The organism is Bacillus sp. LSHTCR4, assembly GCF_057197025.1.
In genome coordinates this window covers 57672-173014 of sequence record NZ_JBXUNO010000004.1, presented here as the reverse complement: position 1 = coordinate 173014, position 115343 = coordinate 57672, and the positions used below count along the sequence as shown (strand labels likewise).

The window sequence follows — 115343 nt, the reverse complement described above, 5'->3', positions numbered from 1 at the left end:
AGGAGAAACGATGAGTCTGACTAAGTTAGAAATCTTTCTGAAGACGGTTGAAATGGGGAACTTATCAAGAGCGGCCGAAGCACTGAATGTGACTCAGTCAGGTGTCAGCCATGCGATTAGAAGTCTTGAATTGGAGTATGGTTTTCAACTGTTATTTCGGAATAAAACAGGTGTTCGGTTAACGGAAAATGGTGAGCGTGTTTTAACGCATGTTCGTGAAATAGTAAATCATAATGAGCGATTGAAGCAAACTGTTGCAGAGATTAATGGGATAGTGGCAGGAACTTTGCGCATTGGAACCTTTACAAGCGTGTCTACTCACTGGTTGCCTGCAATCATTCATCGATTTCACTTGGAATATCCTCGAATTGAAATCAAATTAATGGAAGGTGATTATGGAATGATTGAAACGTGGATTCAACAAGGGGTGATTGACTTAGGTTTTATGTCACTACCGTCGTCGGGCCATCTAGAATCTATTCCACTAAGAAAAGATCGAATGCTATGTGTCCTTCCTAAAAATCACTCACTAAGTAAACAATCTATAATTCAGTACAATCAGCTCGAGAAAGAGCCTTTTATTATGCCTGCTTCTTCATGTGGTTACGATGTTAGGAAAGTATTAGAAGCTGCTAGGGTTCATCTCAATATCCAATTTGAAACCGGTGATGACCATGTTATTGTCGCGATGGTGGAGAACGGGCTTGGAATTAGTGTCATGTCTGAACTCGCATTACAAGGCCAATGCGAAAATGTTACGGTTGTGGAATTGGAAGACAAACCTATACGATCGCTTGGATTGTCACTTACTTCCATTAAACACGCATTACCAGCGACAAAACGTTTTATCGAACATACCCAAAAATGGCTGGATGGATATTGAATATATAGGCAATCAAAAGAAAATTAACATTTTATGATATTTAGTCCATATAGGGGTAGCACCACATCGCTATCAAGCTAAGGTTTTGAAGTGCCCCCAAACCGAAAAAATAAGTTGTTTTCGGACAAAAATACACGGGATTTTCATCTTGGGGATGTAATTTCTTAATTTGATGAGCATGGGGCGGTACTCCTAAATGAACATTTTCTTTTTCTACAGGTAGTTACTTTGGGAAGGTAGCTTATTTTTTCGTTTTGAGGTCGTTTATTTTTCTTAAGCTGATGGATATGGAGTATCCGCCCTAAGTTAAATAAATTTCGACTTAAAAATAAGTAATTTTAGCAATGTTAGGAGTATTTCATGGAGCACAATGTCAGTTGTGTTGTAACGCATGAAGAAAAATTACATTAGAAAAGAGCCAGAATTCATCTTGTTAAGGGTAAATCGACTCTTAGTATGTGAACTACTCGCCACTTAGCAAAGCTTGAAGTGGGAGCTTCTCAGTTCCACGACGAAAGTAACCTTTCGTCTCCCTGAGCGTTACTTCGGGGTGTTCCACCCCTAGTCCAACGCATGGATGCTCTTTTGGTACGGTTGATATTTTACGCAGGAACCGAATGGCTTGGTTTTCGCACTCTATTTTCTTCCTGCAACCTTCTATATCAAGTTATCAAAGAACTTCATATAGCTAGTTTATCAAAAGTTTTTGGCTATGCCAAACCGAAATTCATCTCCCACCTATCATTGGGCTACGCCCTTCACACGCTTGAGGAAGGAGAATTCTTTCGGGGAATACGTTAAAAGGATGGAAAAAGAAACACTGAAGTAAAAAACCTCTGTGTTTCTTTTTTATTAATATATTTACTGAACTTTCCTGCACAGATGCTCCTTCAAGCTTATTATAAAAGCGATTTTGAAAGTAAGTAATTTGTAAGTAATGGGTAAGAAAAAAGAAATTCTCATTGTATATGATAAAAATATAAAGAGGCATGAAAGGGGTAATAGATATGACCTACTTATGAAAAATAAACCAGTAACGGAAAAGAAGTAATTTTTATGATTAACATATATGTGGAAAAAGAGGAGTATATCGTTTATTAGGACTCAATAGCGTTTGTGAAAATAATATTAAGTAAGTTAATTGCAAATTTACTTTGTTTTTATCTGAATTTTCCAATTCGATTATTTCAACTTTATGAAGATAGTAGCTAGAAAATTTGTGTGATAGTATTTTAAATAGAAAAAAGAAAATTCTGAAAAGAGGGTGTAATTTGGATGGTTTAACTATTGTAAATTTTAGGTTTAGATAGCTATTAATGGATTATTTTCATTAAGTAGAGTTTTAGCTTGTAGAATATGAAAATCAAAGATAGTTGTTCAGATAAATTAATGAAATATTATCGTTTTTTACTGTGGTTGTAATGACGATATAACTAGAAATCATTTAATTTGTCCACGTTTATAGGTGAAAAAGAATATTTAGAGTCAGAAGTGAATGTATAAAAACTAAAAATAAGTATATTTGAATGCATAAATTATACCAAAGATATTGAATTTTATAGTTATTGAAGTTTAAATACTATTAAATTTCGGATGGATATATGTAGAGTTATAACTTATGTGCAAAAAAGAGGTATTGTGTACACAAAAACATCCGTTTTAGTAAATTTAAGGAGCACATTTTATGAAAACTACCGATTCAAAAGGCTTATTAGGAAATAGGGTTTATTTACAAGTTTTCTCTGCCTATTCATTGCTTATGCTTGGTGTTTTTATTGATATGTTAGCGATTATGACTATAGTTGGGTTTGAATGGGAAGTAGATCCTACTATGATTGGATTGATCCCTGTTGCATATGCACTTCCTGGAATTATTTTTGGCTCATGGGCAGGTGTTATTGCAGATCGTTTTAGAAAAATTCCAATTATGATGTTCTGTAATTTGATGGTTGGTTTAATAACTATTGCTCTTTTATTTGTACAAAATATCCACTGGCTCTTAGTGGCATTAATGATTCGTTCCATTTTTATTGTTTTCTATTATCCTGCACAACAAACACTAACAAGACAGATTGTATCTCCAGATTTGCTTACTAAAGCAGTAAGTATTAACGGAATAGTAGAGCAAGGTACCAAGATAGTAGGCCCACTTATAGGGGGTATGTTGCTGAGTTGGTTTCAACCAGAGTTCTGCCTAATTATAAGAGCTATAAGTTGTTTATTAGCTACGTTAGTTCTGATACCAACAATAAAGTTCAAAGAAACTATATCGAAAGAACTTGTTGAAAAGCAAAAGCAAAGCACTTGGGCCGCTTGGGTACAAGGGTGGGGCTATGTGTTATCTAATCGGATAATATTATCAACTATGATTTTCGTTACAATAGCCATGGCAGTATTACAATTAGTAGACTCACAATTCCCAACTTTATTTAAGAGTTTATTCCCACATGATAAAAGTAAAATGGGATATATCATTTCTATTATTGGTCTTGGCGGAATACTTGGTGCATTACTAACTCAGAAATTAAAACAATTTCAATATGGTTGGGTAGTATGTGGAGGCATGGTTTTAATGGGAATTGGTTTTGGGGGGATTGGTTTGATAACGCCCGGTACGGTCTTCGTTTTGGCCTATCTGATTAGTTTTATCGCTGGTGTTGGAAGTGGGCTGATGCTGGTATCTAATCAAGTCATTTTACAAATAGAATCTGATCAGGATCAAGTAGGAAGAGTATTTGGTATTCAAAGCAGTTTAACAAACGCAGTTCTAATTATTTCTCCTGCTATGAGTGGCCCATTAGTACATTTGTTTGGAGTAACTCAACTCTATGTTTATGGCGGGATTGGGCTTGTTGTCATTGGAGTAATTGGAGTTTCACTGCAGAAATATTTATGGGCTAAACATAAACACGAACCTATAAGAGCAAATAATTTTTGAAGGGAAGATTTTTTATGATCAATGAGGATAGTTATCCATTAAGTCACCCGCAGCGAAGAATTTGGTATACAGAAGTTATTCATTCTGATAAAGGGATATGTAATTTAAGATTTTTATTTAAACTTCATCGAAAAATGAATTATTCAAAATTAAACCAAGTTGTGAATCGTGTTATCAGTGAAAATGACGGTCTGTGCATTAGATTAAAAGAAAATGGGCATCAGGAACCTAAACAATATTTTATTAAACATGAAGACCAAGAATTTGAGTTTTTCGATTTCAGTAATGTTGAGAATTCAGATTTGCTTGACGAATGGATTGAGCAGAAAACAAAAGAAACGTTTACATTATTTAATTCAAATTTGTACTATTTCGCTTTAATAAAATTAAACGATAATGAATGTGCAGTCTTTGGAAATGTTCATCATATTATCATGGATGGTTTATCAATTCAAATATTTACTGAGCAGATTGCAAAATATTATTATGAAATGCATAACGAGACTGTGGAAGGCGAAATTAAAAATTCATATGTTCAATTTCTGTCCAATGAACAAACATACTTGAATAGTAGCCGCTTTCAAAAAGATCGAAAATTCTGGTTAGAGGAATTTAAAACACTTCCATCTGTGACCGGATTGAAGCCCTATAATACGTACCAGGTTAGTACCAAAGCATCACGCGAAACGTTTATATTATCGGAGCATTTGAAGAGAAAAATAGAATTTTTTTCCGAAAACTACAAATTTAGTTTATATACTCTTTTTGTCGCTGCTTTCTCGTTGTCCATGTATCGGTGGACTTCATCACTTGATATTGCATTAGGAATGGCTTACGGCAACCGCATGACTAAAATGGAACGAAAATTGATTGGAATGATGGTGAGTACAGTTCCTTTAAGAATGGATATTGATCCAGAAGAAGAAGTGCTTTCATTTATTGGTAGGGTGTCCAGAAAACAAAGTAAATCATTAAGACATCAGAAATATCCATTCGATTTATTATTAAAGGAGATTAATAAAGAGAATAACAGCAATGTGAGACTTTTCGGAACTACGATTGATTATAGGGATCGTGATGAAAGTGGTGACTCACTATGGATCGCAAACCGTGAAGAGGTACAAGATCTTGCAGTGCATATTGAAAATCTAATTGATATAGACTCTTTACATGTACATATTGATTATCGTGAGGAGCTATTTTCTAAGGAAGAGATAAAACGCTTTTTTAACGTTATGTTAGCGATAATGGAAAACACTTTTGAAAACCCAAAGCAGAAGGTAGCTGAAATCGAAATTATTTCAGATGAAGATAAAAGAAAAAATTTAGTTGAGTTCAACAATCCTAAGCTGGATTTCCCACCTCGGGAAACTCTTCATGAATTGTTCGAACGACAAGCAATGATTTATCCAAACGCTATTGCAGTTACATATGAAAAAGAAAAAGTTACTTATAGGCAACTTAATGAACGTGCAAATCAGTTAGCTCATTATCTGCAGAAAAGGGGAATAGGACCTGATACTTTAGTTGGACTGTGTGTTGAACGTTCTCTCGAAATGATTGTAGGTATTTTAGGGGTTTTGAAGGCTGGTGGGGCTTATGTTCCACTTGATCCAACATATCCAGAACAGCGACTTCAATATATTTTAGAGGATGCTAGCATTCAGTTATTCGTAACGCAAGAAAGTTTAAAAGAATTGAAATGTTTACCAGAAAATGTTGAATCGATTTGCTTGGATCGTGATCAAGATGAGATTTGGAAAGAAAGTAAGACCTTGCCGGTTTCTGATGTGAATTCCCAAAATTTAGCTTACGTAATCTATACTTCGGGATCAACAGGGAATCCAAAGGGCGTTATGATAGAGCATCACAATGTCATTCGGTTATTTAAATCGACGGATTGTTGGTATCAATTTAATGAAAAAGATACTTGGACGCTTTTTCATTCTTATGCATTTGATTTCTCAGTATGGGAAATTTGGGGAGCATTATTATATGGTGGGAAATTAGTTGTTGTTCCGTACTGGATTAGTCGATCGCCAAAAGATTTTTATCAATTATTGGTGGAGGAAGAGGTCACAGTTCTTAATCAGACACCTTCCGCATTTCGACAATTAATACGAGTGGGTGAACACGAAGATAAGAATAAAAATTTGCAACTGCGTTATGTGATATTTGGCGGAGAAGCGTTAGAACCCATTAGCTTGTTACCGTGGTTTCAAAGATATGGGGATAAAGAACCACAACTAATTAACATGTATGGAATTACAGAAACTACAGTTCATGTTACATATTATCCAATTACTCTAGATGATGTACATCATGCTTCGAGAAGTAATATCGGAAAACGGATTCCAGATTTAGAAGTGTATATATTAGATGCTTATCAACAACCTGTTCCTATAGGTGTAGATGGTGAGCTTTATATTGGCGGGGCAGGGCTTGCACGTGGGTATTTAAATAGACCTGAATTAACAGCAGAGCGCTTTATACCTCATCCATTTAGTAGTGATCCGAAAGCAAGATTATACCGGACAGGAGACTTAGCGAGGTATTTGCCAGATGGGAATCTGGATTATCGTGGAAGAATTGATCACCAGGTTAAAATACGTGGTTTCCGAATTGAGATTGGGGAGATTGAGTCTACTTTAAATGCATATGCATCTATAAAAGAGGCAGTTGTAATTGTAAGAGAAGATCAACCGGGTGATAAACGATTAGTAGCTTATGTTGTAGGAGATGGAAATGTAGGTGCGTGGAGAGAGTATCTTAAAGCGAAACTACCGAGCTATATGGTACCTTCGGGATATGTGACGATGGAAGCCATTCCACTTACAGCTAACGGAAAAATTGATCGTGAAGCCTTACCTATGCCGGAGGAAAAGCAGATTAATAGTGAATGTATTGGCCCTCGGAATAGTAATGAACAGATACTGGCTACCATTTGGAAGCAAGTATTAGGTATTAAAAAAGTGGGAATCTATGATAATTTCTTTGAAATTGGTGGCGACTCGATTCTCAGTATTCAGATTATATCCCAAGCGAGTCAATTAGGGTTAAAACTTACTCCAAAGCAAATGTTTGAATGCCCAACTATTGCCGAGCTGGCACAAGTGGCTATAGAAACGCAGGGAGTACAAGCGGAGCAGGGGATTGTGACAGGAGATGTGCTTCTTACTCCAATTCAGTACTGGTTCTTCGAGCAAGAACATCCACATCCAGAGCATTGGAATCAATCAATGCTTTTAAGAGTAAAAGAGAGATTGGATGTGAAGTTACTAGAGGGAGCAATATTAAATTTAATCAAACATCATGATGCTTTACGTTTTCGGTACGAGCAGTTACCAAACGGAACATGGAGGCAGAGAAATGAAGGGACTGATGAGCTGTCAGTACTCCATGTTGTAAAACGGAACAAAGTTAATGAAAAAGAGTGGAATAAAATAATACAAGAAGAGATGAACATTAATCAAGCTAGTTTCAATTTAGTTACTGGTCCGTTAATGAGAGTAGTTTACTTTGAGGATAACTTGACTGGAAATGATCGAATATTCTGGGTGATTCATCATTTAGTAGTAGATGGAGTATCGTGGAGAATTTTATTGGAAGATTTACAGGTGGTATATAACCAGATGAAACAAGGTCAAGAAATTCGCTTACCTGCGAAAAGTACATCTTTTAAAGAATGGTCTGAACGACTCCAGACATACAGTGATTCGGGTATTTCAAAAGAAGTACTGGATTATTGGAATGAACAAGTAGAAAAAGAAATAATGACAATTCCAATGGACTATCCAATACAAGAAACAACAGAAGAATCGATTGATCAAGTGACGAGGACTTTAGGGGTAGAAGAAACACAAGCATTGTTACACGAAGTTTCAGTCACTCATAAGACAAGGATTAATGAGGTACTATTGGCGGCATTAGGACAAGCTATCGTCGATTGTACAAATCAGCAAACGGTTTCTATTCATCTAGAAGGACACGGGAGAGAAGAGATGATAGAAGGTATTGATTTATCACGGACAGTGGGCTGGTTCACGAGTATTTATCCTGTTCATCTAAATTTTCAAGGAACTAAAACACCAATTGAAGGCTTAAAGGCTGTCAAAGAACAATTGCGTCGAATTCCCAATCAAGGAGTAGACTATGGTATTTTACGTTACTTGAATAAAGAAATACTACCGTTTCATCAGCAAAAGCCTCCAATAAGCTTTAACTATTTGGGTCAATTTGATCAGGTGTTTTCAAAGGAATCTTTGTTTATGCAAGAGGCAGGGTTTACATTTTTAGATCATGCTCCAGATTCCAAGCCATCTCATCTAATTGATGTTATCGGAATGGTGAAAGATGAAAAGTTACATTTTATTTGGATGTATAGTAGAGAACAGTTTTCTAAATTAAAAATTCAAGTAATAGCAGATGGTATGTTGAGACATCTTTGCCAACTTATAAATAAACCAACAACAGAGTCTGCTTTTACGGTATCAGATTTTGCTGATGCAGAGGATCTTACGGAAGAAAGCTTGAGCAAAGTATTACTTAAATTAACAAAGAAGAGGGTGTAAAAATGGGAGACGTTATTGATATATATGGTTTATCACCTTTGCAAAAAGGAATACTGTTTCATACTTTATACGATCAAGATGATGAATATTCTTTTTCCTATATTGTACAAGTAGGTTTCTTGCTCGGGGGGCAATTGGATGTTGCTACTTTTGAAAAAGCTTGGGAATATGTTATTCAACGACATGAGGTTCTGCGCTCAGTATTTGTTTGGGAGGAAGTAGAAAAACCTCTACAAGCAGTTTACGAACGTCTTCCTTTTACTATTCATCAAGAGGATTGGAGTACCCATTCGCATGAGGAGAAGGAGAAGAAACTACACCAGTTTTTGATTGCAGATCGTAGGAAAGGATTTTTATTGGATGAAGCACCATTGATGAGAGTCACTGCGATTAAAGAAGCAAAAGAGGAAACGAGAATTATCTGGACACATCATCATATTTTGCTAGATGGATGGAGTGTGTCATTGGTCTTTAGTGAAGTGATGGAAGTTTATCTCAAGATGATAAAGGGAGAATTGTTGAATCTTCCTAAATCTCTTCCTTATAAAAAATATATTCAATGGATAAATAAACAAGATCAAAGTCAAGCAGAGGAATTTTGGAAAGAAGAATTAAAAGGGTTCTATGCACCTACTCCATTAGCAATGGAAAGAAAGGATCAAGGACAAGAGAAGGGTTATGGGGAGTTTGCTTATCAAGTATCTGAGGAACTTACTGAGAATTTACAAGAGTGGGTACGAAATAGTCGATTAACGTTGAATACGTTAGTACAAGGTGCATGGGCTTATTTGATGAGTAGGTATAGCGGTGACAGTGACGTCGTATTTGGCGTAACTAGCGCTGGACGTCCTACTGATTTAATGGGTGCAGAGAATATGGTGGGGCTATTTATTAACACATTACCTACCAGAATTCGATTAACGGATAATACATCAGTAGTAGATTGGCTTCGTAAAATACAAATGAAAGAAATGGAACGAAGACAGTATGAGTATAATTCGTTGATAGATATTCAAGGCTGGAGTGAGGTTCCGCGAAATAGCTCCTTATTTCATACCTTGTATGTGTTTGAAAATTATCCAATTCAAGGTGAGAGAAATGATGATTTAAGATTACTAGATGTTAAAAGCACGGAACAAACAAATTATCCTTTAACACTCATTGTAATGCCCGGTAAGAAAATTACTTTAAAGTTGATGTATGATCGAAGCTTTTTTAATGAAGAAACAATAAATCGGATTCAGAATCACTTATTGCAAATATTAATTCAGATGACGAAGAGCCTAGATTCAAAACTATTTGAAATTACTCATTTAACAGAAGAAGAACAGATACAGTTACTAGAGGAATGGAATCATACTCAAGTTAATTATTCGGCTGAAGGCATGGTTCATACCATGTTTGAGGAGCAAGTTAAAAAAACGCCGGAAGCAATCGCGGCTAGTTACGAAAATGAACAAATTACCTATAAAGAGTTGGATAAGCGTGCAAATCAGCTAGCTAATTATTTACAAAAGCATGGTGTAGGCCCAGAGTCTCTAGTTGGTGTATATATGGAACGTTCATTACAAATGATGGTAGCGTTATTAGGTATTCTAAAATCAGGAGCAGCGTATGTTCCACTTGACCCTACTTATCCAGAGAGTCGGCTTCGATATATATTAGAGGATGCTGGAATCGAAGTACTAGTGACGGAAGAGAATTCTAAAAACTTGTTTTTATCTGAAAATATCGAGACGATTTGTATGAATAAAGATTACACTGCAATTGAAAAAGAAGAATCAACCCCATGTATAAGTGGTGTCACAGGAGAAAATTTAGCGTATGTTATGTATACTTCAGGATCTACAGGGAATCCAAAGGGAGTAATGATTGAGCATCATTCAGTAATTAATTATCTAGAATGGATGCAACATAAATATCCGCTTTCTGAAAAGGATGTGGTCTTGCAGAAAACGCCATTCTCATTTGATGTCTCTGTTTGGGAATTGTTTTGGGGCATTCACGTTGGTGCAAGTGTATCTTTCCTACCTCCAGGTGGAGAAAAAGATCCTTCTATTATAGCTGAAGTGATTAAACAACATCAGGTTACTATAGTTCAATTTGTACCTTCGATGTTATCTGTTTTCTTAGATCACTTCAATCATATTGAATTGAACATGAATTGTTCGTCCGTACGCCATGTATTTTCTGGTGGAGAAGAACTAAGTTCAGGGTTAGTTAGACGATTTCAACAGAAATGGAATTATAGTGGACAAGTGAAATTAACCAACTTTTATGGACCAACTGAAGCCACTATTTATGTGAATGCATTTGATATTCAGCCTAATCAAGAATTTGTTTCTATTGGGCAGCCAATACAGAACACGCAATTATATGTATTAGACCAACATCAACGCTTGCAATCAATAGGAACTGAGGGTGAGTTATATATTGGCGGTGCTGGTTTAGCGCGTGGATACTTAAATCGTCAGAGTCTTACTGCTGAAAAATTCATTTCGCACCCATTTCGATTGGGGGAACGACTATATCGAACAGGAGATTCAGTAAGATATCTAACTGATGGAAATATAGAATTTATAGGTAGAATGGATCATCAAGTCAAAATGCGTGGTTTTAGGATTGAATTAGGAGAAATTGAAGCAACTTTAGAAGAATGTTCGTTTATTAAAGAGGCTGTCGTATTAGTTAGAGAAGATCGTCCAGGTGATCAACGATTGGTTGCATATGTAATAAGCGATGGAAATACCCAAGAGTGGAGAGAGTACTTACAAAACCAATTACCGAATCATATGATTCCAGCGCACTTTATAGAGTTAGAACACTTCCCGCTTACTCCGAATGGGAAAATTGACCGAAAGGCCTTGCCAGCACCTGATGAGCAAGCTATTGAAGATTTAAATGTGCTACCTCGGACGCCATCGGAAGAGCTTATTGCCTCGGTTTGGAGTCAAATGTTAGGAACAAAAAATATTGGCATTCAGGATTCCTTCTTTGAACGTGGTGGGCACTCACTACTTGCTACTCAAATCGTCTCTCGATTGCAAGAACTGTTCCAAATTAAAATTCCATTACGTGAACTTTTCAAGCACGATACAGTGGAAACATTGGCGAAACGAGTGGAGCAGTTACGAAAAGAAGATAAAAAACGAAAGGTTTCTCCCCTTGTACCTATGAAACGAGAAGAAGTTATCCCACTTTCCTATGCGCAGAAACGTCTATGGTTTATTGATCAATTAATGCCAAATAGTGCTATGTACAATATCCATGCAGCGTGTCGCTTAACAGGTGAATGGTCAATTGAAGCATTGGAGGTCGGATGGAATCAATTGTTGGAGCGTCATGAATCATTAAGGACGACAATTCTAGAACAAGAGGGTGAACCTTTTCAACAAGTTCAATCTCATGTATTCAGACATATTCCTCAAACGAATCTAACAGATCTCTCTTTGGAAGATAGGGAAAGAGAAATGAAACGGATCATTCAAAACGAAGCTGAGGAACCATTTCATTTTGGACAAGGTCCTCTGATTCGAACACGAATATTGAAAGTGGACAGGGAAGAATGGGTTCTCATTTGTACGATGCATCATATTATTTCAGATGGATGGTCAATGGGGATCTTACTTGAAGAATGGATGGCTTTTTATGAAGGAGCATTAAGCGGCAAACCGGCGGAATTGAAGGAGTTATCTATCCAATATGCAGACTTTGTTATGTGGCAGAAGGAATGGCAAAAAGAAGAGAATTTGGATCAGCACCTTCGATATTGGAAGGAAGAATTGGCTGGAGAGTTACCGGTTTTACAATTACCGATGGATCGTCCTCGACCTGCGGTTCAAACCCACCGTGGTGCAAGTCAGTCCTTAATAGTGGCGAATTCCCTACAGGAAAAGCTCAAAAATTTAAGTCTGCAAGAAGGATGCACTTTATTTATGACATTGATGGCAGCGTATCAAAGCTTCCTTTCTCGTTATACAGGACAGGATGACATCTTGGTTGGAAGCCCAATCGCTAATCGAAATGTGAAAGAGATTGAGGGATTAATAGGTTTCTTTGCAAATACGTTGGTTTATCGAGCTGATTTCAGTGAAAATCCGACGTTCCAAGAACTTTTGTCGCAGGTAAGAAAAAAAGCACTAAAAGCATACGAGTATCAGGACATCCCATTTGAGAAAGTGGTAGAATCCGTAAAACCTGAACGGAGTACAAGTCATTCACCAATATTCCAAACTATGTTTACTTTACAGAATACGAAACAAAAGTTTCTTCAGTTATCTGGACGACAAATGGAAATCATGGAAAGCCATGCTTCTGTTGCCAAATTTGATTTGAGTTTATTTGCTTCTGAGACGGAAGAAGGATTATCACTAACCTTTGAATACAATACTGATTTGTTTGATGATACAACCATTGAACGTATGGCAAGTCATTTTAAACATTGGTTAAATCAAATTGTCTCTCATCCAAAATGTGTACTATCAGAACTGAATATGTTATCGAAAGTAGAATATAAGCAACTACTAGAGGAATGGAATAAATCGGGTGTTATAGATATGGAAGAAAGTACGATTCATACAATGTTTGAAGAACAAGTAGAAAAAACACCAGAAGCAATTGCAGTAGTGTGCGAAGATGAAGAACTAACATATCGAGAGTTGGACGAACGCTCGAATCAGTTGGCACATTATTTACAAAAAAATGGTGTAACATGCGAATCATTGGTTGGGATTTGCGTTACACGTTCATCCGAGATGATTGTTGGTCTCTTAGGAATTATGAAGGCGGGAGGAGCATATGTCCCAATTGATCCAGCGTATCCGGAAAGTCGACTGCAGTACATTTTAGAAGATGCTCAAATAAAGGTACTGGTGACACAGGAAAAGATACAACAAAAAATGGTTATACCTAAATTCGTTGACGTGATCTGTATGGATTGTAATCGTGCAGAAATAGAACAAGAAGTAACTACGGTATGTATGAGTGAAGTGACGGGCGATAACTTAGCCTATATTATCTATACTTCAGGTTCCACTGGAAATCCAAAGGGAGTAATGATTGAGCACAGGAATACAGTAACAATGATTCATTGGGCGCATCACACGTATTCCCGAAAGGAATTAGCGGGAGTGTTAGCTTCAACTTCGCTATCTTTTGATTTATCCGTTTTTGAAGTATTTGTTCCCTTAACGATGGGTGGTAAGGTGATTGTCACTGAAAATGCTCTACATCTAGAGAAGTTGTCTACCAAAGGTGTAACTTTGGTTAATACTGTGCCATCGGTAGCGAAGGAACTGGTTCGAGCAAAAACAATCCCTTCTTCGGTAAAGGTGATGAACTTGGCTGGAGAACCATTGCCATATTCGCTTGTTCAAGATTTATACGAGAGAAGTACGATCGAAAAGGTGTACAACCTATATGGACCGTCCGAAGATACTACGTATTCCACGTATATGGAATTAGAAAAGGGTGACATGCATAGGGTACCACCAATTGGTAAACCAATATTCAATACAGAAGTATATGTACTGAGTGCCGAACAAAAAATGGTTCCAATTGGTGTAGTTGGTGAGCTATACATTGGTGGATCAGGGTTAGCGCGTGGATATTTAAATCGCCCTGACTTAACGCAAGATCGTTTTATACCGCATCCGTTTAAAGAAGGAGAGCGAGTATACCGGACTGGAGATCTAGTAAGGTATTTACCAGATGGAAATTTGGAGTATGTTGGACGAATCGATCATCAAGTGAAAATTCGTGGGTTCCGGATTGAACTAGGAGAAATTGAAGCGACATTACAAAGGCATACACTAGTTAACGAAGTTATTGTGATGGTGCGGGAAGATTATCCTGGCAATCCACGTTTGATTGCCTATGTTGTAGGAGATGGAGATGCTCAAAAGTGGCGTGATTATCTCAAGGATCAACTACCAAATTATATGATTCCAGCCTATTTTGTTGGATTAAATGCATTTCCACTCACTCCTAATGGGAAAATTGATAGGAAGGCCTTACCAGTACCAGAGAGACAGGAGATAGCAAGTGGTTATATTGCTCCTCGTACGTCTACGGAAAAAACAATCGTTTCAATATGGCATGAAGTTTTAGATATGGAAAACATCGGAATTCAAGATTCGTTTTTTGAAATTGGTGGCCATTCACTACTCGCTACGCAAGCTGTTTCCAATCTTAAAGAGGCTTTTGGAATCGAGATACCATTGCATGATTTATTTATGTTTCATACGGTGCAGCAATTGGCAGAACAGATTGATCAATTGCTCTATAACAAAAATCAAGAAATGCAGAATGATAGTAAGGAGAATGTAAGTCTTCAAGACTATGTTCAAAAAGAAGTAGAAGTCAGTAATGATGAAGAATTACAGGAACTACTTAAGCAATTAGAAGAGCTATCAGAGGAAGAAGCACAAGGGATATTCGAGAGTAATTTGATTCAGGAAGGGGTAAAAAAATGAAAAGTGATTTACTTGCAAAGCTGAGTTCACTTTCTCCTGAGAAGAGAGCATGGCTTCAGAAGCAAATGCAAAAAAAGGAGAATAAAGAAGCAATCCCGTTGTCTTATGCACAACAACGTTTGTGGTTTATGGACAGATTTAATCCAAATAGTTCTTTATATAATATTCCAACGGTATGGCATCTAAAAGGAAATTGGATACCTGAAGCATTAGAAAAGGGATTCAATCGACTCATTGAACGCCATGAATCATTACGAACTGTTTTTAAAGAAGTAGGAGAACAACCTGTGCAACAAATTATTGAATTCCTTCCTAGAGCATTACCTGTAAGGGATTACTCTCAACTTTCTCTAGAAGTAAAAGAAAAAGAGGTAGATAGTTTAATTGCGAGAGAAGCGCAAGAACCATTTGATTTAATGAATGGTCCTTTAATTCGTAATCAGCTTGTTCAATTAGAGAAGGATGAATGGTTATTACTGTGTACGATGCATCATATTATTTCTGATGCTTGGTCCATTGGTATATTCATGAATGAATTACTTGCTTTCTATGAAGAAGAAACGGGCGGAAATCCTGCTAAATTAAGTTCATTATCCATTCAATATGCAGACTTTACGAAGTGGCAAAAGGAGTGGTTGCAAGGTGATGTGCTAAATCGTCAGCTTACGTATTGGCAGGAAGAATTGTCTGGTGAGCTTCCTATCTTACAACTGCCAGTGGATCGACCTCGACCGGTTAAGCAGACTTACCCTGGGGCTGCGTATCATGTAATTTTGCCTTATAAATTGCTCAGTCAATTGAAGGATATAAGTCGACAAGAAGGATCTACTTTATTTATGACTTTAATGGCCGCATACCAGAGCTTTCTTGCTCGTTATACAGGACAAACAGATATTCTAGTTGGTAGTCCGATTGCAAATCGGAACCATAAGGGAGTAGAAGGATTAATTGGTTTCTTTGTTAATACGTTGGTTTATCGATCAGATTTGAGTGGCACCCCTACTTTTCGGGAGATTTTGAACCAAACAAAGAAAAAGGCGTTAAAAGCTTACGAATTTCAAGATATACCATTTGAAAAAGTGGTAGAAGCTGTTCAACCTGAACGAAGTATGAGTCATTCCCCTATATTTCAGACCATGTTTACGCTACAGAATATAAAACAAGAACGACTAGATTTGCCTGATAGAAGTATTGAAATGGTAGAAAGTAATATGTCTATTGCTAAATTTGATTTGAGCTTAACTGCCTATGAAGTGGAAGAAGGTCTATTTGTCTCATTTGAATACAACACAGATTTATTTGATAGTAGTACCATTGCACGTATGGCAGGACATTTTGAGAACTGGCTAAATGAAATCACGCATCAACCAGATGAATCATATACAAAGCTGTCAATGTTATCGGATACTGAGCGAAAACAACTCCTAGAAGAATGGAATGATACGGACGTAGTTTATGGTCATGATTGTATGATTCATGAGCTATTTGAGCAGCAAGTTGCACGGACACCTGATGCAGTCGCGGTAGTTTATGAGGGTGGAAAGCTAACGTATCAAGAACTTAATGAAAAATCGAATCAATTGGCACATTTTCTACAAAAACGAGGTATCGGACCTGAATCATTGGTCGGTATATGTATTGAACGTTCTCCTGATATGATTATCGGTCTCTTTGGGATTTTGAAGGCAGGTGGGGCTTATGTCCCACTGGACCCAAGTTATCCCGAAAACCGCCTGAGATATATTTTGGAGAATTCACAAATTCAAGTGCTGTTAACAAAAGAGACACTACAGGACTGGTTACCTAAAGATATTCAAGCAATTTGTTTAGACCGGGATCAAGCGAGGATTTCTAAAGAGAGTAATTTAGCTCCGGTAAGTGGAGTAACCGCAAATAACTTAGCCTATATCATATACACTTCGGGTTCGACGGGAAATCCAAAGGGGGTAATGATTGAACATCATTCCGTTATCAATCGTCTACAGTGGATGCAGAAAAAATATCCATTGGCCGAGGAAGATACAATCCTACAAAAGACACCGTTTTCGTTTGATGTTTCTGTCTGGGAATTATTTTGGTGGTCATTTGTAGGAGCACGTGTTTGTTTACTTCCACCTGGAGGAGAGAAAGATCCTGCGGTGATTGAGGAGTATATTGAACGATATCGAGTGTCCACCATGCATTTTGTTCCGTCGATGTTATCTACTTTCTTAGATTATATGGAACTATACAATTCGAAAAGGGATATCTCGTCTTTAATTCAAGTTTTTACTAGTGGAGAAGCGTTAAACACTGAGCAGGTTCGCCGGTTTAAGGGGATCTTTTACAATGTTCAGCAAACAAAGTTAATTAACTTGTATGGTCCTACTGAAGCGACTGTGGATGTGACTTATTATGATTGTGATTTAGAAAAAGAAGCAATGCTTATTCCAATTGGTCGTCCGATTGATAATACAGAGTTGTATGTGTTAGATCAATATCAACAAGTGGTCCCGATTGGTGTAGCAGGGGAACTTTACCTTGGAGGAGTAGGATTGGCACGTGGCTACTTCAATCGATCAGATTTAACTACTGAACGTTTTATTCCGCATCCTTTTAAGGACGGAGAACGATTATATCGAACGGGTGACTTGGTGAGATATATGAATGATCGTAACTTAGAATATATTGGAAGAATAGATAACCAAGTTAAAATTAGAGGATTCCGAATTGAATTGGGAGAAATTGAAGCAGCTTTACATGATCACTCATCTGTAAAAGAGGCAGTCGTGTTGGTGAAGGAAGATCGACCAGGAGATAAGCAGTTAGTAGCTTATGTAGTGGGTGAAGGGGATACTGGGGAGTGGCGTGAATATCTCAAGAAGCAACTGCCACATTATATGGTTCCGGCATACTTTTTCAAAATTGAAGGTATGCCACTCACTCCAAATGGTAAGGTGAATCGGAATGCCTTACTGGAATTAGAAGAACAGTTCATAAGTGAAGATATTACTTCATCACGAACACCAGTGGAGGAGCTTATCGTTTCTGTTTGGAGCCAAGTGTTAGGGATAAAAAATATTAGTGTTCAGGATTCCTTTTTTGAAATAGGTGGTCATTCACTACTAGCTACTCAAGTAGTGTCACGTTTACAGGGAATTTTTCAAATCGAATTACCAGTACGTGAACTATTTGAATATACAACGGTGGAGTCACTAGCAAAGCGATTAGATCAGTTACGTAAAGGAGATAAAAAACGAGAGATTCCGCCTCTAATACCAATGAAACGAGGAGAAGCTATTCCACTATCTTATGCCCAACAACGCTTATGGTTTATTGATCAATTTACACCTAATAGTGCCCTTTACAATATGCCAATGGTATGCCGCCTTACAGGGAATTGGCTACTTGAAGCATTGGAAACGGGATGGAATCAACTAATAGAACGTCATGAATCACTGCGGACGGTCTTTCACGAAGTGAACGGTCAACCTGTACAGCAAATTGAACCGTATGCTTTTCAATCAATTCCGAAAACGGATTTAACTATGCTTTCTTCTGAAGATCAAGAAGAAGAAGTTAAACGTTTAATTCAACAAGAAACAGAAGTGCCATTTGATTTAACAGAGGGTCCATTAATCAGGGCAAGTATTTTGCACGTGGGAGAGGAAGAATGGATACTCCTTTGTACTCTACATCATATCATTTCAGATGGATGGTCAATGGGAATCCTACTTGAAGAATGGATGGCATTTTATGAGAAAGCAACGGATGGAAAGGTAGCGGAACTTGAACCATTGCCGGTTCAATATGCCGACTTTGCTCAGTGGCAAAAAGGATGGCTAAAGGAGGATGTGCTTGATCAACAACTCCAATATTGGAGGGAAGAATTGTCTGGGGAGCTTCCTGTACTCCAACTTCCTATGGATCGCCCGCGTCCCGCGATACAAACTCATCACGGGTCGATATACACTCTGGTTCTGCCAAGCACGCTACATGATAAATTGAATGAACTTAGTCGAAAAGAAGGGGCTACACTCTTCATGACGCTTTTAGCTGCATATCAAAGTTTTCTATCTCGTTATACGGGACAAGAAGATATTCTGGTCGGAAGCCCAATTGCGAATCGGAATTATAGAGAAATTGAAGGACTAATTGGTTTCTTCGTTAACACGCTGGTTTATCGAGCTAATTTGAGTGGTAGACCGACATTTCAAGATGTACTGTATCAGGTTCGTCAAAAGGCATTGAAGGCGTATGAATATCAAGATATTCCATTTGAAAAAATTGTAGAAGTTGTGCAACCGGAGCGAAGTACAAGTCATTCGCCAATCTTCCAGACTATGTTCATTTTGCAAAATATGAAACAAGAGTTTCCGGTGTTATCTAGTAGAAGTATTGAAATGATAGAAAGCCATAGTCCAATTGCAAAGTTTGATTTAAGTGTAATGGCAGCTGAGACGGAAGAGGGGTTACTTTTTACTTTTGAGTATAATAAGGATTTATTCAATGCTACTACTATTGAACGGATGGCAGGACACTTTGAGAAATGGCTACATGAAGTTTCTCATCGTCCACAAAATCCGTTGCATGACCTGAGTATGCTATCAGAACCCGAGCGTACTTTGTTATTAGAAACATGGAATGACACTGTAATGGAAATGTCTCATCAGGGTCTTGTTTGCGACAGATTTGAGGAGCAAGTAGCAAGGCGTCCTGATGCGATTGCGGTAGTTGATCAAACAAAACAGTGGACTTATGGTGAACTGGATACACAAGCAAATCAGTTGGCAAATGTTTTACAACGAAAGGGAGTAGCCCCAGAGTCAGTGGTAGGAGTTTATCTTCCGAGGTCAGCTGAGCTGATGGCAAGTTTACTGGGCATTTTAAAAGCTGGTGGAGCTTATGTCGTTTTAGATCCGTTGTATCCAAAATCAAGGTTAGAATACATGATTGAAGATGCAGGAATTCAATTTGTAGTGACGGCGGAAGGACAAGAAGGACATTTCGCACACGTCGAAATGGTGAGGTTAGAAGAATTAACGGTGGAAAGCGTAATCGCACCTACACGTCAAATAAATCCAGAGAACTTAGCCTATATTGTCTATACCTCTGGTTCTACAGGAAAACCGAAGGGTGTCATGGTTGAATATCGCTCATTAATGAATATGGTTTCTTGGCATCAGGAAGTTTATCATATTTCAGCAGAGGATCGTGCGACTCAGATTGCAGGGGTTGCTTTTGATTCGGCTGTCCAGGAGATTTGGCCGTATCTAACTGCTGGCGCAGCACTCTACTTGTCAACAGAGGAACTGAGAATTAATCCAGAAGCACTAAGGGACTGGCTCATTGATTCACGAATAACAGCTAGCTTTGCACCTACGCCTATTCTGGAAAGGCTCTTGAAATTATCTTGGCCAGATAAAACGGATCTTCGTTTTATCATTACTGGTGGGGATCAATTAACGCAGTATCCATCTAACGATATTCCTTTTGCGGTAATTAATCAGTATGGGCCATCGGAAAATACCGTTGTTACCACAGATTGTTATGTACCTGTAGGAGTAACAACAGGTACGCCATCGATTGGTCGACCGATTGCGAATACAGAAGTTTATGTGTTAGATTCTCATCTTCAGCTAGTACCAATTGGTGTAATTGGAGATCTCTATATTGGAGGGAAGAATCTTGCACGTGGATATGCTAATCGTCCGGATCTTACAAAGGAAAAATTTATTCCACATCCTTTCAAGTCAGGAGAACGTCTCTATTATACAGGAGACAAAGCAAGTTATCTTTCTGATGGTAATCTCCAGTTCCATGGCCGTATAGATGACCAAGTGAAAATTCGTGGTTTCCGGATTGAATTGGGAGAAATAGAAGCTGTTTTGCAGGCACATTCTTCTGTGAAAGAAGCAGTTGTATTGGTACGAGAGGATAATCAAGGTGACAAGAGATTAGTAGCTTATGTAGTTGGTGAAGGAAGTGTACATGAATGGCGAGAACATCTACAAACACATTTACCAAATTACATGGTTCCAACAAACTTTATTGAGATGGAAGTTTTACCACTTACACCGAATGGAAAACTTGATTTGAAGGCATTGCCTATACTTAGTGAACAATCGGCCGAAAATACTGTATACCCACGAACTCCGCTGGAAGAACTTATCGCTTCAGTGTGGAGTCAAGTGCTAGGAATAAAAGAAATTGGTGTTCAGGATTCTTTCTTTGAGCTTGGTGGTCACTCTCTACTTGCTACACAAGTGGTCTCACGTTTACAGGAAGTCTTTCAAATCAAATTGCCAGTACGTGAACTGTTCGAATATTCAACGGTCGAGGCATTATCAAAACGAATAGATCAGTTACGTAAGGGGAGCGAAAAACGAGAAATTCCACCATTGGTGCCGATGGAACGCGGAAATAATATTCCACTATCTTATGCCCAACAGCGCTTATGGTTTATTGATCAATTTGCACCTAATAGTGCACTTTATAATATGCCAATGGCATGCCGCCTTACAGGGAATTGGTTACCTGAGGGATTGGAGTTGGGATGGAATCAGTTAATAGAGCGTCATGAATCTTTGCGGACGGTATTTCATGAAGAAGAAGGTCATCCTGTGCAGCAGATTCAACCTTATATTTTCCGTCCTCTTCCGCAAATGGACCTAACTAAGCTTTCATTAGAGGAGAGAGAAAGAAAGTTGGAGCAATTGATTCAAACTGAAGTCGAATCTCCATTTGATTTAGAACAAGGGCCATTGTTCCGTGGGAAACTCATAAGAATTTCAGAAGAAGAATGGGTTCTTCTGTGTAATATGCATCATATTATCTCAGATGGATGGTCGATGGAAATCTTACTTCAAGAATGGATGGCATTTTATGAGAATGCGATTGGTGAAAAACAAGCAGAGCTGGAACCACTACCAGTTCAATATGCAGATTTTGCTCAGTGGCAAAGAGAATGGTTGAAAGATGAAGTACTAAATCAACAGCTTGCATATTGGAAGGAAGAATTATCTGGTGAGTTACCAGTCTTAATGTTGCCAATGGATCGTCCGCGTCCGCCAGTGCAAACCCACCATGGATTAACTCATAATGTGCTGTTGTCACGCTCATTACTGGATAAATTAAACGAACTAAGTCGTCAAGAAGGGGCAACGCTTTTCATGACCTTATTGGCATCGTATCAAAGTTTCCTTGCTCGTTATACGGGACAAACGGATATTATTGTTGGCAGCCCAATTGCAAATCGAAATTATCGAGAAATTGAAGGACTGATTGGTTTCTTTATCAATACATTGGTTTATCGAGCTGATTTAAGTAATGCACCGGCATTTCAAGAGTTGTTGTCTCAAGTGCGGATAAAAGCATTGAAGGCATATGAGTATCAAGATGTTCCGTTTGAGAAAATTGTAGAGGTTATCCAACCTGAACGAAATACAAGCCATTCTCCGATTTTCCAAACCATGTTTACTTTGCAAAATACGAGACAGGAGCTACCAGAACTACATGGAAGAAATATAAAAGTAATGGAAAGCAATGCTCCAATCGCTAAGTTTGATTTAAGTTTAACAGCTGCAGAAGTAGAAGAGGGTTTATTACTTACTTTTGTTTATAGAACTGATTTATTTGACAGCTTAACTATTGAATCCATGGCTGAACATTTTGGGAACTGGTTGAATGTAATCGTGGATAATCCTGATAAATCATTAGCTAAGTTGCCTATATTATCAGGATTACAGCAAAAACAGTTGGAAGAGTGGAATAATGATGCTGTAGCATATCCACAGGAAAGTACGATTCATCAGCTGTTTGAAGAGCAAGTAAATCGTACACCTGATGTGGTAGCAGTGGTAGATGAAAAACAGCAGTTAACGTATCGAGAGCTGAATGAAAAAGCTAATCAATTGGCCCACTATCTTCAGCAATGCGGAATTGGGAATGAATCATTGGTTGGGCTTTGCTTTGAGCGTTCAGTTGAGATGATTGTTAGTATTATGGGGATTTGGAAGGCTGGAGCAGCATATGTTCCATTGGACCCATCATATCCAGAAAGTCGCATACGATATATTTTGGAGGACACTGGAATTCAAGTATTAGTTACGAATGAGTCATTAAAAGATTGGATACCTAAAGAAGTCAAGGTAGTTTGTCTAGATAGGGATCAGGCAATGATTTCAAAAGAAAGCATTCTTTCACCAAAATGTGAAGTAACAGGAGAAAACCTAGCGTATGTTATCTATACTTCGGGATCGACGGGGAATCCAAAGGGTGTCTTGATACAGCATCATTCTGTAATAAACTTGTCGCATGGTTTACAAAAAGAGGTTTTCGAACATGAGATACCATCTAACATGCATGTTGGTTTGAATGCGTCAATTGCCTTTGATGCATCTATTCAGCAATTACAAATGCTGTTGTATGGTTCAAGTTTATATATTATTCCGAATGAAGTACGAAGTAATCCGGAACAGTTTGTAGCTTATATTAGGGAGAACAAGTTAGCAATCTTTGATATAACGCCTTCAATGCTTCAATTACTTATAGATGCCGGATTGTTAGAAACGTACGATGGTGTTCATGTTCCAAGTAAGGTATTGGTTGGTGGCGAAGCGATTATGCCGTCATTATGGGAACATCTAGTAGAGACTGATAAAATACAGTTTTATAATGTTTATGGTCCTACAGAATGTACGGTTGATGCAACATGCTATCATATCAAAAAAGATAGTAAGAGAGTAACAATTGGGCGTCCATTGCCTAACGTCCAAACTTATGTATTAGATAGAAATAGGTTGCCAGTTCCAGTTGGTGTGATGGGTGAACTTTATATCGGAGGAGCGGGTCTAGCGAGGGGATACTTAAATCGTCCAGAGTTAACATCCGAACGATTTATTTCTCATCCATTCAAAGAAGGCGAGAGATTATATAGAACAGGCGATCTCGTGAGATATCTTTCTGATGGTAATATAGACTATTTAGGAAGAATGGATAATCAAGTGAAGATTAGAGGATTTCGAATCGAACTTGGGGAGATTGAGTCGACTTTACAGGAGCATGACTTGATAAAAGAGGCAGTTGTAATAGTTAGGGAAAATCAGTCGGGGGATAAGAGGTTAGTAGCTTATATAGTGGGCGAAGGCAGTTTAGAAGAATGGCGAGAGTATCTTAAAATAAAACTGCCAATCCATATGATACCTTCCTACTTTGTCGAACTGAAAGAATTACCGCTAACCATAAATGGAAAGGTTGATCGGAAATCATTGCCTATACCAGATTATCAAGGAACACAAGAAGGCTACGTAGCCCCAAGAAATGAACGTGAACACAAGCTTTCTATCATTTGGGAACGTGTGCTGGGTTCAAAACGTATTGGTATTAATGATAACTTTTTTGAAATTGGTGGAGATTCAATTCTTAGCATTCAGATTGTCTCTCGTGCGAAGCAAGCTGGTTTACAGTTGACACCAAAACAACTATTTGAACACCAAACGATTGCTGAGTTGGCGCAAGTAGTCAAAGAAGAACAAGGTGTACAAGCTGAACAAGGAATTATAATTGGAGAGACGATACTTACACCTATTCAGCAAAGGTTTTTTGCACAAAATCATCCTAACCCACATCATTGGAATCAATCCATGTTCTTTAGAACGAAAGAAAAATTGGACATAGGATCACTGGAAAAGGCAGCGCGTAACCTTCTACTTCATCATGATGCCCTGCGTTTAAGATATGAACGTTTACCTAATGGGGCTTGGAAACAGTGGAATGAAGGAATTGAAGAACAATTGATGCTGACTGTCATTTCATTAGACGAAGTGCCGGAAGCGGATTGGCATGAAGTTATTCAAAAAGAGATTAATATAGCACAAGAAGGTTTAAATTTACATGAAGGTCCGTTAATGAGAATGGTGTATTTTGATGAAGGTGAGAAGACTGGCCGATTATTTTGGACAATTCATCACTTAGCCGTGGATGGTGTTTCTTGGCGAATTTTATTGGAAGATTTGCAAACAGCATATACGCAAGCAGTCCAAGGGCAAAAAATTCAATTACCTATGAAGAGTACATCTTTTAAAGAATGGTCGGAGAAATTACAACATTACGCTGAAAGTGGAATATCAAAAGAAGTGCTACATTACTGGAAGCAGCAGGCTGAACAAGACGTAGTTATACTGCCAGTAGATGGTACTATAAGTAATCCAGTAAGCGCAGTAACTGAGGAAATTACTGTGGTGTTAAATGAGAATGAGACCCGTATGTTATTGCAAGAGACTTTAAGCACTCATCGTGTCCAAATCAATGAAGTATTATTAGCAGCATTGGTACAAGCTACAGCAGCATGTACGGGGCAGCCGATATTAAGCGTAGATTTAGAGGGACATGGTCGAGAAGAGATTATTGAAGATGTTGATTTATCGAGAACCGTGGGATGGTTTACAAGTATTTACCCAGTTCATTTAAATATTACTAGTGCTAATACGCCAATTGCAGCATTAAAAGCAGTTAAAGAACAAGTTCGCAAAATTCCTAATAAGGGTGTTGATTATGGGGTGTTGCGTTACATGAACGCAACAATGTGTGAGCAATTGAGCTCTCAACATACACCGTCTATTAGTTTTAACTATCTTGGACAATTTGATCAAATGTTTTCTAGCGATGCAATGTTTATGCCGGAGAACGAATTTAAGCGTTTAGATCATGCTGCCGGTTCCAAGCGATCGCATGTAATTGATGTAATTGGGGTTGTAACGAATGGAAAACTTCAGTTCACTTGGGTATACAATGTTGAACAATTCGCCAAATCAACGATTCAAAGTATTGCACAGAATATGCTATATCAAATGAGCAGATTGATTCAACCTTCAGATGGAGAATCTGCGCTGACCATTTCGGATTTTGCAATGGCTAATCTTAACCAAGTAGGTTTGACAAATGTACTAAACAAAATGAATCGTGGAAAGAACAATCAGATTACTGATTTATATCCACTATCACCTTTGCAAGAAGGTATGATTTTCCACACATTGCATGACCAAGGGAATGAACATGTTGCACCGTATATAGTGCAATTAAGTTTTATGATTAAAGGGAAAATGGATATTCCTACTTTTGAGCAGGCATGGAAATCTGTAATTCAGCGGCATGAAATTTTTCGTACAGCATTTGTATGGGACGAAATTGAAGAACCTGTACAAGTGGTGTATGAAAATATCCCATTTAAAGTGAAAAAAGAAGACTGGAGTACAATGACAAGTGAAGAGATAGAGGGAAAAAGAAAAGTCTTTTTGGCATTAGATCGAAAACAAGCCTTTCAATTTGATGAAGCACCATTGATGCGGGTAACGGTCATTCAAGAAGGTGAGGAAGAATATCGGATTGTTTGGACACATCACCATATTTTACTGGATGGATGGAGTTTACCGTTGGTCTTTAATGAATTACTTACAGTCTATCAGAAGAGAATGAATGGAGAAGCTGTAAAGTTACCTAAACCCTCACCATATAAGAAATATATCCAATGGCTCAGAGAACAAGATAAGGAGCAGGCGGAACAATTCTGGAGAGAAAAGCTTAAAGGTTTTACTGCACCAACTTTGTTGGGCTTAGAAAGTAAAGAGGAAGAAAAAGGTTATACAGAAAAGGTTACCTATTTATCAGAAGAGCAGACTCAAGCGTTACAAGGATGGGCGAAACGAAATAAACTTACTTTGAGTACAGTAATTCAAGGTGCATGGGCATATCTCATGAGCCGATATAGTGGAGAAAATGACATTGTCTTTGGTGTAACAAGCTCAGGGCGTCCTACGGAGATTATTGATGTTGAAAACATCGTAGGTCCTTTCATTACAACGTCACCGACGCGAATTCAATTGATGGATGATATAAAAGTAATAGATTGGTTGCAGAAGATACAAGAGGAAGAGATAGAAAGAAGACAATATGAGTATGCTTCTTTGACAGAGATTCAGGGGTGGAGTGAGGTTCCTAGAGGTACACCGCTGTTCAATTGTTTATATGTGTTTGAAAATTATCCAGTGAAAGAAGAATCTTCAGTAAATTTGGAAATTGGTGAATTGAAAGGGGTAGAACAAACCCACTACCCATTAGGATTGGCTGTAGTTCCAGGAATCCAGTTATCGTTAAAGTTAATGTATGACCGTAGTAAGTTTAATAGAGTAACCATTGAACGAATGCTGGGTCATTTACACCAAGTGTTAATGCAAATGCTCAAAAACAATGATCAAAATCTATCGGAACTAGTATATATTACGGAGGCTGAACAAAGAAGGCTATTGGAAGAATGGAATAATAATGCTATATCCTATCCAAGTGAGAATGTAATTCATCAACTATTCGAAGAGCAAGTAAATCGTACACCTGATGCGGTGGCAGTGGTAGATGAAAAACAGCAACTAACGTATCGAGAGCTGAATGAAAGAGCTAATCAATTAGCCCATCATTTACAGAAATGTGGAATTGGGACAGAGTCATTAGTTGGCCTCTGCTTTGATCGATCAGTTGAGATGGTTGTTGGTCTCATGGGAATTTGGAAGGCTGGAGCAGCCTATGTTCCATTGGATCCATCGAATCCGGAAAGCCGCCTGCAATATATTTTAGAAGACACGGGAATTAAAGTGTTAGTTACAAATGAGGTATTACTAGGATGGATACCTAAAGACATCAAGACAGTTTGCCTAGATAGGGACCAAGCAATGCTTTCTCAAGAAAGCAAACTTTCACCAATATGTGAGGTAACAGGGGAAAACTTAGCGTATGTTATCTATACTTCTGGTTCGACAGGAAATCCAAAGGGGGCTTTAGTACAGCACCATTCTGTAATAAACCTATCCTATGGTTTACAAAAAGAAGTTTTCTCACATGAGATACCTAGTAATATGCGTGTCGGTTTGAATGCGTCAATTGCCTTTGATGTATCTATTCAGCAATTACAAATGTTGCTTTATGGTTCAAGTTTATATATTATCCCAAGTGAAGTTCGCACTAATCCGAAACAATTTGTGACCTATATTAGGGAGAATAAATTGGAAATGTTTGATATAACACCTTCATTACTTCAATTACTTATAGATGGAGGATTGCTAGAAATAAGTGATGATGTTCATGTACCAAGTAAGATATTAGTCGGTGGTGAAGCAATTATGCCGTCATTATGGGAACAGCTAGTAGAGACCGAAAAAATTGATTTTTATAACGTATACGGTCCTACAGAATGTACGGTTGATGCAACGTGTTATCATATTCAAACAGATAGTAAGAGAGTTACAATTGGACGTCCGTTGCCGAACGTTCAAACTTATGTATTGGATAAAAATTTGTTACCTGTTCCAGTTGGTGTAACAGGTGAGCTATATATCGGTGGTGCAGGTATAGCGAGAGGATACTTGAATCGTCCAGAATTAACAGAAGAGCGATTTATCCGTCATCCATTTAATGAAGAAGAGCGTTTATATCGTACGGGAGATTTGGTTCGTTATTTACCTGATGGTAATTTAGATTACTTGAGAAGAATTGATAATCAAGTGAAAATTAGGGGCTTTCGTATTGAACTTGAAGAGATTGAAGCGAATCTAGAGAGGCATCCATTGGTAAAAGAAGCAGTAATTTTGGTAACAGAGGATAATTTAGGAGAGCAGAGATTGGTTGCTTATGTAGTTGGAGATGGAAGTACGCATGATTGGCGTGAATATCTCAAGAGACAAGTACCGAATTATATGGTTCCTGCACACTTTATTAAGATAGACGAGATTCCTCTTACAACGAATGGAAAAGTTGATCGAAAGGTATTGAACAATTTAACTATTCAAAGAGAAAATAACTTCTCTACACCAATCATTCCAAGGGATGAAATTGAATATCAGTTGATTAAAATTTGGCAGGATGTGTTACAGATAGAAGATGTCTATGTAAATGATGATTTCTTTAATAGAGGGGGGCACTCTCTCCTTGTAATTAAATTAGTTTCAAAAATTAAGGAGAAGTTTGGAAAAGAGATTAAGGTGTCTACATTTGTTAAGAATCCAACAGTGGAAGGAATCGCATGCCTTATTCGTGATAAGCATGATATGACGAAATCAGTATCAGCGCTGGTTCCACTGCAAGAATCAGAAAAAAGACCTTTCTTCTGCGTTCATCCGTTTATGGGGAATGTATTCTGTTACATTCAACTAGCAAGATTGCTTAAGAACCACTGTTCATTTTATGGTTTACAGAATCCTCTCATAGAAAAGAGAGAAATTGATGATTTGACCTTGCCGGAAGTAATTCAACTTTACATTGAAGAAATAAAACGTGTTCAGCCAGAAGGCCCATATCGTCTTGGAGGATGGTCTTTAGGCGGTGCAATTGCTTATAAAATTGCAACTGTATTAAGGAATCAAGGAGAGGAAGTTGAGTTTTTGGTACTAATGGATACTAAAGTACCTTCAGAGCAAGATCGTAAAACAAGGGAGGATATGCTCTCATATATATCTGAACATTTCATTCCTAGAGATCTTACTGAGCAGGAAGAAGGCCTCGTCCATAAGCAAGATATGCTTGTGGAGCGATTAATTATGGAAGGAGTACTCCCGCCTGATGCAAATCTTATGAATTTGAAGCAAGTTATCAATGCTCATAGGAAATGCCTGAACTTAATGGCAGAGAATGATTTGATACCTTACTTTGGAGAAGTTATCTACTGTAGTGCTGAGGAAGGAAAAGAGTTGTTTACAGATTGGGGACCTTTATTAAAAGGAAGAGTAAATAAGTATTCTGTCCCTGGATCACATGAGGAAATAGTAGACTTCCCCGCAGTTGAAAAGATAGCTAAGTACCTATTAAATGAATTTGAAGGGATAAAAGAAACATCCCTTTCATTAACTGAAAAGTAGAGAGTGCAAAAGATGCAACGCTATGAATGAAAAGGGCAGTTTAATAACTGCAAATAAAGTGTAGGCAATAATGAATATATCAAGAGTATTACTTTTTAAGAGGATAATGGAAAAATTACTTGATAGAGCCATAGAAACCTATATGAGTTGCTCATAGAATGATGCAAATGCTCTCCATTTTTTATAATAGAAGCTAATGCTTTGATGATATTACTGAGGAAAGGTGTATATTTTCATTGATATGTAAATATGCACCTTTTCTATTATATTTGCAATTTAATAAAGTTAATTTGAATTTATGTAACGCACATATATGAAGCCATCCTTTAAAAAAGGAAGTGATTTATCATACACATTCAAGCTGTGAAAATACCAAAGAATATTGAAAGTCATTTGTTTAAGCAACTTAGTAACTTGGTTTCAAATGAGAAGAAAGAACGAATGAAGCGTTTATTAAACTCATGCGACATTAATAGGACCCTGATAGGGGATTTACTAATCCGATCTCTAATCTGCCAAAAGTATAAAATTAATAATGAAGAAATTAGATTTATATATAATGAGTATGGAAAGCCTTTTGTTGAAAATTTTTCTGACTTTCATTTTAATCTGTCACATTCAGGAGAATGGGTGGTTTGTACTACTGCTAATTTTAATGTGGGTATTGATATAGAAAAGGTTTCAGAGATAGAGGCTCTTAAATTAGCAAATGAATTTTTTTCAGAGGAAGAATTTTATGATATATCTAATATAAATTCTGATGAACAAATTAATTATTTTTATGATTTATGGACATTAAAAGAAAGTTATATAAAAACGATTGGAAAAGGGCTTTATATCCCGTTAAATTCATTCTCTATAAAAAAAGAGTCACCAACTTTAATTTCATATAAGTATATACCTCAAAACTTTTACTTTAGACAATATAACATTGAGCCAAATTATAAGATATCTGCTTGTGCAACAAGGGATGAATTTCCGCAAGAGATAATAATTAAAGACATTTATGCAATTTGCCAAAATATATACAAATTTGAAAGTAAGGAGAAAATCAATGCAGAAGACTAAACTTTTTTGCTTTCCACACGCTGGGGGATCTGCGTTTAGTTACGCAAAATGGAAAAATCACTTTAATCCATATATTGAGGTAGTCCCAATAGAGTTAGCTGGTAGAGGGTATAGAATTGAAGAAAACTTGTACCAAAGTATGGAAGAGGCAGTAAATGATGTCTACAATAAAATAGTTATGCAGATAGATGATTCGCCCTACATTCTATTCGGGCATAGCATGGGAAGTTTGATCGCCTATGAAGTAGCCAGAAAAATAAAAGATTCTAAAAATGTATCGCCTGAATTTCTTGTTTTGTCCGGTAGAAATCATCCAAATAGTAAAATAAAAAATATCCGACATAATCTTTCTAATGAGCAATTTAAAAGAGAAGTTATTGCAATGGGAGGTACACCGTCCGGGGTACTTCAATCAGAAGAATTAATGGAGATTTTTCTCCCAATTCTAAGAGCAGATTTTAAAATTGTCGAGACATATATTCATGACAATAATATACAACCATGTGATATTGATTTTCTTATATTTAATGGGGAAAATGATGAATTTACTACATATGATCAAGTAATAATATGGGAGAAATATACAAGTAAAACGTGTACTCTTCATTCTTTTGAAGGTAATCATTTCTTTCTAAATGAAAATATTGAAGAAATAGCAAAGAGTATTATAAGAAAGTTAGATTCTAAAATATTATCAAATAGTTTTTAGAGGTTTTCTAAGTATATTCATAGCTAAGGAACAAAATATTAAATATGAAAAATAAAGAAACTGCTGAAATATCATTGAATAAGGGCATTGAAGCCTAAACGAACTTTTCAAAGGCAGGAAAAAAGACTCATTGAATCGTAAGAGTTACTTCCCTTATTTATCTAAAAAAGTGATGCAACTTATTTGCATCACTATTTAAAGTTTTACCAGAGAGTAATTTAGTTAATTGGTAGAAAAAGGAAGGTGCCTATTTGGCCCCTTCCTTTTTCTCATACATAACGCTTGTTGACAACTTATGAAATAATAGCATTCATCGCTATTAAAATATAACACTAAAAGCAATTAATTAGATATGTAATTATGCATACATTGTACTATTTCATGAATGGGAACAAAACTATTTCTCTCTTTCGGGAAGGAAACAAATAGACTCAGGTATACTTAGGATAAGAGCACCCAAATATGCGCTCCGTTTCTTATTTCATATCCTACATTACCATTCCAAGCAAATTCCTTCTCTTTCAAACAATTCATCCATTGAATAAAGATAAATCCGTCATACGTATCGCGTAGCATGAAACGTTCTTAATATTATTTGGAATATATTTCAATATAATTCCGATACTATAACAGATCTAAAATTTCTCTACTGGAGGTATATAATGACATATCCATTTCGTAATTTAGTATTTGAAGGAGGCGGGGTAAAAGGGGTCGCTTTTATTGGTGCCATCCGCGCACTAAACGATGAAGAGATTTTGCCAGAAATACAACGATTTGGGGGGACTTCTGCAGGAGCGATTACTGCATTACTTTTAGGTCTTTCCATTCCATTCGCAGATGTCGTAAAAATCCACAAAGATATGAATTTTAAAGCATTTAAAGATCATGATTTTTTGTTTATCCAAGATAACATTCGTCTATTTTTTGATGGTTTTGGCATTTATAAAGGGGATTTCTTCACTGAGTGGATAGGTGCGATAATTGAAAAATGGACAGGGAGTAAGGACACAACCTTTCAGCAGTTATATGAAAAAACAGGAAAAGACGTGTTTTTCCAAGGAACAAACGTTTCTACACATCAGCTTCGCACGTTTTCTCGTGAGACTACGCCTGATGTCCCGTTAGTAGTTGCCGTGCGGATTTCGATGTCCATCCCATTCTTTTTCAAATCTGTGGAATGGGAGGAAGATTATTATGTAGACGGAGGTGTACTCGATAACTATCCAATCCGGTTATTTGATCGCAAAAGTTTTGTGAGTAAAGAAGAACACTTAACGACCACAGACACAATTGACGAGGTTAATAAACTGGTAAGTAATACGGATCAGCATTCTGCATTAAGAAGCTTACATACGAAATACAATGTATCTTTTTTTGATCCTGCAGATGAAATTGTGTATAACAAGGAAACACTAGGTTTCCGTTTAGAATCTCGTGCTGAGATTGCCATGTTGAAACATATAGCAAGTGCAAAAAAACATCATATTGGCCATTCACTTATTGATTTTGTATGGAATTTGTCTCAAACCATGATCAAGGGACAAGCGAGCGGAAAAACAACAAAAGAAGATGCCGCTCGTACTGTATTTATCAATACGTTCTTTACGTCGTCAATTAATTTTAATATCACAGAAGAAGAAAAGAAAACACTCATTGATTCAGGATATACTTGCACTAAAGATTATATACATCAGTTCAATACTTCTGAAGTAAAATTGTTTAATCGACCATAAAGCTGAGCGCAATGCACTTGGCTTTTTTCAATCATCCTGCAAATTCGTTATTTTTTAGTAGGCAATTAAAATTTAGATAGACTTTATATAGAACAAGAGAGAGGAGATAACAGAAAGTAATAAATATAAGTATGGATGATTTCTTATTTTGTAAAACTAGGGTGTAGAAAGTGTGAAAGAGGTGGAAGGAAAACTATGTTTTATGAAATAATTTCTTAGTTAGATAATAGATATAACTATCATGTCCTCGCAAAAGTATTGAACGTAGAAGTTCAAACTTTAATTACAATTAAAGAACACCGAAACAATTTCCGGATACCAGGTAATCATTAGAGGACGATAAAGCATCAAGATATAATGTATGCCCTATCTGGAAAAAAAGAATTTAACGAATTTCACGAAAGAATTCTCCTTCCTCAAGCGTGTGAAGGGCATAGCCCAACGGTAGGTGGGAGATGAATTTCGGTTTGGCGTAGCCAAAAGGTTTTTCTTTTTATTTTGCCTCTGATATAATCAGTCTTATAAATTATAAAGGTTGGTATATAAATGAAATTAGATAGTAATAACCATTCAGTATTCTTATTATATTATCATCTTGTGTTGGTCGTGAAATACAGAAGAAATGTGTTTGATGATGATATGTCAGACTATGCAAAAGATATGTTTGTTCGACTATCTGAAAACTATAACATCACATTAGTTGAATGGAATCATGATGTAGACCATGTTCATATTTTGTTCAAGGCCCATCCTAATACAGAAATGACAAAATTCATCAATGCTTATAAAAGTGCAAGTTCTCGGCTTATTAAAAGAGACTTTCCACAAGTGAAAAAGAAACTTTGGAAAGAGATGTTTTGGTCAAGAAGTTTTTGCTTGCTAACTACTGGTGGTTCGCCAATAGACGTAGTAAAAACATATATTGAAAATCAAAGTGAAAAGTGAGGTGAAATGATATGACAAAGCAGAATAAAGCATATAAATTCCGTTTGTATCCAACAGAAGACCAAGCACATCTTATACGTAAAACCTTCGGTTGTGTACGTTTCGTGTATAACAGAATGTTAGCTGAACGGAAAGAAGCGTATGAAAAACATAAAGATGATAAGGATCAATTAAAGAAACAAAAGCTTCCCACTCCCGCGAAATACAAAGCAGAATTTGAGTGGTTAAAAGAAGTTGATTCATTAGCTTTGGCAAATGCTCAACTAAACTTGCAAACTGCCTATAAAAATTTCTTTCGTGGTCAAAATGACTTCCCAACATTCAAAAGCAAAAAAGACAGAAAGTCTTATACAACGAATGTAGTGAACGGAAATATTATGTTGCTTAACAGTCATATCAAATTGCCAAAACTGAAAATGGTACGTATCAAACAGCATAGAGAAATACCACAAGACCATATAATCAAGTCATGTACGATTTCTATGACACCTACTGGTAAATACTATGTGTCCATTTTGACTGAATACGAAAAAGAGATCGTACAAAAAGAAGTAGAAACAGTTGTTGGATTAGACTTTGCGATGGATCAATTATACGTCAGTTCTGAGGATGAGAGAGCCAATTATCCTAAGTTCTATCGTGAAATGTTAGACCGATTAGCAAAAGCTCAACGAGTATTATCAAGACGTACAAAAGGTTCAGGGCGTTGGAATAAACAACGTATCCGTGTAGCTAAGCTGCATGAAAAAGTAGCAAACCAACGTAAGAACTTCCTTCATCATAAGTCTAAAGAGTTAGCTACTCATTTTGATGTTGTAGCTATTGAAGATCTAAATATGAAGGGAATGTCGCAAGCACTTCATTTTGGAAAAAGCGTCGCTGATAATGCTTGGGGTATGTTCACTGCTTTCTTAGCTTATAAACTAAATGAACAAGGCAAACAGCTTGTGAAAATAGACAAATGGTTTCCTTCCACAAAAACATGTAGCAGTTGTGGTAATGTGAAAAATATGTCATTGTCTGAGCGAGTCTATTCTTGTATATGCGGTGTAAATCTCGACAGAGATTATAACGCAGCTATCAATATCAAAAATGAAGCAATACGCCTATTAGCGTTAGCATAGATAGTAATAAAATAACCCTTGGAACAAGGGAGTTAGCTCGGTTGTCCTAGGACGAATTCGTTAGCTATTAAAAGTAACGACTAACCGAGAAGCCACCACTTCAAACAGTCCGTTAGGACGTTAAGTGGCGGGGAGTTCACAAAGAAATACATATAAATACACATTATATTTTATTCCATAACTCTCTATTTTGTTCACGATAGTCTGATATTGAAAAAAATAAAATATTTGGTACGACTTCACTTTGTTTTTAGATAGTTTTGTAATTAAACTATAATATTGTATTTTTTCTGCATTATTGAAATTAGTAATAATAAAATGTATTATTGAAAAGCACAATTTATAATTCAAGTAATCAAGACTATGTACTCATTATAATTTGAACATTCAGAAATTATAATATTATCTAAAAATGAGGTGTGATTCATAGAAACAGTACATATTAAATGGTATGGAATGTATAGTATAAATGATTTTTATAATAGGGAAGAAGCTTCTAAGAAGGGGATATTTGCAATCTCTAGAGTATATGCTAAGACTGTAACATTGCTCTATATAGGACAAACCAAAAGAAGCTTTATACAAAAGATAAGGGAACTTAATAAGGAGTGGCCTTTTGATGAGAGTGAATTAATGATTACATTAGGAATAATAGAATTTCCTAGTGGTGAAATTTACTCTGAAAAGAAGGTAAAAGAGATAAAATCCCTTTTGATTTTACGACATACCCCATTAGAAAACAAAGCATCTTTATTATACTATAGAGGGAAATTTAATTTAAAAATTATAAATAAGGGAAGAAGAGGTTTAATTGTTAAAAAGCTTTCTACTGGAGATCTAATGTGGACGTAATTGGAATCAACTTTGAATAAAATTGAAAGTTGTTTAAGTGCGGAAACTTATCAATTTTAATGTATTAAACTATTTTGAATAACATATGTCAGATGCTTGAAAAAACACAAATTTTATAATGGTATGAAATCCTGTATGGAAAGTGTAGTGTATTTCTATTATTTAATAAAAATATTAAGAATTTTAGGGATAATACATAAAGAGTAGAGGAGAAAGTAAACACGGAGGTTTGAAGAATGGGACAAGTAAGCAGATTTCAAGAAAAACAACAGAACCGTCGTCAAAAGGCAATTTTTAACATTGCATTTACTTTGGTATTAGTGACAGTTGGTATAGTGACATACCAGTTGTTTACCTCTTCTAATACATCAAAGAAAGCAATTGCTCAAGAAAAGAAAGCAGTACAGTTAGAGGAGAAGAAACGTAAAGAGAAAGAAGCGACACAGTTAGAGGAGAAGAAACGTGAAGAGAAAGAAGCGGCACTGTTAGAGGAGAAGAAACGTGAAGAGAAAGAAGCGGCACTGTTAGAAGAGAAAAAACGTGAAGAGAAAGAAGCGGCACTGTTAGAAGAGAAGAAACGTGAAGAGAGAGAAGCAGCACTGTTAGAAGAGAAACAAAAAGCAGAAAAATCGGTATCTCAAGAAAAGGGTTCTCAAACTAATCCTTCTTGGAAGCCAATTGGTACAAAGCAAGGGGCTAAACCTGAAATGAAATTTAAAGAAGGAACAGTAGATTGGAATGAGATGAAAAAAGCAATTTCTTATGCTGTTGATGTTCCAGAGAGCCAATTGATTTTCGATTTTATTGGGAATAATGGTAATAATAAAGCCTACGGTAATGTGCGAGATAAGCAAAGTAACATAAAATATAAGGTTGATATTGATTGGGTAGAGAATCAGGGGTGGAAACCAGCATCTGTACAAGTGGTAAAATAAATAATAAAAATGTAATTATGTGTTTAAAAGTTTACTTTTGTAAAAACTCATAAAAGAGTTCGTTTCAATCAGGACTCTTTTGGTAATGTTACCAGCATTAATTACTAGGACTCAATTGTTAAATTCTGATGTAGACAAAGTTTGAAGTTTATTAAAATCTACCTGATTTAGTGCTTCGAAAGATTCAAAATTGCATTTTTAAAATACTAAATAATTAATGGTACCTTTTAAAATATTTTTGGACTCATTTCAATAGAAGATATTCCGTCTATATAACTAAAAAAAGTGTTATAATATTTATTGAACATATGAATAGGATAACAACTACCTGCTTTTGGCAAGTAGCAATTTATCTAATGAAAAGATTACTTGTTTTCAAGACAAGTGATCTTTTTATATACATTCCTTGTACTTTTTTTGAAATTGATTAGATATTTCAATCTGTGTAATTATAATAGAATTGATTAAAATTAAAGATACAACAAGGATAATACCTTCCTTATTTGTAGTAAGAAATATATGAAAAACACCTTATTTGTATTAAGGTGTTTTTGACATATTAATATTACTCATATACTGGGGTAACCTTTAGAGCATATCAATCGATTTCTTGATATGATGGAGAATAATTAAGTTCAACTGTGTCATCTTCTTTTTGCAATGGTCGCCAATTAGTTGTGCATAAAAAAAGACACATTTTGTGTCACTTAGGATTCTTGAGTAGTATGAATGAAATAGTAGAGTTTTTATAAAAAGAATATTTCATACCAAAGCAGTATCAAAAAATCCACCCAATTGTAAGTACTGAGTATCTTAAAAATCCTACAAAAAAATGCATACATACTCCTTTTAGGTATATTGTATGTTATTTAAAGAAAATTTATTATTTCACACTGGTTTACATACGAATGAATAAATTCACTTTCTAATTTGCTCCTCTATCTATCATAATCTCCATGAAATTCTTAATAAACTGTTTTTGATTTAATTTCAATCCAATTCTAGCTCCCTCAGCTTTTGCACCTGGACGAAAATCTGCGACAGTTTGTCCTCTTAAAGATTCTAAATCAATCTCTACTTTTCGATACATGTATTGAAGAAAATCTGGATTGACAATTGCACTCATTGCAACAAAATCATGTAAAGGAGCACCTTTAATACTGGGGTTTAATTTTTTATAGGCACTAAAATAATAATCATAAATTGGTTTAATTAATGACTTAAATGGGGTAGTAGTGTGTTCTGCAATATATTCTGCTTCATTTGGAAGTAAAATAGCTGAATTTGTTACGTTTAAAGGAATTATTGTTAAATTTTTAGATTGATTAATTACAAACCGGGTTGAAACTGGATCACCATATGCATTTGCTTCAGCTATAGGTGAGACGTTTCCTGGTTGAAGAAATACTCCGGACATTATGTATATTTCTTTTATGCTTTGCATTGTTTCTTTCCAAAGGTTTAAAGCGATTGCAAGAGAAGTGGATCTACCTACATCAACAATTGTTAATTCTTCCTTATATTTTTCAATAATTGACAGAATTAGACTAAAATTATGAATAGGAATTGATGCTACACTTTCTGGTGGTTGGATAGGTCCAAGTCCTTCTGCACCATGTATTTCTGGATAATAAGCAGTGAAACCATTAAGAAATGGTAAAGAGGCACCACTGATAACAGGGATATCTGTTCTTCCAGCTAATTGTAATAAGTAAACAGCATTTCGAGTCGTTTGTTCTTTTGTAACATTTCCATAACTTGTAACAATTCCTACAATCTCAATTTCAGGATGCAATAAACCATATATAATTGCCAAAGAATCATCTATACCTGGGTCTCCAAATAATAATACTTTTTTCAAGAGGGATTCTCCCTTCTTACTTAACTTAATATTTAATAGGACAAGCTCTGTATTATATATGTAAGAAGAGCATCTATTTATGATTTATATTTTTAAAAATTGTTATTGTTGGAGTTTTTCGTCTTCATTTAAATGTTTAAATTAATGTAATAGCATGTGATAATAGACATGTTTGTTTAGGAAAACCTAGTTTATGTAGAAATAAAATTGACTTTTAATCCGTATTTCAAATGTGGTTTTTTTCCGAAATCCTGGCCGTAATCCTATAAAGAAATTCCGATTTGTGCTCTCTTCATATGTTATTTTAGAAAGGGATATTATGATGAAAAAAAGTAGTATAAATATAAGCATATCAATTTTAATACCGATTTTATTAATGATATGTTTTATTAATGTTAAATACAGAATCATATTAACTGCATTATTTGGAGCTTCGATTTTTTCAACAACATTTCTTTGTGCGATCGGATTTATCCTAGCTGTTTTATCATATATAGAAAACAAAAGTATTTGTGCAAAAATCGGAATGATGTTAAACGTGTTAGTATTTTTTATTCCTATTATTTTGATTTTTTTGACATAATAGATGGTTTAGATTTATGGGTACCACTTTATCACCATCAAACCAAGAAAAACGAATATCCCAAAACGAAAAATGAGCTTTTCACTACAAGTTAGCACAAATTTTCGTTCTGGGATTACTATAAAATCTTAGTTTGATGGTGATGGGGTCTCGCCACATGCCCATCAAGCTAACATTTTGAAGTGCCCCCAAAAAGAAAAAACGATTCACCCCGCATCTTCAATCCATTTAGAGGAGGGGGGATGAATCGGTTAAATGATAAAAAAACCAACTATATAATGACTAATAAAAATTGCTACATAAATCAAAGTGATATATGGTTAATAATCAATGTAAAATTCTTTATGTGTTAACCTAAATTTATGAGGAATTAAAACTCAACTAAGGTAGTCGACAATTATTGACAACGTTGTCCATTGAATAACGATATTAAGCATAAATTCTTTTACATTATCTGTATCTATCCCTTTGTTATATAGTCATAGAAAAACGGGAGAAAATCTCATACTATAAGTGACGTTGTATGGGCTTAACTTGATAGCGATGAGGTGGTACCCCTTATACATCTAACTCTAAAATACTATTAAATACCTCTTGTGTTAGGGTAACATCACTATGCGCTGCTTGTCGTTTGTTCGCACTTTGTCGTCGAAGCAAAGCTTGTTTTTTGGATATACTCCGTTTTTCACCATTAGTAGCTGCATTTTTTCTTAGTGGTGGAATATCAACTCTCGCAATTGATTTACCCTCAACAATTGCTTGTGCTGGCATCGGATAAAGTTTTCTAGGAACATTGTATTTTAATTTTTGTACAAGTGACTGCGTCATCATTGGTGCATCTTCTCTATGAAGAACAAATGATAACGCATCAACTTTTGCATAGTTGATATGGACTTCAACTTTTACAACGTCCGCTAGTTCATATCCGATAAAAGTTGTATTCATTGTCGCATACCCGTGAGAAGCTGATTTCAAATGACTAAAGAAGTCATATGCTATTTCTGATAGCGGCATATTATACTTTAACGTTATCAAATCTGCCTCATTTTCCATCGTCTGCAAAATTCCCTTGTGTTTCTCAGCTAATTTCATAATCGTTCCCAAACTGTCATTTGGAGTTGTAATCTCAGCTTGTACATAAGGTTCTTCTACATAATCAATAAGTGAGAAATCAGGAAATTCTACTGGATTATTTACTACTTGAATATCTTTATCGGCATGATGTTTTAAATGAACATGATACGTAACATTTGGCGAGGTTGTCAAAACTTCTAGCCCATATTCATTTTCTAAACGCTCACGAATAATTTGCAGATGCAATACTCCTAAAAATCCACATCGGAAACCTGGTCCTAAAGCATCCGAAGTCTCCAAAGCAAATTGAAACGAAGAATCGTTCAATGCCAATTTTTCAATAGCTGATTTTAATTTATTATAGTCATTATTTTTAGGATAAAATCCAGCAAAAACCATGGATTGCGCCGGTTCATAACCTTTTAATGGATCGCTTGTTGGCTCTTCATAGTTTGTCAAGGTATCCCCTATGCGAACTAATTTTGGCTCTTTCAAGCCTGTAACTATATAACCAACATCGCCTGGGTTTAACTCATTTACTGCTACCATACTTGGCGTGAAAATTCCAATTTCATTAGTCAGGAAGCGTTGTCCATTAGCCATGAACATCAATTTGCTATTTTTCGTGATCATTCCATCATAAATACGCACATAGGCAATGATACCTTTAAATGGATCGAACAATGAGTCAAAAACTAAAGCTTTTAAAGGCTGTTCTTTTTCTCCATTAGGTGCAGGAATTCGTTGGTAAATAGCTTCTAAAACTTCATGGATACCAAAACCGTTTTTAGCTGATATTTTTAAGATTTCTACCTCCGAAAAACTTTCGTCTAGTTGTCTAATTTGATGTTCGACCTTCTCAACATCCGCAATTGGGCTATCAATCTTGTTGATGACGGGAATAACTGTCAAATGATTTTCTTTCGCCAAACGATAATTAGCTACTGTCTGAGCCTGAATTCCTTGAGTAGCATCAACAAGCAGTAGCGCTCCTTCACTAGCGGCTAAACTTTTCGACACTTCATAAGAAAAATCGACATGTCCAGGAGTATCAATCAGATTATATTTATACTCATTGCCATCATTCGCCTTATAGAAATTTCGTACTGTTCTTGATTTGACGGTGATTCCATGAGCTTGTTCAACTGCCATATCATCTAGCAATTGATTTTTAATTTCACGACTGCTGATTGTCTCTGTCAGTTCCATAATCCGATCAGCTAAAGTAGATTTTCCATGATCAATATGTGCGATAATGGAAAAGTTTCGTATCATTTCTTTTTTCATATTAATTCCTCTATTCTATTTTATCTTTCTGTAATAAAAATCCATTCAAATAGAATTCAAAGGCTTTTATTGCCTCTTCTTCCAAATTAAATTGGAAAGCTTCGAATTCTTGATTTAACGATTGATGATTGAATTCATCTAAATTTGCCATATTCAAAAGCCCGCTGATAATTGCGCTTTGAATGATAAATAAACGACTAGCTTCTTGTGGTATAATATTTTCTATCTTATTAGCAATGGTTTGTCCTAATTGACTAGTTATCTTGTTCAACTCTTTTCTGCCAATCAATGTTTGATTCATATTCGCATGTCCCTCCAACACTGGTTCTCTCAACGCATTAAGACGAACTAAAATAGTGTGTTGTTGAATTAAAATTTTTGTTTCTTCTAGCAATAATTGTTTAAGTTCTGCAATCGTAAGACTCCCTTTATCAGCAATTTTTTGATTCAAAGTCGAAAAGTATTCTTGATAACCCGTCAAAAGCAAGTCCATAAAGATACTCTCTTTCGTTTCGTAGTAATTAAACAGTGTTCCTTTAGCTACACCCGCATTTTTTGCAATCTCAGCCATTGAGATATCGTTAAAAGACTTTGTTTCAAATAAACTTAACGCTGCTTCAGCAATTTTTTTTGATTTTTTAGCTTTTTCTCCAACTGTCATAATATTCACCATATTAATCCCCTCCAAAATTGATTATCGGTAATTTTCACTCCAAAAACACTGTAATCTCCTCTAATTTGACCATCGGTCATTTTTAAAATACCGTACTTTAGATTATTCGTCAATGAAAAACTATTCATTAATTTCATACGAATTTGCTATTAATATACTCATTTAATCTAATTTAAAACCAGTGATATCAGTATGTATGCAGGATATCACTGGTTTTATGAATTTAACATTTCGTTCGTTGTGTAAAACATAATTTTAAATGAATAATATCTGCTAAAAATTAATTTTTACTTAACAATCTTATTGAAAATATTAAATTTATCCAATAATTCATTTTTGTTACAATGTGACATGATTTTTCATAAGTAAAGGTCGGAGGCGAGACTCAACCAAAGAGAAATCTTTGGTCTAATTGAGGTCACCATACATCCTTATCAAACTAAGATAAATTTGTATCCATATAATCAAAAAAACGCTATTCTTTTTGTAGAAACATACAGAAAGGATGGCGTTTTGTATGACTCTATCGATTCATGATGAGTTTCATTTATTCGCTAAAGAACTACAGCGATATCTATCTCCACATATTCTTCAACAACTCGCACAAGAGACAGGTTTTGTAAAACGGAAAAGTAAGTATGGCGCACGAGATTTGGTCGCTTTATGTATTTGGATTAGTCAACACGTAGCAAGCGATTCTCTTACTCGATTATGTAGTCAGCTTTATGTAAATACAGCTACACTTATGAGTCCAGAAGGACTGAATCAACGCTTTAATCCAGCAGCTGTCGCATTTCTTCGAGAAGTGTTTACTTCCCTTCTCACACAAAAACTCTGTTCAAATCACTCACTTTCTGCACATATAATCTCTACTTTCAATCGTATCCGTATTCTAGATGCAACAGTGTTTCAACTACCTGATCAATTCGCTACTGACTATCAAGGTTCAGGTGGGAGTAGTAATACGGCAGGCGTGAAAATTCAATTGGAATATGATTTGCTTAGTGGTCAATTCCTTAACATGCAGCTTGGACCAGGAAAGAATAATGATAAAACATACGGTACCAACTGCCTTAAAACCGTAGAGGCGGGCGATTTATGTTTACGTAATCTTGGTTACTTCGATTTAGGGGACTTGCAAACTATTCATGATAAAGGAGCTTACTATATCTCTCGGTTGAAGCTGAATACACGGATTTATATCAAGAACCCTGAGCCAGAATACTTCAACAACGGCATGTTAAAAAAGCAAACAGAATACATCCAGCTTGATATGACACAAATGCTGTCTGGCCTACCCCCTGGTGAAACGATAGAAATCCAAGAGGCATACATTGGCCAAAATCAGAAACTTCCAGCACGTGTCATTATCCATCGTTTAACTGATGATCAAACGCAAACACGTCTAAAAAATCAAGCGATACGTGAAAAGAAGAAAGGCATTGTCATGAAGGATAAAAGTAAACGTTTAATGGGCATGAATGTGTATATCACGAATACGTCGCTAGAAGAAGTACCGACAAACTGCGTGCATTCATTATATTCACTGCGTTGGCAGATTGAAATTTTATTTGAAACGTGGAAGTCATTCTTTGAAATTGATGAATGCAAAAATATAAAAAGAGAACGCCTAGAGTGCCATTTATATGGACAACTCATCAGCATTCTCCTCTGTTCTTCTACGATGTTTCAAATGCGTCAGTTTCTGCTTGAAAAGAAAAAGCAGGAACTGAGTGAATACAAAGCGATTTATATAATTAAAGATTACTTTCCGTTACTGTTTCAAGCGATAGCTTTTGCCACAGAAGAACTTTTAAAAATTCTGCATCGCCTTTATCAACTGCTCAAAAAGAACGGTCGTAAATGTCATAGGCATAAGAAGATGACCGTCTTTGATATTCTAGGGATTGTGTATAAAACGACAGTGAAGCATAGACAAGCTGCCTAGCGAAAAAATCGCGTTTTAATAGGCTTCTTTAGCATGCTTACTTTTTATCACTTGCTAGTTTTGAAACAAGGATCATTTCGTACCTAATAATTTACTTGGTTAGCTTGATGGGCATGGGGTCTCGCCAGCTAAACGCGAATTTCGTACGTTATCAAGATCGAAAAGTCATTTTTAAAGTTGAGCCAGTGGAATACAAAGGCGGTTCATATTCATTTTTGTGAAATTTTTGTAAATGATTACGAATATAACATTCAACTATTGTGAGTTATATTGCTAACACAATTAATGATAAAAAAATAAAAGGGGCGTATATTGAGATTAAAAAAAACCAATATCCTTTAACTTTTAATTATTCCAATAAAAGGGTAGAGATTAACTATTGAAATAGATAGTCTCTAGCTTTTTTTATTAGTGGGGAGAAAAGGAGTTTATAAGAAGTGCTAAATATTCAATCATTTGTTAAATTGTTATTTAAAATATATAATTAAATTTCATGAAAAATTTGTGATATAAAGCACATAATATTTTTGAAATTCATTAATTTTAATATGAGGTGTACAGAATGGGGAAATCTCGCGAACAAACAATTGAAAATATTTTAGAAGCGGCTAAGAAAAAATTTGGAGAGCGTGGCTATGATGGTACAAGTATCCAAGAAATTGCAAAAGAAGCAAAAGTGAATGTTGCTATGGCTTCGTATTACTTTAACGGTAAAGAGAACCTTTATTTAGAGGTATTCAAAAAATATGGTTTTGCAAAAAAAACTACCAAATTTTCTTGAAGAAACGCAACATAATCCTAAAACTGCTCTAAGACAATATTTAACTTTCTTTATTACACATATAAAACAACATCCTGAAATTGGAACGCTTGCATATGAGGCAATTATCAAAGAAAGTTCACAATTAGAAAAAATAAAACCATATATTATTGGGAATTTTGGACAATTAAAAGAAATCTTATTGGAAGGGAAAGAACAAGGAGTTTTTCATTTCTTTTCGACAAACCATGCGATTTATTGTATTACCTCCATAGTCTTGTTTCCGAAATTCAAAAAGTTTATTGATTCGATGAATCAAAGTGATTCCGACAATATGCAAACAGAGTGGATAACAGATGATCTTGTAAACAGAATTATTTCTTCATTAATACATAATCCTACATTATAAAATATCCCTTATTTAAAAATGAATCTACAACTGATTTAATTTCCCGATTCATGACATCATTAAAAAGTATTTGCAGTTATACCCACTGGTATTTCACATCCTTAATTAATTCATATGGTTAATTATTTTGTAATTAAAAATAATTGTAAGTGTCATCATTTAGAATGTATCGGTATAAAAGTACATAATTCTATTTTAGATGATAAAAAATTAAAAACTGCTAGTGTTATATGTATGTGTTGAATAGTATTAGTTACGTTATAATTTGCAAGTTTATAAATTACATAGGTAGAATTTTTAAACATTTTACATTTCTAAATCAAGTAAAAATCAACACTGACCCACACCTTGGCGGTGGATTCACTCGCTAATTATATAGTACATGGATGAGAAGGAGAGATTATATATCTGTCCTTTTTTATTGGAAAATATATGAGTAGAGTATCTTTAGGAGATTTAAGTAAAACGTCAAACTCCTTTTGTAGATAGCATGAGCTAACCTAATAGGTAGGAATTCATCATTTTGGAACATACTTAATAATAAAAAGCAGTTAGCTGTTGGTTTGGAATAAAGTTTGATCAGAAATATCCCCCAAACCCGTATTTTAAGTTAAACGATAAGAACCCGTTTTGAAAAAAAGATTGATCAAAACGGGTTAAGCCTTTGTGGAATACTATGCAATTTTTATAATAAAGTTTGATCATTTTCTACCGATGATTGTAAACAATTGCGCCCGTTTGCGGTATTATAAATTGTTCCCCCTTTGCCCTTTTTGGCCAAATAAAATTGCTTATGGCAATCAGAAAATCAATACCTAACACAAGTGTCCATAATTTTAGAAACCCGGCCAACACTTCTGTTCGGGAAAAATCGTTAATTAAATAGATTAGGAAGAATAAAATTCCAGCACCTATTAGAAAGGCAAGCACATGTTGTCCCCAACTTTTAAAGTATTGTTTCGCATAATCGATGCCAAATCTTTTAACTGGTTTCAATCCTTGTTTCATCACATAATATTGAAAGCGTATATCAGCCCATTCAATCATACTTCTACCGTATGCGATAGAGATTCCAATATACACAGCAGCAATTGCATGTACTTTGGTAGCAGTTGCACCACGATACAAGTCTACACCCGTAGCAACCAATAAAATTAAATCAATGACAGGTGTCAAGGCTAGGATTTTCTCCTAGCAAAGAGTTACGTCGTACAGAAAGGTGCAAACCTGGTGTTTGCAATTTCATTATATAGCGTTTATCAGGCGGAGAGGTTGAATCATAGCAATCTTTACGTAAGTTTTACATGATATTGAGATTTTTGATAGAGGCCAAATTTAAAATTTGTACAAATAAACAGGGAGTGTGGGGATAATCTTATAGGTAAAAAAAGGCTCAATTCTCAAAAGGGGGAGAGTTGAGCCTGTGGATGTAATTACTAAGTTCTCGGGTTGATGAAAACTAGTAATTAAATAAAATCACCCTAGGGTTAGGGGGTCTAGGGTTTCAAGACTTGGTATATCTCACACGATAATATAAAAAGAATAGAACGTATTGAAGATAACACATGAATGTTTCGTAAATGTATCAAAAAAGTGAACAAAAAGTGATTTTGTAAATCAAGGTAGTCAGCACAGTTCACTAACGGATTGTAAAAAAGAAGCCCTGCAGAAAATGTTACAGGGCTTCATAAAATTGAGCTATGTCGTACTCACAAGAGATTTTAACATGGATTTAGTGGTGAATATATTGGTAAATGTGTCCAATTAATCTAGAGCTGTTATCTTAAAAAAACGCTATTTTAGTTATAGTTTAACAAAAAGGACCCGTTATAAATAGCAGGCCCTTTCCTAAAATGGCAAAGAGTAACTCTTACCTTACTCTTCTACTATAGAATACATCACATTTGATTATTTTTGTATAAAAATGTCTAAATATACAATGTTTCATATCGATATAAGAACACGAAGAAATGAGACTAATAATAGAATGAAAACGCGATTTTAGATAAGAGGCAGATTATATATTTAAAAATAAAATATGCCCTAGTAATCAATGCTAGGGCATAAAAGTTAGTTAGTAAATATCTTCCTAATAATACTATCATATTTTAAGTTTTGAATGTTAGGTATTATAAATGTTATTTGAAAACTTAATAAAAATTTCATTTTTCCATAAATAAAAAGGCAGCTGTTTCCGCAACCACCTTTTTAAAAAACAGAGCAACTTTTTCAGAAATAAAATATGAATGGTTTCTGAAAAGGTTATAGGACACACTCCTATTTTTATAGCCTAAGTGATGAGCGTAATTTATAAGAAAGGAATGACTACATTATATGAAAACTTGTCTATAAAGGTCACAAATAAAAGAACAGCTAGCAAAAGCTAACTGCTCAATACAAGGAGATACAGAGAAAACTAAATGGATTTTGGCATACAGCCTATCAACATTATGGACATAATACTGGGTTTTATTCGAAGGAATTTATGTTTTACAAATTAGATTATAATAGTCGATATTCTCCATATTGACCAGAAAAGAATCAAGAATTCTAGAAAAATTCCAAGTGTTCTTTTCCTAGTTTTTTGAAATTCTTTTACTAAATAGCCAACAGCACAAATTGCTAGAAGAATGAAAAGAATAAGTTCTAGTGTAACTGGCATTTGATCTACTCCTAATTATTTAAAATAATTCAATATATAACGATTATAAGATATTTTTATGGTTAATGGTGAAAAACTAAGCAATTTCTATATAAAAAAAGGTCCTGTTGTCTCCAACAGAACCTCTTCTAAAATGGCAAAGAGTAACTCTTACCTTACTCTTTATTTATATACTACAGGAGTGTTAATGGAAATCCAAGGCTTCTTATATTGAGAAATAAAGAAGAATCATTTTAAATAATTTTATCATTGTTATAAATAAAGGAGCAGTTAGCCAAAACTAACTGCTCATCTCCAAGGGGGAACAAGGAGAAAATCTAATGTCATATACATTATTGACGGAATATTGAGTTTTATTCAGGGGGGTGTACGAATTATGTAGGTTACATGAGAAGTCCTATTAACATCCAGGCTGCTCCGAGCAGAATTAAAGCTTCGAATGTAATCCAAAACTTTCTTTTTTCTGGTTTTTGAAATTCTTTAATTACAGAAAATACAGCACTTATTCCTACAAGAGTGAAAAGGGCAAGTCGAATTGTTTCGGTCATTTGCATCACCACCTAAGATTTGAATAGTTTAATTATATATTAATTACCATTTTATAGAAACTTAATAAAATAATCTTTTTTATTAGAAAGCGAGGAATAAAAATGGGACAAGGAAACCGTGGAATGGCTTTTGAAAAGCTTATCAATCTATCGAATGAAATGTATCAACGTGAGGGAGTGGCGCTTATAAACAAGCATGCAACTCCTGTGAAGGTATTGAAGAGTGTAGGTGGACGAGTATTGAATGGATTCTATGAAGCTAAGAGTACCGTAGACTATGACGGCGTGTATAAGGGACGAGCTATCGCCTTTGAAGCGAAATCTACAGAGAATGCTACACAATTTGATTTAAAGAACATTGCACAGCATCAATTGGATTACTTGGAGAAAACTGAGAAGATGGGAGCGATTTGCTTCTTTCTTATAGATTTTAGTAAGGATAAATCAGTATTCGTTGTACCATTGTCAGTTATTCGATCTTATGTGAGGATGTCTTATCAACCGAAGGGCAAGAAGTCAATTCCAAGAGCAGACTTCGATATTTATGGGTACTTAGTAGAACAAACGGAACGAGCGCCGATTGATTACTTACAATACATAGATGAAACAGTAAATTCAGTTATGTTTGATGGAATGATTCCATTTGATCAGGACCATAAGAAAGTGGCAAATAACATTGAAGCAGCGAAAGAGAAGATGATTAACAATAAACGCAAGTTATTAAAAGCTTAATGGATAACGGAACTATGCAGAGTCGATGGTGGGGGCTACCCGCTATGCATGGTTCCCTTATTCAACAAAGAGATAGTAAAATTTCACGTACCTTATATGAATGTAAAAACTAAAATTCAGAAATAGGGAGATTACAAATGGAGCAATTAGCATTCTTTCCAGAAATCGATGATGAGACATATAAAAAGATTCAAAAAGAAGTGGTGAGTATCCTTAAAGAGTACCGTGCATTAAAGGTGCGTTTTGAAAATGAGACAGAGCAAGAACAGGAGGGGATTAGCTTGTTTCCAGAAATACGTAATACAAGGCGTGTGAGTAATATTAAGTTTAAGCAAATAGATAAGGCTTTACAAAACGTTCTTGATTATGACGAAGCTGAAATAATTAAGATGAAGTACTTAAATGGTGAGAAGCTAAAAGATAGTTTTATATACCAAGAGTTATCAATTAAAAGAGATCATTTCTACAATAAGAAAAAGAATGCAATTCGATTGATTGCCACTTCGTTGGGGATGATTTGATTATTATATTTCTATTAATAACCAAAAATAATAAAAAATATGCAATTATTCATATTTAACCAAATTTAAAAGTTATTTCTATATAATGATATTTGTAGTTAACAAATTTTGGGGGTTTTAAAATGAAAAAATTAGGGAAAACACTTCTAACAGGTATTGTTTTATCAAGCGGACTTCTTTTTGGTACTTCTGATGCATTTGCAATGGATTCGAAAAGCGCTACTGACAGTATCCATTTTAGTACTGATTCTAATAGCTATGGTTGGGGTGCTACATCTATTGATGTAGACGGATATGTACCTTATCGTAATAGTTTAATTGAATTAGTTAGAAAAGACGGAACTGTTGTACAACGTCATGATATTGGTGCAGGCCATTTCTTTAAACAATTGCCACTAGGCGGTGTTTCGCCTGGATTATATGATGTAGTTGTAACATCAGATACGGGTGGCTGGCATGGAAAAGGCGAATTAAAAGGTTACTTAAGAGTAAAATTATAATCGCTTTTTATAAGGCATATAGTTTGAAGGAGAAGGCAAGATCATTATTAAATGGTCCTGCCTTTTTTTATTTGTCAATCGTCGACAAAATCCCGATAAAAAAGGGGACTAAATAGAGGGAATTTTGATAATGAAATCAACGGTATTCTTAATGTACAGGCCCTTTGACAACCGCATATCGAAGAGGATTAGTACACCTATTAGTGAATTCTTATGCGAGAATGTCACGGTAACGTATACCGCATAGTAGGGCGGGCAAGGCGGTACGGACCCGCGTTAAGGGTGATAAGATTCCCTTAAATGATTAACAATGACATATTCCAGTGTGGCGGGTGTAAGATAACTCGCATTCGTCATGCTGTTTCTAATTTGTATCAATCGATCAGTACAGAATCCACCTTCTGTATTGAATATTGATATAAAATTCAATATTCCTGTTATGTTGATTTCTAAGAATGGGGATGGTTTTCATGATTGAATGAATGCCGTTCTAAAAATCTAAAACAGTATACGTATCTCGTACATTAGTAATTACTCACGATTCTTATTAATGACCAAAACGAGGGCAAAGAGTTCCACTCTTTGTTTGAGCTAATACAGCGGAAACATTCCCCTTCCGTCCCTCTAGTGTATCGGTTCAAACAAGGCGTCGGAAGAAACACATACGTCTTGATATAAATCCTTTATAATTCGATATTGGCCAGCAAAGGTGAAAATGACATTAAGTAGCTGAAGTATTGAGCCAGCTCTACGGAGTATAAACGAGAAGATTTTTAGTCTTCTCCCAGTCACCGAACACAGGGCGTGTAGCCATACTAGTTGATGCGGTGGCTTGGAGAAGGTTGAGAGTAATTAGCATCCGTAAGGGGTGCTTTTTTCTTTGTTATATAGAAATTACACATTAAACGTGAAGTTGAACAAAATGGACATTTGAATAGAAAACTTATCCATCCTTAAAATAACCTTAATTTAACTATGGATTTAATAATACCTAAAAAATAAATGGTATAATTTTCTAAATAAGTTCAAATTAAGTTTATTTTAGAAAAGGAGGTAGAGGGAAAATGTTTCAGAAGCTTAAATTTTATTTAATGAGCATATTAATTAGTGCATTTTTAGGTGGAATTATCATAGGGGCTAATTTCTTGGTTCATAACATATATAATTTAGTTGCAGGTAAAGAATATCATTTTAATATGTGGTCTTCTATTATTATATTTAGTGTCGTATTCATTTCGGGTTTCGCGTACTTGTTGAAGAAAGGACCAGATATACTTGTTAATGATTAAACCAATAGCAATTATCGTAGGCGCTGCCGTGATCTGGGTGGCGTCTTGTTTGTTGTTAAGGAAAGATAAGGGAGAAATAAAAAAAGAGAGCTAATGCCCTCTTTTTTGGGGTGTGGTAATTAATCGCAGATTGGTATTCCGAGAACTCTTAGAGCTAATGCTACTTGAAGAGAAATCTCTAATCTAGCAATTTCAATACCAGCTACTGAGAGAACTAAAAAAGGTTGTCCATTTACAAACACAACGCAACTATCCATGGTTACGCCTCCTTTCTAGTAATCTACTATAGTATATGAATGAAACGATAATATGTAATAGTTAAATTAATTGATTTAATAGAATTGATAGATTAGCCCATTTAAACAAAACAAATGAACACAACGATTGAAAATAGAGGGGGAGATAGACTCGCAAATTGAAATATTATTAGTCTAAAACACAAAACATAGACTAGTAAACAAGCTGTTTTCCCTTTTTAATCATAAAATATGATGAATTCTATTTTTAGAGGAGGGAATCATATCTATGGGATGGAATAATAATTTTGGGCATTCTCGAGATCGTAATAACTTTTGGGATGATCTAGTATTTTGCGGATGCGGTCGTAGACGTAGAAGAAACGATTTTAACGATTGTCATTGTAGACGTGACTGTGATTGTGATGAGTGTCGTCGCAGACGTAATCATGACCGCGACCACGATCGTGAACATAATCATGATCATAATCATGGTGATCATCGAGATTGGTAAAATATTTTGAAAGAGTGCACATCTTAATCGCACTCTTTTTTATTATGTTTTTATGAATACTTATTAACTCGAAGGATACAGTTTCAATTTGATTTAACATCTGACAGAATGAACGAACACAACGAACAAAAATAGAGGTGAAGAATCATGAACTCTAACGTTACATTTTCCATGCAAATGAATGGCGAAAGCAAAGATGCTACGGCTTATGTTAGTGGTATTGCAAATATATTTGCATTTCTGTTAGCTAACGCAGATAGACATATAGTTGATAAGTTGATAGCTCAAGTTGACATAGAAGAGAAGATGTTCATCGAAGCTATTTTAGCAGGATTAAAACATCATTCAATCAGGGGCTTTCTCACCGTATGAAACTCCTGACGTTACGGGGGCGTTAACTTCCTTAAAAATGACTGCTAAATTCATTTTAGAACCTAATGGATTAACATACTTTATTTCTGATCCAACTTCAGATGCTCAATTAAATGCAATGAAAGAATACCTTGGCCGTAAAGGTTGGTGGTATGAGATTAAATAAAACAAAAGAATAGTTTGATTAGCAAAAATAAGAGCTGTCCTGTTGGGCGGCTCTTATTTTATATTTTTATGGTAATAATCATGATCATCCTTATCTCCACCAATACCATCCCCATCAAAATCTTCCGTGTAAGGATTATTGTTGTATTCTTCAGTATCGGTGTCGCCAAAGAAAGCGCTGAGCATCCCAAATATCCCAAAACCAATAAGTAAGATTATTACTAATAAACACCCTGACCCTAAGAACATGGTAAAATTATCTCCATTTTCTGTCGGCTTAGTTTTGCTGTCCAAAAGTAGTCCCCCATCCCAAAATTGTTAAATTTATGTATCTAATGTGTATTATAATCTTATTCAAGAACAAATGGCTGTTATTCCTCCACAAAAAAACTGACCGTATTCAGTCAGTTTATAATCACTAGATCATCAAACTTAAACTCAGTATTCAAACCGAAAGCATCTGTACAATACACGGTTTTCAACATCGGCTCTATATGTAATATATTTATGTACATTTCATGTATCATTCCGTAATGATAATATGCAATTAATAGTTCTTCCTCAGAAATCAATGAACATAGAGTCTATTACGTTATGCTACTAATACCGAGGTCAGTTTGTCCCACACATTCGCCTTCAGATATAAAAACGCTGCTTCCTCACCTCTCGTCATACCACGTTGCGTATCCATACCATCCAACAATATCCACTCTGCATCACCTACGAAATCTCTATAGGGTTTCTTATCCTCTTCGAAAACTAACATCTTGAGCATTTCTTCGGTGCTAACTATCGTCAGTTTGTTACCGGATTGATCTACGTAAAAAACCGAAATGGTGTCACCTTCCCTGTAGATGTTAAATTCATACACACGCTTACCTCGTTTTACCTCTACGTTATACCACGCTAATTCTTGCAGGCTATTCAAGGATAATTCATATAAGTTTGACTGTGTTTGCATCATTTGTAGGACCCCTTTTTAGGTTAATATGATACTATGTAAAAATTTTAACATTGAAATATTAAAGTAGCGTAAAGAGAGTATAAAGTTTCATTTAACTATTCTACGTCAATAATATTGAGAAAATTAAACGTATTCTTATGATGAAAAGCATCTGTGAAAATAACTTTCTTTTCTAAAGGGTCAATATCAACAACCGTCATATAACTTGTTAGCACATATCCGTTTTCATAATACGTAATCATTATCTCCTCTTCGGCTAGTAACGAAATCAGCAACTTATTTTCAATTCTTTCCTGGGCGTCTTGAGTAAGGATAGGTCGTGGCACTTTCGTTTTTTCCTTAATGATTTCTTGGATACCTACAAACTGTTCTGGCATACTCGCAAAAGGCTGCCATTTAACCATGCCTCTTCCTTTCGGCATATTACTATTGCTCATGTTAGTCATGACTTATGTCCCCCTAGTAATGTATTTCGATATCTTGCGGTTGCATTTTTCGTATAGGAAACGCCACGTAGTATACTGTTTTTACCGAATCTAGTGCGGATTTCGTCCATTACCTTTGTCAATTTCACTTCTTTTTCGCGCTGTATTACGTTATCAAATAACGAAATCTGTTCTTCACCTTCTGAAACTAGATTCGTTAACGATATACTAACCGTTCGAATTGGCTTTCCTGTGTATAGCATGTGTAAATAATATGTACAAACATTATAGATATCCATTGTTAGATTAGTTGGTCGATTTAATGTATGTGATTTTCGTATACCACCTCCGTATCCATCGCTATAACCAACCGAAAAATGAACTGTTCGAGCTAGTTTGTTTTGCCTTCGCACTCGATAACAAACTTCCTCGATATGTTCCAGTAGAATAATTGGAAATTCCCCTATGGTGTAATCACGTATAAGTATTTGGCTTTTACCAATAGAAGTTGTTGCTGGAACGTATTTTTCTGATATACGGCTAAAATCAATGCCGTTGCTATGTAAGTGTAATTCTTCGCCAATGACTCCAAAGCTCTGTTTTAAATATTTGAGTGGATATTGTGCCAAGTCACCGATTGAATGGATTCCTTTTCGGTTTAACTTCGCTTCTGTCTTACTCGAAATCCCCCAAAATTTGCTGAGTGGTCGTATTGGCCATAATTTTATGGGTACATCCTCGTACTTCCAGTATGATATGCAATCTTTCGTTTTCTTCGCTTCTACATCTAAAGCAACCTTGCTCATTAAAGGGTTTGGACCAATCCCTATCGTGCATTCGATTCGAGTCTTCGCATATATTTCACGCTTGAATTTCAACGCAAATTCATATGGATCATTAGCAAACAAATGAATACTATCTGTAATGTCCATAAAGAACTCATCAATGGAATATTGGTGGAAATCCTCAATTGGCACGTATTGTAGAGCCAACTTAGTAATGAAATTAGAACATTTTATGTAAGTACTCATAATTGGATTTACCACAATGATATCTTTACGACGTGGTATTTCATACAATCTCGCCATTTTCTTAACGCCTAATGCTTTTAATGGTGGAGTTGCAGCCAAAACAATCGAACCACTCCTATTCACATCACCAACTACAGCCAATTTAGTATGAAGTGGGTCTAATCCCATTTTGATGCACGATACGCTGGCATAGAACGAACGAAGGTCTACACATAAAACAATTCGATTTGGCAATATTGAATAGTCATACATCGTTATTCCCCCTAAATAACAGAACGTTAGTTCTTATTATATACGAATGTATGTTCTTTTATGAAGAGGTTTTTTCAAAAAAATAAAATCGAATCAATATGGTCGGTTTTGAGTCAGTTATTTTTCTAATCAAATCAGTTCCCTATCCAATTGCATCCGCTGTGGCGCTATGCGGTGGTTTGTTTATACTGATTGGTAGCCAGGAACGGGGATTTTCCCTTATATCAAGGGCAGGGATTGGTTATATAGTGATTCAATATGCGATTACTTGTTGAAATTGCTAAAGTTATATGGTTATATTTGTGAATAATTGTAAAAAATATAAATTCCTTCTTTTTTTAATTTTAAAATAGTTATATAATGATTCTTGGAATGGTATTATTGACGTTTAAAATTAAGGGGAGAGAATAGAAATGAAAAAAATAATAATTTCTGGTATATGTGTAGCAATATTCGGTACAACTTTTTTTGCGAATAACTCTATGGCTGAGACATCAGGTAGTATCACAAACCAGGAAATACAAGCAGCGAGTGCTCAAACTAGTAAATTTATAGATGTGCCCGATTGGAGTTGGGCATATAATGAAATTAACTACATGGTTGACCACAATATAATGTTGGGATACCACAATGGTTATTTTGGAGCTTTAGAAGATATAACGCGTGAAGAATTAGCGGCATTCTTATATAGAACGGTGAAAATTCCCGATCGTGATATGTCACAACCGCTTCCTTTCAATGATATAAATGATTCAATGTTTAAAAAGGAAATTGCAGCAGCATATAAAAGTGGAATTTTCTCTTCCGCGTCTGATGGTCGTTTTAATCCAAATAGAGTTGTAACCCGAGCAGAACTTGCTCAAACTTTCAAAAACGCTTTTGGATTAAATAAGAAGTTTGATCATCAATTTAACGATATGCAAGGGCACTGGGCCAATGAAGCCGTAGAAATTTTATATAGTAATGGTATTACTGGTGGTGTAGGTAATAATAACTTTAATCCAGACGGTACAGTAACACGTGAACAATTTGCGGTATTTCTATATAGAACTATTCCAATGTCTATCAAAGATCTACGAGATAACGCTAAGTAAAAATAATTAAAAGACTGACTCTTATGAGTCGGTTTTTTTATTTGCAGGAATTTATTAACTGCTATTTCTATCATATCCGTTGTAGTACGAAAGCCGTTGACGTTTTTTGTATAATTATATATATTAATATAATAAAAAAAGGTTATATCTGTTGTTTTATATACTTAGGAGGAATTATGATGAATTTTAAACATGTACTTGTAACGGGATTAATTACCGCCACGTTATTCGGCACAACGAATACTCATGCACAAACTGCAGCGTTCACTGATGTACCAAGTGGGCATTGGTCTGAAAGTCCTATTAACTACTTAGCTGAGAAAAAGGTAATTAGTGGTTATGGAAACGGGAAATTTGGTTTTGGAGACAATGTAACTCGTGGACAAGTATCTGCGATTATTTCAAGATACCTAAAACTAGAGAATAATGGATCTGCAATCAAAAATTTCTCTGATATCCATGGTCATATGTTTGAAAACAGTATTAAAGCAGTTGTTCAAGCAGGAATCATGAAAGGGGACAATACTGACAAATTTAGACCCGATGATACATTAACTCGATATGAAATGGCTGTTATCTTACAAAATGCTTTTCATTTAGCTGTAAAAACAAACGACCTTTTCCATGATGTTTCAAATAATCATTGGGCAAAAGACTCTGTTCGTTCATTGTATAGTAATGGCGTCACAAACGGAATTGGAAACTATCAATACGGTGGAGAAATGAATGTAACAAGGGAACAATTTGCAAAATTTATGTATAATGCAATTTTTGTAAACCCTAACTTTGTTCCTGAGTCTATTCCTCAGAAAGATGGGGATGAGCATAATTATAAAGCAATTCATAATATATTGATTGATTCTGGGTTTGAAAAAACCCAATATAACTACCGATATGATAAAGATGGTAAAGCATATAATAACCTTATGACTTTTGAATTTTCTTCTGACGATGACAGAGCATATAAAATGTTTATTTCTAGTGATGATCCTGTATTAAACGAACCTGTGAAAAAAATCCTAAAAAACCTCCTACCAACTAAAGGAGATTATCTGTACAATATAATGAAAAATCCTACTGCAAGCTCTCGAACAATAGAATTAGATGGTCGCAAAGTTACACTTTATAGGGATGGCTATCATATAAATGTTTTGATTGGAAAACGAAAATAGTAAAAGTTACTTATAGATGATTTAAATGGTCCCTTTGCATAGGGCATTTAAAGGAGTTGCCCATAAATTGGTTTCACTGCTTATGGGACAGCTTCTTTTTTATTTGCAGGCTTTTTTAACTGCTGATTCTATCATATCCGTTGTAGCGCTATGCGGTGGGCTATTCATTATGGTTGGTAGCCAGGAACGGGGATTTTCGTAAGGATCGGCTATATAGTGGTTCAAATGATTCAGTTATTTATGAGGTTGCTTGTTTAAATTTCTAAAGCGATATAGAATGATATAGAAATTAATGTGAAAAGTCGTATATTAAGAGAAAAGAAAGAGGTGAAAATCTGAATGTGTGGATAGTCTTAGGTGCTGATAATTGATTCAAGGTTAAAGAGAAGAGAGTTGTTTTATTTTATAGCATTCTTAGCTGTTAGAAGAATTCTAATCTATAGGTGAAAAATAAAGATACCACAATGATGTGATACCTTTATTTGGCTAGCTATTGTAGCCGTCCTTGGCATTCTTAATCAACTATCAGGATTGATTAAAAACACCTCAGATATATACTTCAAAGTTAAAGAAGAAGTACAAAAGAGTCGCACCCGCCAAGATATCAACTCACAGTAACCACAAGGGGAGGAAAACCTCTCCTATTACCTAAGATTATAACATATTCGTAATTATTATGAAAAAATTTATGTGGAAGAATATACCGTTTGCTTTATTTCTAATTTTTGTTTTAACAACCCTTGACTATAACAACCTAGGTACTGGGGGCCATATCTACATTATTTTTACAGGGATAACTTTATTCTTAATGTTACTTAATATAATAACCCTTTATATAAAGGAGAAGCATAATGTTTAATTTTGAAACAAAAGAACAACTAACAAAGTTTATACAAGATGAAATTTTAAATTCATCGGAAGCATTAGATATTCTCGGGTGTTCTAGACAGTATTTAAACAAATTGGTAAAAGAGGGGAAAATAACACCGATTAAAGAGACAACTCGCGATAAATTATTTTATAAACAAGATATTTTGACAAGAAAAGAAAAAATGAGAAAGTAAAAGTAGTTCATGCAAATCTCTTAGGGAATGACTACTGTAAATTGAAACAAGGCACAACTAAACGATATAACAAAAAAGCAGACGCAAATTAATGTGTACTGCTTTTTTTGTACGCTCTACTATTTTATGTTTACTTACAAATTCAGCTAAGCCCGTTTGTATTTGCATAAAGCTGACTACATAATTGAGTGAGAGAATCACTTGCTACGTGTTGACTAATCCACACACAAATAATAGCTAAATCACATCCTGAAAACTTACGCTTTCGTTGTACAAAAGCTAGTTCTCTAGCAAGTTTTTCTAAAAATGATGGGGTAAGATGTTGATGTAATTTTTCAGTAAATAATTGTAGCTCGCCTCGAATCGAAAGATCCATAAAAATCTCATCCTTTCTAATAATCAAGCTTGTTTAGAAAGAATAACGTTTTTTTATACTTAAAGGTATTAAAATTTTTTAAGTTGATGGGCAAGTAGGGTGACCCCTATATGGTGGAGATAAAATCGTAGCGGATAAAATAGAAGAAAAACTAAATGGCCTAAAAGTATTGTATTTTAATATAAAAATTTTAAGGGTAGTCAACTATATATAATGTAACACTGACGTTCCAGGGGATTATGTTGAATACAATAATGAGGAGAAATGGTTTATGTCTATTTTATTTTCTCTTCCAATTACTATATATTTTTAGCATACTATTAACTATAAGGAGGGAGTGCAGAAATGGAAGAAAAGAAAGTGACGTGGTTAGAACTCTTTTATGATTTGTTATTTGTGGCGGCAGTGACGGCTGCGACTCATGTTTTACTTCATGTTGAAGATGGTCAAATCCATGCAGAGTATTTAGTAAAATTTGTCTTAATTTTTATTCCAATCTGGTGGGCTTGGGTAGGGCAAACCATCTTTGTTAACCGGTTTGGAAAAGATTTATTTCATCAAAGAATTTTTTTGATCCTGCAAATGTTTTTTGTCCTAATAATGACATCAAGCTTATCAGCTGATTTTGATCCTTATTATCTTTCTTTTTTAATTGGTTATATTGGCTTAAGGGTCGTGACTGCAATTCAATATCTTGTTGTCCAGCGTATAGAAGAGGGGGCTCGAAAAAAAGCAGCACTCTTTTTAGGAAGATATTTTTGGATTGGAATTGTTATTTCGTTATTATCCGTCTTTTTTGATTCTTGGATTCGATATGCTGTGTTATATTTTGGGATTCTTATCGATATTATTGTCCCACTGCTTGGAAGGAAGTGTTTAGAAAAGGTTCCTACAAATACAGCCCACTTGTTAGAGAGATTTGGTCTATTTTCCATTATTCTCTTTGGGGAAGCTCTTGTAAGCACTCTTGTGGTCATTCAACCTAAACAAGGAAATTGGGATTCAATAAGCTTTGCAATTATTTCATTTATCCTCATTATTTCGATGTGGTGGCAATATTTCGATAACATGGAGAAGAAACTCGACAAGTCTAGACAAACTTCTGGTCAAATTATTATTTACGGTCATCTATTTATTTTAATGTCTTTGAGTATGGTTGCAGCATCCATTAGATTATTATTTTTACATGAGGTCTATTATTCCTTTATCTTATATTTTGTTTTTGGTTCTGTATTGCTCTATTTCCTGTCAACTACAATTGTTTTTCATCAATACAGGTTTGAACAACACCGCTTGAACATTTATCATTTATGTCTGTTTTTAGGAATTTTAGCAGTCTTTTTTGTTATTAATTTAATTATAGCAGTGCCGAATATTGTGATAATAGGACAATTAACCTTATTTTTTATCATCTATGCTAAATTAACAAGCACATAAATACAAGAATCAAATAAATTAGTATCCAACTATAACACTGGTTTATATGTATATATTGGTAACTTTTATATTTCATGTTAATTCTTATAATTCACGTTGACTCTGATGCAACTGTACCTTTTGAGTTAAGTGGAAATGTACATATGATTCCATTCCTGATAGTAAACTTGCTCTAATACAGGGTGTCCTCATGGATTAAACGCAACTCATGCAAAAGAATTTAATGAAGCATTATTAACATTTTTAAAAGAATAATCTTTGGGGAACTACCAGAGGCGGTTCAACAGCAATATCAAGAATAATAACACGAATTTATCGATTAGGGGTTTTCCAAAAAGAGTAGCGCTATGCTTAATCTTTTGGAAAACCTTCTTTACATAGTTTTTTTAGGTCTCTTAGGGGAATCGTCACAGCGCTATCAAGTTAAGAAATACATTCTTCCCATAAACGAAAAAAACGAACTGAACTTCTATGGACAACTATGAAAGAAAGAAATTTTCGTTTTGGGAAACTATACAATTTCTAACTTGCTGACAAAGTGGAGTAATAAAAAACATAAAAAAATACCCAACAATATCCAAAAGAATTGTTAGGTATTTTTTATTCTTTATTTTATATAAATCTTTATTTAAAGCATCAAGATTTGAATAAAAATATTTAAAGAGCACATATATCGTTACTAGGTGGATAAGATTGAATTTTCTTGAAATGAAAAATTAATTTAATTGCGATGGGGAGGTACTTCACAATCAGGAAATCCTATACCGAAGGTTCTTGTGTGTATCTTTCTATTTTAAAATTCAAAAGTATTTTTCAAATCTTTATCTGTTACTTTAATATCTGCCTTTTTTAATAAGTCATCCAAGAATTCCTGCTGCCATTGTTGATCTTGTAAACGTGTTGTTTCCAGTTCATTACGGATATTTTCTTTCTCTTGATCAAATGGTTTCAATTCTGTTTTTCCTGTCACTTTAATAATATGATAGCCATATGAAGATTTAACAGGGTCACTTACTTGTCCAACTTCTAATTTATAAGCAGCCTCTTCAAATTTTGCATCCATCGTCCCTGGACCGAATTCTGGTAATTCTCCACCTTTTTCTTTAGTACCGGGATCAGTTGAAGATTGTTTTGCTAATGTTGCAAAGTCTTCTCCATTATTTAATTTCTCCTTTATTTCTTTAGCTGTCGGTTCATCTTTTACTAAAATATGACTTGCTTTCAATTTCGGTTTATAGTGATCTTTTATTTCATTTTCTGTAATGGATGCTTTAATTGCCTTTTCAAAAGCAAATCTAGGTTTTAATTTTTCTTGCAATTCTTTTTCATTCTTAGCTCTGGATTGTTTTAAATAGTCACTAAAATTATCGCCCATTTGTTCCTTTAATTCTTCTACTTTTTTCTTTGCTTCATCATCTGAAATTTTATATGTATCAAGTAAAACTTTATTTAACATTGCTTGTTTTAAAACAGTTTCTCCAGCAAGTTCTTTTAGTTCTTTATTAAACTCTTCTTTAGTTAGGTTTCCTGATTTTGATGTGGCAATGTTCTCCGAACTACCGCATGCTGATAGTAATAACAGTCCACTGATTGTGGTACTTAAAAATATACGTCTTTTGTGCATTTGAATTCTCCTCCATTATTACTTTAATCCAGTATAGAAATGAGTAAGCTGGTTATATTTTTTCTAGCCTGAGATGTAGAATATAAAATTTATGTTTAGACTTCATTAATATTTCTTTTAATTATGTTATTAATAGTTAAGTAATTAATAGTATAAGTTACTTAACTACTTGAATATAAATATACTCTATAGTATGAGTTGGGACATATCTTGTTAGTTCTCAACTTTGACCTGCTATTTCATTTCGGTTTAAAGTAGTAGAACCCCAATCTTTCAAGCTTACCTTAACATTAACTTTTATGATCGTTTCTTTACTCTGTTTTTTCTCTTTCTTCAGGTGTATGCTTTATAATGACTGATTTTACTCCGTCTCCAGCTTTTAGTTTTTGATTTAATGGTAATATAGAGGCAAAGTTGCTTCCAAGATGACTAATATTCTTTTTTGTGTCTATTAGTTCATGAGTAGCATATAATTGCAAATTATAAACAGGGTCACTAAAATTTATTACATCACCAATTTTAGAAGGATTTCCAGTTCTTAAGGTCCAAGAAATGGGATTTTGTTCAAATAATTTTGCAGGAACTACAGTTTTCTTTGGGACAGAATAAGGTAAGTAACTCATTTTCAAATCTTCCGAACTATTTATCGGGATATCTTGTATATTAATCAATTCTAATTTGTTTGTTTTGTTGCTTTCTTCTGCATGAGCGAAGGTTGGTAAAGTGCTGGAAATAATTATGCTCGCTAAAATAAAGTTTGTTCCGGCACCAATCCTCTTAAATAACAATTTATTCTTTTTCATGTTCTCACATCCTTAAAAAAATATTCAAATATATAAATTAATGTAAAATAAACTCTATACACAAAGCATCTTATTTTACATTAATTTATTTTTAATAGCTTATAGCATCTGATTATAGATAATTCTTTTATTTCTTAACATCTCTCAATGTGACAGCAATGTGACAAAATTGTCATATTGCTATCACATTGAGAGATGTGTTTCTATAAGTATTGAATACTGAAACAAGATTATTAAGTTTATAGTTATTTAAATTTATATAAATTAATATAAAAATAATTAAATGAATCTTTTAATCACTATCGTTGGGTAGATGCCGTAAATTAATGTAAAGTCAGTAGTTCCAATAATATGAAATGTCAATATCATGTTAGTTTTGATATAAATTTGTGGTTTAATAATATAATCAATAGTATAAAATAACAGCTTTTTTATTATGGGATTATTAATAAGGCAGCCTGTCAAACAATAAGTGTCTCTTTATCCTAGACTTATTAGTTTATTATTTAAGTTGTAAAATAAGAATGTACTGAACATTACCAATTCAAAAGATGGTTATTCTATATTACTAAATAAGTATTTATTCATAGGTAGCAGATCGTGTTTTTATGTTTGGGAGTAAAACTAGATAATTTTTAAATGTAGTATAGTAATGATATCAATGACATAATAGGATTATCAAATAGCAGTACATAACTATTTATTGATTAAAAACAGTGTCATTAATGATATAGGAGGATTAAATGTATAAATTATTGATTGTAGAAGATGAAATGAATATTGCAAGCACACTTAAAGATCATCTTGAAAAATACGGTTATCACTGTCTTGTTGTAGAAAATTTCCAAAAGGTGCTTGAGTATTTCCATGAATTTCAACCCCATTTAGTTATAATGGATGTTACTCTTCCTGCATTTGATGGTTATTATTGGTGTCGTAAAATAAGACAAATATCAAAATGCCCAATTGTGATTCTTTCTGCTCGTATGAATGAATCAGATCAAGTTTATGGGATAGAAAATGGCGCTGATGATTTCATTACAAAGCCTTTTTTATTAGGAGTTGTACTTGCAAAAATAAACGGACAAATTCGTCGTGTTTATGGAGAGTATGCAAAGAATGAACACATTCGAATTTTAAAACAAGGGAATACCATTTTAAATATGGATACCGTGCGACTGCATACCTTAAAAAAAGAAGAACCATTAACGGTAAAAGAACTTCAACTTTTTGTAATGTTTTTTGAAGCGTACCCTAATGTTGTAACAAGGCAGCAACTACTCACGGCTATTTGGGATGAGGAAGAATTTGTTGAGGAAAATACATTAACAGTAAATATTGCAAGACTACGTAAGAAATTAGAAGGCATTAATTCTGATTTAGAAATAAATACTATACGAGGAATTGGATATCAGTTAACGGAGAGATTAATATGAAATTATTTTTAAAAGATCATATTAGCTTTATTATTCTTTATATTATTACATTTATTAGTCTGCCAATTATTATTCATCAATTAGATGGATTCGAAAATCATTACGCTTATTTTATCTTTTTAGCTCTTTCTTTATTAGTCACTTTACTTATTTTTCGTTATTTATGTCGCAAGAAAATGTACCAACATCTTGAAAGAACGGATATAAGTTTTGATAATATCTCTATTTACCAACCGATTTCTCCGATTGAACGAGCATATGCAAAGAAAATGAGAAACGTTCAATCTTTATTCCTTTCAAAAGAAGATGATTATAAGAATTCTTTAAAAGATCAGCAATTAATGATTTCTCATGCTGTTCATCAAATGAAAACTCCTCTTTCTGTTATCCAATTACTTATACAATCAAATCAATGGAAAGAACCAAGTACCATGGTCGAATGGCAAAAGGTAAAAATTGAATGCGATAAACTCAATTTCTCATTAAATCAATTATTAACATATAGCCGTTCTACCAAATTATTAGCTGATATAAAGATAGAACCTATTTTTTTAAAACATGTAGTACAGGAAGTTATTAATGATTTAAGAGACTATTTTATAGAGGAAGAAATTTTTCCTAAAAGTAATATACCAGAACACATACTGTTATACTCAGACCGGAAATGGATTAAGGTGGTTATATATCAGCTATTAAGTAATGCTGTCAAATATGGAGATAAAAACTCTTCAATTATAATTTCTTACGAAAATGAGAAATTACTTATTAAAAATGAAGGAGAAACAATACCTGAAAGTGAAATAAAGCGTGTATTTGAGTTGTTTTATACAGGAACAAAGGGGCGTATAAAAGGTGAAGCAACTGGTATCGGTCTTTATTTAGTGAAAAGCATCTTAACTACATTAAATCATCCATACTTTTTATACTCTAACAATAATGAAACAATATTTACAATTGAATTTACAGGCAATATTGAGACGGCTGCTAAATAAGGTAGCCGTTTTAAATGTGACAATTTTGTCATATTGCTGTCACTTTGAGAGATGTTAAGAAATAAAAAAGCCACTTATAATTCAATACTGTAAGATACAAGGGAGTGAAACATAATGTCAAAAACTATTTTAGATGTAAAAGACCTTCAAAAAGAATACAATGGAGAAATTGTCTATAAAGCATTGAAGGGTATTGATTTTAAATTAGAAAGTAATGAATTTGTTGCAGTCATGGGACCTTCGGGAAGTGGCAAAACAACATTTCTTAATTGTATTTCAACAATTGATCAACCCACGACTGGATCCGTTAAAATCAATTCAAAAAACCCTTATGAATTAAGTGATGATGGACTAGCAAAGTTTCGACGCAAAGAATTAGGTTTTGTCTTTCAAGACTTTAATCTTGTTCATACCTTAACAGTAGAGGAAAATATTTTATTACCTTTAGTACTTGATTCTGTAGAAGCTGTTGAGATGAACAAACGTTTAGAGAAAGTTGCAATGTTTTTGGGGATTAAAGAAATTTTAAAAAAGCGTACATTTGAAATTTCAGGTGGACAAAAACAGCGTGTGGCAATCGCTCGAGCTGTTATTCACGAACCAGGATTATTGTTAGCTGATGAACCAACAGGTAACTTGGATTCTAAAGCAGTAAATGATGTAATGAATTTGTTTGAGTCAATTAATAAAACGTTTAACACAGCAATTTTAATGGTGACACATGATCCTTATGTGGCAAGTTTTGCACATCGAGTTATCTTTATAAAAGATGGGATTCTTTATAATGAAGTGTATCGTGGAAATAATAAAAAGAAGTTTTATCAGGAAATCATGGATACTCTTACATTTTTAGGTGGTGGCCAGTATGAGTTTTAATCATATTGTCTTTCAAAACATATTACGTGATAAATGGACATATATTTCTTACTTTTTAAGCAGTGTATTTTCTATTTTAATATTTTTCTTATTTTCAATAATAGCATTTCATCCGATGGCTAAGGTTATTCAGATAGGAAGTACACTTAGTCTCGGAATGATTCTTATGAGTTTTATTGTTTACATTTTTTCGTTTCTGTTTATTTTCTATTCGATGTTTTCGTTCTTGAAAAAGAAAACAAAAAATCTTGGTATTTTTATGATTACTGGAGCATCTATGAAACAAGTACGAAAAATGATGTTCAGAGAAAATATGATTATTGCTGGTGCAGCAATAATCACATCGATTGTGTTGGGGCTTGTAATTGCTCCTTTGTTTTTAATGGTTACTAAAACGGTTTTAGATACAAATAGCTTTGGTATGTATATACCGGTACAAGCCGTAGGATTAACGATTGTTCTATTTACAATTCTATTCTTGTTAGTCTCTAAATTTATTACACGTTTTATTAACAAAGACGAAGCTGTTCATCTTTTAAAAGCAGATGTAACACAAGAAAAGTTAATAGAACCTGCACCATGGAAGTTATTACTTTCTATGATAACGAGTGGATTTTTAGTATTTTCACTTATGTCAGAAATGAATTGGATTGAATCGTACGGAATGGTATTCTATATTTTATTCTTTATTAGTTCCCTATTGGCCATATATTTTATTATAACGCAGGGAATTCTGTTTTCAATTCGTGTCTTACAAAAACGACCATCATACTTAAAAAAAACAAATATGCTTTACATTTCAAACTTAAAAGCAAAAGGACGCTCTCATGCACAGCTTATTTACTTATTAACTATCCTATTGTTAGGAGTGTTTTTATGTGCGATTTTACTGTACAGTTCTTATTACAATACAGATAAAGTGGCAGAGTCTAAATCTCCTTATAGCTTCCAATATATATCATTACCAGAGAATACAACGGAAAAGGAAGACATTTCATTTATTGAAGCTACATTATCCAAAGACGGAAGTTATGATGCATATTATTCAGCTTTTAAAACAGATCAACAAAGAAATATCGGTTTTATGTCAGTTTCGAATTATAATGCATTGGGCTTTCATAAAGCAATTTCACTAAAGGATAATGAATACTATGTTGCAGCTGGAAATTACTACGAACTTCCAAACACTGACCTAATTCATGAATACCCGTTTCCAGTTGAAAAACTTAAATATGCGGGTTTTGAGAAACGAAACATTTTAATGACAGGTCACCAAAGTGTATATTATATTGTCCCTGATACGATTTATGAAAAAATCGATTATCCTGTATTAAAAGTATTTGCATATGAACTTAAGGATTGGTCAGAAAAGTTCGCCTTATCAGAAACAATTTTCTCAAAGATTTCACCAACACCGAATAAACACCAAATTTTTTCTAAAATTGATATAAATAAGACTGAAAAAGCTACAGCAAGCTTGTTCTTTTTTATTGGCTTTATGATGAGCCTTATATTTTTGAGCGCAGCAATGAGTATTCTGTATTTCTATCTGCAAACGTCAATTGAAAGAGAAAAAGAAAAATATGCAGGAATTCGAAAAATCGGTTTTTCTGTAAAAGAATTAGCTTCTGTTGTGACTAAGGAGTTAACAACATTAATCTTTATCCCATTTGCACTTGCAGCTGTTCTTTTATGTGGGACCACAATTGGGCTAAGTAAACATTTTTCACCAGCTATTTACGGGGTTACAGCAATAGGGGTTGGAGTATTTTTAATATTATTTGTGATAAGCTTTTTCGTTATTCGACGAAGTTATTTGAAAAAACTAATGAATTAAAAATATGTGCTTTTAATTGTTAAGCTATATAGTCTAAGTATAATAAATTAAGTTTATATGAGTTTTTAATATTCAGGAGGTTCTCTTTTTACAAAAACCTCCTGTAAATACAATTATTACTTTTTATGAAAGTATATTAGTTATGTAAGAAAACAAAAGAGTGTTTACAAAAGGTTAATGGTATCATGTAAAGTGGAGGTTTTAGATTTTATGAGGTTAAATGCTTTTCAATTAAAGATTTTTGCAATGATCCTTATGGTCATTGATCACGTGTATGCTTATATTCCTGGTATGCCAATGTGGATGCATCATCCAGGACGTATTGTAGCACCTATTTTCTTCTATTTTGTAGTGGAAGGGTTCTTTTATACAAGAAATCGTAACAAGTATGCTACACGTATATTTATATGGGCAGCGATTATGTTTGCGGGTTCAGCTCTAATTCAGTACATGTTCCCAAGGGAAAGTGGACTTCACAATAATATTTTCTTGTCACTTGGAATGAGTATTGTTTTACTTTGTATGATTGATTATACGAAACGTACAAAAAACTATTTATTAGGAATTCCCGCTACGATTATTGTGGCTACATTAGGAATGTTTACAGAAGCAAGTTTTATGGGCGTCATCATGACATTAATCTTCTATTTCTTTAAAGAAAAGAAAATATGGTTAATTATCACATATGTATTACTTTCATTACCGGAAGTCCCAACGTTACTTATGGCGGGAGAAATTTTCACGGATATGGGTTTATTTGGTTATAATAATCAATGGATGATGGTATTCGCTTTACCATTCTTCTTTTTATACAATGGAGAACGTGGTTTAAATAATAGACTTACAAAATATATGTTTTATATTTTCTATCCGGTTCATTTATGGATTATCTATACAGTTGGATATTTTGTGGGTAAATAAAGAAAAAGCTTTGCATAATATGCAAAGCTTTTTCTTCTATTCTAGTATTCTCACTTTACATAGTAACTTGTCTTCCCATAAAGAACAAAACCTTGTATATAAACTTTTTCATCCTATTCATATAGGGGTTGTTACTCTTACTCAACACATAAGTTTGAAATTTCCTTCCAGGCATACGCAACATCCTCTACTACTGTTCCTCCAAACGTACTAGTCCTATGAATATATTCTTTTCCTCCCATACGTTCATAAAAACCAAGTCCAGATTTATTTTGTTTCATTACCCAAACCATCATAGAATAAATACCTTTTTCTTTAAAATGCTTAGCGATAGCTGAAATAAGCTGCCTACCAACACCTAATCCTCTACATTCCTGTAAGAGATAAAGCGAATATAGTTCTCCATCAAAATTCTTCTCATTAATACGTTTACCTGATGCAAAACCTATAATATTCCCTGTATCATTAATCGCAACATAAATAAAAGGTTCATTTTCGTTATTTAAAAAATCAATCCACCTTTGTGCTGCATCTTTGTACGATAATTTATCCAGATAATCGTCAGGTACTAGACCACGATAAGTAGTCCTCCAACTATTAACATAAACCTTTGAAACGCCCTTTATATCTTCTTTATTTGCTTTCCTAATTTCCAAGTTAAGTGCCTCCAATGTAAAACAGTAAAATAATAAAATTTATTATAACATTCTTTCTTCAATCCCAGTTGGCTTAATAAGTGTTATTCTACAATATGGCTCGTTTGCGGAACAAAAAAATCCTGCATATCATACAGGACTTTTAATCAAACTTTATTATAAAATATCCGACTTTATTTTAAATCAAAAACAATGAAATATTTATTAGATATACCAAGGATTTTTACAAAGAGATAATAGGCAAAAAACTCATTTTAAATAACGTTGGAAATAAAAGTAAGTATATGACCTGTTTTTACACGTATCTCGGTTGTACCCCAAATAGAATGAATTACAATGTAAAAATGTGATTACCTCATTAGCGTTATATTGACGAATAACAGGGTTCTCGCCACATCACCATCAAGCTAATATTTTAAAGTACTCCCAAAATAAAATTGTTATCTCTCTACAGTCATTTATGTGAATTCAGCTCGTTTTTTGTTTTGGGTGAAAATTATTTTTTAACTTGATGGCAATGTGGGGTAAAACCATATCGCTATCAAACTAAGCTCATACAACGTCACTAATAATAGAGTTTATTTCTTTTTTTCTAGAGGATACATGTAGGGAATTTAAAGATTTGCATACGAAATAACCCCTAACGGGTTTTATTTTTTTGAATTAAGTCGCTTGATTGTTAGACATAGAAAGAATATCGTTTTTTTATTTTGGGTGATTTTTATTTTTTAGCTTGATGGTGATGAGGTACCGCCACATTACTATCAATCAAATCTGTGATCGTGCAATGGTGCATTGAACAACATTTTATAAACATTTTGAAGATAAAGATGCGTTATTGGCATTTGGATTTGAAAAATATCAAGAAGTAGCTTCGACAATACCACTTTTAGATCGATTAAGTAAGCCATTTCAAGTGATGGAACAATTCTTACATCATAAGGAGATTAGTGAAATATTTGAGTCGCAAATGGATGATGAGCAATTTAGTAACTTTGTACATTCTCACACTCGTGAAATGGAGAAACAGGAGAATCAAGAATTAAATCGAATTTGTAAAAGCCATACACTACCAGATGAATTAATTATCGAATTCTATTCGGGTGTAATTACAACGTTAAGCGCATGGTGGTTTCAAAAAAGAAAAGTGTTTCAGCAGAAGAAATGGATAGATACTTCCATCAAATAATCGATTAAGATGTTTTTGGATTTGAAATAGAAAATTAGAAATCATTTTCAAAACGAAGAAAGGGTGTCCTTCCGTCATCTTTGATGACTTTTGGGACACCCCAATTTACCGGATAACTTGGCCTACCGATGAAATTTCATCGGTAAACTGGATAAAGCCTGCCCAGCAGCTGAAGTCTGCAAACTTGCCTCCAAATTGAAGCTTGGAACTGATTCAATGCGAGAAAATGTTTCTATAAAAATTTTAAACGCCTTGTTAGCTTCCAATTTCGCTAGTGGTGCACCGAGACAGAAATGCGGCCCATTGCCAAACGTTTGATGCCGGTTGTTATTTTTTCGGTGAATATTCACAGTAAATGGATCTTCGAATACATCCTCATCAAAGTTTGCCGCGCTATTCCAAGTGATTACCAAATCGCCTTTCTTCAACTCAACGCCTAGAACATTGTTATCTACTTTCACTTCACGGTCCAATGCAATAACGTGGAAACGGTAACGCAGCATCTCCTCAACAAAATTAGGTACGAGGTTTATATCGCTTCTTAATTCTTCGTAAAGTTTAGGAGCATCATATAGCAATGCGTAGAATGAATTAGCCAACAAAAGACTTGTTGTTTCAACACCCGCCGCAAGAAGAAACATAGTCACACGAACAACTTCTTCATCCGTAAATTTTTCTCCTTCGATTTCAACTTGAATCAAATCAGAAAGAATGTCGTCTGAAAGCTGCTTTCTTTTTTCTACAACAATCGGATACAGATAATTAAAGTACTCCATTGCTGCTTTCGCTTTTTGTTGACTCACTTCCTCGGCATTTTCACTATTGAACGGCATGAACAATATATCGACCCATTTCTTAAACAGTAGCTTGTCTTTATGCGGAACCCCAAGCAAATCGGCCATTACTATGATTGGAAGGGGGGTTGTAAAATCTTTGACAATGTCGATCTCCGACTTATCTCCTATTTCGGCAATCAAATTGTTAATAATCTGTTCAATACGCGGCTCCCAAGTTTTGAGACTTCTAGGGGTGAAAGCAGACGAAAGCAGTGAACGTGACTTACGATGTTCCGGTGGATCTGTTTCATTAATTTTTAAGCGATCTGGGACGCTCCCTTCCTCTGTTTCTGCTCCAATCTGGGAAATGGAACGGTGGCGCTTACTTGAAAATAGTTCATGGTCTGTAAGCACTCGCTTAACGTCTTCATATTTGAAAACATTCCAAGTGTCCGTGCCTGCATGATAGTAAATCGGATGCTCCGTCAGCATTTTTTTATACCAAGAAAATGGAGCAAATTCTTCGGATTTAGTTTTTAAATCCTTAATTTCAGAAGTTGAAATCACTGTATTTTCCATATAAATTCCTCCATGCCTAATTAGAGTACAATAGAACAAAATTTGACTACCTAATTCGTCTGACCGAGAAACACAATCCCTTTAGAGTACTTCCTGCATTGATTGTTTTTAATACAATTGTATACTAAGGATTATATGAAATATGATATACACATGTAGATTAAAAGGGGAGAGTCAATTTTCACAAGTTGTATAATTAATCTACAAAAAAGGAGAAGTGTAGATGAAAAATAATGAGGAACAGCTGGATTTACGTGTTAGACGTACACATAAATTATTGTGGGAATCTTTATTTGAATTAATGACGCACTCAAAACAGAAATATAGCTCTATTACCATCAATCAAATCTGTGATCGTGCGATGGTGCATCGAACAACATTTTATAAACATTTTGAAGATAAAGATGCCTTACTTGCAGTTGGAATTAACAAATTTCAAGAGGAAGTTTTTCAGATACCACTTTTAGATCGATTAACTAGGCCATTTCAAGTGATGGAACAATGCTTGCATCATAAAGAGTTTGGTAAAATGTTAGAGTCACAAATGGATGATGAGCAATTTATCAACCGTTTACAGTATCAAAATCATGAAATGAAAAAATTGGAAAATCAAGAGCTGAATCGACTTTGTAAAAATCATACGATACCAAATGAGTTAATTATCGAATTCTATTCGGGTGTCACGGGAACGTTAATTGCATGGTGGTTGCAAAATAGAAAAAGTGTTTCAGCAGAAGAAATGGATAAATACTTTCATCAATTGATCAATCAAGATATTTTTCAATTTGAAAGGGAATGCAAATAACATTAAATAAATTTTCAACACCCTTAAGAAAGACTTTCTTTGATTATAGCTGCCATTTTGGCAGCTATTTTTATTTCACAAAAAGGAGCAGGTTAGTAGAAGAAAAAATTCTCTATATTTCTTTTTTTATTGGGAACATCTCATATATTTTTTCAACTAAAGATTGAGGAGACTCCCTTGACGATCTTTTGATCCAATCAATGAAGACATTAAAGAATCCACCAATAAAAAATAATGCTTGAGCTCTGCTCATGTTATTACTGATCGGATTGTCTGTTTCAAATACAGATTTTATTGCGGAATTAACATAATCAAGAAGAAGACCAGACATATTGGAATCTATTATATTTTTCATTAGGATACGCTCATTGGCCATAAAACTTATTAAACCTTCTATAAAAAGTTGAAGACTCTCATGAGAATCCAAATAAGTAATTTCTTCTAAAAATTTGTCGATACTTTTTTGCATAGAGGCATTAAGCACATCGTAAATGGTACGATAATATTTGTAAAATGTAACTCTTGCAACTCCAGCTTTTTTGCAAAGATCCGTAACAGTTATATCCTTCAATTTTTTTTCTTGCAGTAGTAGACCCAAAGCTTCTGTAATGTATTCTTGGGAGTATATACCATCCTGACGTGAGTTTCTCAGCGCTAACACATCCTTTCATTTTGTTAGTTTTAGCTTCTATTAAACTAAAAGTGCTTGAAAAACCACCCCTTTCTTTTATACTTACATGTGTAAGTACTAATGTTAATACAAATGTTTCGATGATGACTATGCTTATTCTATAAAGGGAATTTGATTTCTGTCAATGTATACAAAAATTCGTTTTTTTCTGTAGGAATAAAATTCCAATAGTACATAAGGGATACAAAAAAACATTTAGTACCATGTACTTACTATTGTAAATAAAGAAGTTGGAGGAGATTAAAATAGCAAAGTATCTTTACAAATTAGGTAATTGGGCAGCAAAACACGGGAAGGGTATTATTTTTAGTACCTTAGGAATTTTACTCATCTTGGGAGTAATAGCTGGAAGTTTAGGTCCCTCATTCAATGATGAGTTAACGATTCCAGGCACACCAGCTGATAAAGCAAGTAAATTGCTAGAAAAAGAATTCCCCGAGTCTCAAAGTGCTGGTGCCCAAATTAAAATAGTTTTTAAAGCTCCAAAAGATCAGACATTAGATTCGGAACAGATAAATAAAGTGATTATGGATACTTTATCTGATATTAAAAAAGATGATTCAAATGTTGAATCAATTGCAACCCCTATGCAACTTAAAAATTTAACCAAAGATAATACCATGGGTTATGCTGTTGTAAATTATAAAAATGATGCTGAAGATATAAAGGAATCATCTAGGAAGAATGTATTAAACAAAATTGAACAAACTCGTGACAGGGGAATCCAAACGGAGTTAACCGGTGATGTGAAATTTTCTGTAGTCGAATCCAGTGGTGAATCCGAGGCTATTGGAATAATTATTGCCTTTATAATTTTGGCGATTACCTTCACATCTTTCCTAGCAGCTGGGATGCCTATTATCACTGCTATTATAGGATTAGGAACTGGAATGCTCGTAGTAATGATAGGATCTAATTATATTGAATTGCAGGATCTATCGCTTTCAGTAGCTATCATGTTAGGAATAGCCGTTGGAATTGATTATGCTTTATTTATTATGACTCGATTTAGACAACAACTTGGTGAAGGACATTCCGTTAAAGAATCTATTGCTATAGCAACTGGAACTGCAGGGAGTGCTGTTGTTTTTGCTGGTATCACTGTAATAATTGGACTTCTTGGATTATCCGTCATGCAGATTCCATTTTTAACTAAGATGGGAGCAGTATCATCTATTAGTATATTATGTGCTGTATTGGTTTCCATCATCGTACTTCCAGCTATACTAGGAATAGTAGGGCATAGATTTCATCCTTCTTCAGGAAATAAATTCCTAAAAAAAATCACAGGTGCAAAAGCAGGCAAAGTACCTTCGAATAAATGGGGGAAACTTGTCACAAAACATCCGTTAGTTATGTCTTTCCTGGCAATTGCATTACTTGCTGTCATTAGTATTCCCTTTTTCCATATGAACCTAGGACTGCCCGATGACGGGGATACCATGTCAAAAAATACAACAGAAAGAAAAGCATATGATCTCATGACAGAAGCATACGGAGAAGGTGTTCACTCTTCTCTAGTTGTGGCAGCAAAAATAGATAGTAAAAAACAAGACCCACAAGAGACACAAAAAGCAATGGCGGAGATTACAGAAGAAATTGGTGAATTAAAGAATGTTAAGAGTGTAACACCAGCCTTCCCTAATTCTTCTGGTGACGTTTTTATTATCACCGTGACCCCAAAAACGGGACCAAATGATATAGAAACAAAAGATCTTGTGAATCATATTCGAGACAAATCGAATACAACAAAAAAAGAAAATGACATTGAGTTATTAGTTACTGGTACAACGGCGGTCAATATAGATATAACAGAAAAGCTAAATACAGCATTACCTATATTCGCAGTACTTGTAGTAGGACTAGCATACGTTCTTTTAGTGTTAGTATTTAGATCCTTACTACTTCCTTTAAAAGCAGTAGTAGGCTTCCTGCTTTCATTGGCTGCAACACTAGGATTTGCCGTGTTTGTTATTCAAGATGGAAATCTTCTTGATTTATTTGGTTTCCCTTCTTCTAGTGCAATTCTTGCCTTCTTGCCAATCCTTACAATTGGTATCCTTTTTGGCTTAGCAATGGACTATGAAGTATTTCTTGCAAGTCGTATGCGGGAAGTTTACACGCATACAGGTAATCCAAAGGAAGCTATTCTTGCAGGGATGAGAGACAGCGGAAAAGTTGTAGCTGCAGCAGGATTAATCATGATAGCTGTATTTTTCGGCTTTATGCTTATGCCAGACCCAATGGTAAAGGCTATAGGTATGAGTCTAGCATTTGGAGTTCTATTTGATGCTTTTGTGGTTAGGCTGACTATTGTTCCGGCCGTTATGACATTGATGGGGAAAGCAGCTTGGTATATGCCAAAATGGCTGGATAAGATTCTTCCAAATATAGATGTTGAGGGGGAATCAATATTGCATAAATCAGAAAGTAAAGATAAAAGAGTAGGATAAGTGTAGCTATGAGTTAAAGTTTTATAGAAAATATCGTTGGAACCAACATGTTAAGGTAAATAAAGAGAATCCATTTTGAAAAAGATTGATATGCTCCCCATTAGGTAGACAGATAAAAAATTAACATTTGTCTACCTAATGGGGGACTTTTTATGGATTGAGTGAAATATTCTACAGCTGAAAAATTGGTTATTTAAGCCCTTTATAAAAAGGGTCATCATCCAATAGCTGACATTACTGCTAAGCTTTCTGTTAGTCCAGTAATGATTAGAGATTGAAAGAGAAGGTATGAAATGGTTATTGAAGAAGCGATTTTTTGGAAGGGTTATTCAAAAGAGCTAGGTGATTCCAAAAATGATAAAATAAGTTAAGTTAACATTTATAACTATATTATAATATAAAAAATTATATTTAAAAAGGAAATTCAAATTAGCTAAAAACTTACCCTGTGTTAATAGTTGATTTTAATATTAGGTGTGAGTTCTTCTACATTAAGTACGAACGGTTACTTTTCTCTAGTGATAGAGGGGTTTTTAATACTTATATGTATTATTTTAAACATTACTGTAGTAAATAGGTTTATCCCTAAACGTCGTTGTATATCAAAAAAATGTAAATTTTTGAAAAAAATTCAAAAGAGACAATCAAATAAAATAATTATATTTGAGGTAACACCAAATTGCCATCGAGCTAAAAAATATATCCATAAAACGAAAAAAATACGTTGTTCTTTCTGTATAATCATAGGAAAGGATGGCTTTTTTCTATGTCTATTTCTGTATTTGATGAATTACAACTATTTGCTTAAGAGATTCAAAGCTTCTTAAAGGCTTTATAACACCCTAAAATGAAAAAATGGGCTTTTTTAATACAAGATAGCACAAATTTCGTTTTGGGGGTAGTTGTATTTTCTTATCTTGATGGGGCTGTTACACAAAATATAAGATATGGATAACTCATTAGGGTAAAGTATACAGGAATAAAGAATAAAAATAAGTGGCAGAGTCGTGACCGCTTTTTGGTAGGAAATGTGCCGGTTGTTTTAGAATCAAAGTGATATATTTGTATTGTGAGAAGTGGTGGAAAAAACAACTCACTATGTTGTTATTTGAATTCTAAACGGCTTCATATTTGCGGCGGTTTTAAAAATCTGAAACCAGCAGCTGGTAATGATTGAATGGTACCACGATTAGGAAGAACTTTTGCTCTTCTTTGAGCTAACAACATCCTAGGTTGATGGAGTGAGGGAAACCTGATAAGTTTGCCGAGATGGTCTGTCGTGGTTGTTAGCTGAAAGAAGAATAGTCTAACTAAAGTAAATATGAAATACACAACATGATTCGCTTATTTAGCAAAGACGTTATCTATTTGGGTAACATCTTTAATTTTTAACCAGTAAAACCTCATGTACTGAATTTTGAGTATTAACATAAGAAATCTCTGAGAGAGTGGCTGATATACGGTTGCTCTTTTATAATGTATTTTTGCAGTTTATAAGGAAAAAATGTTGATGTTAAAGGGATGAAATTATGTAAAAATAAATTAGTGGGGCGTGCTCATTCCACAATCTAGTAACTTCATATACAGGGAAGGTTTTCCCTTCCTTTGAGCGTACAGCAAATATATATTAACCAAATATAAATTCTGTTTCTTTGCCGACGGCTGTACGTTGAAAGGTGCGGAAGCACCGTCCCTAATAAAGTATTTATATTCTCACTTTTGACAAAAAGCTCTGTTTCTGTAAAGAGGGTTTTTTGTCGTTTAAGAGCGACTAATTGATTGTTTTTTTTATTTGTTATCTAAATTAGAAAATTATTTAAAAATATACATTTATAATGTTATATATGAATTTAAAAAATAAGAGAGGTTGAAGAAATGAAATATTATATAAAAATTGAAGAGAAGAAGAAAGAAAAAACAAAGAATATTAAATGAAATCAAGGCTAAAAAAGAGCTACTTCTTGAAGAGTTTATCACTTTTACAAATAATTGGTTTGAAGAACATACCTTATTTGCTATAACAGGGGTACCAACGTAAAAACGCGGTTATTATACGCTAAGATATTTTTATAAGTAAAAACCCTAACATAAAAAATAATTATTTACGACGCCTTCTCTTTGCTTTTTTTCGCCGATTTGTTTGACTATATTTTTTTATAGGAGTGCTTTTATTTTTCTTATAATCGGGTAACTTGAGTATAAGAACAGAAATCGCAGTAAAAATGCAAAATATAAGCATTGCAATGATCCAAAGGTTAATGTCATATTCATATAACTTACTAAAATACTTTTTGTGATTAGTAATATAGCTTACATTACTGTCAATTGCTTCAAGGGTGTAGGGAATAACCCAAACGTAACCAATTATCATAACAAATGTTCCAAGTAGGAAACTGAGTATATGTTTTATCATGTTCTGTTCTCCTTTAAGTATGTTTAGTATATAGAGTTTTTCTGCAAAGATTGACATTAACATTCCTATTCCGTTGATAGTGCATATGGTGATTTCGTGGAAATGAGTATGGAATTTGAATACTAGAAAAAGCGTAGAAAGATTCAATTTCTACGCTTTTTCTCCTTAATAAATAATTATCGTTGTTCTAAATCTCTTATATAAGATTTTACAGCTTGTAATAAGAATTCTACCTGTCCCATAATTTCAATTGTATTTTTGATAAGTGTTATTGAGAGTCTCTAAGACTAATAATATCAAGGAAAGGGATTACTTCTCAATAGGGTGCACTCTATCGAGAATATAAATATGCAATTATGCATATTTATATTTTTTTATTTTAATACAAACGAAATCTAATATATAATTAAAAGGTTTTTTATGAATTGAAAAGGTGACGCGAGTATGAAGAAAATCATAGGACTTATATTATCATTATTTTAATTATTTTCTATCTATGCCCTAATGTTTACAGAGGAAGTCGAAGTTTTAAATCAAATAGGCCGCGTCAAAGAGAAAGGGGATTGGCATCATAATGCGGATTTTACACTAAGGGATTTTTAAATTAAAAAATTGGTTTTACTATATATTAAGAAGGTTCTATAAATGGGCTACTACATTTAAAAAATGAAACATCTTATGAATTAATTATTGTTTAGACAGAATCACTTATTTTGCAATTATATTTTTAAAAATTGAATAGGAGCTATTATGAATACAATTAAGAAATTATTTTTAAGTTTTATGGTATGTATTTTGTTATTCAGTACAGTAGGAACAGCGTATGCAGAACAAAATGGTCAAGTGAATTCATTATCTTTTATTGACGTTCCTAAAACCCATTGGGCGTATAAAGAAATGATGTATATGGCGGAAAATAAGATTATAACGGGATACGGAAATGGGTATTTCGGTGCAGCCGATCCTATTACCCGCGAACATCTCGCTGCTTTCTTGTATCGATATTTAAAACCGCAAGATAGTACAAATAATCCATTTGTTGATATTGGCGACAGCAATTTCAAAAAAGAAATTTTAGCTCTTACAGCACGTGGTATTTTCAGTGTAAATGCTGAAAAAAAATTCAATCCGAAAAATAATATGACACGTGCCGAAATGGCAACTGTGCTTGTCAAAACATTTGATTTAAAACCGCAAGGAAATGTTGAATTTACGGATATGAAAGGTCACTGGGCAAACGAATATGTCAAAATATTAGCCGGTAACAACATAACAAGTGGTACAGGTGACGGCAATTTTAATCCAAATGGCATTGTTACTAGAGAGCAATTTTCTATGTTCTTATATAAGGCAATTATGGCAGTATCAGGTACTAAAAATAATGAAGCGGTTGGCTGGGTCAAAGAAAATGAGAATTGGTACTATTACGAAAAAGATGGAAGCAAAAGAACAGAAACATTTACATTAGATGGCATAGAATATGAATTCTTCAAAGATGGTAGGTTATTTGAAGGGAAAAAACAAGTCGGAAACGAATGGCTTCATTATAAAGAACCTGGAAAATTACAAACAGGATGGAGTTTTTCTGGAACAGCTTGGAGTTATATACGTGATGGGAAATATGCAACAGGAGCTATTACTTATCAAGGGAAACAATTTGAAATTAATAAGTACGGAGAAATGGAAAAAGGATGGATTACATTACGTTCTAAAATTAAAAGAATGTATCCTAAACCAGAAACAAAATTTTTACTAGAGTCAAAACCAGTAAAAGACGGAGATATACTAGAGGTTATTGGTAAACAAGGTATTTGGTATCAGGTAAAATACCAAGGAGACATAGGATATGTAAGGATTTTCGAATCAGTAGTACTAGGAGAAAATCCAACGCGTTCTTGGGATGTTATAAAAGAAGGAACAAGCCTTACACGATTTATACTAACAGAGTATAAAAAAGATCCTGAAAAATACTTTCCTCCAAATGTAATTAAAAATCAGGAGAAAGAACTTCATGAGCTAACAGAGAACGTGAATACCGTGTATTATGATTTCCAACAATTAAAATCTATGTTGTTATTTGATAATGCAAAAGGATGGGTGCAAGAAGAGGGGAAATGGACGTATTATTTAAAAAATGGAAGTCATGTAACTGGACTTCAGACCATTGATAATAAACAATACTATTTTGGACCTGATGGTTTTATGCAAACCGGTTGGATTGATATAGGTGGCGCAAAATATTATGCGAATAAATCTGGTGCGTTACAAAAAGGTATTCAATATATTGATGGGAAAATGCATTATTTTGATAAAAGTGGTATCCTATCGCGAGGTATGCAACAAGTGGATGGAAAACCGTACTACTTTAGTTATGAGAGTGAACCAAAAAGTGGTTGGATGAAATCAGAATATGATTGGTATCTGTTACATCCAAGTGGCGCCTTACAAACAGGAGATTTTACTTATAAAGATAAGGTTTTCTCTTTTAATAAAGATGGCGAAATGATAAAGGGTTGGATCACATTAGAATCTCTCGTAAAAAAAGTATATCCAGAACCAGATTTAAAGAAAGTTTTACGAGCAAAGCACGTAAATAATGGTGAATTAATAGAAGTAACAGGAAAAGTTGGTTCTTGGTATGAAGTAAAATATAAAGGTGAGAAAGGGTATGTACGTATCCATGATGCCATTATTTTTGACCAAGAAGCAAAGACACCGTTATCTTTATTAGACGGTAAATTGAAAATTTTTGAAGGTGTTTTTAACTATATCAAAAGTGACGAACCTTTACTCAATAATACATTGAAAACTCTACAGGACTTAGAAAATAGTACCATTGATTCGATTGAATTGTGGAATAATGTTGCAAAAGACGCTGAAGATGCGAAACGTGACCTAGAAGAACAAAAAAAACAAATACTAGAATTCGATCAGAAAATGAAGGTATTGCAGCAAAAACTAAAAAATGATTGGGACCGTTTAACAAAAGAAGAGATGCGACAGCTGATAGAAATGTTTCAGGCTGATGCTGAAAGAGCTGGTATATACGGAGAAGAACGAGCAAATCATTTTTCAGAACAAATTCTAAGAAGATCTCATGAAATGGTTCGATTCATGGAGGAAGTGGAAAAATCTCTTACTCAAATGGTGGAGTTTAACAATCAAATATATGACGTAACTAGAGAAGAGATACAAAGAGTAGGCAAGTTTCAAGATCAATTTAATGTGTATTTAAAACAAACTACAGATGCGTTTCATGAATTAGCAGAGAGTCATAAGCGTATTCAGCAAGTATTACACGACAATGGTACATTTGAGGATTTAGGAAACATTGCAACAAGTACGATTCGATTAAAACACTCTATAGATGCGGCGAAACCTGGGATGGAGGAACTTGTACAAGTAACAAGAAAAAATGTTCCAGTCATAGCAAAAGATTTACAAGCATTTCAAGAAAGAGTACCAGGCATCTATACGGACGTAAATACAGGATTAGATTTTGGGAATGCGTTTATGGACACAGCTTCTAAAGTTGTCCGACATAAGTATAATATCCCTGCAGCTGCCAACAATGTGGGGAATATTGACTTGAGTAATGCATTACGTGATTTAGGTGGAAATCCATCTCGTATATATAATAGTGCGAATGACGGAGATTTATCGTTCATTTTAGATATCACACCAGGGATTGGAACAGGAAAAGAGATTGGACAACTCATCAAAGGTGAAGACCTAGTAACAGGTCGAAAATACGGTCCAGAAGATTATGGATGGGGCACATTGGCCGTCGTATCTGGTGGTACAACACGAGTTGTTGGTAAAGTTGTAGGGAAGATTGGCGATCTTGAAAAGAAAGGAAAAGCACTAGAAGCAGCTGCTAAAGGTGGGCGTTCTGGAGAGATTGTTCTGGATAAGGTTCAAACATATGAACAAGCAAGAAATAAAGCGTTAAGCTTATTGGGGGATTTAGGGGCAGATTCACAACCATTTATAGGAACAATGGAAAAAAGCGCTGGTTATGGTAAAATTGTTGGCAGAGAGACAGCTGATCATAAAGCGAGATGGCGATTAGATTATGATCCTAGTAAAGGGATGCATATCAATGTAGAAGATTTTAGAAATGGAAAAAAAGATAAAGCAATTAAATATGCAATTCCTTTTGAAGGAGACGAAGAAACCTTTAAATCTTTATTAAAATATCTAAATAAATGAGGTAATAAAATGGCAACATTGTTGGAAGAGTGTATTGAGGCATTAGGTGAAGACATTGAAATTTTAGAAAATACTCAAGGGAAAATGATAGTAAAAAGCTTTGAAAATGCATTTCCTATTACACAATGGGGGAGAGTAGATTGGTCCAACATTGAAAACTATGGTGATTTATATAATGAGGATGAAATAAAATTATATCTACAGAACTTTTTTGGAACATATTCTCAGACAGTATATATTATTTGGGATAATGCCAGAGTACCAGTAATTAAAACAAATTTACATCAAGTTTTAAATGTAATATATGATGTTACAGCTGTTAGTTTTGATACCTGGATATATTCACCAGATATGGGGTTTGTTATTGAGTATCATCATGATGGTGATATACGTATTGGAGACGTGAAAAATATTATTAAATGAATAGATTTTTATAAACAAACGTAGGATTATTTTTACACTATAAGATTAATTCCTACTTTCATGTCTTTGTACACATTGCTATTAAGTTAAAATTTATAAATCTAAAAAAGCGTGGAAAGATTTATTTTCCACGCTTCTTATTACTAATAAATATTTACTGTTGTTCTAAATTTTTTATATAAGATTTTACAGCTTGCAATAAGAATTCTTCCTGTCCCATACCTGAACTCGCTGCCATTTGCACTATTTTCTGCTTAAATTCATGATCTGCATGAAAAGTTAATGGCTCTACATTACTTTTAAAATAAATTCCTTCAACATGTGGAAGTATCGTACCGGATTTCATATGAGAATGTAAGTATTTAATCTCTTCTTGAAATTGCAATGGATCAACTTGTAATACAAAAGGTTTAATTTCTAATTTAATAGTATCAGATGAAACACTCAATCGCATATTTGTGACACCTAGCTCTTTATAAAATGAATTTATTAGATTATAAGTGATGGAATGAAATAGCTGAGGTTTTTTAAATGAAAAAGATAAATATCCACGTTTCGTAATTACCGCTTGTTTCTTAAAAGGCTCAAAGGAGTAATCGCGTTCCTTATAAGTGGATAGAGGGAAAATTTCTTCGTCTTCTGTAAGAATCTTGCCATCTGCTCCATTGATTTCTATTACTCTCGCTATTTTTCCGGTATGTTGATGTGTTAATAATTGATATAAATATATATCTTCGTCTTGAATCTTAGCAATGAATGTTTTTCGCTCTTTTGATGTAGTTTTTTCATAAGTAAGTTGAAAAGTTTCAAGGTCATCTTTATCAATGATATATACTTCTTTTCCACGTTTTTCAATCTTTGAAGCAGGTAGTTTTCCAGATTTGATATATGTAAAGACAGTAGATGGTGCTACATTCAGAATCTCAGCTGCTTCTTTTGTACTATAACCCTCAATCTCTTCGCTATTTTTTAAACGTTCAATATCCTCTAAATAAAAAATCTTACTACCGAATTGCTTCCAGTTATCTTTATATACACATTCTATTAATCCATCTTTTTCTTTCTTTAAAATTGTTTGTACCGTTACTCCTAATAAGTCGGCTGCCTCTTTTGTCGTTACAGTAGGTTTTGTAATGAACAATAAATCTTGTGTCATGAAAGGACACCTCCATAACTATTGTTTACTAGTGTTTTAGATATGTATATATAATATCAGAATATGAAATATATTTAAAATGAGAAATGAAATTTATTAAAGTTCTTATAAATAATTATAATTTTAAAGAATTTTAGATTTGATTTATATCTTAATTTAATTTTAAATTTATCTTCTTTGTAAAATTATTTTGAAATCTAAGGTATTAACTATTAAATGATATCTATTTATTAATAATTTATAAAAAAATATTAGTATAGGTAAATAGAGAAGAATATACGATTCTTATAGAAAGAATATGAATTATCATTTGTATAATGTATAGAAGTAAAATAAAATGATAAGTAAGGATAATAAAGAGAATTATATTCATAATCTTCAATAGGAGTGGTGAATTCGAATTATGGATAAACAAAATGAAAAAGAGAACTTACCTATAATAAAGAATAAAAGTGAAAATATAGATACATATGTAGAAAACATAAGAGATATGGTTCCATTCTTGCATGATAGTCGTTATGTAGATAAGGTGGAAGAAAAGATGGAGGTTGCAGAAAAAGAGGGAAAGAGTAAATATACGTATTTAAGTGATCTGGAAGTCATTTATCATTTCGTACATTTACAAAAAGATATGGATGAGAAGAAGAATAGAAAAGAGGATACGAAAAAGAGTTATATATCTGAAATCTTGTCATTTTGTCAGTGCATGGTGCAGCATGCAGAAGAATTCGAATTGAATGGGGAAGAGGTACAGCAAAATGATTCGTTATTAAAAACATTAAAGCCTTGGCATATTCGTAAATATAATGCTTGGTTGAAGCAGGTAGAGAACGGGAGAAATGGAGATACGTACGCAGTCGCAACACTTGCAAAAAAATCAGTACTTATACGTTCTTTTCTAAAACATCTTCATGTATTTGCTTATATTGAAAGACCTGTTCATGAAGAACTGCAGCGCGCTAATGTAAATGAACAGGATCGGCCAAATCGGGACTTATCTTATGATGAAGTGATGAAAATTTTAAGGTTTTATAAAGAACAAGGGCATTTAGTAAACTATACAATCTTACTAGCTCTAGCAAGTACTGGTGCAAGAATTCAAGAATTGTGCAGCGCGAGAGTGAAAGACTTACATTATGACGGAAAGCACTGGTTAAAAGTTAGAGGAAAAGGGGACAAAGTACGTGAACTTTTCGTTTCAGAACATTTATATCAATGTATTTGTGAAGTGAGAAGAAGAAGGGGTTTCCAAACGGTATTGGAAAAAGGGGATGAGAGTCCGTTATTTATAAATCAAAGGGGAAATGCTTATAACTCTAAAACACTATCTAATCAGGTAACAGATATGATAAAAAAGACGAACTTAGAATTTCTACAGTATCGTGAGAATCCAGTAACAGCACATACATTCCGTCATGCGTTTGCAATCATGGCAGTTGAACAAGGAAATGCTGATTTGTATCATTTAATGCAAACACTGGGGCATGAAAACATTCAAACGACAAAGATTTATTTAGAAAAGCACATGAAGCGGAAAAACAATGTGGGCACCTCGTTTGCAGATCTGTTAATGTGAATTTAAAACATTTAAAACCCTATTTAATTATGTGCTTTTTACATAATTAAATAGGGTTTTATTCATAAAAACTGTTAGTGTTATTTGGGATTGGTGCTCTATCAGGAAATTTATTAATAGGCCAAAAAGTTATCTTTGGTTTGAATCCCGATATAAGAAACAGGATTAATGGAAGAAACTCGCCCTAAATGAAAAATAGAGAAATAGTTAAGTCTAAATCTATATAACCAATGCTGTAAAAAATATAGAGTTTAATAGATCAAAATCAACTATATAATCTGATCTTGAAACACCATAATATAAAGAGGATAAATAACAAATACCTCCTTTTTTCGCTTTGTACTAGTATAATTTCTCTTAGAATTCTTGCGTTATATAAAATGGTAGATATGAACATTGTAAAATATGTTATCTAACTTAGATAATTACTATCATTCTCTCATTAACATGCTGTTTGAAATTATAAGAAATTGCATCTTATAAGGAAAAAATTTAAATATGTCGATTAGTTCTACTATTTTATATGAGGTTTCCAATTGAAATGCCTTTGTACTATGTGTATGGATTCTTAAAATCAGTAGTATGTATGCTATAAGCTTTAGATGAAAAATAGGTTTCCTTTATATTTAATCAGTGTAAATATACAATAATTTGCGATTATTGTATTAATTTATTAAAAAAGCATAATATTTATCACAGCATAGATAGTATTATTTTAATTTATACTGCCTATATTAAATCTGATGCGATACTCAATATTTGTAAAAAATTAGATAAGAACTGGTGTAAATCATCATTATTTTTATGGATTCCGAGATTTTTGCTACAATTATGAATTTCTCACTCTATTTCGCAAAAATTTAGATTGGGTTTAAAAATCTTACAAAATAAATATACAAACAAATATTAAGATTTATCAAGTTCAATAGAGGGAATTATACATATTAACTAGTCAACCAAATCGCTCCTTATAATATAAAAAGCCCCTAACCTACTGTAGAGAGGGCTATACGAAAAACAAAAAACAAAAAATGAAAAAATATAATAATTCTATTAATTTCATTAAATTTATATATATCACAATTAATATTGACCTAAATTTTTTCGCCTTTAAAAGAATTTTTCTATCATTTTAAGTTTATAAATCATGCAAACATATTTATGTCGGCGTATTAACTTCAAACAGAAAGGGGGAAAGTGAGGAATGAAAAAGGTAATAACAAAGTCTTCTTTTGCATGCATTTTAGGAGCATTGTTCTTATTATCAAATCATATTTCAGTTTTTGCAGCTGAAAACCAAGATTCTCCACCGAGTGCTATCAAACTGGATAATATTTTTACTGTTCCTTCAGGGTCCAACAGTATACTTATACAAAATGATAAGTTCGATATCGTTCAGTTAACAGACAGTGTCAAGGATCAGAGTGGAGCGGTTTGGTCAACAGACGAAAATAAAATGGATTTAACAAAAGACTTTGAAGCAGCAATGTATATCTATTTTGGTGATTCTGGTGAAGATGCTGCTGATGGAATGGCATTTGTCATGCATAACGACAAAAATGGAAACAATGCTTTTAGAACTGGGGAAGGTGCTAGGATAGGTGTATGGGATTCTACAAAGCCTAAAGAATTCGGCTTGGCAATTATGAATTCTTTTGCAGTCGAATTTGATACCTACTTTAACAAAGATTTTGATAGAGGGGTTCCAAAGCAGAATCATATCGCATGGAACTATCCGGGGAAAAAAGATACATATGATGATTCGGGATTAATCTTTAAAGACCGAAGAATGATTCATAATGATCTTCAGTTTCCAGGTCTATTATCTAATGATACTTGGCGCTATTTTACGGTTAGGTGGGATAGCAAGCAGAGTATATTAACGTATCAACTCCAAGGATTAAAAAGCGTTTCGGTTCCTATTAATGTGAATGATGTCTTTGGGACAACAGAAGTGTATTGGGGCTTTACCGGTTCTACAGGTGGAAGCTTTGAAATGAATCGAATCGTATTCGATAAGGTACCAGGGCTTGTTGAGGCTGAGGTAAAAGAAGACATTCTAGATATTACGACTAATGAAAGTGTAGTAGGCACAAAAGTTGCTAGTGGTACAAAGTTAACGTATAGCCTGGAAGCGAATTATATTGGTGGTAAACAAGCTTGGAAAAACATTAATGTATCAAGTACGATTGATAGCAATGTGAGTTACGTTCCTGGAAGCCTAAGATTGAAAGACGCATTAGGTAAAGAGACTCCTTTGGATGATTCCTATTGGAAGGATGGTATGTTAAACGCACCCATCTCAGATATGGATTTAAATAATTCAAAGCAAACGATTCTGTTTGATGTAAAAACAAATAAAGTTGGACAGGATACAGTGGTAAGTGAGCATAGTAATTTTTATGGAGACAACTACCATACAAAAACTGCAGAATTAAATTATACAATTAGTGCAAATAAGGCGCCCGAAATAAGTTTGAATCAGGAAAACGAAACATTAAAAGTACCTATGGGTCAAGATGTTGAAGTAAGTGGGAAATGGAAGGATGAAGATGGTACAAAAGTCACAATTACATATAAGTTAAATGGTGAAGTAATTGGTCAAAATCAGCTTCAATCAGAACAGGAAAACACTTTCCAAGATTGGAAATATACGATTCCAAAGGACAAATTACAATTAGGAGTAAACCACTTAGAAGTTTATGCAACAGATGAAAAAGGTGCTAATTCAGAAGTGAAAAGCTTAGAAATATCTATATCCAGTCCTCCAACATTAACTCTAAATGAGGAAAATAAAGAGGAAGAGATAGATTATGGTAAAAGCTTTAATTTCTCTGGTACTGTGAGTGATTTGGATGGTGCTGATAAAGAATTGACTCTCTATTACGTAATCGACGATAACGAGCAGGTTGCTTTTTCGAAAGTTACTAATAGTAACCCGGGAGAAGCAATTAATTTTGCAGGAGAAATCCCTACTTCGAATGTGAATGAGGGGCCTCATACGATTTCAGTTTATGCTATTGATGAAGATGGTTTACAATCTAATATTAGCAAATTTACTTTACATGTAATAAAACGATTAACTTTTGCTGATGACATGAAGGATTTAGAGTTTGTCACGACACAAATTGGTTCCACGCCAAAGATTAGCGAACGAACAACAGAGTATCCAATTCATATTATTAACAGTAAAGGGAAAGGAAGTAAGTGGAAGCTAAAAGCGGAACTTACAAAACCTCTTGTTTCAAAAGAAAACCATACATTAGAAGGCTTATTCTTTAAAAAGTCTAATGGAGAAACAGAAGAACTATTATTAAATACTTCCGTTATTGTGGAGACTGGTGAATCCCCAGAAGACTATTCAGATATTAATCTAAATTGGAAAAATGATGAAGGGCTATTACTAAAGGTAGATCCATCAGCGCATATAGGTTCATATGCTGGTGAATTAACATGGACTTTAGAGGATGCGCCTTAATTAATACTTCGTTGATTCATCTATTAATATTAATATCTAGATATATTGGAGGGTAGGTATGAAGAGGCTAATAGTAAGCATGATTACTTTAGTAGGGATCGTTACTTTTTCTGCTCCATATGATAAGGTCTTGGCAGATCAGGCTACAAGCACTGCTGGTATAAGGTTTGTTGAAGGAAATGATAGTTCCACTGATCCTAATGAAAAGAACCCTTCCCAATCGGGCGGTGAAATAAACCTTCCACAAACTGGTGGGATGGCCTCCACTCCTTATTATGTAATAGGAATTGGTTTAATAGGATTAGCTAGTTTGTTAGTAATGAAATCTAATATGAAAAATGTAGAAGAGAGAGGGAATCAATATGAATAAAAAACTATTATTAGCAGGCGTTCTTACAACTGCAACTCTATTTTCAACTTCTATGCCCACATTCGCAGCAGAAGATTGGAAGACAGTAGTGGGTTCTGAGGATGGAAAAGGTGCTACTTCAGGAGCACACGTGAAATTGAATCCTGCTGACAATCCTACAGACCCTACAGATCCACTTGAGCCAAGTGAACCAGGCGGAGAAACTGGAAACGTAGGACCGTTAACAATTGATAACGTTACTCCTTTAGAGTTTGGCGAGCATGAGTTAAATGGCGGAAAAGTAGAATATACGACAACTAGTATATCACCAAACGTCCAAGTAACGGATAATCGTGGTGAAGGTCAAGGATGGACATTACAAGTAACGTCAACATCTTTCAAAGATATTAACGATGATACGAAAATATTAAAAGGTGCTGTAGTTAGTTTACCAGAGGGAACAATGAAAACTACATCAGGCAACGTATCTGGGCAACCGACACCAAAAGCGGTAGCATTAGATACAGACTCTCCGACAACACAAACGATCATGACTTCCGAACAACACAAAGGTATGGGGACATGGGTTGATTCATTTGCTCAAGATCAAGTGAAAATCACTGTACCTGGTGGTAACTATGCTGGAGAATATGTTTCTACTTTAACTTGGACTTTATTAGACGCACCTCAAGCATAAAAAATAGAAAACTTAAAATAAAACTGCAATAGGGGGAATAGAAATGAGATTTTATAAAATCGTACCCGCTGTAATCGCTACATTTGTAGGTGTAGGAGTAGCATCTGCAACAGAAGTATCAGCAGAAGAACAAGGCCCGGCGAAATCACAGGCGACGGTAGAAATTACACCGGGAGATACAACAACTCCGGTAGATCCTATCGATCCAACAGATCCACCAACGGGACAAATTGGGAACTTAACAATTGATCATGTTTCTAGCTTAGATTTTGGAAGTTTTCAACTTCAATCAGGATCTGTAACATTAACAGCAAAGCAAGATAGTGATAAAGATCCAAACGTCCAGGTAACAGATAAACGCGGAACGGGTGATGGATGGACTTTAACTGTGGCACAAACACAAGAATTTAAGTCTGCAGAAGGACATACATTAGCAGGAGCTAAATTAACTTTACCAGCAGGTAATCTATTGACAAATAATGTTAATAACAATGATAATGCACCAAGTACAAAATCAGTGGTTGTAAACGCTGAATCGAATGTAGTAATGGTAGCAGAAAAAGGCCAAGGTCTAGGAACATGGGCTGATCAGTTTGCTAGAGAGAATACGACATTAGAAATTCCATCTGGAAATTATGCTGGTAGCTATGAATCAGAGTTAACATGGACGTTATCAAACGCTCCACAAGAATAAAATAATAAGGGAGAGAATCGTTATGAAAACAATGAAACTAGCAGCAATTGCTACTCTATTAGGTTCAAGTGCATTAGCACTTGGCACAACTGCACATGCAGATACAGCAAGTACGGCAGAGTCAAAAAACCATATTATTTTTAAAGCAAATACAAATCCAACAAATCCAGTAGACCCAACAGATCCAAGTAACCCGAATCCACCAAATCCAGTAGATCCAACGGATCCAGAAAATCCTGGTACAGGTAATGAAGGCCCGTTATCAATTGACTATGTTTCAAACATTGAGTTTGGTGAGCATGAGATTACTTCAGGTACACAAGTTTATAATGCACAAAACGAAAATCCTTTCGTGCAAGTTTCAGATAACCGTGGGACAGGCGCTGGATGGACATTATCAGCAACAGCAAGCGAATTTAAGAATGAAGATGGCTCAAAAGTATTAAAAGGTGCAGAATTGAGCTTCAAAAATGGTGAAGTAAAAACAAAACCAAATAATGTTTCAAAAGAAGCTGTTCATCATGATGTGACTTTTAATAACAGCGATGCAAAAGTCTTAATGGATGCAGGAGTAGACGCTGGGCGTGGTACTTGGATTGATGTATTTTCTGGAGAAGCTGGAAATAACGATAAAATCCAATTGAAGGTATTAGAAGGTTCTGCTGATGCAGGGGTAGATTATACTGCTACTATCAATTGGGAACTTGCTGACGCACCTAAATAATAAATAAAGAAATGGGACAACCAATACAAGTGAAAGCTTCGTGATGGTTGTCCATTCTCGTTTTTAGAAAGGATAAAAAGATGAATAAAATTAAAAAAATATTACTCTTTACTGTATGTATATTAGGTTTATTTGGAATAAATGTCGAAGCAGCTGATATGAAATATTCAATCGAGGCGAATATTCCAGAGAATCAAATAGATAAAAATTTAACATATTTTGATTTGAAAATGGAACCAGGACAAAAACAGACGATTTCATTGACATTAAGAAATCATTCTGATAAAGCATCCACTTTTACTATAGAACCTCATACGGCTGATACGAATCGAAATGGAGTTATTGATTATAGTAAAAAACTTGAGAAAAAAGATAGTAGTATGAAATATTCATTTGAAGAGTTAATTACTGGTGAAACAAAGCATACTTTGCAACCAAATGAAGAGAAAAAAGTAGAATTTACAATTCAAATGCCAGAAGAAAGTTATGATGGGATCATTTTAGGTGGTTTTTATATTCATAAGCAAGCAGATAATGCAGATAAAGAAAAAGAAAAATCTGTTCAAATTAAAAATGATTTTTCATATGTTATTGGAGTAAAGCTTACAGAAACTTCAAATGAAGTAGAGCCTAAGTTGCAATTAAATGAAGTTAAACCTAATTTAGAAAACTACCGTACTGTAGTAACGGCAAACTTACAAAATACAGAAGCGGTAATTGTTAGTGGATTAAGTGTAGATGCAAAAGTTTATAAGAAAGGGTCCAATGATGTACTTCATGAAACGAAAAAAGACAGTATGTCGATGGCACCGAATTCTAACTTTGACTTTGCAATTAATTGGGATAACCAAGAACTAAAGCCAGGGAAATATCATTTAAAGTTAGCTGCGAAGGATAAGATGGACCGCACTTGGGATTTTGAAAAAGATTTCGAAATTAAGGGAAAAGAATCTAAGTCCTTAAATAAAGATGCAGTTGAATTAAAAGATAATAATACGAAGCTATACATTATTATAGGGGTTTGTGTGTTTCTAATTGCTATCTTGGCAGTAATACTAATAGTTATGATGAAGAAAAGAAAAAGTAACGATGTAGAGTAATAGATTTTTATAAATTGGAAGTAAATAACCTATGTGACGGAGAAAAATAGTGAAGTATTAATTATAAAGTAGATGATTTTCGAAAATGTTAGTACGATAGGGGCACTCGCTTTTCTATTTTTAATGATTTATCTTGCGACAGATCCCAACGAAGTAAGCATGCTAACAATCTCAGCTTACTCCGTTAGGGTGTAGGGCGCATCTACATACTAAGAACTGGCTAAGAAAAATCAATAAAGGTAGAGGTCCTGGCGTTCAATTAGAGAAGAAATGAATGTATTAGGAATTCAGGATTCAGATGTGCTTCAAATTCAGTTAGTTGAATATGGGAAAGAGAGAAAGAAAAAGAGTTATCTTAAAAATATTAAAAGAAAATAGTTTACTTACGTATAAATATCATAATTAAGCACATGTTATATACAAATATAGTGGAGGTGCAATTATGAATATTCAAAGACATGTAAGTAATACAAATGAAATTCTTATTTCTGCTGCTGCAAGTGCTATTGAACAAATGAAGTATGAAATTGCTCATGAATTAGGAGTCACATTAGGACCTGATACATCCTCACGTGCAAATGGCACTGTCGGTGGAGAAATTACAAAACGCTTAGTTCGAATGGCTGAAGAACAATTAACAGGACAACACAGATTACATTAAGTTAAAATAATAAAAGAAAAAAGGGCCCATAAAACGGACCCTTTTTCTTTTTATTTACAAAAAATCTGAAAATTAGTTTTTATAACTTAAAAACGACCTTTCAGATTCTTTCATAAGAGGTTTTATTCAATAAGGTAATACTATAAGGGCTAAATTAAAAATAATCCATTACAAGTAGATTAAGAGCTATTTAGCATATTATTATTATATTAATTTATTAAAAACCTATAAGTAATGAAGTCATCGCTTTAATTAACCATTGATATTGATCGATAAATAGGGGCACCATTTCCTACACAGTAGCCTTTAGAAAAGATGTAATGCATATTCATAATGGTTAATCATTCTTATACCTTTTTACATTTCCTCCTCTCTAGTTGAATATAGAGCTACTTCACAAACAGCATCAAGATGATATAAATTTCAAACAAATATTATAGTTACTACAAAATTTATTTAAATATTCTAACCATTTGATACCTGGGTAAAATATAGCATATATTGTCGAAATTCGTCTACAATATATCAGAATTATTAAAAAACAAAAGATGGCATCGATGATTTTCGAAGGTTAACAGGTTCTATTAAAAAGTTTTAATAACGAAAACCCTATCTTTTTACAGTTATTAATGAGAATTTGACTTATATTTTTCATTTTTGGGACAATTAATTTCTTAAGCTACTAGATGTGTAATGATATCTACAATGTAACGAAGATGGAACGATGGTTAAAGATTGGAAAATATCAATGGAAAATGGTACTACTCTTATGAAAAAGGTCCCAAGGCTACAAAATTTAATACTATGAATGGAAAAATGTATTAATTTGATAATAACGGCGCTATGTCTACTGGATGGTTGAAAGAAAATAAAAATTGGTACTACTTAAATGCAAATGGATCAATGAAAACAAATTGGTTACAAAAAATAGAAGTTGGTACTATTTACAATCTAACGGTGCAATGGCAATAGGGAAGGATAGCGTTTTTGTATGTCTAATTCTGTATCTGATGAATTACAACTATTTGCTCAAGAGATTCAAAGTCTTTTATCTCAAACATTAGAACCCAAAAGATAAATAACTTGAAAATTTCATTTCTTTTTACAGATAACTCACAAAAATAACATATTTCAATCTTATTGTTATATGTAATGATTATTTTATATAGCTAGTTTTTTTCAAAATAATTATTACATATACAGGAGGTTTTGAAATGGATATGGATTCCTATTACTGGGAAATGGTAAAAAAGAATATTGGTGTTTATTCAAAAGCGGAACAAGAATGTCTTAGGAATAAAAGAGTAATTATCTTTGGGTTAGGGGGAGTAGGAGGTTACGAAGCAATCCTCTTTTCTAGGATGGGGATTGGGCATATTACAGGGGTCGATCCAGATGAATTTGAAATATCTAATATAAACAGACAAATGTTAGCCCTTTCTAGTGTGGTGGGAACACCAAAAGCAAAAGTTGCAGAACAGGTAGTAAAAGATATACATCCATATATTTCAACAAACTTCTTACAAGAAAAAGTAGATGAAGACAATGTAATGGAACTGATAAAAGGACACGATATTGTGGTAGAAGCTGTCGATGATATGCCTTCCAGGGTAATTATACATAGAACAGCTAGGGAATTAGGTATACCGAGTGTAGGGATGTCAGGTAGTCCACCTACAAGAGGATTTGTTTCTACATTCTATCCAACTGGAATTCCTTATGAGGAGGCATTGAATGTGTCGATTGTAGGTTCAAAATTAACAGATCCTAAACTAAGGCAACAAATTGCTGATGTCAAGAAAAAAAGAGCATGGTATTCAGTCGAAAAAGGAGCACCAGAAGATTGGGCACAAGATTTTTGCGACGGAAAAGTAGGATGGATTATTACCCCTATGCGTGCTCATCTTTTATCACTTTTTAGTTTTCATGAAGCAATTCAAGTGCTAACAGGTCGTGAACCTTTAGCTAGAGCACCAAAGGGCATAGTTATAGATGTAGATAGTCTCACTCCTGTCCAGGTAAAAGACGCACCAGAAAACGGTTGGGATTATGCAACATTATAAGGGGGAAGCAAATTTGTTCAATGAAAATTTAAATACACAAAATATATATGAAGAGAGCTTTACACGAAATATTGGTGTGATTTCTATAGAAGAACAGAAGAAATTAAAGAATGCTCGTGTTACTGTAGTGGGGGCTGGAGGAGTAGGGGGGATTACACTTATCCAGTTGGCACGAATGGGGATAGGAAATCTTCATGTGATTGATCAGGATGTTTTTGAAGCGAGTAATATTAATCGACAAATGCTTAGCTCTATAAGTAATTTAGGGAAGTCAAAGGCACTTGTGGCTCTAGAAACCTTAAAAGACATTAATCCTTTACTACAAGTAAAGATCACACAAGAGTTTGTTACAGAAAATAACGCAAAAGATCTGCTAGCAAATACAGATATCATTATAGATGCTACTGATAATTTGGTCGCAAGAGTTATTATTCACCGTACGGCTCAAGCTTTAGGAATTCCTTCTATCTGGATTGCTGTTACTCCTCCTTTTAGAGGTGGGGTAATGTCATTAACTCCTGAATCTGTCCCTTATGAAATTGCATTAGGATATCCGTCTTATCAACAAGAACTGACGCCTGAAATGCAAAATAGAATTCATAGTTTAAAAGATGGACGTGCTCTGTATTCTATCAAACATGGTGCAGATGAACAGTGGGCGAATAGCTATGTGAAAAAAGATCGCCCATGGGCTGTACTATCTCCTGTTGCAAATATTGTTGGGATTCTAGCAAGCTTTGAAGCATTCAAGTTTATTGTAAATCGAGAAGATTTACAACCTATAACCAGTCCAAATATTATACAAATTAACCTTTCAGATCCAAATATGGTACAGGTATGTGAACCTGAAAACGGCAGTTGGAATTATACAACTTTATAGAAGAGGGAAAATATATGGTTTCTTTTATACTGCTAGGAATTATTTTTATACTCGCTTTGGTTGTTAAAGATTATGCATTAGCTAGTGCAGCAAGTTTACTAGGTGTGTTGCTTGCTATTGGGCAAAAAGCGATATTGCATTATATTCAACAATATGCCTTTCCGATTGGAATTTTCTTTCTCATGTTATTTCTTTTAGTGCCTATCACATCTGGGAAGATTACCATTGAAAACATAATAAAATGTATTACCTCTCCTATTGGTTTGGGGTCAATTTTAGCGGGTTTTATGGTGTCGTTTATAGGAGGAAAAGGGGTAGGGGTTCTACCTATGAATCCTACCATATTATTAGGCGTTTTAATTGGTACTCTGATTGCCGTATTGTTTACAAAGGGGTTACCAGCTGGATTAATTATTGCAGCTGGAATTATAGCCATCATTTCTATGAAATGAAAGGGAATTTAAAAATGAAGAAAAATTGGAAATATATAAGTTTAATAGGAGTATTCTTTATTTTTTTACTGTCTAGCTGTTCTAATCACCAAGAGGTTCAAAAGAAGAGCAAAGAATCTAAAATAGCAAAAGAAGAATATAAAATCTCACAAGAAGACGAAACATTATTTTTACTTCATAAAAGTATAAATACCAAAAAACAGTATACATCTGACGAAATCATTTTGTTTTTAGAACCGTTTAGTGTTCCTACTGCAGAAGCTTTTGATGTATCAAAATACTCATGGATGGATGCGTATGCTAAAAAAGGATATGACACGTGGGCAATGGATTTTAGAGGATTTGGGCAATCTTCAAGACCGAAAGAAATGTCAGAACCGCCTAATCAAAATAAACCAATCATTCATTTGGACGATGCAACAAAAGATTTAGAAACGGTTGTAAATTGGATTAAAAGTAAAAGAAATGTAAAAAAAATTCATCTTGTTGGCTGGTCATATGGGGGAGTGGTAGCTGGAAATTATGCAATATCACATTCTAATGATGTTAATACACTTGTTTTATATGGATACATGCATGGATTTACGCTTCCAATGATGACAGAGCCCTTTGACAATCCGTTACAGCGAGGGGAATTCAATCCACATGCACCCTCTTATCAAGCTGTAGACTTTGATAAAGGAATGCATCACTGGCATATGATGATGGGCGAGAAAAAAATTGTAACAAATGAAGCTCTGGATTCTGTAAAAGAAGTATTTCTTCGCTCAGATCCAATTAGCGAGAAAAATAATGGCATAATTCGTCGACCGATGGGGCCTCTTGAAGATTTATATTCTATTTGGAATAACCGTCCTTTATATGATGCATCTCAGATTACTTCTCCTGTGCTGGTTATTTATGGAGAAGATGATTTATTTGCCGATAGAGATATGTTGTCAAAATTAACAGGTGCCAAACACAAAAAGGAAGTTGTGATTCCTGATGCCACGCACTGGGCTGTTTATGAAAAAAATCACCCTATACTATTTGAACAAGTATTGAACTTTATAGAAATGAAAGAAGGAAAAGAGTAATGAGCCAGAATATAACAATATTAGATGCCACTTTACGCGAAGGCGAACAACAATGTGGAGTCCGTTTTTCAAAAGAAGATAAAATTAACCTACTTCATATGTTGGAGGATTTTGGAATCACCTTAATTGAGGTTGGACATCCTGGGGTTTCTCGTGAAGAAGAGGAGATCTGCCAAGAGGTTGCTGCCTCTGCAGAACATGCTGATATTTTAATGCATGCTCGAGCAAAAAAAGAAGAAGTTCATGCTGCTTATCGAGCTGGTGCCGATTGGGTAGGAATTTGGGCGTCTATTAATCCAATTTCTTTGCAAACAAAGTATACCAATCGATCAAAAGATTATGTGGTAAACCAAGTGAAACAAGCGATTGAAGAAGCTAGCACTTTAGGAATGAAAACAAGATTTACAATTGAAGATGCGTCCAGAACTACCTGGGAAGATATTGCTTACCTTGGACAAATTGCATACGAAGCTGGAGCAAATCGGATTAGTTTGGCAGACACTGTGGGGATTTGGGAACCTAATGAGTGTGCAAATATAGTCAAGAAAGCGGTAGAAACATTTCCTTGTGAAATTGAAGTTCATCTTCATAATGATTTAGGACTAGCAATAGCCAACGCTCTTGCTGCTATTGATGCTGGGGCTTGTGTTATTGATGCAACTTTATGTGGGATAGGTGAACGGGCTGGGATTGTTGATTTACTAAATTTATCTGTTCTGTTATCACAAAAATATAATCAATACTTTCAATTAAAAATGATTCCAGAATTAACACAATCTCTTCAATTGGCTACAGGTTGTAAAGTTGATCATTGGAGACCTATCATTGGAAAAAATGTTTTTACACATACAGCACCTTATCACGTAAAAGCTGTGAATCATAATGTTTTAGCATATGAAGGAATTCAACCTGAAATGATAGGAAGAGTGAGGAAGATACAACAAAAACAGGTAGAACGAAAAGGCCCTCGTCTTTCAAAGAATTTACGTGTTAGTAAACCATTTGTAAAAGGGGCATCTGAACTTTTGTATCATAGGGATGGACCAGGGGAACGATGGGTACAAATCGATCATAGAACAGATGAGCGTGCTTCATTTTATGTAATACAACGTATATTCTGTAACCAACATATGGACGAAAACTTGGAAGGTCATGTGGATTATCATGCACATCATTGTGATAGTGCTTTTATTTTTTGGGGTAATAACATAGATGGTACAGGGCTTATATGTGAAGTGGAAATCGAAGGAGACGTGCAAATCATTGAAAGCCCTGCATCTGTTTTTATTCCATCCGGTTTCAAACATAAATACAAGTACCTTTCAGGTATAGGAACATACACAAACATTGTACTAGCACCTAATTATAATTCAAGCTTGTTAGAAGAAGAGCTTTCGAAATTATATATATATTAACAAAGATTAGAAACAGATGGGATCCAATAGATTTTTTGAATCCTATCTGTCTTTTTGAATGGCCCCAAAAAGAAGGAATCGTTGCCGTATCCCTATAGCGTCCTATCTCAAAATAAATGAGTACAAAATTAATTAATCCTCTTTTATCATAAATACTTGTATTTACAAAATGGCTGTGAAAATATAAATGAAATTGGAGGGTTTATGCTCTTAATATTTATTTTATATTATATAGACAAACTTAAATATGTTGGGGAGTTAATAGTAACATGAAAGAAATTGAAATTATAAAATCAAAAGAAACAATGACTATTATATGGCAAGGTGCAATGATAAGTATTCCCTTAGAGGACATACTTAAAGTTTATAAAAATAATAATAATATTACAGACACTACCAAAGTGGTGAATATCGGAAAATGCATTCAGCATTCAGAACATATCTTTATTAGAACAAAGAAATTAGATTACTTATTATTTACAACTAATAAGTTAGCACTTCTAAATAAAATTAACCTTCAATTATTTTAAAAGATACTTAAAAAGGATCTGGTGCAAAATGGATTTTTATATGAGTAGTAAATGAGCTGTGAAAACTGCCAAGCTTTTTCTAAAAAATCCGTGGTTTCTTAGGTTCTGTTGCGAAGTTGTGTAAATGAATTTACATTCTTGAAACAAGGAGTAAAGAGAAACAGTTCAAAGAGAATATTATCTTGGAAGCTAGATGAAACTTATATAAAAAGGAAGACTTTCAAAATGAGAAAGTCTTCCTTAGCTTTTTCCTAATCCCAATTAATATCCCCAGTAGTTATAGCTCCTTTAGCTTTGCAATACAAATAAAATTCTTATTTCTGCTGCAAGCAAGTGCTATTGAGCAAATGAAGTATGAAATTTCCCGTGAATTGGGAGTCACACTAGGACCTGATACATCATCGCGTGCAAATGGCTCTGTCGGTGGAGAAATTATAAAGCGCTTAGTTCGAATGGCTGAAGAGCAATTAACAGGACAATACAGGTTACACTAAGAATAAAAAATAAAAGGAATAAGGATCCCCTAAGATGAATTTACTCCCTTTTATTTACATAAAATCTAAAAATAGGTTTTTAAAACTTAAAAACGGCCACTCAGATTCATTTATAAGAGCTTTTATTTGTTGTGACAATACACATAGTATAGAAACTCATTAAACCCTTTAAAATCAACCTGGAGTCTATTAAACGTTGTTTCGCCTAAAATCTTTATTTTTTATTGTTTTAAGGTGTAATTTGTAAGAATTCATCTACAAATTCTAAAATAACAGCATAAGTTAAAAGAAAAAATGGTAATAAATTTCCAAATATAACGAAATAAAATGCCTAACTTTCCTGAGTAACATTGAGCTGAAAAACAATGTTCCATTTAATGTAGTTAGTTTGTAAATATGCTTAAACTACCTGAAACATTAGCGTATTAATTGAAGTATCTGACGTAAATAATTTCTTCGTATGATTAAGAAATAAACAATTTGCACACATATAAAACTTGTAAAGATAAGAATAGAATTTCCTGTAACAGATAAATCTATATACTTACGCTGCGCTAAATATTGTAATGCTACAAACGCCACGCTACTATGAATTATCGCAATTACAATTGGTACAAAAAATAATATACTAATTTGTTGAGTTACAATTTTTTTTAACTCTTTTTGGGTTAATCCTACTTTAGAAAGCATTTCATACTGTTGTTTGTCTCGATCTAGATCTGTAAATAGACGGAAGTACAAAAAGCTGATCGCAAACACAAAAAATACAATTCCTACTAATACACTAATAATAGAAAGAAGTCCATTCGCTTGTTTTCCTTCTAACCATTGTAAAAATAAGGATTCAAATTTATAAGATGGATTCATTTTTTCGCTATCATAAGGGAACATCTTTATGAATTGTTTAGAGATATCTTCTGTTTCTGTCCAATTTTCAATTAAAAAACCATATTGTGTATATTCATTATGCTCTTGTTTTTGCAATGGTGGCGTATTGATTATTTTTTCGTAAACTGAATCTGAGACAACAGAAATATAACCATAGGAAGGACTCAATATATTATCCATTAATAATTTTTCACCAGAAACATTGATACGTATATTCCCTTGCTGCAGTGTATAAGATGAAACTTCTTTTTTTAGTTCATCTTGAGATTCTCTTCTAAGCCTACTTTTTGATGGAAGAATGAGGCTGTCATGTTCATTCTGCAAAGTCTCAACAGGATACCCTAGTATTTTAGCGGATGCATTATAATCAGTAAGCTTCATGATATCTGCCGTATTTTCTGTTGTAAAAACAGTAGGAGAGACCAATTTATAGGAAAAGTCAGCATCATTCAATTGTTTTTGTATCTGAGCAATATGAGATGCTTCCTCCACATTTTCCTTATAGGATGTATAACTAAATGCATAAGGAGTCTGAGATTGTACGAATGTACTGCTTCCCACTGCAAGACAAACACCAATAGAAGTAAAAGCAACAGTAGAAAGAATACACACTAGAAATAGGGTTTTCGCATTATCTGTCATTCGATACGCTAACTCTGAAAGAGTTAACAGATTGGTCTTTTTAAAGAACGTATGTTGACGCTTCTTCAATGTTTGGATGAGATAAAAGCTGAGTTGGGTAAATAAAAAGTATGTTCCTACTACAGTGAAAAAGACGCAAGCTAACATAACATATACAAAACTATCTCCTTTCCATAACGCAGTATATAAATAAAATGCTGATGCATATCCTATACCAATAAAAAGAATAGAGAGTAAACCTAACCATTTAGATGACTTTGGTTCTGGTTTTGGTTTTTCTTCTGATTTCATGAGTTCGATAAGCTGAGATAATTTCATCATTCGCGTAGTGTACAAAGAAACAACTATAAATAGGATGAGGAACGAGAGACCTGTTATTAGAATTGCTTTGGATGGAAAATAAAATGGAAGACCACCTTTTAATGTCAAAAGAGAAGCGCTCAGTAACAAAACTAATTTTCCAAAGACAAGTCCAAGTCCAATACCAACAAGAATAGAGCAACACCCAATGAACATATTTTCAATAAAGATCAGTTTGTGTAATTGGGAGTTAGCCATACCATGGAGCATTAAAATTCCAAATTCTCGCTTTCTTGTTTTTAAAAATGCAGTGACAGAATATAAAATGAAGAAAAAGGAAAAAAATACAATCAAATATTGAGCAATCTTAAATCCTTGTGTGCCCAAAGCACTCATGGTTGCACTTGTCGATGCAAGTTTCCCAGTGAAATAAGGGTGGAATGCGAGTAACTCGAAAGCAAAAAAAATCATAACAGAAAATGTACTACTTAAAAAATGACCGATATATAATCGTTTATTGCGAATGACGTTATTACATGCGAATTGACGAAAATTCATGTTGATTTCCTCCTAGTAAGGATAATACATCTATAATGTTTTGATAAAACATCGAACGATTATCACTACAATAAATTTCATTATAAAATGTACCATCTTTAATAAAGACCACTCGGTCGCAGTAACTCGCAGCCATTGGATCATGTGTCACTAACATCATGGTTGCTTGTTGTTCCTTGTTTAATGTTGTTAATAGTTCCATTACATCACCAGCAGCTTTTGAATCTAAGTTCCCTGTCGGTTCATCTGCAAGAATTAATCGAGGAGAATGAATGAGTGCACGAGCAATCGCTGTTCGTTGAGCTTGTCCACCTGAAATTTCATAAGTTCGTTTATTTAAAATTTCCCCAATACCTAATTGGTTGGAAATGAATTCTACTCGTTTGTGCATTTCTTTCAGATTTACATTGTCTAATGTAAGTGGAAGAAGAATATTTTCTTTTACTGTTAAAGTATTCAAAAGGTTAAATGATTGAAAGATAAATCCTAATTCACGACGTCGAAATAGCGCCAAGTCATGAGAGGACAAACGATAAGGGTCCTTACCATTAATCAATATTTCTCCCGATGTTGGCGCATCAATAGTAGAAATCATATTGAGGAAAGTAGTTTTTCCACTTCCAGATGGCCCCATTATTCCTATAAACTCCCCTTTATTTATGGTCAAATCAATACTTGAAAGTGCTTTATAGGATACTTTTCCTGTGTAGAGTTTACTTAAGTCGCGAACCTGTAGTATGCCCATACGAGTATACCTCTTTTCTTGTAGTTTATGTTAATGAGTGTATCCAAACTACAATATTTCTCATATTGAATTATCTTTCATTTGTCTTACAAACCCGAAATACTTCTGAATATTTCGAAATAAAAGCGGTTTTAATCGTCATATTTAGGGGAACCTTTTACAGCATTAAGGAAGAGGGAATCAGCTTAGGATTAATGGTCTGTTATAAAATTATTAAAGCACACCAGGGGAAGGTATTTATTAAGAGTGAAGTGAATAAGGGAACTATAGTTGAAGTCACTCTCCCAATTTGCACACTTCAAAATTATTACATTCTTTTGCTGAAATTTTATAAGTTAGTAAGCAGTTAGCTTTGGCTAGCTGCTTTTTTGTATATATTGTAATCGATTCTTCATATTACGGCTTTTTGATGTTTCATATATAGATTTTAAAAACTTTGTAAGTGTTTTGTAACATTTACGAGAGACTTTTTTAACAGTTATGAGAGAGAAAAGAAAGATTCGTTATATATGATGAAATTAACCTTACAAGTAGGTGTTCTAATCGACCTAGAAACCAAGGAGGAAAAATAACAATGAAACAATTAAAGCCAGCAATTAGTGTATTAGGTAGTGTATCGATGGCACTGACTCTAGCATCTCCTGCTTTAGCAGATGTAAAACAACTGAATCCAGGAAGTACAGTTGAAATATTCCAAGAGAATGCAAATGCAAAAAAAGAAGATAAGAATTTCACGCTCGGATCTGATGGGGAGATAGGTTCGCTCATTACACAAAACATTGAAATGGCAAACAATGATTGGGACAAAGATGGTATTTCTAACGACTTAGAGATTAATGGATATAAAATTGAATTCAATTCACAAACTGGAAAAAATGAAGCGAAAGCATGGGATCCTGAGAAGGATAAAGGGAAACCAAAATTTATATCGAATCCTATGAATGCAAATACGGATGGTGATCCTTTTACTGATATGTATGAGGTTGAGAATTATAACAACGATTCTGATACTAATTTCAATCCGATAGTTGCCAACATGCCGAATTTGCAAATTGGTGTCAAACGAATTGAAGTAATTCCTATTGCAACCATTACGGATAATAATGGCGGATCAGTTAGCAGAGGGTGGGAAAAAAGTGTATCTACACAACATTCATTTAATGTAGGTTTAAGTGGTTCAGGTGGTGTAGAAGGCTCAGCAGCCGGTCCTGTTCCTTCCGGAAGTGTTTCAGCAAATGTGGGATATGGATATTCAAAAACAACTACGGAAACGGAGAGTTATACAAATAATTTTGATTGGTCTACTGCAACAACTGTGGATACAGCGAACGCAGCAAAATTACGGGTACATTTGGAATATAAGAATGTAGGAACAGCATCCGCTGAAAATGTTTCGCCTCATTTTAATATTCGTTTAGGAAACAAAATTATTAATACTGTAAAGGCAACACAAGATCGTTATAAAGCAAACTATTTAAGTACAGAAAAAGGTGGACGAAATAAAACAGAAGTAGTAATTGACAGTTTAGAAGGACAAGCAGATGCAAATATTGTTTTATCTTTGGATGAATTAAAAGCTGTTGAACAAGGGGAACTTCTTTCGATTGAAGTTTTACCTACAAGTACAATGGATTTATCTATTGAAAAAGGTGAAGAAATTATGCATTTGGGGGATTCAGGGAGATATGAGTCTAGAGTGAATGCAGCTACTGAACAATTAGAAACAGATATGGGAAATATACCAAAGTTTAGGGTATATACTCCTAAAGACAAATCTCTTGCTGATAAGCCAGTTTTATCCTATAACGAAGTTTTTCAACATGTAAATATAGATACGAAAAAAGTAAATCATATTGTAAACAAGGCTAAAAGTACTAATAACGTATCAGTGGTTTCAGCTAATAATGGAATTGATGCATTAAACGATTTAAAAGCGGGACAGGGAGATCGTGGTTATTTACATAAAGACTCTGTACACGGTGCTTTTGCAAAACTACAGCAACCAACATTAGTAGAAGGTAGTTATGATTCTGTGACGCAAAAGATTAGGGCAACAATTTTACCTGGTTTATTTGGAGTGAGTAAAGAGATTCCTACTACGTATAACAAGAAATGGAATGCTCCGTCACAAACAGTAACACTAGTTAAACGTGAGAATGGATTTACATATGAGTCTAGAGAAAATATACACCCTATTAAATCTGAAATTGCTGCGCACAGAAAAGTTACATTTGAAATCAATGACGCACACAATTTAACGCCTACACAAAAGATTGATACTGAAATTAAAGCTAATAAACAATTTGAAGATTATGTAGTAGATAATTCAGGTGAATTTGTTACAGAAGGAGTTCCTTATACCGTGGCTTCATATGGAAATACAGCTTATTGGGGAAGTCATCATGCCGGGAATAAATGGGAGTATCTTTGGTCTGAAAAATCTAGCGATGAAAAAGTGAATGTAATTATTGAAAGAGTAGGTCAACCTAAACCTGGAAAACCAATTAAAAAGGATGAAGAGGTATTAATTAAATTTCAAAATCCTATTTATTCAGATTATGCATATTTAAAACTTCAAGATAGTTATATCCATTTAGATCAAAAACAGAACGCAAGTACTTTTAAATTTAATCATGCATATCCAAAGAATTTCACTGGACACCATAAGCAATGGAACATACTATCTAATGGTAACAAGTTAAAGGTAGGATATTTAATCGATTATATGAAATATGGTAATGGAGAGAATGGGACTGATACTATAGCATGGAATCTATCAAGAGTTCAGTAATAGGTAATAGTTCTGTTGCTAAGTTTGGAAAGAGAAACGGAAATGAATTGAATCCGAAAAGTTAGATACAATAATTTAGGTTACTAATAAGAAATGAGTTCGATGTTGAATCGGACTCATTTCTTTTAATTTATATAATTTAGTAACTACTATTTTAAATACTTATCTAGTCATATAAGTAATCAAATGTTAAAATTACTATCTGTATTACATGATTTATTTTCTGAATTTTCATTCGTTTAGAGGCTGAAATTTAGAATTCTGATTTATTTATGTGATTAGTTTCTATATCTTTACCTATAAAGATATTTTTATTAAATAATAGAAAAAAATTTTGTGTTATTGGTGAAAAAAAAGTGAGGATAGTATATGAAGAAAAGAATTTTAATCGTAGAAGATGAAGAAAATATTCGAGAAGTATGCAAACGGTATTTAGAAAGAGAAGAATATGAAGTTTATACCGCTGTAAATGGTAAAGAAGGTTGGGATTTATTTCTTACACATCAACCAGATTTAATTATATTAGATTTGATGATGCCAAAAAAAGATGGATGGGAATTATGCGAGGAAATTCGTCAACAGTCAAATGTCCCTATTATTATGTTAACTGCTAAGGGAGAGGAAAGGGATCGAATTTTAGGTTTAACAATGGGGGCAGATGACTATTTAACCAAGCCATTTTCCCCTCGTGAATTAGTATTAAGGGTTCAAATTATACTAAGAAGAGGAAGCTATGTACCAATACAAGCGAAAGAATCCCTATTGGAAGTGATAGAGTTTCCAGATTTAAAAATATATCCAAAGACAAGATATGTACTTGTTTGTGATAAGGAAGTGGAGTTAACGGTGAAAGAGTTTGAGGTACTTTATCTCATGGCAAAGCATCCAAAACAAGTATTTTCTCGCTCGCAGCTTCTTGAATTAATTTGGGATTTTGGACATGAAGGGGCATCAAACACAGTTACCGTATTAGTGAGTCGTTTACGTGAAAAGCTCGAGAAGCATACGATAAAGAATCGTTGGATTCATACGGTTTGGGGTATAGGATATCGCTTTGAGCCAAATGGAGGAAATGAAACATGAGATTACGTATTCAATTGTTACTCATGAATCTATTAAGTACCAGTATTATGGTAATTGCTATATGGTATAGTGAGACAAAAATGTTACTTGAACCGGAACAAACGCGGTTATTAACAGTAATTGCATTTGTGGCATTCATTATTTCAACGGTTATTTATTGGTTAATGACACGTCCTATCATGAGATCTATACAAAATTTAATAAAATTGACGAAACAATTTAGTGATAGACACTTTGAAACAATGTATATAATTGGGCAAGAACCACGTGAGTTTAAAGAATTAGCAACAGCCTTTCAACAGATGGCAAAAAAATTAGAAGAAGGGTTTACTAAGTTAGAGGAGCAGGAAAACTCTCGTAAGGAGCTAATTACCAATATCTCACACGACTTACGAACACCTATGGCTAGCATGCAAATGATGATAGAAGCATTACAAGATAACCTGATTGAAGATCCTGAAATGAAAAAGCAATACTTAGCAACGGTTTTAAAAGAAATAGAAAGATTAAATGGATTAATTAACGACTTATTTGATCTTTCAAAGTTAGAGTTTGAGCAAGTAGATTTTCACCCAAGTTTCACACATTTAGATAAAGTTCTATTAGATGTATTAGAGTCGCATTCTGTCTTATTAGGGGACAAACAAATCCATGTGCAATTGGATGTCCCTGATACATTACCTCGACTTTTGATTATGCCTTGTAAAATAGAAAGGGTCATAGGTAATTTATTACATAATGCAATTCGATATTCTCCTATCTCTGGAACAATTGAGTTGACTGTAGTGGAAAATAAACTAACTCAAAAGGTCCAATTCACTTTGCGGGATGAAGGAATAGGAATTTCTCCAAATGATCAATTACGTGTATTTGAACGTTTTTTTAGAACAGACCGATCAAGAAGTTCACAATCTGGAGGTTCCGGACTTGGATTAGCCATTGCAAAATCATTAATTGAAATGCACAAAGGGGAAATTGGTGTAAGGAATCGTGCAGATGATAAGCAGGGAAGTGAATTTTGGTTCACTCTTCCCATCACATCAGTAAAAAAATAAGATGGCTGAAAGACTTTTGTAACATTTATGTTAGAAAAATGAAAGACCTTCTTGTTAACATACTACTACACAGTATGTTACAGGAGGTTTTTTACTTTATGAAAAGAAAATATGTATGGCTTATAGGTGGTTTGATAATTGTATTGGGGATTTTATGGTCATTGTTCCGACCAGAGAAATTATTTATTGATAAGCACGTAAATGAATCATTGCCACAAGCAGAGATACAATCAACTGAAGTAAAGATGCAAAGTGATCGAGTAATAAGGGAAGGTCAGTTTCAAAACGGTGTCCATGAAACAACCGGAACGGCAAAAATTCACCAATTAGCGGATGGAAAACGTGTTTTACGACTTTCTAATTTTGCAACATCTAATGGGCCAGATGTACGAGTTGTATTAGTTCCTACAAATCGTTTGAAAAATAATGAAGACGTGAAAAACTATAAGTATATTGAATTAGGAAAATTAAAGGGAAATAAAGGAGATCAAAACTACGAAATTCCTGAAGGGATAGATGTAAATGAATATGGTTCGGTTTCTGTTTGGTGTAAAAGATTTAATGAAAACTTTGGTGCGGTTTATTTTAATAATTAAATATGAACTTAAAATATCCTCTTATAGGCGGAATTCATATGGGTTATGGTAGTAGCTGCAGCCGACTTAGTTGCTAAGAAGGGTACTTATAAGAGTGTCTTTTTCATATTTCTCAATTTTGGTATATTTTAAAGCTATTGGACGTTTACGGAGAGATTTTATTCGTGCACAAAAAATTTTAAGAGTATGTCAGGATATCTTTGATTTATAAAAAAAATATATTTTAAATGTATTATATACAGAAGCCACTTGAGGGGAGGAGTGTTAAATTACAATTTAATCATTATACTTTTTAACTATATAGCTTCAATTTAGAATGATGTACCACTAAAAAAAATAAAAGAAAAGGCACCCCTGCTGCAAGGTGCCTTTTCTAAGGGGTATAACTCATTAGCTAAGCGGCCGTTGGTCAAGTATACCGCCTTAGACTATTACATGAGTTATGTTTTTATTATACATTGATCATATCAAAAATATTATCATTAGTGAAATTAACTTCTATTATTTTTTAATTTTAAAGCTGCCACCATAATAATAATTTTCTCCAAGTCTCATAACAGCTACATATGATCCAGGGTCATAAACTGATGTAATTGGTGTTACAAATCTACCATAATTATGCGCAATATCAGAATCATAAAATGTTTTAGGAGTCTCAACAACATCACCATCAACTTAGGGGAATAAGTTACCCCCAAACATAATTAAATTCCAGGTCTATAAAAACAACAAATTTCCATTTAGAGGGTACTTTAAAATCTTAGCTTGATAGCAAAACATATACTTATATATAAGGGGGTTACCTAAAATAGTTCTCCAGTCATTACAGTCATAAACTCGTTAAAAAACTTTTCATAATTCATTTGTATTGCAATCCTATGTTTTGGACGATTACCGAATGTTTCTGGTTCAAAAGTAGACCTAAAATCTCCTATACTTTGTCCTCTTACAGTATCAAGTACATTAACTGTCACTGCTGATTGATGGTACGTAAAAATGTCATCACGATTAATTGCAATTAAAGTAAGTGCATCATGAACCGGGCTACCTTGTATTCCAGGAACTTTTTTTTGATAAAATTGATAATAGTAATAGTCTAAAAGAGGCTTTAAAAATTTAGTTTTCCCTTTAGAGTGGATATAATTGACCATTTCCGGTGTCACGATAGCCGATTGTGTAACATTCAAAGGATAAATTGATAGATTCTTTGCGTATCTCATTACAATATTGGCTGATCCAGGATCGCCATAAAAATTAGCTTCAGCAATGGGAGTAACATTTCCTGGATATAGAAAAGCTCCTCCCATAATATAATAAGAATGTACATATTCCATCACATCACCATAAAGGAGAAATAAAGTTGCAAGTGAAGTTAGCCGCCCGGTATTCACGATAATAAGTTCATTTTTATGCTGCTTAATAAGTGTGAGCACCTCGAAAAAATTCTCAAATGTCTGAATTTCTAGTCCTGTATAAATGGGTCCTATCCCAAATTTACCGTGAACTTCTGGATAAAAAGTTTCAGCTTCTGAAGACATGGAATGCTCCGCCCCACCAAAAACTTTTACATATTCTTTACCTACACTTTTAAGTAAAAAGCGAACATTTCTAACAACTTCAGCTTTAGGTACGTTCCCATAGTCTGCAACAATTCCTATAACATCAATTTTGTCTGTCAAATGCGCGTATATGATAGCTATCGTATCGTCAATTCCGAAATCCCCAAAAAACAGTACTTTTTTCCCCATACAATGTTGCTCCTTAATTTTACTAATTTTTAAAACGGATCATAATTATGTATCGTAGGATAAGATTGCTCTCATGTTTATTTATAGTACGATAGATGAATGAATTCATCTAGTTAACCTACACTTTCGTTAATAATGAGCAAATTCCTTTTGCATGAAATGAAATAGTATGGAATTACTAACCTCAACCAATTTTTTCTGATATCCTATACTCATTATGTGGTCCTCAAAATGAATAAAATACATTATTCTTTCTGTAGAATTATAAGTAAGGAAAATGTATTGTTGCTATATAGTTAGTGCAAAATTTTGACTTGATAGCGATGTAGCTGTACCCCAAATAGAAGAAATTGATCCAATACAAGAGTGTATGGATGCAATTCAATTGTATACGTATCGTGAAATGTTCATCATGAAACGTATAAAGTCACTACGTGAAGGTTTAACGCCAATTCAAAGACGTATTGTTAAGCAACGAAAGCCTGTAGAAAGGCAGACAAAAGTTGAAGACTTAGCAAGTGGGGAATATAAGAGCATAACTGTCGATGGGTTCGAAATGGTAGAGCAAAGTATAGAAGAAACTGAAGGTAACAGAATAGCAGCTGTTTTAGCACATGAAGACGCCTTAACAAGGATACAAGACAAAAAGTTAAAAGCCGTGGAAAATCTGGATACATTAGCAAATATTACTCCACGAAAATTAGAAATCGAGGAAAGAAGACTCGCTATTCTAGAGGAGCAGTGGGAGAAGGAAAAAGGCAGTGCCGGGGATCAGCAGCAGCAAACGAAAACCTGGGCAGGATGCTTGGAAAATATATTTGCAAAAAGAAAAGTGAAAAGGGAAGAATCCTAATCGCTTAATCACGGTCTCTATACAAGGCTTCAATAGCTTTTTGTTTGTCTTCTGGTCTAACGCTGCGATAACGAGTAATCATAGCAGGGCTTTCGTGGCCGTTTAGTGTTTGGATAGTTTTATCATCAACACCAGCATCAACAAGATCGGTAACAAATGTATGTCTGAATTTGTGAGGATTCACACCGTATTTATTACAGACATGCTGCACCGTTCTTTTGCTAATACGTGTTTGTCTGTTACTAAGGAATAAAGCATCTGCTGTACTTTCCCTGGACTTTAAATAGTCGGTGATAGCATAACGAGCTTCTTTATGTAACGGTATGATCCGTTCCGTATTTCCTTTACCTTGTCTTACTCGGATGGTACCTTGCCTTTCGGAAAAATTAATATCATCTATATCAAGCGCTACTATTTCTGCAACTCGAATGCCTGCATATACGCAAGTTAAAAGATACATTTAGTAGAAAGAAAATGGGCACGCCAAATTAATAATCTAAAACGAAAGAGCAATCTTGTTACAAGTTAGCACAAAATTTTGTTCTGGGGGGGGGGAGTTGCATTTTCTTAGTTTGATAGCGATGTGACGGTACCCCATATATATTTCATTGACTTTATCGGGGACATTTAGTTGTTTTAGATCATGTCGGATTCTTTTGTCCAAGACTGATGAATCCAACGAATAATTGTTATAGAAGTAATGGATAAGTTCCGTTACTCTAACGTTTTCAACAAGTTATGGAAACTTAATATTGATGTAGTGGTAGTACATAATAGTTATTTGGAAAATTACCAATTATGACTATATATAATAGTTAACTTACCTCTATATGGATATGCAATTTTACATATCCATATAGAGGAAGAAATAAGCGAAGAGTATTGAAAAATTATACTAAAATATTTTTTTGGAAATGAAAATTCACCTAGTTAAATTAAATTAGGTACCTTTTTATCGGTATTATTAAATTATAATTATTTTAATTATAGTGGTGAAGTTGCATAGTAATTTTAGAAGTATAGTATTTTAATTTGTACACATATTAAATAATTAAGATAAAAAAATAAAAAAGGATAAAATTATACAAAAACCTACAAAATTTTACTATATACGCACTGAAAATTTGATGTTTTAATAAGGGCACAAGATGTTAGTTACATTTTAAGACATATAAAATCAGGATTATTTTCGTATATGCCTTTTATGTAATGACTTAGGGATTAAGTTTATAGTAGGGCATTATGTACAAATGTTTACAATCTATATTTATATTCCTAAAAAAACATCTTTAAAATAATCTATATAGATTAATAGTTATAATGTTGGATTTTAAGTTAATTAAAATTTAGTCCAACTATTTTATCAAAAGACACCAATAAATGGGAGGGATCACCATGAAAAAAGCGTTAGTCGCAGGGTTATTAGTTACAGCAGTATCTACAAGTTGCTTCTCACCTGTAAATACTTTTGCAGAAAGTAATACAACTTATTTACAACCAAGTAGTATACTTGGACCCGCTATGGATAGGTTATCAAATTCGATTACGAATTTAGGATCACAGACGCTATTAATTCAAGGATATGGGCTAATCATATTACAGCAACCAGATCTTGATGTAAGTACTATATATGGAATAACTACTGATCAAGGCACTATAAGAAACCATGTTCGAGACTGCCTGGATATAAATAACCATAAATTATCCGTTGTAAATCAAGACATACAGAGTTTCGGAATAAGGTTTACAAATTATTACAATAAATTAATTGAACTAGCTGGAAAAATGAATGAAGATCCGGAAGCAAAAGCATTATTTGTACGTATTTTTAACTTACTTCAAAGTGACGTGCAAAAAATTCAGTATAATATGAAAATAACTTCAGAAGACTTAAACAATTCTAAAAACGAATTGGCTGAAGATAGTAATAATTTTTCTAGTAAAGTTAGCAGAGCGTTTGAATCTTATAAGGGTTCAGACGGAGACATTGAAAAATTAAGAACGGAAATGGGACAACTTAATGCAGGCATTCAAGAAGATTTTGAAAAACTTCTAGCTCTACCAAAAGAAAATCTAGACGGTTCTTTAAATATTACAAAGTCGGTTATTAATATTATAAAAGACGGAGTTAAGGATAAAACTGTAGACGTGTCTAATTTGGAAGCGATTTATAACCAATATGGACAACTCCAAAATGATAGAGTAACAGAACTGAATAAAGCTATTGCTCAAAAGCAACAGAAACTAATTCAATTGGTACAAAACTTATCGAATATTGAAGTGCAAGCAACTCAAATGACACTTATTGAGCAGCAATTAAATAACTTTACAAGAACAGTTAAAAAGCAAACTCAGAGTTTTAACAATCTAGTAAGTAGTTGGGACACCTTTAATAACATAATGATTGAAACAGGGACAAGTCTTAATACTGGTGTGAAAATAGATTCTAATTCATTACAAGCACGATTAAAAGAGCTTAAACAGTTTACGGATGAATTGAAAAAACAAACAACGGAATATCAAGAGAGTGTTACAAAAATAAAAGTAACAGGATGAAATTTGTAGAATTCAGAACAATAATTCTTAATAATGTAAGGAGAGAAAAATGTGATGAAAAAACCTTATAAAGTAATGGCTTTATCTACATTAATAGCAACAATCGTAGCGGGTGGTATTATGCCATCATATGCCTCGGCAGAGGAATCAGCACCTATTTATGCAAATCATCAAGACCTTAAATACCCTAGTTATTACCTTGGACCAACAGGGCTTGATCATGCGATGAAGGAAACTAAATCCAATATGTTGGTAATGGATCTGTATGCTTTAACTATTCTTAAACAAGCAGATATTAATTTGGATGGTTTACCTTCAGTTGGCGATAATTTAAAAACAGCCATTAAAGCCAATCAAAATCTTACTAGAGAAAATGCAACATACTGGTTAAATAATTTGAAATCAGGGATAGTTACAACGAATCAAAATATTATC

76 protein-coding genes and 12 pseudogenes (1 of these 88 only partly in view) are annotated in these 115343 nt (G+C 34.0%); 64 read left to right on the top strand and 24 right to left on the bottom strand.

Translation table 11 applies throughout. From position 1 onward, the window contains the following. Positions 1-10: 10 nt before the first annotated feature. The 13 genes and pseudogenes from AC2CGR_RS23020 to AC2CGR_RS22960 all read left to right on the top strand — a co-directional run bounded on the left by AC2CGR_RS23020 (position 11) and on the right by AC2CGR_RS22960 (position 37113). Positions 11-883, top strand: a complete 873-nt coding sequence (locus AC2CGR_RS23020; protein WP_000059805.1) for a LysR family transcriptional regulator — start codon at positions 11-13, stop codon at positions 881-883. A gap of 1684 nt (positions 884-2567) precedes the next feature. Next, the gene (locus AC2CGR_RS23015; RefSeq protein ID WP_484481215.1) at positions 2568-3821 is read left to right on the top strand and encodes an MFS transporter; all 1254 of its coding nucleotides are present in this window, start codon (positions 2568-2570) and stop codon (positions 3819-3821) included. Positions 3822-3835: 14 nt separating this feature from the next. Beyond that, positions 3836-8392 carry an amino acid adenylation domain-containing protein gene (locus tag AC2CGR_RS23010; protein WP_484481214.1) on the top strand — a complete coding sequence of 1519 codons (4557 nt, stop codon included), beginning with the start codon at positions 3836-3838 and terminating at the stop codon, positions 8390-8392. Between the two features lie 2 nt (positions 8393-8394). Then, complete coding sequence (locus tag AC2CGR_RS23005; protein WP_484481213.1) at positions 8395-14865, top strand: amino acid adenylation domain-containing protein; 6471 nt, start codon at positions 8395-8397, stop codon at positions 14863-14865. Then, positions 14862-29744 carry a non-ribosomal peptide synthetase gene (locus AC2CGR_RS23000; RefSeq protein WP_484481212.1) on the top strand — a complete coding sequence of 4961 codons (14883 nt, stop codon included), beginning with the start codon at positions 14862-14864 and terminating at the stop codon, positions 29742-29744. Before AC2CGR_RS23005 ends, AC2CGR_RS23000 begins: the two co-directional genes overlap by 4 nt. Before the next feature lie 363 nt (positions 29745-30107). Next, entirely contained in the window at positions 30108-30812 is a 705-nt protein-coding gene (locus AC2CGR_RS22995) for a 4'-phosphopantetheinyl transferase family protein (RefSeq protein ID WP_061884170.1), read from the top strand. Further along, the gene (locus tag AC2CGR_RS22990; RefSeq protein ID WP_484481211.1) at positions 30799-31521 is read left to right on the top strand and encodes a thioesterase II family protein; all 723 of its coding nucleotides are present in this window, start codon (positions 30799-30801) and stop codon (positions 31519-31521) included. Before AC2CGR_RS22995 ends, AC2CGR_RS22990 begins: the two co-directional genes overlap by 14 nt. Positions 31522-32183: 662 nt before the next feature. Next, positions 32184-33257, top strand: coding sequence for a patatin-like phospholipase family protein (locus AC2CGR_RS22985; protein WP_088297112.1), 1074 nt, complete (start codon positions 32184-32186; stop codon positions 33255-33257). Positions 33258-33440: 183 nt separating this feature from the next. Next, positions 33441-33590, top strand: a pseudogene (locus AC2CGR_RS22980) (nucleotide excision repair endonuclease); the annotation flags it as partial. A 213-nt stretch (positions 33591-33803) separates the two neighbouring features. Continuing rightward, the gene (tnpA, locus tag AC2CGR_RS22975; RefSeq protein ID WP_000762752.1) at positions 33804-34202 is read left to right on the top strand and encodes an IS200/IS605-like element ISBth16 family transposase; all 399 of its coding nucleotides are present in this window, start codon (positions 33804-33806) and stop codon (positions 34200-34202) included. Between the two features lie 11 nt (positions 34203-34213). After that, on the top strand, positions 34214-35326 hold the full coding sequence (locus tag AC2CGR_RS22970) for an RNA-guided endonuclease TnpB family protein (RefSeq protein ID WP_484481210.1): 1113 nt from the start codon (positions 34214-34216) through the stop codon (positions 35324-35326). Between the two features lie 456 nt (positions 35327-35782). Then, positions 35783-36178 (top strand): hypothetical protein, encoded by a 396-nt coding sequence (locus AC2CGR_RS22965; protein ID WP_000286903.1) that lies wholly within the window; start codon positions 35783-35785, stop codon positions 36176-36178. 236 nt (positions 36179-36414) lie between these two features. Next, on the top strand, positions 36415-37113 hold the full coding sequence (locus tag AC2CGR_RS22960; protein WP_042514279.1) for a YrrS family protein: 699 nt from the start codon (positions 36415-36417) through the stop codon (positions 37111-37113). Between the two features lie 925 nt (positions 37114-38038). On the opposite strand, the gene AC2CGR_RS22955 is transcribed toward AC2CGR_RS22960, so the two are convergent. The 3 genes from AC2CGR_RS22955 to AC2CGR_RS22945 all read right to left on the bottom strand — a co-directional run bounded on the left by AC2CGR_RS22955 (position 38039) and on the right by AC2CGR_RS22945 (position 42591). Beyond that, entirely contained in the window at positions 38039-38974 is a 936-nt protein-coding gene (locus AC2CGR_RS22955; RefSeq protein WP_484481209.1) for a nucleoside hydrolase, read from the bottom strand. 1141 nt (positions 38975-40115) lie between these two features. Continuing rightward, positions 40116-41918, bottom strand: a complete 1803-nt coding sequence (gene lepA, locus AC2CGR_RS22950) for a translation elongation factor 4 (protein WP_071717191.1) — start codon at positions 41916-41918, stop codon at positions 40116-40118. Between the two features lie 10 nt (positions 41919-41928). After that, a complete protein-coding gene (locus tag AC2CGR_RS22945) occupies positions 41929-42591 on the bottom strand; it encodes a TetR/AcrR family transcriptional regulator (protein WP_484481208.1) in 663 nt (220 codons plus the stop codon). Positions 42592-43108: 517 nt separating this feature from the next. Between AC2CGR_RS22945 and AC2CGR_RS22940 the strand changes: the two genes are divergently transcribed. Both AC2CGR_RS22940 and AC2CGR_RS22935 read left to right on the top strand, forming a co-directional pair. Further along, complete coding sequence (locus tag AC2CGR_RS22940) at positions 43109-44539, top strand: IS4 family transposase (protein WP_484481207.1); 1431 nt, start codon at positions 43109-43111, stop codon at positions 44537-44539. A gap of 562 nt (positions 44540-45101) precedes the next feature. Then, a pseudogene (locus AC2CGR_RS22935) lies at positions 45102-45708 on the top strand (TetR/AcrR family transcriptional regulator). 708 nt (positions 45709-46416) lie between these two features. Here AC2CGR_RS22935 and AC2CGR_RS22930 read toward each other — a convergent pair. Further along, positions 46417-46890: pseudogene (locus tag AC2CGR_RS22930) on the bottom strand (hypothetical protein); the annotation flags it as partial. Positions 46891-48753: 1863 nt separating this feature from the next. Further along, the gene (locus AC2CGR_RS22925) at positions 48754-48918 is read right to left on the bottom strand and encodes a hypothetical protein (protein ID WP_484481206.1); all 165 of its coding nucleotides are present in this window, start codon (positions 48916-48918) and stop codon (positions 48754-48756) included. A 102-nt stretch (positions 48919-49020) separates the two neighbouring features. Here AC2CGR_RS22925 and AC2CGR_RS22920 point away from each other — a divergent pair, with 102 nt between their 5' ends. The 4 genes from AC2CGR_RS22920 to AC2CGR_RS22905 all read left to right on the top strand — a co-directional run bounded on the left by AC2CGR_RS22920 (position 49021) and on the right by AC2CGR_RS22905 (position 51960). Beyond that, positions 49021-49650, top strand: a complete 630-nt coding sequence (locus AC2CGR_RS22920) for a Holliday junction resolvase RecU (RefSeq protein ID WP_484481205.1) — start codon at positions 49021-49023, stop codon at positions 49648-49650. Positions 49651-49787: 137 nt separating this feature from the next. Next, complete coding sequence (locus tag AC2CGR_RS22915) at positions 49788-50171, top strand: ArpU family phage packaging/lysis transcriptional regulator (RefSeq protein ID WP_061402357.1); 384 nt, start codon at positions 49788-49790, stop codon at positions 50169-50171. Between the two features lie 122 nt (positions 50172-50293). Continuing rightward, positions 50294-50671 (top strand): hypothetical protein, encoded by a 378-nt coding sequence (locus AC2CGR_RS22910; RefSeq protein ID WP_061402356.1) that lies wholly within the window; start codon positions 50294-50296, stop codon positions 50669-50671. Between the two features lie 1064 nt (positions 50672-51735). Next, positions 51736-51960, top strand: coding sequence for a hypothetical protein (locus AC2CGR_RS22905; RefSeq protein WP_484481204.1), 225 nt, complete (start codon positions 51736-51738; stop codon positions 51958-51960). 119 nt (positions 51961-52079) lie between these two features. Here AC2CGR_RS22905 and AC2CGR_RS22900 read toward each other — a convergent pair whose 3' ends face one another. Next, positions 52080-52217, bottom strand: coding sequence for a DUF3956 domain-containing protein (locus AC2CGR_RS22900; protein WP_000376554.1), 138 nt, complete (start codon positions 52215-52217; stop codon positions 52080-52082). Positions 52218-52485: 268 nt separating this feature from the next. Between AC2CGR_RS22900 and AC2CGR_RS22895 the strand changes: the two genes are divergently transcribed. The 3 genes and pseudogenes from AC2CGR_RS22895 to AC2CGR_RS22885 all read left to right on the top strand — a co-directional run. After that, entirely contained in the window at positions 52486-52710 is a 225-nt protein-coding gene (locus AC2CGR_RS22895; RefSeq protein WP_484481203.1) for a hypothetical protein, read from the top strand. A 147-nt stretch (positions 52711-52857) separates the two neighbouring features. Then, on the top strand, positions 52858-53082 hold the full coding sequence (locus AC2CGR_RS22890; protein ID WP_071717203.1) for a hypothetical protein: 225 nt from the start codon (positions 52858-52860) through the stop codon (positions 53080-53082). Then, positions 53048-53248 (top strand): annotated as a pseudogene (locus AC2CGR_RS22885) (N-acetylmuramoyl-L-alanine amidase C-terminal domain-containing protein); the annotation flags it as partial. The gene AC2CGR_RS22890 and the pseudogene AC2CGR_RS22885, both read left to right, overlap by 35 nt. Before the next feature lie 53 nt (positions 53249-53301). On the opposite strand, the gene AC2CGR_RS22880 reads toward AC2CGR_RS22885, so the two are convergent. The 5 genes and pseudogenes from AC2CGR_RS22880 to AC2CGR_RS22860 form a co-directional block, all read right to left on the bottom strand. Continuing rightward, positions 53302-53541: a hypothetical protein gene (locus AC2CGR_RS22880; protein ID WP_254797786.1), complete on the bottom strand. Its 240-nt coding sequence runs from the start codon at positions 53539-53541 to the stop codon at positions 53302-53304. 110 nt (positions 53542-53651) lie between these two features. Next, positions 53652-53822, bottom strand: a pseudogene (locus tag AC2CGR_RS22875) (YolD-like family protein); the annotation flags it as partial. A gap of 17 nt (positions 53823-53839) precedes the next feature. Further along, positions 53840-54211, bottom strand: coding sequence for a hypothetical protein (locus AC2CGR_RS22870; protein WP_042514291.1), 372 nt, complete (start codon positions 54209-54211; stop codon positions 53840-53842). Positions 54212-54306: 95 nt separating this feature from the next. Further along, on the bottom strand, positions 54307-54648 hold the full coding sequence (locus tag AC2CGR_RS22865; protein ID WP_071717205.1) for a YolD-like family protein: 342 nt from the start codon (positions 54646-54648) through the stop codon (positions 54307-54309). A gap of 5 nt (positions 54649-54653) precedes the next feature. Next, positions 54654-55919, bottom strand: a complete 1266-nt coding sequence (locus tag AC2CGR_RS22860) for a Y-family DNA polymerase (protein ID WP_484481202.1) — start codon at positions 55917-55919, stop codon at positions 54654-54656. Between the two features lie 86 nt (positions 55920-56005). Here AC2CGR_RS22860 and AC2CGR_RS22855 point away from each other — a divergent pair. The 5 genes and pseudogenes from AC2CGR_RS22855 to AC2CGR_RS22835 form a co-directional block, all read left to right on the top strand. Continuing rightward, a pseudogene (locus tag AC2CGR_RS22855) lies at positions 56006-56225 on the top strand (hypothetical protein); the annotation flags it as partial. Positions 56226-56332: 107 nt separating this feature from the next. Then, positions 56333-57013, top strand: coding sequence for an S-layer homology domain-containing protein (locus AC2CGR_RS22850; protein ID WP_071715106.1), 681 nt, complete (start codon positions 56333-56335; stop codon positions 57011-57013). Positions 57014-57192: 179 nt separating this feature from the next. Then, complete coding sequence (locus tag AC2CGR_RS22845) at positions 57193-58185, top strand: S-layer homology domain-containing protein (protein WP_484481201.1); 993 nt, start codon at positions 57193-57195, stop codon at positions 58183-58185. Between the two features lie 67 nt (positions 58186-58252). Next, the gene (locus tag AC2CGR_RS22840; RefSeq protein WP_302848789.1) at positions 58253-58387 is read left to right on the top strand and encodes a hypothetical protein; all 135 of its coding nucleotides are present in this window, start codon (positions 58253-58255) and stop codon (positions 58385-58387) included. A 649-nt stretch (positions 58388-59036) separates the two neighbouring features. After that, on the top strand, positions 59037-59249 hold the full coding sequence (locus tag AC2CGR_RS22835; protein ID WP_097996571.1) for a helix-turn-helix transcriptional regulator: 213 nt from the start codon (positions 59037-59039) through the stop codon (positions 59247-59249). Positions 59250-59397: 148 nt separating this feature from the next. Here the strand turns inward: AC2CGR_RS22835 and AC2CGR_RS22830 are convergent. Beyond that, a pseudogene (locus AC2CGR_RS22830) lies at positions 59398-59625 on the bottom strand (IS4 family transposase); the annotation flags it as partial. A gap of 345 nt (positions 59626-59970) precedes the next feature. Here AC2CGR_RS22830 and AC2CGR_RS22825 point away from each other — a divergent pair. Continuing rightward, positions 59971-61062: a low temperature requirement protein A gene (locus AC2CGR_RS22825; RefSeq protein WP_042514295.1), complete on the top strand. Its 1092-nt coding sequence runs from the start codon at positions 59971-59973 to the stop codon at positions 61060-61062. An 83-nt stretch (positions 61063-61145) separates the two neighbouring features. Beyond that, positions 61146-61317 (top strand): annotated as a pseudogene (locus AC2CGR_RS22820) (alpha/beta fold hydrolase); the annotation flags it as partial. Positions 61318-61855: 538 nt separating this feature from the next. Here the strand turns inward: AC2CGR_RS22820 and AC2CGR_RS22815 are convergent. Then, positions 61856-62686, bottom strand: a complete 831-nt coding sequence (locus tag AC2CGR_RS22815) for a peptidylprolyl isomerase (protein WP_472264605.1) — start codon at positions 62684-62686, stop codon at positions 61856-61858. Positions 62687-62997: 311 nt separating this feature from the next. Continuing rightward, complete coding sequence (locus AC2CGR_RS22810; protein WP_484481200.1) at positions 62998-63489, bottom strand: hypothetical protein; 492 nt, start codon at positions 63487-63489, stop codon at positions 62998-63000. Between the two features lie 743 nt (positions 63490-64232). Here AC2CGR_RS22810 and AC2CGR_RS22805 point away from each other — a divergent pair. The 5 genes from AC2CGR_RS22805 to AC2CGR_RS22785 all read left to right on the top strand — a co-directional run bounded on the left by AC2CGR_RS22805 (position 64233) and on the right by AC2CGR_RS22785 (position 69551). Continuing rightward, positions 64233-64925, top strand: a complete 693-nt coding sequence (locus AC2CGR_RS22805) for a response regulator transcription factor (RefSeq protein ID WP_071680125.1) — start codon at positions 64233-64235, stop codon at positions 64923-64925. Further along, entirely contained in the window at positions 64922-65917 is a 996-nt protein-coding gene (locus AC2CGR_RS22800) for a sensor histidine kinase (protein WP_071680124.1), read from the top strand. The genes AC2CGR_RS22805 and AC2CGR_RS22800 overlap by 4 nt, the downstream gene beginning before the upstream one ends. Positions 65918-66031: 114 nt before the next feature. After that, on the top strand, positions 66032-66793 hold the full coding sequence (locus tag AC2CGR_RS22795) for an ABC transporter ATP-binding protein (RefSeq protein ID WP_042514298.1): 762 nt from the start codon (positions 66032-66034) through the stop codon (positions 66791-66793). Then, the gene (locus AC2CGR_RS22790; protein ID WP_484481199.1) at positions 66783-68630 is read left to right on the top strand and encodes an FtsX-like permease family protein; all 1848 of its coding nucleotides are present in this window, start codon (positions 66783-66785) and stop codon (positions 68628-68630) included. Before AC2CGR_RS22795 ends, AC2CGR_RS22790 begins: the two co-directional genes overlap by 11 nt. Positions 68631-68840: 210 nt before the next feature. Next, positions 68841-69551 carry a TraX family protein gene (locus AC2CGR_RS22785; protein ID WP_484481198.1) on the top strand — a complete coding sequence of 237 codons (711 nt, stop codon included), beginning with the start codon at positions 68841-68843 and terminating at the stop codon, positions 69549-69551. Positions 69552-69688: 137 nt separating this feature from the next. On the opposite strand, the gene AC2CGR_RS22780 is transcribed toward AC2CGR_RS22785, so the two are convergent. Further along, positions 69689-70207, bottom strand: coding sequence for a GNAT family N-acetyltransferase (locus AC2CGR_RS22780; protein WP_484481197.1), 519 nt, complete (start codon positions 70205-70207; stop codon positions 69689-69691). A 727-nt stretch (positions 70208-70934) separates the two neighbouring features. On the opposite strand from AC2CGR_RS22780, the pseudogene AC2CGR_RS22775 reads away from it, so the two are divergent. Continuing rightward, positions 70935-71404: pseudogene (locus AC2CGR_RS22775) on the top strand (TetR/AcrR family transcriptional regulator); the annotation flags it as partial. Between the two features lie 114 nt (positions 71405-71518). On the opposite strand, the gene AC2CGR_RS22770 reads toward AC2CGR_RS22775, so the two are convergent. Then, on the bottom strand, positions 71519-72751 hold the full coding sequence (locus AC2CGR_RS22770) for a cytochrome P450 (RefSeq protein ID WP_484481196.1): 1233 nt from the start codon (positions 72749-72751) through the stop codon (positions 71519-71521). Positions 72752-72974: 223 nt separating this feature from the next. Here AC2CGR_RS22770 and AC2CGR_RS22765 point away from each other — a divergent pair, with 223 nt between their 5' ends. Continuing rightward, positions 72975-73556 carry a TetR/AcrR family transcriptional regulator gene (locus AC2CGR_RS22765; protein WP_484481195.1) on the top strand — a complete coding sequence of 194 codons (582 nt, stop codon included), beginning with the start codon at positions 72975-72977 and terminating at the stop codon, positions 73554-73556. A 112-nt stretch (positions 73557-73668) separates the two neighbouring features. Here the strand turns inward: AC2CGR_RS22765 and AC2CGR_RS22760 are convergent, their stop codons facing one another. After that, positions 73669-74217 carry a TetR/AcrR family transcriptional regulator gene (locus AC2CGR_RS22760; RefSeq protein ID WP_484481194.1) on the bottom strand — a complete coding sequence of 183 codons (549 nt, stop codon included), beginning with the start codon at positions 74215-74217 and terminating at the stop codon, positions 73669-73671. A 275-nt stretch (positions 74218-74492) separates the two neighbouring features. Between AC2CGR_RS22760 and AC2CGR_RS22755 the strand changes: the two genes are divergently transcribed. Then, complete coding sequence (locus AC2CGR_RS22755) at positions 74493-76700, top strand: MMPL family transporter (RefSeq protein ID WP_484481292.1); 2208 nt, start codon at positions 74493-74495, stop codon at positions 76698-76700. 448 nt (positions 76701-77148) lie between these two features. Continuing rightward, a pseudogene (locus AC2CGR_RS22750) lies at positions 77149-77352 on the top strand (hypothetical protein). Positions 77353-78798: 1446 nt separating this feature from the next. On the opposite strand, the gene AC2CGR_RS22745 reads toward AC2CGR_RS22750, so the two are convergent. Continuing rightward, on the bottom strand, positions 78799-79113 hold the full coding sequence (locus AC2CGR_RS22745; RefSeq protein WP_484481193.1) for a hypothetical protein: 315 nt from the start codon (positions 79111-79113) through the stop codon (positions 78799-78801). A 750-nt stretch (positions 79114-79863) separates the two neighbouring features. On the opposite strand from AC2CGR_RS22745, the gene AC2CGR_RS22740 reads away from it, so the two are divergent. Both AC2CGR_RS22740 and AC2CGR_RS22735 read left to right on the top strand, forming a co-directional pair. Then, a complete protein-coding gene (locus AC2CGR_RS22740) occupies positions 79864-83325 on the top strand; it encodes an S-layer homology domain-containing protein (RefSeq protein WP_088029227.1) in 3462 nt (1153 codons plus the stop codon). Positions 83326-83334: 9 nt separating this feature from the next. Beyond that, positions 83335-83748: a CDI toxin immunity protein gene (locus AC2CGR_RS22735; RefSeq protein WP_088029226.1), complete on the top strand. Its 414-nt coding sequence runs from the start codon at positions 83335-83337 to the stop codon at positions 83746-83748. Positions 83749-83902: 154 nt separating this feature from the next. On the opposite strand, the gene AC2CGR_RS22730 is transcribed toward AC2CGR_RS22735, so the two are convergent. Beyond that, complete coding sequence (locus tag AC2CGR_RS22730) at positions 83903-84904, bottom strand: helix-turn-helix domain-containing protein (protein WP_484481192.1); 1002 nt, start codon at positions 84902-84904, stop codon at positions 83903-83905. 403 nt (positions 84905-85307) lie between these two features. On the opposite strand from AC2CGR_RS22730, the gene AC2CGR_RS22725 reads away from it, so the two are divergent. From AC2CGR_RS22725 to AC2CGR_RS22650, 16 genes and pseudogenes are all read left to right on the top strand, one after another. Then, a complete protein-coding gene (locus AC2CGR_RS22725) occupies positions 85308-86480 on the top strand; it encodes a tyrosine-type recombinase/integrase (RefSeq protein ID WP_484481191.1) in 1173 nt (390 codons plus the stop codon). A 1204-nt stretch (positions 86481-87684) separates the two neighbouring features. Further along, complete coding sequence (locus AC2CGR_RS22720; RefSeq protein WP_484481190.1) at positions 87685-89958, top strand: L-type lectin-domain containing protein; 2274 nt, start codon at positions 87685-87687, stop codon at positions 89956-89958. Positions 89959-90016: 58 nt separating this feature from the next. After that, positions 90017-90328, top strand: a complete 312-nt coding sequence (locus tag AC2CGR_RS22715) for an LPXTG cell wall anchor domain-containing protein (RefSeq protein WP_484481189.1) — start codon at positions 90017-90019, stop codon at positions 90326-90328. Further along, positions 90321-91004, top strand: coding sequence for a WxL domain-containing protein (locus AC2CGR_RS22710; RefSeq protein WP_071680108.1), 684 nt, complete (start codon positions 90321-90323; stop codon positions 91002-91004). The genes AC2CGR_RS22715 and AC2CGR_RS22710 overlap by 8 nt, the downstream gene beginning before the upstream one ends. A gap of 43 nt (positions 91005-91047) precedes the next feature. Further along, a complete protein-coding gene (locus tag AC2CGR_RS22705; protein WP_139889119.1) occupies positions 91048-91698 on the top strand; it encodes a WxL domain-containing protein in 651 nt (216 codons plus the stop codon). Positions 91699-91720: 22 nt separating this feature from the next. Next, a complete protein-coding gene (locus tag AC2CGR_RS22700) occupies positions 91721-92422 on the top strand; it encodes a WxL domain-containing protein (protein WP_139889118.1) in 702 nt (233 codons plus the stop codon). An 80-nt stretch (positions 92423-92502) separates the two neighbouring features. Continuing rightward, positions 92503-93522 (top strand): WxLIP family cell surface protein, encoded by a 1020-nt coding sequence (locus tag AC2CGR_RS22695; protein ID WP_484481188.1) that lies wholly within the window; start codon positions 92503-92505, stop codon positions 93520-93522. A 442-nt stretch (positions 93523-93964) separates the two neighbouring features. Continuing rightward, the gene (locus AC2CGR_RS22690; RefSeq protein ID WP_017658121.1) at positions 93965-94183 is read left to right on the top strand and encodes an alpha/beta-type small acid-soluble spore protein; all 219 of its coding nucleotides are present in this window, start codon (positions 93965-93967) and stop codon (positions 94181-94183) included. 843 nt (positions 94184-95026) lie between these two features. Continuing rightward, positions 95027-95155, top strand: a complete 129-nt coding sequence (locus tag AC2CGR_RS22685) for a hypothetical protein (protein ID WP_142326298.1) — start codon at positions 95027-95029, stop codon at positions 95153-95155. Between the two features lie 242 nt (positions 95156-95397). Continuing rightward, entirely contained in the window at positions 95398-96246 is an 849-nt protein-coding gene (locus AC2CGR_RS22680) for a HesA/MoeB/ThiF family protein (RefSeq protein WP_484481187.1), read from the top strand. Between the two features lie 13 nt (positions 96247-96259). Then, positions 96260-97126, top strand: coding sequence for a ThiF family adenylyltransferase (locus AC2CGR_RS22675; protein ID WP_017658119.1), 867 nt, complete (start codon positions 96260-96262; stop codon positions 97124-97126). 14 nt (positions 97127-97140) lie between these two features. Continuing rightward, on the top strand, positions 97141-97578 hold the full coding sequence (locus tag AC2CGR_RS22670) for a DUF441 family protein (RefSeq protein WP_065705829.1): 438 nt from the start codon (positions 97141-97143) through the stop codon (positions 97576-97578). A gap of 14 nt (positions 97579-97592) precedes the next feature. After that, positions 97593-98654 carry an alpha/beta hydrolase gene (locus tag AC2CGR_RS22665; protein WP_484481186.1) on the top strand — a complete coding sequence of 354 codons (1062 nt, stop codon included), beginning with the start codon at positions 97593-97595 and terminating at the stop codon, positions 98652-98654. Further along, positions 98654-100069 carry a homocitrate synthase/isopropylmalate synthase family protein gene (locus AC2CGR_RS22660; RefSeq protein WP_484481185.1) on the top strand — a complete coding sequence of 472 codons (1416 nt, stop codon included), beginning with the start codon at positions 98654-98656 and terminating at the stop codon, positions 100067-100069. The genes AC2CGR_RS22665 and AC2CGR_RS22660 overlap by 1 nt, the downstream gene beginning before the upstream one ends. Positions 100070-100338: 269 nt before the next feature. Then, complete coding sequence (locus tag AC2CGR_RS22655) at positions 100339-100599, top strand: SunI/YnzG family protein (protein WP_017658116.1); 261 nt, start codon at positions 100339-100341, stop codon at positions 100597-100599. Between the two features lie 310 nt (positions 100600-100909). Then, a pseudogene (locus AC2CGR_RS22650) lies at positions 100910-101093 on the top strand (alpha/beta-type small acid-soluble spore protein). Positions 101094-101510: 417 nt separating this feature from the next. On the opposite strand, the gene AC2CGR_RS22645 reads toward AC2CGR_RS22650, so the two are convergent. Continuing rightward, the gene (locus AC2CGR_RS22645; protein WP_484481184.1) at positions 101511-103481 is read right to left on the bottom strand and encodes an FtsX-like permease family protein; all 1971 of its coding nucleotides are present in this window, start codon (positions 103479-103481) and stop codon (positions 101511-101513) included. Continuing rightward, a complete protein-coding gene (locus tag AC2CGR_RS22640; RefSeq protein WP_484481183.1) occupies positions 103456-104226 on the bottom strand; it encodes an ABC transporter ATP-binding protein in 771 nt (256 codons plus the stop codon). Before AC2CGR_RS22640 ends, AC2CGR_RS22645 begins: the two co-directional genes overlap by 26 nt. Here AC2CGR_RS22640 and AC2CGR_RS22635 point away from each other — a divergent pair. From AC2CGR_RS22635 to AC2CGR_RS22615, 5 genes are all read left to right on the top strand, one after another. Next, positions 104163-104576, top strand: a complete 414-nt coding sequence (locus tag AC2CGR_RS22635; RefSeq protein WP_484481291.1) for an ATP-binding protein — start codon at positions 104163-104165, stop codon at positions 104574-104576. The genes AC2CGR_RS22640 and AC2CGR_RS22635 overlap by 64 nt on opposite strands. Positions 104577-104800: 224 nt before the next feature. Continuing rightward, positions 104801-107017, top strand: a complete 2217-nt coding sequence (locus tag AC2CGR_RS22630; RefSeq protein ID WP_484481182.1) for a binary toxin-like calcium binding domain-containing protein — start codon at positions 104801-104803, stop codon at positions 107015-107017. A gap of 369 nt (positions 107018-107386) precedes the next feature. Beyond that, a complete protein-coding gene (locus AC2CGR_RS22625) occupies positions 107387-108100 on the top strand; it encodes a response regulator transcription factor (protein WP_086391258.1) in 714 nt (237 codons plus the stop codon). Continuing rightward, complete coding sequence (locus AC2CGR_RS22620; protein WP_484481181.1) at positions 108097-109155, top strand: sensor histidine kinase; 1059 nt, start codon at positions 108097-108099, stop codon at positions 109153-109155. The genes AC2CGR_RS22625 and AC2CGR_RS22620 overlap by 4 nt, the downstream gene beginning before the upstream one ends. Positions 109156-109253: 98 nt before the next feature. After that, positions 109254-109751, top strand: a complete 498-nt coding sequence (locus tag AC2CGR_RS22615; protein WP_017658083.1) for a DM13 domain-containing protein — start codon at positions 109254-109256, stop codon at positions 109749-109751. Positions 109752-110252: 501 nt separating this feature from the next. On the opposite strand, the pseudogene AC2CGR_RS22610 reads toward AC2CGR_RS22615, so the two are convergent. Next, positions 110253-110399: pseudogene (locus AC2CGR_RS22610) on the bottom strand (DUF5065 family protein); the annotation flags it as partial. Between the two features lie 155 nt (positions 110400-110554). Next, on the bottom strand, positions 110555-111499 hold the full coding sequence (locus AC2CGR_RS22605; protein ID WP_097948964.1) for a nucleoside hydrolase: 945 nt from the start codon (positions 111497-111499) through the stop codon (positions 110555-110557). Positions 111500-111869: 370 nt separating this feature from the next. Between AC2CGR_RS22605 and AC2CGR_RS22600 the strand changes: the two genes are divergently transcribed. Further along, entirely contained in the window at positions 111870-112352 is a 483-nt protein-coding gene (locus AC2CGR_RS22600; RefSeq protein WP_484481180.1) for a hypothetical protein, read from the top strand. Between the two features lie 4 nt (positions 112353-112356). On the opposite strand, the gene AC2CGR_RS22595 is transcribed toward AC2CGR_RS22600, so the two are convergent. Further along, entirely contained in the window at positions 112357-112812 is a 456-nt protein-coding gene (locus AC2CGR_RS22595) for a tyrosine-type recombinase/integrase (RefSeq protein ID WP_484481179.1), read from the bottom strand. A gap of 935 nt (positions 112813-113747) precedes the next feature. Between AC2CGR_RS22595 and nheA the strand changes: the two genes are divergently transcribed. Together nheA and nheB are read left to right on the top strand one after the other, a co-directional pair. Further along, complete coding sequence (nheA, locus tag AC2CGR_RS22590) at positions 113748-114908, top strand: non-hemolytic enterotoxin subunit A (RefSeq protein ID WP_484481178.1); 1161 nt, start codon at positions 113748-113750, stop codon at positions 114906-114908. A 54-nt stretch (positions 114909-114962) separates the two neighbouring features. Then, positions 114963-115343: the beginning of a non-hemolytic enterotoxin subunit B gene (gene nheB, locus AC2CGR_RS22585; RefSeq protein ID WP_484481290.1), read on the top strand. 750 nt of this gene lie beyond the right edge of the window; only the first 381 of its 1131 coding nucleotides appear in the window; its start codon is at positions 114963-114965; its stop codon lies off the right edge, out of view.

Coding starts and splice junctions, on each gene's coding strand:
- AC2CGR_RS22615 (WP_017658083.1), top strand. CDS start 109,254: ATGAAAAGAAAATATGTATGGCTTATAGGTGGTTTGATAATTGTATTG.
- AC2CGR_RS22790 (WP_484481199.1), top strand. CDS start 66,783: ATGAGTTTTAATCATATTGTCTTTCAAAACATATTACGTGATAAATGG.
- AC2CGR_RS23010 (WP_484481214.1), top strand. CDS start 3,836: ATGATCAATGAGGATAGTTATCCATTAAGTCACCCGCAGCGAAGAATT.
- AC2CGR_RS22860 (WP_484481202.1), bottom strand. CDS start 55,919: ATGTATGACTATTCAATATTGCCAAATCGAATTGTTTTATGTGTAGAC.
- AC2CGR_RS22865 (WP_071717205.1), bottom strand. CDS start 54,648: ATGAGCAATAGTAATATGCCGAAAGGAAGAGGCATGGTTAAATGGCAG.
- AC2CGR_RS22910 (WP_061402356.1), top strand. CDS start 50,294: ATGAAAAAATTAGGGAAAACACTTCTAACAGGTATTGTTTTATCAAGC.
- AC2CGR_RS22680 (WP_484481187.1), top strand. CDS start 95,398: ATGGATATGGATTCCTATTACTGGGAAATGGTAAAAAAGAATATTGGT.
- AC2CGR_RS22625 (WP_086391258.1), top strand. CDS start 107,387: ATGAAGAAAAGAATTTTAATCGTAGAAGATGAAGAAAATATTCGAGAA.
- AC2CGR_RS22810 (WP_484481200.1), bottom strand. CDS start 63,489: ATGAAAAAGAATAAATTGTTATTTAAGAGGATTGGTGCCGGAACAAAC.
- AC2CGR_RS22990 (WP_484481211.1), top strand. CDS start 30,799: ATGCAGAAGACTAAACTTTTTTGCTTTCCACACGCTGGGGGATCTGCG.
- AC2CGR_RS22670 (WP_065705829.1), top strand. CDS start 97,141: ATGGTTTCTTTTATACTGCTAGGAATTATTTTTATACTCGCTTTGGTT.
- AC2CGR_RS23000 (WP_484481212.1), top strand. CDS start 14,862: ATGAAAAGTGATTTACTTGCAAAGCTGAGTTCACTTTCTCCTGAGAAG.
- AC2CGR_RS22745 (WP_484481193.1), bottom strand. CDS start 79,113: ATGATAAAACATATACTCAGTTTCCTACTTGGAACATTTGTTATGATA.
- AC2CGR_RS22660 (WP_484481185.1), top strand. CDS start 98,654: ATGAGCCAGAATATAACAATATTAGATGCCACTTTACGCGAAGGCGAA.
- AC2CGR_RS22940 (WP_484481207.1), top strand. CDS start 43,109: ATGACTCTATCGATTCATGATGAGTTTCATTTATTCGCTAAAGAACTA.
- AC2CGR_RS22730 (WP_484481192.1), bottom strand. CDS start 84,904: ATGACACAAGATTTATTGTTCATTACAAAACCTACTGTAACGACAAAA.
- AC2CGR_RS22600 (WP_484481180.1), top strand. CDS start 111,870: ATGGATGCAATTCAATTGTATACGTATCGTGAAATGTTCATCATGAAA.
- AC2CGR_RS22785 (WP_484481198.1), top strand. CDS start 68,841: ATGAGGTTAAATGCTTTTCAATTAAAGATTTTTGCAATGATCCTTATG.
- AC2CGR_RS22870 (WP_042514291.1), bottom strand. CDS start 54,211: ATGATGCAAACACAGTCAAACTTATATGAATTATCCTTGAATAGCCTG.
- AC2CGR_RS22620 (WP_484481181.1), top strand. CDS start 108,097: ATGAGATTACGTATTCAATTGTTACTCATGAATCTATTAAGTACCAGT.
- AC2CGR_RS22800 (WP_071680124.1), top strand. CDS start 64,922: ATGAAATTATTTTTAAAAGATCATATTAGCTTTATTATTCTTTATATT.
- AC2CGR_RS22925 (WP_484481206.1), bottom strand. CDS start 48,918: ATGACCGAAACAATTCGACTTGCCCTTTTCACTCTTGTAGGAATAAGT.
- AC2CGR_RS22705 (WP_139889119.1), top strand. CDS start 91,048: ATGAGATTTTATAAAATCGTACCCGCTGTAATCGCTACATTTGTAGGT.
- AC2CGR_RS22695 (WP_484481188.1), top strand. CDS start 92,503: ATGAATAAAATTAAAAAAATATTACTCTTTACTGTATGTATATTAGGT.
- AC2CGR_RS22850 (WP_071715106.1), top strand. CDS start 56,333: ATGAAAAAAATAATAATTTCTGGTATATGTGTAGCAATATTCGGTACA.
- AC2CGR_RS22725 (WP_484481191.1), top strand. CDS start 85,308: ATGGATAAACAAAATGAAAAAGAGAACTTACCTATAATAAAGAATAAA.
- AC2CGR_RS22710 (WP_071680108.1), top strand. CDS start 90,321: ATGAATAAAAAACTATTATTAGCAGGCGTTCTTACAACTGCAACTCTA.
- AC2CGR_RS22595 (WP_484481179.1), bottom strand. CDS start 112,812: ATGTATCTTTTAACTTGCGTATATGCAGGCATTCGAGTTGCAGAAATA.
- AC2CGR_RS22895 (WP_484481203.1), top strand. CDS start 52,486: ATGGGATGGAATAATAATTTTGGGCATTCTCGAGATCGTAATAACTTT.
- AC2CGR_RS22770 (WP_484481196.1), bottom strand. CDS start 72,751: ATGGAAAATACAGTGATTTCAACTTCTGAAATTAAGGATTTAAAAACT.
- AC2CGR_RS22640 (WP_484481183.1), bottom strand. CDS start 104,226: ATGGGCATACTACAGGTTCGCGACTTAAGTAAACTCTACACAGGAAAA.
- AC2CGR_RS23005 (WP_484481213.1), top strand. CDS start 8,395: ATGGGAGACGTTATTGATATATATGGTTTATCACCTTTGCAAAAAGGA.
- lepA (WP_071717191.1), bottom strand. CDS start 41,918: ATGAAAAAAGAAATGATACGAAACTTTTCCATTATCGCACATATTGAT.
- AC2CGR_RS23015 (WP_484481215.1), top strand. CDS start 2,568: ATGAAAACTACCGATTCAAAAGGCTTATTAGGAAATAGGGTTTATTTA.
- AC2CGR_RS22845 (WP_484481201.1), top strand. CDS start 57,193: ATGAATTTTAAACATGTACTTGTAACGGGATTAATTACCGCCACGTTA.
- AC2CGR_RS22645 (WP_484481184.1), bottom strand. CDS start 103,481: ATGAATTTTCGTCAATTCGCATGTAATAACGTCATTCGCAATAAACGA.
- AC2CGR_RS22605 (WP_097948964.1), bottom strand. CDS start 111,499: ATGGGGAAAAAAGTACTGTTTTTTGGGGATTTCGGAATTGACGATACG.
- AC2CGR_RS22920 (WP_484481205.1), top strand. CDS start 49,021: ATGGGACAAGGAAACCGTGGAATGGCTTTTGAAAAGCTTATCAATCTA.
- AC2CGR_RS22965 (WP_000286903.1), top strand. CDS start 35,783: ATGTATAGTATAAATGATTTTTATAATAGGGAAGAAGCTTCTAAGAAG.
- AC2CGR_RS22970 (WP_484481210.1), top strand. CDS start 34,214: ATGACAAAGCAGAATAAAGCATATAAATTCCGTTTGTATCCAACAGAA.
- AC2CGR_RS22945 (WP_484481208.1), bottom strand. CDS start 42,591: ATGGTGAATATTATGACAGTTGGAGAAAAAGCTAAAAAATCAAAAAAA.
- AC2CGR_RS22700 (WP_139889118.1), top strand. CDS start 91,721: ATGAAAACAATGAAACTAGCAGCAATTGCTACTCTATTAGGTTCAAGT.
- AC2CGR_RS22825 (WP_042514295.1), top strand. CDS start 59,971: ATGGAAGAAAAGAAAGTGACGTGGTTAGAACTCTTTTATGATTTGTTA.
- AC2CGR_RS22835 (WP_097996571.1), top strand. CDS start 59,037: ATGTTTAATTTTGAAACAAAAGAACAACTAACAAAGTTTATACAAGAT.
- tnpA (WP_000762752.1), top strand. CDS start 33,804: ATGAAATTAGATAGTAATAACCATTCAGTATTCTTATTATATTATCAT.
- AC2CGR_RS22960 (WP_042514279.1), top strand. CDS start 36,415: ATGGGACAAGTAAGCAGATTTCAAGAAAAACAACAGAACCGTCGTCAA.
- AC2CGR_RS22740 (WP_088029227.1), top strand. CDS start 79,864: ATGAATACAATTAAGAAATTATTTTTAAGTTTTATGGTATGTATTTTG.
- AC2CGR_RS22815 (WP_472264605.1), bottom strand. CDS start 62,686: ATGCACAAAAGACGTATATTTTTAAGTACCACAATCAGTGGACTGTTA.
- AC2CGR_RS22985 (WP_088297112.1), top strand. CDS start 32,184: ATGACATATCCATTTCGTAATTTAGTATTTGAAGGAGGCGGGGTAAAA.
- AC2CGR_RS22900 (WP_000376554.1), bottom strand. CDS start 52,217: ATGGATAGTTGCGTTGTGTTTGTAAATGGACAACCTTTTTTAGTTCTC.
- AC2CGR_RS22720 (WP_484481190.1), top strand. CDS start 87,685: ATGAAAAAGGTAATAACAAAGTCTTCTTTTGCATGCATTTTAGGAGCA.
- AC2CGR_RS22685 (WP_142326298.1), top strand. CDS start 95,027: ATGTCTACTGGATGGTTGAAAGAAAATAAAAATTGGTACTACTTAAAT.
- AC2CGR_RS22690 (WP_017658121.1), top strand. CDS start 93,965: ATGAATATTCAAAGACATGTAAGTAATACAAATGAAATTCTTATTTCT.
- AC2CGR_RS22765 (WP_484481195.1), top strand. CDS start 72,975: ATGAAAAATAATGAGGAACAGCTGGATTTACGTGTTAGACGTACACAT.
- AC2CGR_RS23020 (WP_000059805.1), top strand. CDS start 11: ATGAGTCTGACTAAGTTAGAAATCTTTCTGAAGACGGTTGAAATGGGG.
- nheA (WP_484481178.1), top strand. CDS start 113,748: ATGAAAAAAGCGTTAGTCGCAGGGTTATTAGTTACAGCAGTATCTACA.
- AC2CGR_RS22890 (WP_071717203.1), top strand. CDS start 52,858: ATGAACTCTAACGTTACATTTTCCATGCAAATGAATGGCGAAAGCAAA.
- AC2CGR_RS22915 (WP_061402357.1), top strand. CDS start 49,788: ATGGAGCAATTAGCATTCTTTCCAGAAATCGATGATGAGACATATAAA.
- AC2CGR_RS22795 (WP_042514298.1), top strand. CDS start 66,032: ATGTCAAAAACTATTTTAGATGTAAAAGACCTTCAAAAAGAATACAAT.
- AC2CGR_RS22630 (WP_484481182.1), top strand. CDS start 104,801: ATGAAACAATTAAAGCCAGCAATTAGTGTATTAGGTAGTGTATCGATG.
- AC2CGR_RS22665 (WP_484481186.1), top strand. CDS start 97,593: ATGAAGAAAAATTGGAAATATATAAGTTTAATAGGAGTATTCTTTATT.
- AC2CGR_RS22735 (WP_088029226.1), top strand. CDS start 83,335: ATGGCAACATTGTTGGAAGAGTGTATTGAGGCATTAGGTGAAGACATT.
- AC2CGR_RS22655 (WP_017658116.1), top strand. CDS start 100,339: ATGAAAGAAATTGAAATTATAAAATCAAAAGAAACAATGACTATTATA.
- AC2CGR_RS22905 (WP_484481204.1), top strand. CDS start 51,736: ATGTTTCAGAAGCTTAAATTTTATTTAATGAGCATATTAATTAGTGCA.
- AC2CGR_RS22805 (WP_071680125.1), top strand. CDS start 64,233: ATGTATAAATTATTGATTGTAGAAGATGAAATGAATATTGCAAGCACA.
- AC2CGR_RS22715 (WP_484481189.1), top strand. CDS start 90,017: ATGAAGAGGCTAATAGTAAGCATGATTACTTTAGTAGGGATCGTTACT.